This is a genomic window from Microcella frigidaquae (genome assembly GCF_014200395.1).
Taxonomy (GTDB): domain Bacteria; phylum Actinomycetota; class Actinomycetes; order Actinomycetales; family Microbacteriaceae; genus Microcella; species Microcella frigidaquae.
This window is the reverse complement of the sequence record NZ_JACHBS010000001.1, coordinates 1-113,700: the sequence shown is the minus strand read 5'-3', so window position 1 is coordinate 113,700 and position 113,700 is coordinate 1. Positions and strand designations below refer to the sequence as shown.

Here is a 113,700-nt window from a genome sequence, read left to right as displayed (position 1 = left end):
CGGCGGTGGCCTTCTTCGCGGCGGCGCGCTTGGTGGCGGCCGAGGCGGCGGCCTTCGGGGCGGCGGCCTTCGCCGCGGTTGTCTTCGCGGCCCCAGTCTTCGCCGCGGTGGCCTTCGCAGCAGGCGTCTTGGCGGCAGTGGTCTTCGGGGCCGCGGACGTCGTCGCGGCAGCTGCAGTCTTCGTGGTGCTCTTCTCCGTCTTCGGGGCGGCCGTCTTGGCGGCGGCGGTCTTCGAGGTGGCCGCCTTCGCGGGGGCGGCCTTCGGGGTGGCGGCCTTCGCCGCCGGCGTGCCTGCCGTGGTCGTCGCGGATGCGGCGCGCTTCTTGGCCGCGGCCGTGACCGGCTCGGTGGAGCCGTCGGTGGTGGCTCGGGAAGCCATGGGGGCCTCATCTCGCGTTCTGCGGGCAGGAGAACGACCCATGTCAAGTCGCGATGGCCAGCATCCGCATGAAGCGGAGGCGAGCCGGGCGTCCGACCGGGTCGTGAGGGTTAATTATCGCACACGGGCCGCGACGCGCCGACCACCGCGCCCGCGCGCCCGCAACCGGCGCCGGATCGGGCGCCTAGCCCTGGTCGTCGTCCGCGGCCTGGCGGTGCGCCAGGAACTTCTCGAGCTCGGCGGCGATCGAGTCGGCGCTCGGCAGCTCGCCGTCCTCGTCGGTCAGCGGCGAGCGGAGCGGGTTGTCCTCCATATAGGAGTCGTGCCGATTCTCGAGGTCGCCCACCAGCCGCGCGAGCTCGCTGTTCTCCTCGACCTGCGCCTCGATGCGGGCGAGGAACTCCCGCCCCTCCTCCCGCAGCCGGTCGGTCGGGAACAGGAGCCCGGTCGCCGCGGTGATGCTCTCGAGGGCCGTCACGGCCGCCGAGGGGAACTCGGTATCGGCCAGGTAGTGCGGCACGAGCAGCACGAAGCCCGCGGTCGGGTGACCCGCGGTGGTCAGCCGGTGCTCGAGCAGGTGCAGGACGTTGCCGGGCACCTGCGTGCGCGGGCGCCACACCGAGTAGGCCTCGATGAGCTCCTCGCGCGTCCCGCTCACGGTCACACCGATCGGGCGGGTGTGCGGAACGGGCATCGGGATGGCGTGCACCCACGTCGTGGAGGCCACCCCATAGCGCTCGATGAGATCGAGGAGGGCATCAACGAACCGCTCCCACCGGAAGTCCGGCTCGTAGCCGGTGAGCAGAAGGAAGGGAGCGCCGAGCTCGTCCTCCGCGAGGCGCAGCACGAGCTGCGGGCGGCGGTACTCGGTGATGCGGGTCTCCTCGAAGACCATGATCGGCCGACGGGCGCGGTAGTCGAGCAGCTCGTCGTTGTCGAAGACGACGACGTCGCGGTGGTCGAGCTCGTCGAGAAGGTACTCCGACACCTGCGCGACCGCGCCGCCGGAGTCGACGAAGCCGGTGAGTCCGACGACCAGCGCCAGGCCGCGCGGCACCTCGTTCTCCGTCATCGCGACGGTGTAGAGCTCGGCCGGGGTGCGCATACCTCCATGGTAGGTCGCGCCGATCGGGCGAACCGGCCGGAGCGCGAGCGCCCTGAGCGAACAGCGGCCGCGGCTAGCATGGCGCGCATGCCCTCCCCCGCCCTCACCGTCTCTGCCGCGTCCCTCAGCGCCGTCGTCGCCGACGCCCTGGTCATCGGAACCCGCCCGGATGCGGACGGCGCGGTTGCGCTCGTCGGCATCGACGACCCGGCTCTCACCGGCATCGCCGACATGCTGCGGATGCTGGGCCACACCGGCGCCGCCGACGAGACCGCGCGCGTTCCCGCGCCGCAGGGTGTCGCTGCCGCGAGCCTCCTCGCCGTCGGTCTCGGCCGTGGCGAGCAGACACCGGAGGCTCTGCGCACCGCGGCCGGGACCGCCGCGCGGGCGCTCAGCAGCGCGACTCGGATTGCCCTGGCCCTGCCCGCGCAGACCGCCGCCGACTGCCAGGCGGTGCTGGAGGGAGCCGCAATGGGCGGCTACCGCTTCACGGGCTACCGACGGTCCGAGCCCGGGCCGACGACCACCGAGCTCGTCCTGGTCTCCGACCACGAGGCCGCGGGCGAGGCCGCCATCGCCGCCGGCATCACCGCCGACGCGGTCGCCCTCGTGCGCGACCTCGTGAACACGCCGCCGAACGACCTCTACCCTGCCTCTTTCGTCGAGCGCGCCCGCACGGCGGCAGCGGGCCTCCCGCTCACGTTCGAGGAGTGGGGCCCCGACGAGCTCGCCGCCGGCGGGTTCGGGGGCATCCTGGGCGTCGGCCAGGGCTCGTCCCGTCCGCCCCGCCTGCTCGCCGTCCGCTACGCGGGCGCGGAGGGCGGCCCCCACCTCGCGCTCGTCGGCAAGGGCATCACCTTCGATTCCGGCGGGCTGTCGCTCAAGCCCGCCGCGGCGATGGTCGGCATGAAGTACGACATGACGGGCGCGGCGACCGCGCTTGCCGCGGTCATCGCCGCCGCCCGGCTCGGTCTGCCCACCCGCGTCACCGCGTGGCTCTGCCTGGCCGAGAACCTGCCGTCGTCGACGGCGATGCGGCCCAACGACGTCCTGACGATCCGGGGCGGCACCACCGTCGAGGTGCTGAACACGGATGCGGAGGGCCGCCTCGTCATGGCCGACGGGCTCGCCGCCGCCAGCGAGGAGCGCCCCGACGCGATCGTCGACGTCGCCACCCTCACCGGCGCGGCCCGGGTCGCCCTCGGCGAGCGGTACGCGGGCCTGATGGGCGACGACGCCCTCGTCGAGCAGGTGCGCGCCGCCGCGGCCGACACCGGCGAGCTCGTGTGGCCCATGCCGCTGCCCGCCGAACTGCGGCCGCTGCTCAAGAGCGACGTCGCCGACATCGCCAACGCGAAGCCGGGCAGCACCGCCGCCGGCATGCTGCTGGCGGGCGTGTTCCTGCGTGAGTTCGTCGGCCGCACCGGGTCCGAGCCGGATGCGCCCCGCATCCCGTGGGCCCACCTCGACATCGCCGGACCCGCCAACAACCCGGGCAGCCCCTTCGGCTACACCCCCAAGGGCCCGTCCGGGGTGATGGTGCGCCTGCTGGTCCGGCTCGCGGAACGGCTCGCGGCCAAGTAGTAGGCTCGACGCTGGCACGTGACCGTCGTGCCGCACATCGGGTCGACCCGCCACCTCGACGTCGACCCCCGCACGACTATCCTTCGCGGATGTAAGGAGTCTCTGCCGGTGTCGAGCCACACGTTTGACCTTGTCGTCCTCGGTGCGGGAAGCGGTGGCTACTCCGCCGCCCTGCGCGCCAGCCAGCTCGGGATGAGCGTCGCGCTCATCGAGAAGTCGAAGGTCGGCGGCACCTGCCTCCACGTCGGCTGCATCCCGACCAAGGCCCTGCTGCACGCGGCCGAGGTGGCCGACGCCGCACGCGACGCCGCCCGCTTCGGCGTCAAGGCCACGCTCGAAGGCATCGACGTCCCCGCTGTCATCCAGTACCGCGAGGGCATCGTCTCCAGCAAGTACAAGGGCCTTCAGGGTCTCATCAAGGCGCGCGGTATCACCCTCATCGAGGGCGAGGGCCGGCTGACCTCCCCCACCACCGTGCAGGTGGGCGACACGACTGTGACCGGCACGAACATCGTCCTCGCGACCGGGTCGTACTCGCGCACCCTGCCGGGGCTCGAGATCGGCGGGCGCGTCATCACCTCCGAGCAGGCCCTGCAGCTCGACTACGTGCCCAAGAAGGTCGCCGTGCTCGGCGGCGGCGTCATCGGCGTCGAGTTCTCGAGCGTCTGGCGTTCGTGGGGCTCGGAGGTGCACATCATCGAGGGCCTGCCCCGTCTCGTCCCCGCTGAGGAGGAGTCGGTCTCGAAGCAGTTCGAGCGCGCCTTCCGCAAGCGCGGCATCGAGTTCACGACCGGTGTCCGCTTCCAGAGCGTGACCCAGAACGACCAGGGCGTTGTCGTGACCCTCGAGAACGGCGCGACCATCGAGGCCGAGCTGCTTCTGGTCGCCGTCGGCCGCGGGCCGGCAACCGCAAACCTCGGCTTCGAGGAGGTCGGCGTCGCCATGGACCGCGGCTTCGTCCTGACGGACGAGCGCCTGCGCACCAACATCCCCGGCGTCTGGGCCGTCGGCGACATCGTCCCCGGCCTGCAGCTCGCGCACCGCGGCTACCAGCACGGCATCTTCGTGGCCGAGGAGATCGCGGGCCTGAACCCGGTCGTCATCTCCGACACGAACATCCCGAAGGTCACCTACAGCGAGCCCGAGGTCGCCTCGGTCGGCCTCGGCGAGGCCAAGGCCAAGGAGCAGTACGGCGATGCGGCGATCGCGACCTACGAGTACAACCTCGCGGGCAACGGCAAGAGCCACATCCTCGAGACGTCCGGCTCGATCAAGATCATCCGGGTCATCGATGGCCCCGTCGTCGGCGTGCACATGATCGGTGCGCGCGTCGGCGAACTGATCGGCGAGGCGCAGCTGGCCGTCAACTGGGATGCCCACCCCGAGGATGTCGCGCCCCTCATCCACGCCCACCCGACGCAGAACGAGGCGCTCGGCGAGGCGTTCCTCGCGCTCGCGGGCAAGCCGCTGCACGGCATCTGATCCGCACCCCGCAACTAGGCTGACACCACCAACAGGCTTCGAAGGAGCACTACTGATGAGCGAATCCGTCAACCTCCCGGCGCTCGGCGAGAGCGTCACCGAGGGAACGGTCACCCGATGGCTCAAGAACGTCGGCGACCGCGTCGAGGTCGACGAGCCGCTGCTCGAGGTGTCGACCGACAAGGTCGACACCGAGATCCCGTCGCCGATCGCCGGCGTCGTGGAGGAGATCCTCGTGGCGGAGGACGAGACCGTCGAGGTCGGCACCCCGCTCGTGCGCATCGGTGACGGTTCCGGCTCGGCGGCTCCCGCCGCACCGGCCCCGGCCGAGGTGCCGGCCGCCGCTGCCCCGGCGCCCGTGGTCGAGGCCCCCGCGGCTGCTCCGGTCGCGGAACCCGCACCCGCTCCTGCGACTCCCGCTCCCGTGGTGGAGGCCCCCGCGGCCGCCCCAGCGGCTTCGGTCGCCGCTCCCGCCGCCCCCGCCCCTGCCGCTCCGGTTGCCGCTCCGCCGGCACCTGCGGCTGCGGCGCCCGCCGCGCCGGCTGCGCCCGCCCCGTCGAACGCCGCCGCGTACATCACGCCGATCGTCCGCAAGCTGGCTGCCGAGCACGGTGTCGACCTCGCGCGCGTGACGGGGACCGGCGTCGGCGGTCGGATCCGGAAGCAGGACGTGCTGGCAGCCGCAGGGGGCGCGCACGCCGCCGCCGCGGCTCCTCGCCCCGCCCTCGAGGTGTCGCCGCTGCGCGGCACGACCGCCGCGATGTCGCGGCTGCGCAAGGTCATCGCCGAGCGTGCGGTCGCGTCGATGCAGTCGACCGCCCAGCTGACGACTGTCGTCGAGGTCGACGTGACCCGACTTGCCGCCCTGCGCACCGCGGTGAAGGGCGACTTCGAGAAGGCGACCGGCACGAAGCTGTCCTTCCTCCCCTTCTTCGCGAAAGCAGCGACCGAGGCTCTGCGGGCGTTCCCGATCATCAACGCGACCGTCGAGGGCGACTCGATCGTCTACCCCGATACCGAGAACCTCTCGATCGCGGTTGACACCGAGCGCGGCCTGCTGACGCCGGTGGTGCGGAACGCGGGCGATCTCACCATCGCGGGCCTGGCTCGCGAGATCGCGGACCTCGCTGCACGCACGCGCGACAACCAGTTGAAGCCGGATGAGCTGGCGGGCGGCACCTTCACGCTCACCAACACCGGCTCGCGCGGCGCGCTGTTCGACACCCCGGTGGTCTTCCTCCCCCAGGTCGCCATCCTGGGCACGGGCATCGTGACCAAGAAGCCCGCCGTCATCCAGGTCGACGGCTCGGATGTCGTCGCCGTGCGCTCAATGGTCTACTTCGCCCTGTCCTATGACCACCGCATCGTCGACGGCGCCGACGCCGCCCGCTTCCTCTCGGCCGTCAAGGCGCGCCTCGAGGAGGCCGACTTCGACGCCGACCTCGGCATCTAGCCGAGAACATCGCGAATTCGCCAGCCGGCCTCGCTCCTCATCACGAGGAGCGAGGCCGCTGTCGTTCCACCGGGACCGGACGCGACCAGGTCGACGAGCACCGCCCCACCCATCCGCTCGACCACGACGGCCTCGCCGCCCCCGCGCGCCCATGCCGCGAGCACCGCGTGGCGCTCATCGTCGAGGGCGATGAGCGCGGCGGCCGCCGAGCCCGCGTGGGCCACGTTCTCCGCGCAATCCGCTCGCGCCCTGTCCGCCCGCGCGCCGTCGCCGTCCGCGACGCTCTCCTCGCCGCGGCAGGCGACCCACCGCTCGACGAGCGTCGCGACGATCTCCGGCCACTCGCCGACGTCGGGGCGGAGGAGCCGTTCCGGCGCATCGCGCGTTGCCGCGGAGTCGGGGATTCCTGTGACGCCGCCCTGCGGCTCTTCCGCCTCCCCCGTACCATCGTCCGTCAGCGTGTCGTGCGCTGCTGTCTCCGCCGACGCATCCCCAGCGTCCTGCGCGAGGACGACGGCAGCGAGGAGGGCGGCGGCCCCCGCCGCCCCCATCAGCGCGTATCGGGGGCGCAGTCGCGGCCGGGCTCCCCTGTCACGCTCGGCCCGCCCAGCGGGAGCCACGGCCTCGCGCTGCCCAACCCGCTGGCGACGATCGTCGAGCCAGAACTCCGCGACCTGAAGACCACGAAGGATCGGTCGCCGCACTCCTTCCGGTAGGGCGATAGCCCGCAGCGTCTCGTCCACCACGCGGCTGACGCGGCCCGACGCGCCCGCTGCGGTCTGACCGGACCCTGCGACGGACGACTGCTCGGCCGATTGTGACGCAGACGAGGAACCTGTGTCGAGCGCCGCCGGTGGCCACGACAGAGCCGCCGCCGCCGGTGGCGCGAACGGCCGGGGCACCGACGGCGGGGGCGCGAGCATCACGGCCGCCCGTTCCTCGAGCCGGATCGGCTCCGGAACAGCGAGCCCGAACAGGGCGGATGCTGCGGCTCCCCGTTCGCCCTCCATGGTCACGGTCTCGAGGATCCCCCGGAGCGCCTCGGCCTCAGCAGGCGGCAATGCGCTGGCCACCGCATCCGCGAGGGCCCGCAGCGCGGCGCTGTCGGCCCGGTAGGCGGGCTCCGTCGCGCGGTAGCGATCAGGCAGCGGGGGCGAGACCCGAGCGTCTCCGAGCTCGACGATCATCGGTGCGCCGGCCGCCGTGAAGCGGATGGCGGACGGCCGCAGCGGCAGGCCCGTAAGGCCGAGTTCATGACCCGCTGCGACTGCTCCGACGAGCGGGGCCAGCACGGTAACCGCCTCCCCCGGCGACAGGTCGACCGCTGACGGCCGCAGAAGCTCGTCGAGGCGGCACCCCGGCACGGGGTCGAGAAGGGCGACGAGGCGGCCGTCGGGCAGGGTGAACAGGTCGGCGAGGCCGACGACGTGCTGGCGGAGGGCGGCGGGTGCGGTCGCGAGCAGGTCGTGCACCGCGAGCTCCTGCTCGACGGCGGCGGGGTCGGCGGTGGAGGCGAAGACCCGTGCCACGTGGGACCGGCCATCGGCGTGAACGAGGGCGCTCACGGCCCGTTCGTCCTGCGCGAGCATCCGCACGAGGCGGTGCCCGCCGAGCGCGGGCGGCAGGTCAGCAGGGAGTCGGGATGTCATAGCCGCAGGGTGCCGCAGCCGGATCGGCTGACGCGGAAGGCCGCGGCGGACCGTGACCGGTCGTCTGCCGCCGCGCGGCGGGGAGGAGTCGAGGCCAGCCCCTATCCTGGTAGGCATGGCCCGCACCTCCGCTCCGAAGCCCCCGAAAGAACCCGGTCGCATGAAGCAGATGTGGCAGGTCTTCCAGATGACCCGCCGCATGGACAGCCTCGCCGTCTGGATCATGCTCCTGGCGTTCCTGCTGCCGATCCTCGGTTCCGTGCTCCTCGCGGTGTTCGTCACGCCGGGCGACGTGCTGGCGAGCATCCTGTGGGTGACGACCGGTGTGCTGCTCGGTGTGCTGCTCACGCTCATCGTGCTGGGCCGACGCGCCGAGCGCGTCGCCTACCGCCAGATCTCGGGCCAGCCCGGCGCCGTCGGCGCGGTGCTCAAGTCGTCGCTGCGGCGCGCCTGGCAGGCGAGCGAGATGCCGATCACGGTGAGCCCCAAGACGCAGGATGCGGTCTACCGCGCCGTCGGGAAGCCCGGCGTGGTCATCATCGGCGAGGGACCGGCGTCGCGCACCCGCCGGATGATGGAGGACGAGCGGCGCAACGTGAACCGCATCGTGCCGAACGTCCCGGTGCACTTCCTGCACGTCGGACCCGATGCCGACAGCGTCAAGCTCGAGAACCTCGCGCGGACGCTCAACAAGCTCAAGAGGTCTCTGACCAAGGCGGAGGTCTTCGCGGTCAACAACCGCCTGACCTCGCTGAGCAAGTCGAACCCGCTGCCGATCCCGAAGGGCATCGACCCGCTGAAGGCACGGGCGCCGAAGCCCCGCTAGCCCCGACGACTCCCCCGGCGTCCCCGGACGGGGGCGCCGTCAGCGACGCAGGAGGATCGTCCGCGCGGCACGGTCGTGAAGCCCGCGGTTGTTGTCGTCGAACAGCATCGGCGGGATCACGAGGGCGATCAGCAGCGCCCGCACGATGGGGCGCCACACACCGAGCAGTCCGCCCTCCATCGGCACCACGCGGAGCCCGAGGATGAGATGCCCGGGGCTCGCATTCACGACAACCGTGAACAGCACCTGGAGGCCGATGAAGATGAGCAGCGTGGCGATCGAGTCGTAGGAGAAGAACGCGGCGGAGAGGATCACCGCGATCCCCCAGTCGATGGCGAGGGCGCCCAGACGGCGGCCGAACCGGCCGACCGATCGCGGGCCCGTCTCCGGAAGGCCGAGGCGCTGCCCGGGCCAGTCGGGCGGGGAGGCAGGAGGGGTGTCCGTCACACCCTCAGCCTACGAGTCGGGCTCGGGCGTACACTGAGCGCGTGATCGACTACGTCGTCACGGGGCTAAGCGCCAACTCCGTGCCGTACTTGTCGGGTCTCGAGCGTCAGCGTGCTCTGCACGCCGCCGTCGTCGAGGGCCGGGCGCCCGATACGGTCCTGCTGCTCGAGCACGAGAGCGTGTACACCGCGGGCAAGCGCACCGAGCCCCACGAGCGCCCCACCGACGGCACGCCGGTCATCGAGGTCGACCGCGGGGGGAAGATCACCTGGCACGGCCCCGGCCAGCTCGTCGGCTATCCGATCATGCGGCTCGCCGACCCCGTCGACGTGGTGCGCTACGTGCGGTGCCTCGAGGAGATGCTGATCGCCGTGCTCGTCGATCTCGGCATCGAGGGTGCCGGGCGCGTCGACGGGCGCAGCGGGGTGTGGATGCGGGGCACCGACAAGATCGCCGCGATCGGCATCCGCGTGGCGCAGGGCGTGACCATGCACGGCTTCGCCCTCAACTGCTCGAACGCCTTCGACGCCTACCGCGCGATCGTCGCCTGCGGCCTCGCCGACGCGGGCGTGACGTCGGTGAGCCGCGAGCTCGGCCGCACCGTGACGCCTGCGGAGGTCACCCCCCTGATCGAGCGGCACTTCTCCCCCCTCGTCCACGACCCGGTCGGCGCCTCCGCGCTCGACCTCAGCCCGGTCAGCGCCTCCGCGCACGACCGCGAAGGAGCTCCCGCATGACCGCCTCGCCCATCACCCACCCGAGCGAGGGCCGCAAGCTCCTGCGCCTCGAGGTGCGCAACGCCCAGACGCCGATCGAGAAGAAGCCCGAGTGGATCAAGACCCGGGCGAAGATGGGGCCCGAGTACAGCGCGCTGCGCTCCCTCGTCACCGACCAGCAGCTGCACACCGTGTGCCAGGAGGCCGGCTGCCCGAACATCTACGAGTGCTGGGAGGACCGCGAGGCGACCTTCCTCATCGGCGGCAGCCAGTGCACGCGGCGGTGCGACTTCTGCCAGATCGACACGGGCAAGCCCGCCGCCTATGACACCGACGAGCCGCGACGGGTCGCCGAGTCGGTGGTGCAGATGAACCTCCGGTACGCCACTGTGACCGGTGTCGCCCGCGATGACCTGCCCGACGAGGGCGCCTGGCTGCACGCCGAGACGGTGCGGTTGATCCACGAGCTGAACCCCGGCACCGGGGTCGAGCTGCTCGCGACCGACTTCTCGGGCAACCCTGAGCTGCTGCGGGTCGTGTTCGAGTCGCGGCCCGAGGTGTTCGCCCACAACGTCGAGACGGTGCCGCGCATCTTCAAGCGCATCCGCCCCGCGTTCCGGTATGAGCGCTCGCTCGATGTCATCACCCAGGCCCGCGACTTCGGACTCATCACCAAGTCGAACCTGATCCTCGGCATGGGCGAGACGCGCGAGGAGGTCTCCCAGGCGCTGCGCGACCTGCACGCGGCGGGCACCGACATCGTCACGATCACCCAGTACCTGCGGCCGAGCTCGCGGCACCACCCGATCGACCGCTGGGTGAAGCCGGAGGAATTCGTCGAGCTCAAGGCCGAGGCCGAGGACATCGGCTTCCTCGGGGTGCTCGCCGGCCCGCTCGTGCGCTCGAGCTACCGGGCGGGGCGTCTGTGGGCGCAGTCGATGGTCGCGAAGGGCCGCGAGATCCCCGCCTCGATGCGCGCGCTGGCGGAGACCACCGAGGGCTTCGCGCAGGCGGTCGGCTGAGCATCCGGCCCCCGTTGTCGGGGGCCATCCGCGCCCCCCGTAACATCCCGGAAACATACGGGACACTGCCGGGAAATGCCTCCCGCCTAGGGTCGGAGCGTGGCTGCGCCTGCAGCCGTCCGGTACCAAGCTCAGGAGATCTGTCGCATGTTCAGTGATTCTTCCGAGGTGCTGAAGTTCATCAAGGACACGGACGTCAAGTTCCTCGATATCCGCTTCACCGACCTCCCCGGTGTCCAGCAGCACTTCAACATCCCCGCCTCGACCGTCGATGAGGACTTCTTCACGGTCGGCCAGCTGTTCGACGGCTCCTCGATCCGGGGCTTCCAGTCGATCCACGAGTCCGACCTGCAGCTGATCCCGGACGTCTCGACCGCGTACGTCGACCCCTTCCGCACCGAGCGCACCCTGGTGATCGTCTTCGACATCTACAACCCGCGCACCGGTGAGATCTACCACCGCGACCCGCGCCAGGTGGCGAAGAAGGCCGAGAAGTACCTCGCCTCGACCGGCATCGCCGACACCGCGTTCTTCGCGCCCGAGGCCGAGTTCTACATCTTCGACGACGTGCGCTACGAGGTGAAGCAGAACACCTCGTTCTACTCGGTCGACTCGGGCGAGGCCGCCTGGAACACCGGTCGCGTCGAGGAAGGCGGCAACCTCGCCAACAAGACCCCCTTCAAGGGCGGCTACTTCCCCGTGAGCCCCGTCGACCAGCACGCCGACATGCGCGACGACATCGTGCTGAAGCTCATGGAGGTCGGCCTCGAGGTCGAGCGGAGCCACCACGAGGTGGGCACCGCCGGCCAGGGCGAGATCAACTACAAGTTCGACACGATGGTCTCGGCCGCCGACGACATCCTGAAGTTCAAGTACATCGTCAAGAACACCGCCCTCGAGTGGGGCAAGGTCGCGACCTTCATGCCGAAGCCGCTCTTCGGCGACAACGGCTCGGGCATGCACACCCACCAGTCGCTGTGGAACGACGGCAAGCCGCTGTTCTACGACGAGGCCGGCTATGGCGGCCTGAGCGACATCGCCCGCTGGTACATCGGCGGTCTGCTGAAGCACGCCCCCGCGGTGCTCGCTTTCACGAACCCCTCGCTGAACTCGTACCACCGTCTGGTGAAGGGCTTCGAGGCTCCGGTCAACCTCGTCTACTCGGCGGGCAACCGCTCGGCGGCGATCCGCATCCCGATCACGGGCACCAACCCGAAGGCCAAGCGCATCGAGTTCCGCGCGCCCGACGCCTCCGGCAACCCGTACCTCGCGTTCGCCGCCCAGATGATGGCGGGCCTCGACGGCATCATCAACAAGATCGAGCCGCACGAGCCCGTCGACAAGGACCTCTACGAGCTGCCGCCCGAGGAGGCCAAGGGCATCCCGCAGGTCCCGGGCTCGCTCGAGGAGGCCCTCGTCGCCCTCGAGAACGACCACGAGTTCCTGCTCGCCGGTGGGGTCTTCACCAAGGACCTCATCGACACCTGGATCGCGTACAAGCGCGAGAACGAGATCCTGCCGGCCGCCCAGCGTCCGCACCCGTTCGAGTACGAGCTGTACTTCTCGGTCTAGGCCAGAACAGCCACCACACGCGAGGGCCCCGCTCCGTCAGGATCGGGGCCCTCGTCGTGCGTGGGGGCGGCACCGTGAGCGGCGGGATGCGGAACGCACCTAGCTCGTGCCGTAGAAGCCCTTCTCGAACACCTGGCGGGCGAGCCGCGTCGTGCGCAGGTAGTCCTCCTCGAGCTGCGAAGCCGCCCCGGCCGGGTAGCCCATCAACCGGGCGACCCCCTCCAGCTGGGCACGGTCGAGCGGCAGCACATCGCCGGTCTTCGCGCTCCACAGCGTGAGCGCCGAGCGGGCGCGCGACGCGATCAGCCAGGCGGCGCGGAGGCGCTCGGCGTCGGCGGGTGACACGAGCTCCGCATCCGCCGCCGCCTGGAGGGCGTCGAGCGTGGATGTCGTGGCGAGGGCCGGCAGCGCGGCCCCGTGCTGCAGCTGCAGCAGCTGCACGAACCACTCGACGTCGCTGAGCGAGCCCCGCCCGAGCTTGAGGTGCCGCGCGGGATCGGCGGCCTGGGGCAGCCGTTCGGCTTCGACGCGCGCCTTGATGCGGCGCACCTCGCGCGCCTCGGCCTCGCCGAAGGCGGCCGGGTAGCGCACGGTGTCGGCAAGCCGTGTGAAGTCCTCCTGCAGCGCGGGGTCACCGGCGACGGCCCGAGCGCGCAGCAGCGCCTGCGCCTCCCAGGTGAGCGACCAGCGCTCGTAGTAGGCGCGGTACGAGTCGAGCGACCGCACGATCGCTCCGTTGCGCCCCTCGGGCCGCAGGTCGATGTCGAGGTCGAGCGGCAGACGGAGGTCCTCGGTCAGGCGCTTGAGCTCGTGCACGATGCGCTCGGCGCGCTTCTGCGCGTCGTCGCCCGCCCCGGCATCGCGGTACACGTACATGACGTCGGCGTCGGAGCCGAAACCCAGCTCGGCACCGCCGTACCGGCCCATCGCGACGATCGCGAACTCGATGCCGTCGCCCGCGGGGTGGCAGAGCGACAGCGTGCCGCTGAGCAGGGCGGTGGTCACGTCGGCGAGTCCGCGCCCGAGCTCCTGCACCGTGATGACGTCGAGGATGCCCGCCAGGGCGAGGCGCAGCACCTCCCGCCGACGGGCGGTGCGCAGCGCCTTCGCGGCCGCGTCGACGTCATCGGCGTGCCGGTCGACGGTGGCCCGCGCCTCGTCGAGCAGCGCCGGCAGCGGTCGCGGACGCAGCTCGTCGACGCTCTCGAGCCAGGCCGCGCCCTCGGGAATGCGCTCGAAGAGCCCGCCGACGTACCGGGATGCGGCGAGCACGCTCGTCAGCCGCTGCGCCGCCCCGCTCGAGTCGCGGAGCATGCGGAGGAACCAGTACGACTCGCCCAGGTCCTCGCTCAGCCGCCGGAAGGCGAGCAGCCCGTAATCGGGGTCCGCGCCCTCGGCGAGCCATTGCAGGATGACCGGGAGCAGGGTGCGCTGGATCTGCGCGCGCCGCGAGACGCCGCTCGTGAGGGCGGCGATGTGCCGAAGAGCGCCCCGCGCGTCGACGAAGCCGATCGCGGCGAGCCGGGCCTCCGCCTGGTCGCTGGTGAGGGCGAGACCCTCCTCGGGCAGAGCGGCGACGGCGGAGAGCAGCGGCCGGTAGAACAGCTTCTCGTGCAGCGAGCGCACGGCGATCTTGGTCTGCTGCCAGCGATCGGTGAGCTCCTCGGCGGTGAGGGCGACGCCGGTGGCCCGGGCGAGCACACGCAGGCGCTCCGGGTCGCGGGGCATGAGGTGGGTGCGCGTCATGCGGTCGAGCTGCACGCGGTGCTCGATCACCCGCAGGCGGCGGTAGTCGCCCGAGAACGACGCCGCTTCCTCCCTCCCGATGTAGCCGTGCTCTGCGAGAGCACCGAGGGCGCCGAGCGTGTCGCCCTGCCGCACGCGATCGTCGTAGGCCCCGTGCACGAGCTGCAGCAGCTGGATCGTGAACTCGACGTCGCGCAGGCCTCCTGGCCCGAGCTTGAGCTGCACGTCGACCTCGTCGGCCGGGATGTGCTCGGTGACCCGTTCGCGCATCCGCTGCACGGATTCGACGAAGCCGGGCCGTTGCGAGCTCGCCCAGACGAAGGGATGCACGCTCGCGGTGTAGCGCTCCCCCAGCTCGGCGTCGCCGGCCAGCGGCCGCGACTTCAGCAGCGCCTGGAACTCCCAGCTCTTCGCCCAGCGTTCGTAGTAGGCCACGTGCGACTCGAGGGTGCGCACGAGTGCGCCGTCCTTGCCCTCGGGGCGCAGGTTGGCGTCGACCTCCCACAGCGGGGGCTCGATGCCGGGCTCGCCGATTACGCGAGCGGTCTCGGCGGCGAGCCGGGTGGCGATCTCGACGGCACGGCCGTTCTCGAGCCCATCCGCCCCCTCGGCCACGTAGATGACGTCGACGTCGCTGATGTAGTTGAGCTCGCGAGCCCCCGCCTTGCCCATGCCGATGATCGCGAGCCGGGTGCGCGCGACGTCCTCGGTCGGGAAGGTGCTGACGGCCCGCGCCAGCACCAGCGCGGCCTCCAGGGCGGCCCCGGCGAGGTCGGCGAGGGCCGCCGCGACCGCGGGCAGCGCCTCGACCGCGTCGGGCTGGGCGAGATCCCAGTCGGCGACCCGCAGCACCCAGTGCCGGTAGCGGGCGCGCAGCGCGGTGCGGGCGGCCTCCGGCTCGGGCTTGCCGGTCGGACCGGCGGCGGTGAGCACGGAGTCGACCGCCGCGACGAGCTCGCGCCGCAGCGCGGCCGGCTCGGGCAGCTCGTCGAGCGGACTCCGCAGGGCGGCGAGCGCGTCGGGGCGGCGGCGCAGGAACTCGCCCAGGCCCTCGCTCGCGCCGAGGATGCGGATGACCCGCGCCGCCCAGGACGGGTCGGCGAGCACCGGGCGGAGGGCATCCGGATGCTGTTCGCGCAGCCGCACGAGGAGCCGCAGCGCTCGGTCGGGGTCGGCGGCGGCCCCGAATGCCTCGAGATGCTCGTCGAGGTCGCCGAGGGTCGCTCGGGCGGCGCTCAGCTCGGCGAAGCCCAGGCGGGCGAGGTCGGAGAGCGTGGAGGGCGGGCGGGACATGTCGGGAGCCCGGGCGGGCTAGAGGATCTCGAGGTTGCTCTCGAGCTCGAACGGCGTGACCTGCGCGCGGTACGCCGCCCAGTCGCGGCGCTTGTTGAGCAGCACGTAGTTGAACACCTGCTCGCCGAGCGTCGCGGCGACGAGCTCGCTCTCCTCCATGAGGCCCAGCGCACGGTCGAGGCTCGACGGCAGCGGCTTGTAGCCGAGGGCGCGGCGCTCGGCCTCGCTGAGCTCCCACACCGTGTTCTCGGCCTCGGGCGGCAGCTCGTAGCCCTCCTCAATGCCCTTGAGCCCCGCGGCGAGCAGCAGCGAGAAGGCGAGGTAGGGGTTCGCCGCCGAATCCATGCCGCGGTACTCGACGCGCGCGCTCTGCCCCTTGCCGGGCTTGTAGAGCGGCACGCGCACGAGGGCCGAGCGGTTGTTGTGGCCCCAGGTCACGTAGCTCGGGGCCTCGTCGCCCGTCCACAGCCGCTTGTACGAGTTGACGAACTGGTTGGTGACCGCCGTGATCTCGGGGGCGTGAGTCAGCAGGCCCGCGACGAACTGCCGGCCGATGGTCGACAGCTGGTACTGGCCGGCCGGGTCGAAGAACGCGTTCGTGTCGCCCTCGAAGAGCGAGAGGTGCGTGTGCATGCCCGATCCGGGATGCGCGGCCAGCGGCTTGGGCATGAACGTGGCGTACACGCCCTGCTCGATGGCGACCTCCTTCACGACCGTGCGGAAGGTCATGATGTTGTCGGCCGTCGTCAGGGCGTCGGCGTACCGCAGGTCGATCTCGTTCTGACCGGGCCCGGCCTCGTGGTGGCTGAACTCGACGGAGATGCCGAGGTCCTCCAGCATGCGCACCGCGCGACGACGGAAGTCGTGGGCCGTGCCGCCGGGAACGTTGTCGAAGTAGCCCGCCGCGTCGACCGGCTGCGGGCCCTCCGGGCCGTACTTGCTGCTCTTCAGCAGGTAGAACTCGATCTCGGGGTGGGTGTAGAACGTGAAGCCCCGCTCGGCGGCCTTGGCGAGCGTGCGCTTGAGCACGTGGCGCGGGTCGGCTGCTGCCGGCTGACCGTCGGGGGTGGTGATGTCGCAGAACATGCGCGCGGTCGGGTCGACCTCGCCGCGCCAGGGCAGGATCTGGAACGTCGTCGGGTCGGGGTGCGCGAGAACGTCGGCCTCGTAGGCCCGCGAGAAGCCCTCGATGGCCGAGCCGTCGAAGCCGAGGCCCTCGGCGAACGCGCCCTCGACCTCGGCTGGGGCGACCGCGACCATCTTGAGCGTGCCGACGACGTCGGTGAACCACAGTCGCACGAACTTGACCCCGCGCTCCTCGATCGTGCGGAGAACGAAGTCGCGCTGCTTGTCCATGCCACCCAGTCCGGTGCTCACATCTCTCCCTCGATCACGGCCGAAAACCCGCCATTAGGCTAACGGGTATGCCCCGCCTGCGCTTGGCTCTCGGCCAGTCGAACCCCGTCGTCGGCGACCTCGCCGGAAATGCCGAGCAGATCGTCGCAGCGGCGCGAGCGGCGGCCGCGCAGGGCGCCGATCTGCTCGCCCTCGGCGAGATGGCGCTCACCGGCTACCCCATCGAGGACCTGGCCTCGCGACCGTCGTTCCTCGTGGACGCAGGGACGGCCGTCACCGCCCTCGCCGCACGGCTCGAGGCCGAGGGTCTCGGACACCTCCCGGTCGTCGTCGGGCATCCCGACGGCCCGCACGAGCCGCGGCTGCTCGGCACGTCGAACGCGCCCACCGCGATCGCCCAGAACTGCGCGAGCGTGCTGCAGGGCGGCCGCATCGTCGCCCGCTACGCCAAGCACCACCTGCCCAACTACGGGGTGTTCGACGAGTACCGCATCTTCATCCCGGGCGACGAGCTGCTCGTGCTGCGGCTCGGCGGCGTCGACGTCGCGCTCATCATCTGTGAAGACCTCTGGCGCGACGGCGGGCCGGTCGGCCGCGTGCTCGAGTCGGACGCGGGCGTGCTGCTCGTCATCAACGCCTCGCCCTTCGAGCGCGACAAGGACGAGGTGCGGCTGCCGCTCGTCACGCGCCGCGCGGTCGAGACCGACACCGTCGTGGCCTACGTGAACATCGTCGGTGGGCAGGACGACCTCGTGTTCGACGGCGACAGCGTCGTCGTCGACGGGCAGGGCGGCATCCTCGCCCGTGCCCCCCAGTTCTCGGAGCACCTGCTGGTGGTCGACGTCGAGGCGGCCGCGGCCACCGACACCGAGCTGCCCCCGAACGTCCGGCGGGTCAAGCTCGCGGGTGGCGGGGCCCCGAGCGAGCATCCCGTGCCGGCGGACATCGCCGTGTTGCCGGATGACCGCGAGCAGCTCTGGAACGCCCTCGTCACCGGCACGCGCGACTACGTGCGCAAGAACGGCTTCCGCAGCGTGATCCTGGGCCTGTCGGGCGGCATCGACTCGAGCGTGTGCGCGGCCATCGCGGCCGATGCCATCGGGGCCGAGAACGTCTACGGCGTCTCGATGCCCTCGCGCTGGAGCTCCGACCACTCGCGCAGCGACGCCGACGACCTCGCCGAGCGAATCGGGCTGCACTACTCGGTCGAGCCGATCGCCGACCTCGTGGCGCCGGTCGAGACCCAGCTCGCGCTCGACGGCGTCGCGGCCGAGAACCTGCAGGCGCGCATCCGGGCGATCATCCTCATGGGGCTGTCGAACATGCACGGGCACCTCGTGCTCACGACGGGCAACAAGACCGAGCTCGCCGTCGGCTACTCGACGATCTACGGCGACTCGGTCGGCGGGTTCGCACCGATCAAGGATGTTCCGAAGATGCTCGTGTGGGAGCTCGCGCGCTGGCGCAACGAGGCGGCGCAGGCGCGCGGCGAGACCCCGCCTATTCCGGAGAACTCCATCGTGAAGCCGCCGAGCGCCGAGCTGCGGCCCGGCCAGGTCGACCAGGACACCTTGCCGCCCTACGAGGTGCTCGACGCGATCCTCGACGCCTACGTGGGGCGCGAGCTCGGGCGCGACGACGTCGTGGCCCTGGGCTTCGATGCCGCGACCGTCGACTTCGTCACGCGGCTCGTCGATCGCGCCGAGTGGAAGCGCCGGCAGGGCGCGATCGGGCCGAAGATCTCGGGCATGGCCTTCGGTCGTGACCGGCGGATGCCGATTACCTACCGCCCGACTCGCTGACGCGCGGGCTAGGGTGGGGCGCATGGCTGAGGCACCGAAGCGCGTCCGCACCCGTCACTTCGCGAGAGCGAAAGAGCAAGGGATCAAGATCACCGGGCTCACGTCGTACGACGTGCTCACGGCGCAGATCTTCGATGAGGCGGGCATCGACTTCCTGCTCGTCGGCGACTCGGCGGGCAACACCGTGCTCGGCTACGACACGACGCTGCCCGTCACGATCGACGACCTCATCCCGCTCACGCGCGGCGTCGTCAACGGCGTCAGTCGCGCCCTCGTCGTCGCCGACATGCCCTTCGGCTCGTACGAGACGGGGCCCGAAGAGGCCCTGCACACGGCGTTCCGGTTCATGAAAGAGACGGGCGCGCACGCCGTGAAGCTCGAGGGCGGGGTGCGGTCGGCCAAGCAGATTCGCCGCATCGTGTCGGCGGGCATCCCGGTCATGGCCCACATCGGCTTCACGCCGCAGAGCGAGCACGGGCTCGGCGGCCACGTCATCCAGGGCCGCGGCGAGGCGGCCGAGCAGCTTCTCGCCGACGCGCACGCGGTCGAGGAAGCCGGCGCGTTCGCCGTCGTGCTCGAGATGATCCCGGCCGAGGTCGCGAAGCGCATTACGGCCGAGCTGTCGATTCCGACGATCAGCGTCGGCGGCGGCCCGCACTGCGACGGCCAGCTCGTCGTCTGGACCGACTGGGCCGGGCTGACCGGCGGGCGCATCCCGAAGTTCGTCAAGCAGTACGCCAACCTGCGGCAGGTGCTGCGGGATGCGGCGCTCGCGTACAAGGCCGACGTCGAGTCGGGCGCCTACCCCGACGAGGCGCACAGCTACAGCGACGAGAGCGCCGAGCAGGCCCTGCGCGACCGCACCGACTAGCGCAGCCTTCCGCCTTTTTCTGCCAGATCTGGCCCGAACGGGCTGTCAGCGGACCCGGATGCGCCGTTTCGGCCCAGATCTGGGGTGGTCGGGTGGCGGAGGTTATTCCTCTTCGTCGGCCGCCCACGCGCGGGCGCGCTCGCGCGCGATCTCGGGGGCGCGGCGGGCGTCGGCCTCGCTCGCGTAGGGGCCGTCGCGGTCGCTGCCGAGCGACTGCGGGCCCTGCTCGACCTCGCCGGTCTTGTGGTTGTACCACCAGTGCTTGTCGTCGTGCTCGGCCATGAGCCGCTCCTCCCCCGCGCCGAGGCGCAGGCGCGGCTCGGTAGACTCGACCCTATGCCTCGCGACGACTCTGGTCACCTCGTCGCCGGGCGACTCTCCCCGCAGCGCACCGTGCCGCTGAGCATCCCGCGCCCCGAGTACGTGGGCAAGCCGATGCCCGCCCCGCACGTCGGCGGCGACGTCTACGACGCTGAGACGATCGAGCTCATCCGCCACAGCGGACGCATCGCCGCGCAGGCCGTCGAAGCCGTCGGTGCGGCAATCGCGCCCGGCGTGACGACCGACGAGCTCGACCGCATCGCCCACGAGTTCCTGCTCGACCACGACGCCTACCCCTCGACCCTCGGCTACCGCGGCTTTCCGAAGTCGTGCTGCACGAGCCTCAACGAGGTCATCTGCCACGGCATCCCCGACGACACCGTCATCGCCGAGGGCGACATCGTGAACATCGACATCACCGCCTACAAGAACGGCGTGCACGGCGACCTCAACAAGACCTTCATCGCCGGAACCCCGAGCGAGGATGCGCGCCTGCTCGTCGAGCGCACGCAGGAGGCCCTCAACCGCGGCATCAAGGCCGTGGCGCCCGGCCGCCAGATCAACGTGATCGGCCGCGCGATCGAGGCCTACGCGAAGCGCTTCGGCTACGGCGTCGTGCGCGACTTCACCGGCCACGGGGTCGGGCGCTCGTTCCACTCCGGGCTCATCGTGCCGCACTACGACGCCGCGCCCGACTACGCCACGGTGATGGAGGTGGGCATGGTGTTCACGATCGAGCCCATGCTGACCCTCGGCACGATCGAGTGGGACCTCTGGGCCGACGACTGGACGGTCACGACAAAGGACAAGTCGCTCAGCGCCCAGTTCGAGCACACGCTCGTCGTGACCGAGCGCGGCGCCGAGATCCTGACGCTGCCCTGACCACGCGCCCGCCCGCACTTCAGCCGCACCTCGACCGGAAGGACCCGCCCATGGCTCTCGCTCTCGGCATCGACATCGGCGGCACCGGCATCAAGGGGGCCCTCGTCGACCTGGATGCGGGCGAGCTCGCCAGCGAGCGCGTCAAGCTGCCCACCCCCGACGGCGGTGAGCCCGAGGCGATCATCACGAGCGTGCGCCAGCTGGCCGACGAGCTCAGCGACCTGAGCGGAACCGCGCTCGACGACGTCGCCCACATCGGCGTCTGCTTTCCCGCGGTCGTGCTGCGCGGCCGCACGATGTCGGCGGCGAACGTCAGCGAGCGCTGGATCGGCCTCGACGCCGACACCGCCTTCAGCGAGGCGCTCGGCCGCGACATCCACTTCGTGAACGACGCCGACGCGGCGGGCTACGCCGAGGCGGTGTTCGGTGCGGCACGCGGGCAGCGCGGGCTCGTGCTCATGACGACCCTCGGCACGGGAATCGGCAGCGCCCTCATCTACAACGGCGTGCTCGTGCCCAACAGCGAGCTCGGTCACCTCGAGCTCGACGGCCGCGATGCCGAGACCGGGGCGGCGAACTCGGCGCGCGAGCGCGAGGGGCTCTCGTTCGCCGACTGGGCGACTCGCCTCACCCGCTACTACGGCTACCTCGAGCGGCTGTTCTCGCCCGACCTGTTCGTCATCGGCGGCGGCATCTCGAAGCAGCACGAGGAGTTCGTGCCGCTGATCGACGTGCGCACCCCGATCGTGCCGGCTGCGCTGCGCAACAACGCCGGCATCATCGGCGCCGCGGCCTTGGCGACCGAGCACCAGCGCTGAGGCCGGCCTCCCCCGACGTGTGGCGTGGTTTCTGGCATGAGGTGCGAAAAGTTCCGCCACTCATGACAGAAGGGGCACACCTCGTCGGCTAGGAACGCGGCGGCCGGCGAGCCGGCAGGCTGCCGAGCCAACCGGCCGGCGGGCGCGCCTAGGCCGAACGCCGGAACTGGTTGACGAGCGGGCAGTCGAAGGGATCGCGAGCCGACAGCCCCACCCGGTTGAGGTACTGCACGACGATGCCGTACGAGCGCAGGATGCCCGTCTCGGTGTACGGGATGCCCGTCGACTGGGCGTACTCGCGCACGATGTCGCGCGCTCGTGACAGAGCCGGGCGGGGCATGTTCGGGAAGAGGTGGTGCTCGACCTGGTGGTTGAGCCCGCCGAACAGCACCGTCGCCCACCACCCGCCCTTGAGGTTGCGCGAGGTGACGATCTGGCGCTGCAGGAAGTCGAGCCGGCTGTCGGCCTCGAGGATCGGCATGCCCTTGTGGTTGGGCGCGAACGACGCACCCATGTAGACGCCGAACACCGCCAGCTGCACGCCGAGGAAGGCGAAGGCCATGCCGAGCGGCAGGAACCAGAACAGCACGGCGACGTACAGCCCCAGCCGCAGCGCGATCAGACCCAGCTCGAGCATCCGGTGCTCGACCCGGCCGCGCTCGAAGAGCGAGGCGATGGAGCGCGCGTGCAGGTTGATGCCCTCGAGGGTGAGCAGCGGGAAGAACAGCCAGCCCTGATTGCGCGTAATGAGCGCGAACACGCGGCCCGACTTCGCCGCGTCCTCCGGCAGGAACGCGATCGTGTCCTGCTCGATGTCGGGGTCGGCGCCCTTCTGGTTCGGCTTCGCGTGGTGGCGCGTGTGCTTGTGCATCCACCAGTGGTAGCTGATGCCGACGACGGCGGTCGCGAGGATGCGACCGACCCAGTCGTTCACCCGGCCGGAGGCGAAGATCTGGCGGTGCGAGGCCTCGTGGGTGACGAAGGCGATCTGCGTCAGGACGATGCCGAGCGCTCCGGCCATGAGCAACTGGAACCAGCTGTCGCCGAGCAGCACCATGCCGGTGATGATGCCGCCGAGGGCGAGCGCGAGCGCGCCGAAGACCGCGTAGTAGAACCCCTCGCGGCGACGCAGCAGCCCGGCATCGCGCACGGTGCGCATGAGGGCGCCGTACGACGCGGTGAGCTGCGGGGCCCCCGGGTTGCGCGGGGTCGTCGGGCGCAGCGCGCCGAGGGAACCGGAAGGGGAGACAGAGGAGAGAGAGGACACAGCAGCCTTCGGGGTCGGTATGCGACTTCCCAGCCGGCGCGGGGTGCGAACGGATGCTCGCCAGATGCTCTCGACTCTACGCACCCGCGTATGCCGAAACCGGAATGACAGGCCGATGCATAGCTCAGGCTTGCCTTCCTTGAGGGTTGAGGTGGAGACGAGTTGACTGAAGGCATGACCGACGGCTCGACGACCTCCTCCGACCACACCCCGCACGACGCCGAACCCCACGACCGCGGCGCGTTCAGCGACGGGCTCAACAAGCTCCGCGCCGGGGTGCTCGGGGCGAACGACGGCATCGTCTCGGTCGCCGCGGTCGTCGTCGGCGTCGCCGGAGCGACGAGCGAGCTCGCGCCGATCATCACCGCGGGCGCAGCCGCGGTCGTCGGTGGCGCCATCTCGATGGCCCTCGGCGAGTACGTCTCGGTGGCGAGCGCGCGCGACAGTCAGACCGCGCTCATCGCGAAGGAGAAGCGCGAGCTCGAGGAGATGCCCGAGCAGGAGCTCGCGGAGCTCGCGAGCATCTACCAGGCGAAGGGGCTCAGCCCCGAGACCGCGCAGAAGGTCGCGGAGGAGCTCACGGCGCACGATGCCCTCGGCGCGCACCTCGAAGCCGAGCTGCACATCGACGAGAACGAGGTGCTGAAGCCCTGGCAGGCCGCGTGGGCCTCGTTCCTGGCCTTCCTGCTCGGTGCCGTGCTGCCCATGCTCGCCATCACCCTGCCGCCGGCCGAGCTGCGCATTCCGATCGCGTTCGTCGCCACCCTCGTCGCGCTCGGCATCACCGGGGCGCTCGGCGCCTACCTCGGCAAGAGCCCCTGGCTCAAGCCGACCGTGCGCGTGGTGCTGGGCGGCGCGATCGCCTTGGCCGTGACGTTCGCGATCGGTGCCCTGCTCGGGACGACCATCGCCTAGCCGATAACCTGGCGTGTGCCCTCCGACCACCCCGCGATCGATCCGGATGACCTCGCCGCCACACTGCGGGTGCTGAGCACGCTGCACGAGCTCGACCACGAGCATCCCGACTTCATCGCGGTGCGGCACGCGACCGCCCACATGTTCCGTGCGGTCAAGGTGCATCGCCGCATGACCAGGCGCGCCGAGGTGCTCGCGGCCGACACGGCCGTCATCGAGGCGACGGCGACCGGCTCCCCCGATCGCATCGACGACGAGACGCGCGGCGTCGACATCAGCTCGTCGACCGAGGCGCCCTTCGCGGGCGAGCTCACGCGCCCTCAGGCGTGCTACATCTGCAAGCAGCGGTACACGCTCGTCGATGCCTTCTACCACCAGCTGTGCCCCGACTGCGCACGCCTCAACCACGCGAAGCGGAATGCCCGCACCGACCTGACCGGACGCCGCGCGCTGCTCACCGGCGGGCGCGCCAAGATCGGCATGTACATCGCCCTGCGACTGTTGCGCGACGGCGCCCACACGACGATCACGACGCGGTTCCCGCGGGATGCCGTGCGCCGGTTCTCGGCCCTGCCTGACGCGGCCGACTGGATCGACCGGTTGCGCATCGTCGGCATCGACCTGCGCGACCCCGCTCAGGTCATCGGCCTCGCCGAGTCGGTCGCCGCGGCCGGACCGCTCGACATCATCATCAACAACGCCGCGCAGACCGTGCGGCGCTCCCCCGGCGCCTACCAGCCGCTCATCGAAGCGGAGCTGGCCCCGCTGCCCGACGGGCCTCTGCCTGAGCTCGTCACCTTCGGGCACACGATGGATCCGCACCCGCTCGCCCTGGCCGAGTCGGTCTCCGCCCACCCGATCCTCGCAGCAGCCGCGGCGAAGGCCGAGCATCTGACGCAGGCGGCGATGACGGCCGGGAGCGCATCCCTCGCCCGCCACAAGGCCGGAACCGCGATCGATGCCGGCGGCCTCGTGCCCGACCTGCACGACGTCAACAGCTGGACGCAGGCCGTCGGATCGGTGGAGCCGCTCGAGATGCTCGAGGTGCAGCTGGCGAATTCGGTCGCCCCGTTCATCCTCGTCGACCGGCTGCGGCCCTCGCTCGCGGCGTCACCGTTCGCGCGCACCTACGTCGTGAACGTGAGCGCGATGGAGGGCGTCTTCAGCCGCGGATACAAAGGCCCCGGCCACCCGCACACCAACATGGCGAAGGCCGCGATGAACATGCTGACGCGCACGAGCGCGCGCGAGATGTTCGAGAACGACGGCATCCTCATGACGAGCGTGGACACCGGCTGGATCACCGACGAACGCCCGCATCCGACGAAGCTGCGGCTCGCCGAGGAGGGCTTCCATGCCCCGCTCGACCTCGTCGACGGAGCCGCCCGGGTCTACGACCCGATCGTGCGCGGCGAGGCCGGCGAGGACCTGTTCGGCGTCTTCCTGAAGGACTACCGACCCTCGCAGTGGTGAGCCCGCATCCGGCGGAGGGTGATCGAGCGAGGCAAGTGGGTCGGCCGATACGCCGGGTTCTGTTCCCGGGATCACTCCCGTTCGACGGCCATCTCTCTCGGGACGACGTTGCCGCAGCCCTCTAGCGGTCTACCCGGCACCTCGGCGAGCAGCGTCAACGGTGCCTGTCTGACCTTGCTCCGGGCGAGGTTTACCCAGCGAGCCCGATCACTCGGGCCCCTGGTGGTCTCTTACACCACCGTTTCACCCTTACCGCCGGCCGAAGCCGGAGGCGGTCTGCTCTCTGTTGCACTTTCTCGCGCATTGCTGCGGGTGGGTGTTACCCACCGCCCTGCTCTACGGAGCCCGGACGTTCCTCGGCGAGGCCGTTCCCCCGGAGGGGCGTGCACTCGACGCGACCGTCTGGCCGGCCCACTTGCGCCTCCAGGCTAGCGGGTCGACGGATGCTCGCGCCGAGCATCCCTGTCAGCGAAGCCGCTCAGCGCGAGAACGAGGCCCGCGCGTCCATCGCCTGGTTGGCGCACGCGTCGGCGCGGGAGTTCTGCAGGCGCGGCACCCACTCGAAGCGCACGGGCGTGCCGCTCAGCACCTGGCGCGCCTCGGCGGCGAGTTCGGCCATCGCGGGGTGCTTGATCTTCCAGCGGCCCATCATCTGCTCGACGACGAGCTTGGAATCCATGCGGATCGTGAGCTGAGCGTCGGGGTCGAGCTCGAGGGCGCGGCGCACACCGGCGAGCATCCCCGAGTACTCGGCGACATTGTTCGTGGCGACGCCCACCCAGACGCCGACCTCGGCGAGCACCTCGCCCGACGCCGGATCGATGACGACGGCGCCGCCCGCGGCGGGGCCGGGGTTGCCGCGCGAACCGCCATCGGCCTCGATCAGCAGCTCGCGAGTCACAGGCCGCTCTCGTCAGTGCGGACCAGGATCGCGCTGGAGTCGGGGCACAGGATCACCGCGTCGGGTGCAGCTGCGCGCACCGCGGCGAGGTCACTGCCCGTGAGCTCGACGCCGCTTGCGCTCGAGATGCGCGCGCGCAGGTGCGAGGCGCCCACGCCATAGCGCTCACGCTGCTTCTCGTAGAGCGCCAGGAGGTCGGCGGGCACGCGCCCGGCAACCTCGGCGCGGGCCGCGCGAGCGGTGGTCACCTCCTCGGCGAGGGCGGCGAGGGCCGCATCGCGCGCCGCCTCGGCGGCGGCGAGCTGCTCGAGATGGGCGTCGAGGGCGGCCTGCGCCGACTCCAGCTCGCTCTCGAGCGTCTCGACGGTCTCCATGACCGTCAGCTCGATCTCCTCCAGGTCGGCGAGGCGTGCCTTCAGCGAGGCGACCTCGTGCTCGAGACCGGCGATGTCTTTGACCGACGAGCTGCTCTGCAGCCGCTCACCGTCGCGGGCGATGCGCGCCTCGACCAGCTGCACGTCGCTCTCGACCCGCTGCAGCTCGAGCCGCGCGTCTTCGAGCTCGCCCCGACGCTGCGCGGCGAACTCGCGCATCACGTCGGCCTCGGCCTTCAGCGCCTCGACCTGGGCGCGCTCGGGCAGGCTGCGCTCGCGGTGCGCAAGCTGCTGCAGCGCGGTGTCGTGCGCCTGCACCTCGAGCAGGAGGCGCTGGTCGGCGGGGCTGGCAGTCAGGGCCATCGGCGGCTCACCTGGTCTCTCGGTCGTGACGGTCGTGACGGTCGGATCGGTGCGGTCGGTGCGGTCGGTGCGGTCGGTGCGGTCGTTCGGTGCGGTGGTTCGGCGCGGTCAGGATGGCCGCGGGGTTCGGGGTGCGCCCCTACTGTACGACCACGAAGTCCCACGGGTCGGTGCGCAGCTCGCTGACGGCGACCTCCACCCCGGGCAGCGCCGCGCGGAGCTCCTCGGCGGCCACCTCCAACCAGAGCCACTCGCTCGCCCAGTGCGAGACGTCGATCAGGGCCGGCCCTCCGGCGACCCGCGCCGACTCGACGGCTTCGCTCGCGGGGTGGTGCCGCAGGTCGGCGGTGACGTACGCGTCGGCGCCGCGCACGAGCGGCTCACCAAGTAGCGAGTCGCCCGCTCCCCCGCAGACCGCGACGGTGCGCACCGGCCGGTCGAAGGCCCCGGCGACCCGCACCCCCGTCGCCGTCGGGGGCAGGATGCCCGCCAGCCGCCGCGCGAGGGCGCCGAGCGTTGTCGACTCGGCCAGCGCCCCGACCCGCCCCAGGCCGAGCCCGGGCGCGGTCTCGACGATCGGCACCGCATCCCGCAGCTGGAGCAGCGCAGCGAGCCGTGCGCTCGTGCCGGTCGCGACGATATCGGCGTTGGTGTGGGCCGCCAGCAGCGCGCAGCGGCCGCGGATCAGGCGCGCGAGCAGCGCCCCCTTCGCGGTGCTCTCGGCAACCGTGGTGACGCCGCGCAGCAACAGGGGGTGGTGCACGAGCAGCAGGTCGGCCTGGGCCGCGAGTGCCTCATCGATGGTGTCGGCCACCGCGTCCACCGCCAGGACGATGCGGCGCACCTCGCCCGCGGGGTCGCCGGCGATGAGCCCGGGGGCGTCCCATGCCTCGGCGCCGGAGGTCGGCCACAAGCGCTCGACGACCGCCTGCACCTCGGCGAGGGTCGTCATGCGCCGAAAGCCGTCGGCACGGCGGTCGCGACGGTGGCCGTCGCGCCGGTGACGGTCCCGTCGGCCCCGGCATCGGCCTCGGCGGCGGCGCGCTCGGCGGTCTGCAGTCGGCGCAGGGCGGGGATGCCCGCAACCAGCGGGGTGAGCAGGCCGAGCGCCAGGGCGAGCAGCACCCCGAGGTCGGCGGCCGCCAGCGGCGCGTCGAGCGGCACGCCGAGCAGCGGGAGCAGGTAGCCCTGCCACGTCAGGCCCGGCACGGCGGCGGTGGTCAGACCCCAGCCGATGCCGGTGCTGACGAGGAGCATGACCGTGTTGACCCACCGCACAGCCGGGTACACGCCGCCGCGCCGCAGCAGTGATGGGGAGTGCACGCGCCGCGTGCGGATCATCGTCTCGGCCCCCACGATGCCGACCCAGGCGGCAACGGGCACGGCGACGGTGGTGAGGGCGTCGCGGAACAGCGAGGCGGTGTCCGGGATCAGCACCAGCAGCACGGCCAGCACGGCGCCGGTCGTCACCACCATCAGCAGCACACCCGCCCAGCGCGGTCCGCGCACTCCGAGAGCGAGCATGGAGAACCCGCCCGAGTACAGGGCGAGAGCCGCGCCGGCCATGAGGGAGAGCGCGACGGCCGCGATCAGCGGTGCTGGGTACCACAGCGGCAGCAGGCGCGACAGCGTGTCGAGGGGGTTCGACTGCAGGCCCTCGGCGAGCACCGGGCTGGAGGCGGCGAGCACCGCCCCCCACGCGATGAGGACGAACGCGGGCAGCGTCGCCCCGAGGGCCGTCCACAGCAGCGTGGCGGAGCCCGAGGTTCCGCGCGCCTGGTAGCGGGCGACATCCCCGCTGCTCATCGCCCACGCCAGACCGATCGCGCTGAACACGATGACCGCGCCAGCGACCATGAGCAGCCAGTCGCCGTCCGGCAGCGAGAGAGCGACCGTCAGGTCGACGTACGGCGCGGTGAGCACGATGAGCCCCACCACCAGCACGGCCGCGAGCGCGCTGATGATGGCGCTCACCACCGCGATGAGACCAAACCCGACGCCCGCGACGACGGCGGCGAGCACCAGGGCGGCACCGCCGGCGATCAGGGCCACGAAGAGGCTGTCGACCCCGGGCACGAGGCCCGAGCCGACCAGGATCTCCGCGGTGCCGGCGGCGAGCATCCAGAGCAGGGCTGCCGCCCAGGCCAGTCGCGTCAGGAGCGCGACGAACGCGGGGATCGCGTTGCCGGCGACCCCGAAGGTCGCGCGCGAGACGACCATGATCGGCTGGCCGCTCCACTTGCTCGCGAGCGTTCCGAGGGCGAGCGGCAGGCACGACAGGGCGACGCCGAGGAGGGCGGCCAGGATCGCCTGGCGGAGGCTGAGCCCCAGACCCAGGATGACCGCCCCGAGCGCCACGCTGACGACCGAGGCGTTCACGGCGAACCAGAGCCAGAACATGCGCGCCGCTCGGCCGGCGCGCTGCTCGGCTGGTGTGGGCTCCAGCGCGGTCACCTCGAGACGGGACGCGCGCGGGCCGACCGGAGCCGGGGCAGCGGCGTCGGACGAGCCCGCGACCGCCGTGGGGTCTGCGGCGGAGTCGACGGCCGTCGTCGCGGCGGGTGCTGCCGGAACGGTAGCGGCACCGGCACCCGCGGCGTCCGTGGCGGCCCCGGCGTCGGACTGCTCGGCCAGGAGTGCCGCGAAGGGGTCGAGGGGCTCCTCGACCGGGTCTGATGGTTCTGACGGGCCTGCCGGACTGGCCGGACCGACCGGGTCGACCAGCGCTTCGGTCTCGGCGACGGCCTCGACGACCGCCGGGGCGACCGCGGGCGACTCCGCACCCGGCTCGGGTTCGCGCAGGAGGGCGTCGAACAGGCCAAGGGCCGACTCGGGCGGCAGCGGCGGGGATCCGGCGCTGGACGGCGGCAGCTCGGGCTCGACGAGGGGCGGAGGGCCGTCGGCCGACGCGGGGCTGTCGACGGACGCGGGACTGTCGACGGACGCCGGGCTGTCGACCGACGCCGGGCTCTCGGCCGACGCCGGGCTCTCGACCGACGCCGGACTGTCGACCGAGATCGGCGTCAGGGCCGGCTCGGCGGCCGAGGGCGGGGGAACCGCCGCCGACGGGATCTGCCCCCACGGCGGCGGGGCGTCCGCGAGCGCGAGGTTGATGGCCGGAGCGCCCGGATCGGCGAGCGATCCCGGCTCGGCCGCGGTCGGAGGCGCGACAGCCGCGGCAGTCTCGTCCGGCGGGGGCACGATCGGCTCCGCGGGCGCAACGGACGGGGCGGGCGCGGCGGGCGCAACGGGCGCCGGTGCCGCCGGGACGACATCGCGGAACTGCTCGCGGACGGCGGCGAGGATCGTGGGCGCCTGCTCGGGGGCGGTCTCGACAACGGTGCGCTCCCACTCCGCGAGCGCGGCGGCCTCGGTGCGGCGCAGCTCGAGCTGGCGCTCGACCAGGTCGAGGAGCGCGCCGCTGTCCGCATCCGCCGTCTCGGGGTCGGCGGCGGCGAGCAGCTCGGCGTCGGTCAGCGAGCGCCGTACCGGCGGGGGCGGCACGGCGCCGGGCAGCGGTGCGGCAGCGGCGGGCGGGGCGGCAGCACCCTCAGCGGCGCTCTCATCCTCGGGCGGGGTGGGCTCCCAGCGGAGCCCGCCGGGCGGCGGCGTGTACGTCGAGCGCCGCGGCCCCGCCGGGATGCCCGCGTCGTCATCCCCGTTCGGCGGCAGCTCGTCGTCGACCATGCCCCGATGATAGGGCGGTCACACCGCCGAACGCGGGCGACGAGCCGAGGAAAGCACGGTGACGCCGACGAGGATCAGCACGAGCCCGAGCCACCCGAGCGGCTCCAGCCGCTCCCCCACGACGAGCACGGCGAGCAGGGTCGCCACCAGGGGCTCGAGCAGGGTGATGACGGTCACGGTGCTGGAGGGCAGGTCGCGCACCCCGACGGCGAAGAACAGGTAGGCGAGGAACATCGGGCCGATCGCGAGGTACAGCGCGATGCCGATCGATCCGGCGGATGCGAGCAGCGGCCCGCCGAGCACCAGCAGCACGCCCGCGAGCGGGATCGCCGCCAGCCCGAACGCCGCCCCCATGACCCCGCGCCCGCTGTGGCCGCCGCGGATGACGATGCCGGAGGCGAAGGTGAAGAGCGCGTATCCTGCGCCCGCGAGCAGCCCCAGGGCCACACCCGCCGGGATGCCCGCCGGATCGACGGGCGATCCGTCGCCGTGACCGCCCGACACCAGCAGGGCCATGCCGGCGATGGCGATGCCCGCGCTCAGCATCCACCGCGCGGTCAGTCGGCGGCGCTGCACCCGCCACTCCAGGATCGCCGCGAACAGCGGCCCGGAGCCGAGCGAGACCACGTTGCCGATGGCGACGCCCGCGAGGTCCATCGAGGCGTAGAAGGCGAGCGGGTAGGCGACCATGCCCGCGGCGGCGGCGAGGAGCCAGCCGCGCATCGCGCGGTCACGAAGTACCCGCAGCGCCGCGCGGTGGTTGACGGCGAACAGGAGCGCGCCGCCGATCGTCATGGTCGACGCACCGATGGCGAGCGGGTTGACCGCGTCGGGGAAGAAGGAGGCGGCGGTGCCCGTCGTGCCCCAGAGCACGCAGGAGGCGACGAGGGCCCAGACGGCGGAGGACACGGGAGCCCCTTCGGTGATGGCGGGCGACGTACAGTGGTGCGCATGACCGAGAACGAGCTCATCGCCCTCTGGACCCGCGCACGCTGGCACATCATTGTGTCGCAACTGGCCCCCACCTTCCTGCTGGCGGTCACCGTGTGGCTGCTGCTCGAGGGGCTCGGTGAGGCACCGCTCGCGGCGCGGCTCGCGGCGACGGGCATCCTGCTCGCCTCCGGGGTGCTGGGCGCAACCGCGCAGTTCTCGGCCGGCCAGGAGGCGCTCGCCGTCATCGACGACCTCCGCGCTCTGCCCGCGACCTCGGCCGTGGGCCGCCGGATCATCGCGAGCGCCCGCGGCGTCGACATCGTGCGGTTCGTCGGCCCGGCGATCTTCGTGCTGACCTTTGCGGCGCTGCTGGCCGCGCTCTACCTCTAGCCGCTCTCCGTCGTGGCGACGCGCCGCTCGTAGGCGCGCACGAGCAGCGCGCCGCGCGTCTCGACCATGCGCTCGATGAGTGCATCGACCGCCGTGTTGGAGACGCCCGCCACCTCGAGGTCGTCGGGGCCGAGGGCGCGCAGGGGGCGGCACCGCATCCGGATCACGCTCCAGCCGACCTCCCCCAGGAGTCGGTCCTTGCGGCGATCGGCGGCTTCGCGGCGGCCGATGTGCTCGTCGGCGGCACGGCCGATGGTGTCGAGCTCGACCGCGATGCCGAGCTCGGCGATGACGATGTCGGGCCACACCTCGAGCCGCCCGAAGAACGGGGTGCGCACCCGCACGGCGTTGAGACTCAGGTCGACGCTCAGCCGCTCCGCGACCAGCGCCCGCAGCCGACCCTCCCCCGCGGAGGTCGCCCGCGAGGCCTCCGCGCTCCGAAAGGCCGTGCCTGGTGCAACGACCTCCGCTGATCTCCACAATTCAGGATTCGATGCGGTGCCGATCCCCTCGACACGCCGCGCGGAGGGCCGCACCGGCGACCGGTGGGTCGCGTCTCCTGAATTGTGGAGACGCGGCCAGCGCGGGGCCGGCGGCAGCAGAGACGGCGTGGCGCAGACGGGGCACCATGATCGGGATGCCCGCGAGCGCCCGGGTCGCCCGCGCTGCTCGGCCGGAGTTGCGACGAACTCGTGGCCGAGCGTGCACACCCAGACGAGCCAGATGTCCGCGGCGGGCGGGATCTGCGACAGCACGAGCTCCCCGTTGCGCTCGGGCCGGAACTGCTCGACCAGCGCGGTGTAGGGCGTCCAGGCGTCGCGGTACCGGCCGACGGGATAGGGCACGGCGAGGCCGGTGACGTGTTGCCGGCGCTGCCACCACTCCTCGACACTTCGGGGCACGCTGCGACCGTACGCGCGCGCACCGACAGGCAGGCCCGTTCCGAGCATCGTCGCGTTGCGGTGCCGGGCAGCGGGGCGCAGAGTAGGCCCATGCCCTCCTCGACCGCACTCGCACCTGTCGCCGACCGTGTCGCCGCCCTCACCGAGCGCCTGCCCTTCCTCCGCACCCCCGCCGACCCCCGGTACGACGCGCTGCGTCAGCCGTGGCACTGCGCGCACGATCAGCACCCGGCCGCGATCGCCGAACCCGCCTCCGCCGAAGACGTCCGGCTGCTCGTCGATGCCGCGCGGCAGCTCGGGATGCGGCTCGCGCCACAGGGCACGGGCCACGGAGCCCTGCCGCTCGCCCAGCACCGGCTCGACGACGTCGTGCTCGTCCGCACGGGAGGCCTCGACGCGGTCATCGTCGATCCGTCTGCCCACCGCGTGCGCGTCGGCTCCGGCGTGCGGTGGGGTGCCGTCGTCGCCGCGACGGCACCCCACGGGCTCGCCGCCCTCCACGGGTCGTCCCCGACCGTCGGCGTCGCCGGATACTGCCTCGGTGGCGGCATCGGCTGGTACGCCCGCGCGCTCGGCACGGCGGCCAACTCGGTCACCGCCCTCGAGGTCGTCACAGCCGACGGCCAGCTGCGTCGCGTCGACCACGATCACGATCCCGAGCTGTTCTGGGCCCTCCGCGGCGGCGGCGGCGGGCTCGGCATCGTGACGGCGCTCGAGCTGCGGCTCGAGCCGATCGCCGACGTCGTGGCCGGCATGCTGTGGTGGCCGATCGAGCGCACGGAGGAGGTGCTGCGCACCTGGCTCGCCGTGACCCGTGACGCGCCGGATGCCCTTACGACGTCGTTCCGGGTGATGCGCTTCCCCGCGCTCCCCGAACTGCCCGACGCCGTGCGGGGTCGGCAGCTCGTCGTGATCGACGGGGCGGCGCTCACCGATGACACGACCGCCGAGGCGCTGCTCGCTCCGCTGCGCGCTCTCGCTCCCGAACTCGACACCTGGCGGCGCGTGCCCGCCGCGACCCTCCCCGAGCTGCACATGGACCCGATCGACCCCACTCCGGCGGCGGGCCACAGCACCCTGCTCGGTCAGCTCGACGACGCGGCGGTGGCCGCACTGGTCGCCGCCGTCGGGCCCGATGCCGACTCGGCCCTGCTCTTCGCGGAGCTGCGCCAGCTCGGCGGGGCGCTCAGCCGCGCCGCCGACGGCGCGGGGGTGCTGGCGCGCCTGGACGGCGACTACGCCCTGCTGCTGCTCGGTATCGCCCCGGATGAGGCAGCGGTTCGGCGGGTGCGCGACGAGGCCGAGCGGATCATCGGCAGCATGACCCCGTGGGCCACCGGGGGCGAGTACCTGAACTTCGCCGAGGGGCCCGTCGAGACGCGCCGCGCCTACCCGGCGGAGGCGTGGGACCGCCTGCTCCGCATCCGGAGCGCGCACGACCCGCAGAGAATGTTCGTCGCGAACCACGACTTCCGCTGAGGCGCCGACGAGCGCCACCGCGACGTGGGCCCGGAGGTGTCTGGTTTCAGCACATCGTGGACACCTGTCTCACGACATCGTGGACAGTGACCCACCCTGCGCCGTGATGTCTCACGTCATCGTGGACACCCGGTCAGGGTCGATGGGTGAGCAAACAGGAAGTGCTGATCCTCGCCGTCACCGTGCAGGGCCTGTCCTACCGCGAAGCCGCCCGCATCCACGGGGTGTCGAAATCGCTGGTCCATAAGCTGCATCAGCGGTGGCTCACCGAGGGGGAGGCCGCGTTCACTGCTCGCTCGAGGGCACCGCGGTCGCAGCCTGCCCGCACACCCGACGCGATCCGCGCTCGCGTGCTGCAGTTGCGTGCGCAGCTCACTGCCGACGGCCTGGATGCCGGCGCCGACACAGTCTGCTCACTCCTGGCCGCCGAGCAGGTGACCCTGTCACGGTCGACGATCTGGCGCATCCTGCGCAGCGCCGAGGTGATCGTGCCGCAACCGCAGAAACGTCCCCGTTCCTCCTGGCAACGCTTCACGGCCGAGCAACCCAACGAGCTTTGGCAGTCCGACACCACCCACTGGCGCCTTGCCGACGGGTCAGAGGTGGAGATCATCGGTTGGATCGATGACCACTCCCGTTTCGTCACGCATCTGTCGTGCCACCTGCGCGTCACGGGCCGCACCGTCACTGACACCTTCCAGCAGGCGGCCGCCGTGCACGGGTTCCCCGCGGCAACGTTGACCGACAACGGCAACATCTTCACCACCCGCTTCGCCGGCGGCCTGAAGGCTCGCACCTCTGGCAATGCGTTCGAGACACTGTTGGCCCTGCACGGCATTACCCAGAAGAACGGCAAACCTTACAAGCCCACCACGCAAGGCAAGATCGAACGGTTCTGGCAGACGCTGAAGAAGCGCCTGACCATGCGGCCCGCCAGCAGCCTGGAAGAGCTGCAGCGTGAGCTGGATGAGTTCGTTGACCACTACAACCAGCACCGCCCGCACCGGGCGTTGAACCGACGCACGCCCGCCTTCGCCTACACGCTGATCCCGAAAGCAGCACCGACGCAGCCTGATGACCCAAACATCTGGCGGGTCCGCTACGACACCATCGACGCGCACGGGAAAGTCTCCCTGCGTTTCGGCAACCGCATGATGCACCTCGGCTACGGGCGAGGCTTGGCCCGCACCGCCGTGATCGTCCTCATCCACGGCCTGCACGCCGTCACAATCACCCCCGACGGCGAAGTGCTTGCCGAGCATCTGATCGACCCGAACAAGGGCTACCAAGCCAAGACGTGAAAAACGGGCGAACCCTCCCGCTGGGGGTTCACCCGTCCACGATGTCCTGAGACATCACAACGTGGGCCCGGAGGGACTCGAACCCCCGACATCCTCGGTGTAAACGAGGCGCTCTACCAACTGAGCTACAGGCCCTGGCCCGCCCAGGTTACCCGGCGGATGCGGGCTGCAGCTCGGCGAGCGCGGCCCGGTACGCGGCGAGCGGCCGCGCCTCGCCCGGGGAGACCGCGAAGGCGGCACGGACGACACCCTCCGCATCCACCAGGATCGTCGCCCGCGTTGCGAAGCCCTTCTCGTCGAGGAAGGCCCCGTACCGGCGGGCCACCTCGCCGTGCGGCCAGAAGTCGGCGAGCAGCGTGAAGTCGTAGCCCTCGCGCTCGGCGAAGACCCGGAGGGTGGCCGTCGAGTCGACTGAGATCGCGAGGAGGCGCACCCCCGCGTCGGCGAAGACCGAGAGGTTGTCGCGCAGCTCGCACAGCTCGCCCGTGCAGGTGCCGGTGAACGCGAGCGGGAAGAACACGAGCACCACCGGCGTGCCGCGCAGAGCGCTCAGTGAGACGTCCTGACCGAACTGGTCCCGCAGGCTGAAATCGGGGGCGATGGTGCCGACTGCGGGCAGGGCGGGAGCGGTCACGACTCTCCAGTCGATCGGGCGTCCGAGCGGAGTCGGAGCGGGAGGCGGGGTGGATAGACTCGACAGCGCTCGTGCGATGCACTGCGCCGCGACCCGGCGCCCGCGTTCGCGCTGACACACTCTGTCTACCACCAGAAAGAGGGCACAGGTGACGGTCAACGACCAGGATCCGTACTCGGTCAGCCACATCGACTCCGACCCGGAGGAGACCGCGGAATGGGCGGCGTCGCTCGATGCCGTGGTGCACGAGCGGGGCGCCGGCCGTGGCCGCGACATCATGCTCAGCCTGCTGAAGCGGTCGAAGGAGCTGCACCTCGGCGTACCGATGGTGCCCACCACCGACTACCTGAACACGATCGCGCCGGAGAACGAGCCCGAGTTCCCGGGCGATGAGGAGATCGAGCGCCGCTACCGCGCCTGGATCCGCTGGAACGCCGCGATCACGGTGCACCGGGCGCAGCGCCCCGGCATCGCTGTGGGCGGTCACATCTCGACCTACGCCTCGAGCGCGGCTCTCTACGAGGTCGGGCACAACCACTTCTTCCGGGGTGCCGACCACCCGACCGGCGGCGACCAGATCTTCTATCAGGGCCACGCCTCCCCCGGCATGTACGCCCGCGCCTACCTCGAGGGCCGCCTGAGCGAGACGCAGCTCGACGGGTTCCGGCAGGAGAAGTCGCACGGTGGTGCCGGCGCCGGCCTCTCGAGCTACCCGCACCCGCGGCTCATGCCCGACTTCTGGCAGTTCCCGACCGTCTCGATGGGTCTCGGCCCGATCAACGCGATCTACCAGGCGCAACTCAACAAGTACGTCACCAACCGCGGCATCGCCGAGGCCGACGACACGCAGGTCTGGGCCTTCCTCGGCGACGGCGAGATGGACGAGGTCGAGAGCCGCGGCGCCCTGCAGCTGGCCGCGAACGACGGTCTCGACAACCTGAACTTCGTCATCAACTGCAACCTGCAGCGCCTCGACGGGCCGGTGCGCGGCAACGGCAAGATCATCCAGGAGCTCGAGAGCTTCTTCCGCGGCGCCGGCTGGAACGTCATCAAGGTCATCTGGGGCCGCGAGTGGGATGCCCTGCTGGAGCAGGACCACGAGGGCGCGCTGCGCGACCTCATGAACCGCACGCCGGACGGCGACTACCAGACCTACAAGGCCGAGTCGGGCGCGTTCATCCGCGAGCACTTCTTCGGGCGCGATCCCCGCACCGCGGCGATGGTCGCCGACTACACCGACGACCAGATCTGGAAGCTCAAGCGCGGCGGCCACGACTACCGCAAGGTGTACGCGGCCTTCAAGGCGGCGAGCGAGCACAAGGGTCAGCCGACGGTGATCCTCGCGAAGACCGTCAAGGGCTACGGGCTCGGCCCGAGCTTCGAGGGGCGCAACGCGACCCACCAGATGAAGAAGCTCACGCTCGACAACCTCAAGCAGTTCCGCGACGAGATGCGCATCCCGATCACCGACGCGCAGCTCGAGGCCGACCCGTACCGCCCGCCGTACTACCACCCGGGAGCGAGTGACCCGGCGATCGAGTACCTGCAGGAGCGCCGCCGTGCGCTCGGCGGCTACGTGCCCGAGCGCCGGTCGAAGTACACCCAGGTCTCGCTGCCCGATGCCTCGACCTACGAGATCGCGAAGAAGGGCTCGGGCAAGCAGGAGGTCGCCACGACGATGGCGTTCGCGCGCCTGCTCAAGGACCTCCTGAAGGACAAGGAGTTCGGCCACCGCATCGTGCCGATCATCCCCGACGAGGCCCGCACCTTCGGCATGGACGCCTACTTCCCGACCTCGAAGATCTACAACCCGAACGGGCAGCACTACACCTCGGTCGACCGCGAGCTGCTGCTGGCCTACAAGGAGAGCCCGCAGGGGCAGATCATCCACACGGGCATCAACGAGGCGGGGGCGGTCGCCGCCTTCACGGCCGTCGGAACGAGCTACGCCACCCACGGCGAGCCGCTCATCCCGGTCTACGTCTTCTACTCGATGTTCGGCTTCCAGCGCACCGGCGACGCCTTCTGGGCCGCCGGAGACCAGATGACGCGCGGCTTCATCATCGGAGCGACCGCGGGGCGCACGACGCTGACCGGCGAGGGCCTGCAGCACGCGGATGGCCACTCACCGCTGCTCGCGAGCACCAACCCCGCCGTCATCACCTATGACCCCGCGTTCGGCTACGAGATCGGGCACATCATGCGCGCCGGCCTCGAGCGCATGTACGGCGGCAGCCACCCCGACCCGAACGTCATGTACTACCTGACGGTCTACAACGAGCCGATCGTGCAGCCGGCGGAGCCCGAGGGTCTCGACGTCGAGGGCGTGCTGCGCGGCATCTACAAGCTCTCGACCAGCGCGGCTCTCGGGCCGAAGGCGCAGATCCTCGCCTCCGGTGTCGCGGTGCCGTGGGCGCTCGAGGCGCAGCAGCTGCTGGCCGACGACTGGAACGTCTCGGCCGATGTCTGGAGCGTCACGTCGTGGAACGAGCTGCGCCGCGACGGTCTCGCCGTCGACGAGCACAACTTCCTGCGGCCGACCGAGGCGCCGAAGGTGCCGTACGTCACCCGGGTGCTGCAGGCGGCGGAAGGCCCGTTCATCGGCGTCAGCGACTTCATGCACGCCGTGCCCGACCAGATCCGGCCGTTCGTGCCCGGCGACTACGCCACGCTCGGCGCCGACGGCTTCGGCTTCAGCGACACCCGTCCGGCCGCGCGCCGCTTCTTCACGATCGACGGACCGTCGATCGTGGTGCGCACGCTGCAGCAGCTGGCACGGCGCGGGGCGGTCGACCCCAGCGCGATCCCCGCGGCGATCGAGAAGTACCGGCTCTACGACGTGACGGCCGGCACGACCGGGTCGGCGGGCGGCGAGGCGTAGCACGGCATCCGACGAGGGGGCACGGTCGGCGCGCGGCGCCCGCACGGCCCCCTCGGTGCAGAGAAGGAGCACGGTGGCAGAGCTGACGAAGGCGCAGACCCTGCAGTGGCTGCGCAATATCTCGGGCGAGCTGGCGACGGCGACGCTCAAGCGGCTCGACGACACCCTGCCGTGGTACGGCACCATGCCGCCCAGCCGCCGCTCGGCCGTCGGGCTCGTCGCGCAGGCCGGCATCACCTCCTTCATCAGCTGGTACGACGACCCGACGTCGCAGCCGTGGATCGCCGCCGACGTGTTCGGGGCCGCGCCCCGCGAGCTGCTGCGCTCGGTGAGCCTGCAGCAGACGCTGCAGCTGATCCGCGTGGTCGTCGAGGTGGTGGAGGACCGCGTCCGCGATCGCGACGAGAACCTGCGGCACGGCATCCTGCTCTACAGCCGCGAGATCGCATTCGCCGCCGCCGACGTCTACGCGCGCGCCGCGGAGGCGCGCGGGCTGTGGGATGCCCGTCTCGAGGCGCTCGTCGTCGACTCGATCCTCTCCGGCGAGTACGACAACGAGCTGCCCAGCCGCATCGCGGCGCTCGGCTGGAACGGGCACGGCGAGGTGTGCGTGCTGGTCGGCACGACGCCGCGGATCGTGGACGTCGACCAGATCCGGCGCACCGCCCGGCACGTGGATGCCGACGTGCTCATCGGAGTGCAGGGCAACCGCCTCGTCGTCGTCATCGGGCGGGCGCGTCCGCGGGGCGAGGACGAAGCCGCGACCGAGCCGGAGCACACCTTCCAGCAGATCGCCGAGGCGCTCGAGCCGAGCTTCGGTGCAGGCAACCTCGTGCTCGGCCCGGAGGTGCCCGACGTGGTCGGGGCGGGCAAGAGCGCGAAGGCGGCGCTCGCGGGCTTCGCCGTCGCCCGCTCGTGGCGGAACGCCCCACGGCCGACGCTCGCCGACGACCTGCTGCCCGAGCGGGCGCTCGCGGGCGACCCCATCGCCCGGGGCACTCTCATCGGGCGCATCTACAAGCCGCTCAAGGCGCACAATCCCGAGCTGCTGCTGACCCTCTGGGCCTATCTCGACAACGGCCGCAGTCTCGAGGCGACCGCCCGCGAGCTGTTCGTGCACCCCAACACGGTGCGATACCGCCTCAAGCGCATCAGCGAGGTCATCGGGTGGGACGCGACCGGAGCGCGCGAGGCGCTGATCCTGCAGTGCGCGCTCATCGTCGGGTCGATCGCCGAGCCCGAGCCGCCCGCGCGGCGCTGAGCGCGGGTCCGGCGTGGCGGTGCCGCGCTGTCGACCATCTCCAAGCCCGTTGTACGTTTGTGCACGACTTCCGCACCATCACCCCGCTCCACCCCTTGGAAGGATTGTCCTCATGATCGTCGTCGTGGCCCCCGGCCAGGGCTCCCAGACCCCCGGCTTCCTCGATCCCTGGATCGCCGACCCCGCGCACCGTGCCCGCCTCGAGCAGTACGGCGAGGCCGCCGGCATCGACCTCGTGGCGCACGGCACCGTCTCCGACGCCGACACGATCCGCGACACCGCCATCGCGCAGCCGCTCATCGTCGCGGCGAGCCTGCTGAGCGCCCACGCGCTGCTCGAGGGCCGCCGCGAGCGCGTCGGCGCCGTCGCGGGGCACTCGGTCGGCGAGTTCGCCGCCGCTGCCGTCGCGGGCGTGCTCACCGACACCGACGCCGTGCGCCTGGTGCGCGAGCGCGGCCTCGCCATGGCGGAGGCCGCCGCGGCCGTCCCCACCGGCATGAGCGCCGTGCTGGGGGGCGACGAGGATGCTCTCGCCGCGCGCCTCGCCGAGCTCGGGCTCAGCGCCGCCAACATGAACGGTGCCGGCCAGATCGTCGTCGCCGGCGAACTGTCCGCCCTCGCCGCGCTCGCGGCCGGACCGGTCGCCGGGTCGCGGGTGATCCCGCTGCAGGTCGCTGGCGCGTTCCATACGCACTACATGAGCGGTGCGGTCGAGCGCCTGCGCACGGCCGTCTCGGAGGTCGCCGTCGGCGAGCCGAGCATCCCGCTGCACACCAACCGCGACGGCTCCCGCGTCGCCTCCGGAGCCGACGTCGTCGCGCTGCTGGTCGGCCAGGTGAGCTCGCCGGTGCGCTGGGACCTCTGCATGGAGTCGTTCGCCGCGCACGGGGTCACCGGCATCATCGAGCTGCTGCCCGCCGGAGCGCTCGTCGGCCTCGCCAAGCGCGCCCTCAAGGGCGTCCCCACGGTCGCGGTCAAAACGCCCGACGATCTGCCCGCCGCCATCGAGCTTCTGGAGGCCGCCGCGTGAGCACGCCGACCCTGCACCAGTCCACCGGATCGCCCTACACGCGCATCTACGCCATCGGTGCCGCCCGCGGCGACCTCACCGTCACCAACGACGACATCGCCGGCCCGATCGACTCGAGCGACGAGTGGATCCGCCAGCGGACGGGCGTCATCACCCGCATGCGCGCCTCGGCCGAGGTGCAGGCCGTCGACCTCGCCGAGGCCGCGGCCCGCGAGGCGATCGAGAAGGCCGGCATCACGGCCGACCAGATCGGCGCGGTCATCGTGTCGACCATCAGCAACGTCGTGCAGACGCCCTCGCTGGCGGCGCTCCTCGCCGACCGCATCGGCGCGACCCCGGCGGCCGCCTACGACGTCTCGGCCGCCTGCGCCGGGTACACCTACGGCATCGCGCAAGCGGACGCCTTCGTGCGCGCCGGTCTCGCCCGCTACGTGCTCGTGGTCGGTGCCGAGAAGCTCAGCGACTTCGCGAAGCCGACCGACCGCACCATCTCGTTCCTCCTCGGCGACGGCGCGGGCGCCGCGATCGTCGGGCCGGCCGACGAGCCGGGTATCTCGGCGACGGTCTGGGGCTCCGACGGCTCGAAGTGGGACGCCGTCGGCATGGACCGCCCGATCAAGGAGGCCTTCGACGACCCCGACGGCGAGTTCCCGACGCTCCGCCAGGAGGGCCAGACGGTGTTCCGCTGGGCGGTGTGGGAGATGGCCAAGGTCGCGCAGCAGGCCCTGGACGCCGCGGGCGTGGCACCCGAGCAGCTCGCGGCGTTCATCCCCCACCAGGCGAACATGCGCATCATCGACGAGTTCGCCAAGCAGCTGAAGCTGCCGGAGTCCGTCGTCGTCGCGCGCGACATCGCCACCACCGGCAACACCTCGGCGGCGTCGATCCCACTCGCCACCCACCGCCTGCTCGAGGAGCACCCCGAACTCAGCGGCGGCCTCGCCCTGCAGATCGGGTTCGGGGCCGGGCTCGTCTTCGGCGCCCAGGTGGTGCGCCTGCCCTGACCCGCGGCAGCGCGGATCCCTCGCCGCACGACCGCACCACCCTAGGATTGTCCACGGTCATACGACACCCCCAAGGAGAGAAAACATGGCACTGTCCACCGAAGAAGTTCTCGCCGGCCTCGCCGAGCTCATCAACGACGAGACGGGCATCGCCACCGACTCGGTCGCTCTCGACAAGTCGTTCACGGACGACCTCGACATCGACTCGATCTCGATGATGACCATCGTGGTGAACGCCGAGGAGAAGTTCGACGTCAAGATCCCCGACGACGAGGTCAAGAACCTCACCACCGTCGGCGACGCCGTCACCTTCATCGTCAACGCCTCGGCCTAGCCGACGCGCACGACGCCGGAGCCCGGGGTCGGCCCGCGCCGACCCCGGCCCTCCCGGCGGCACAGAACCCATTCCTGCAGAGAGCTGACGTTATGACCACCATCGTCGTCACCGGTATCGGTGCCACCTCCCCCATCGGCGGAACCGCCCGCGAGAGCTGGGACGCCCTGCTGCGCGGCGAATCGGGTGCCCGCACCCTCGCCTACGATTGGGTCGCCCAGCACGAGCTCCCCGTGACGTTCGCCGCCGAGGCGAAGGTGCGCCCCGAGGAGGTGCTCGAGCGCCAGGAAATCAAGCGGCTCGACCCCTCCGCCCAGTATGCGCTCATCGCCGCCCGCGAGGCCTGGGCCGACGCTGGCGCTCCCGACATCACCCCCGAGCGCATCCTCGTCGACTACGCCACCGGCATCGGCGGGCTCTGGACGCTGCTCGATGCGTGGGACGTGCTCAAGGAGAAGGGCCCGCGTCGGGTCCTCCCGATGACGATCCCCATGCTCATGCCGAACGCGGCCGCGGCCGCCATCAGCATGCACCTCCGCGCGCGCGCCGGGGCCCGCACTGTCGTCTCCGCGTGCGCCTCGGGCACGGAGGCGATTGCGAACGCCTACGAGCACCTGCAGCTCGGCCTCGCCGACATCGTCATCGCCGGGGGCACCGAGGCCGTCGTCCACCCCCTCCCGATCGCCGCCTTCGCGTCGATGCAGGCGCTCTCCAAGCGCAACGACGACCCTGCCGCCGCGTCGCGCCCGTATGACGTCGACCGTGACGGCTTCGTGCTCGGCGAGGGCGCCGCCGCCGTCGTGCTCGAGACGAAGGAGCACGCCCTCGCACGCGGAGCGCGCATCTACGCCGAGCTCGCCGGCGGGTCGGTCACGAGCGACTCGTACCACATCACCGCACCCGACCCCGAGGGCTCCGGCGCCGCCCGCGCCGTGCTCGCCGCCCTGAAGCAGGCCGGTGCGACGCCCGACGAGGTCTCGCACATCAACGCGCACGCCACGTCGACCCCGGTCGGCGACATCGCCGAGTACGAGGCGCTCAAGCGCGTCTTCGGCGACCGTGTCTCGAGCATCCCGGTGTCGGCCACCAAGGCATCGACCGGCCACCTGCTCGGCGGCACCGGCGCGCTCGAGGCGGTCTTCACGATCCTCGCCCTGCACGAGCGCACAGCTCCCCCGACGATCAACCTCGACAACCAGGACGAGGCGATCCCGCTCGACGTCGTGACGAGCCCGCGCCCACTCGGCGACGGCCCGCTGCTGGCGATCTCGAACTCCTTCGGCTTCGGCGGCCACAACTCGGTGGTGGCGTTCCGCACGGTCGCCTAGCCGGCCGCGCGTCTCCACAACTCAGGAGTCTCGACACGGACAGCCCCGCGACACGCCGTCGCGGGGCTGTTTCGCGCGCCCAGGCGCGTCCGACTCCTGAATTGTGGAGGTACGGGGCCGGAGGAGGTGGTGACGGATGCGGGGCTCAGCCCGTGCGGTGCAGCCAGACCACCCGCGCGCCGTCGCCGGCGTGGCGGAAGGACTCGAGCTCGTCATCCCAGGCCTGACCGAGGGCGAGCCGCAGCTCGCGGTGCAGCTCGAGCGCGTTCGACCCTGCGACCTCCATCGCGTAGCGGATGCGGTCCTCCGGGATGACCGTGTTGCCGAGCGTGTCGGTCTGGGCGTAGTAGATGCCGAGGTCGGGGGTGTGCATCCAGCGTCCGCCATCGGTGCCGAGACCGGCGTCCTCGGTGACCTCGTAGCGCAGGTGCTCCCAGCCGCGCAGGGCGCTCGCGATGCGAGCGCCGGTGCCGCGCTCGCCCTCCCAGACGTATTCCGTGCGCAGCGATCCCGGCAGCACGGGCTGGTCGATCCACTCGAAGTTCAGGGCACGATCGAGTGCGCGACCTGCGGCCCACTCGATGTGAGGGCAGAGCGCGCGAGGCGCGGAGTGCACGTACAGCACTCCGCGAGCGTTTGCAGCAGCCACGGTCTCCTCCGGTTCGTTCAGGTGCGACTTCCCCATCGACCTGGGTGGCGGAGTGCCGGGCATGTTCGGTTGTGGACGCTCGCGCGTCGTCGCCAGTATGCCGCAGATCGGGCCGGAATCACAAGGCTGTGATTCGAGAAGACGCGAGAACCTCGATTTCCGGCCTCCCGCGTATGCATACGCCGCATAGACTGCGGTCATGAGCCTCCGCCACTCGCTGCTCGCCGTGCTCACCCTCGGCCCCGCATACGGCTACCAGCTGCACGCCGAGGTGGTCGAGCGCACCCGCCGCGACGCCCCCCTGAACGTCGGCCAGGTCTACTCGACCCTCGACCGTCTGCGCCGCGACGGCCTCATCGAGGATGCGGGCAGCACACCCGACAACCTGCCCCTGTACGCCCTGACCGACGCCGGAGCGATCGAGGCGCGCATGCACCTCACCGAGCCCGACCTCGCCGACTGGCACGACATGGTCGAGCGTGTACTGCTGGCGCTGTCGCTGCCCGGGGACCACGTTCCGATGCTGGTGGGCAGCTACCGGCGGCTGTGGGCGCACCGCGGAGGAGCGAGCGACGAGGTCGGCGACCCCAGCGGCGGCGCCGCGCAGGCCGCTGCGCAGCACGCCGCACGCCTGCTGCAGGCCTCGGCCCACGCCTGGCTCGACGCGCTGCCGACCATCGAGCCGTGGGGCCTGCGCACCGACCGCCGGCGGCGCGGGAGGCGGGCGGCGGACGGCGCGCATCCGACGCCCTAGCAGGCACTGAGCCCGCACCCCGCGCTCGGAGCCCCGGCGCCCTACTTGGCGTCGCTGTAGCGCTGCACCGCCGCGACCGTGACCGGGAAGCTCACCGGCGCCGGTCCGAACAGCAGCCGCCCCGCCTCGGCCGCCGCCTCGCGCAGAGCCGTCTCGGCCCGCTCGACCTCCGCCTCGGGGCTGTGCACGATCAGCTCGTCGTGCACGAAGAAGACCAGGTGTGGCTGCGCGGCCAGCGGCCCCGCATCCGGGCTCCACAGTCGACGACGCACCCCCGCCAACCAGGCCAGCGCCCACTCGGCGGCCGTGCCCTGCACGACGAAGTTGCGCGTGAATCGCCCCCACGAGCGCGCCGCCGCTCGGGCCGCGCGCCGCTCAGCCTCCCCAACCGCATCAGTGGCGGACAGCGCCTGGCGCTCCCGCCACGATGCCGAGGGTGCCGGTGAAGTGCGTCCGAGCGCGGTGCGCACCCGCTCGCCCCGCTCCCCCGCGCGCGCCGCCGCCTCGACGAACCCCAGCGCACGAGGGAACGCGCGCTCGAGCCGCGGCAGCACCTGCGCGCTGACGCCGGTCGTGCCGCCGTACATCGCCCCGAGCATCCCGACCTTCGCCTGCTCGCGCGTCGCAACCGCGCCCGTCTCGACCATGCCCGTGTACAGGTCGACGCCTGCCCCGGCGCGGGCCATCGCAGCGTCGCCCGAGAGCGCGGCCAGGATGCGCGGCTCCAGCTGCGCGGCGTCCGCCACGACCAGGCGCCACCCCGGGTCGGCGACGATCGCCGGCCGCACCTGACGCGGCAACTGCAGCGCGCCGCCGCCATCGGAGGCCCAGCGGCCGGTGACGACGCCGCCCGGCACGAAGGTCGGACGGAAGCGCCCGTCGTGCACCCACTCCTCGAGCCAGTGCCAGCCGTTCGCACTGTGCAGGCGACTCAGCGTCTTGTAGTGAAGCAGCGGCGCGATCGCCGGATGGTCGAGCCGCTTCAGTTCGCCTGAGCGAGCGGAGTCGACCGCGAGCCCCGCGCGGCGTAGCATCGCGACGAGAGCGGGCGGCGAGTCGATCGGCACGGGGCCGAGGCCGAGCAGCCGCTCGACCTCGGCGGCGAGGGCGGTCAGCCGCGCGGGCCGCGCCCCCGGGGTGGGGCGGGGCCCCAGTGCCGCCGTGAGCAGGGCATCGTGCTCGGCGGCGCTCCACGGCAGGCCCGTGGCGTGCATCTCGGCGGCGGCGAGGGCTCCCGCCGACTCGGCGGCGAGCAGCAGGGTCAGCCGGACGGGATCGGCGTGCGCGGCGATCGCGGCCCGCTGCGCGTGCCACAGGGCGCCCGCGCTCGGCAGCGGCTGAGCATCCCGCCCCGCACGACCGGAGCCGGCCTCGTCGAGTTCGAAGAGAGTCTCGGAGCGTTCGCGGCGCGGCGCTCCCCAGTCAGCCAGCGGGGGTCGCCCGTCGATGCTCGCGAGAATCGCGTCGCTGAGGCGCAGATCATGGCAGCGTTCGACGCGCACACCCGCCGCGAGCAGGGGCGGGTACCACTGCGCGGTGTCGGTCCACACCCAGCGCGGATGCTCCGCCTCGCGCTCGGCGACCGCCGCGGCCAGCCCCTCTGCGGCGACGAGGGCCTCCCGGCCGTCATCGTCGATCAGGGCGACCCCCTCGGGGCGCCGCTCGACGACGATCTGCATGGTGCCCAGTCTGCCGCGGAGCGCCGACCTCACCGTCCCCCGCGGTTCCCGCCATCTCCACAATTCAGGAGAACCGCAGGTCGGAGAGGCCCGACACGCCGCGTGCCGTGTCCACGTGCGCGTAGTCCGCAGGCGACTCCTGAATTGTGGAGATGGCGGGGCGAGTCGGAGGCGGGAGCGGCGCGGCCGGGGCCGCGGGCCCGCTAGTGCAGCAGCGCCCCGTCGGCCGCGAGCACGTTCTTCTCGCCCGCCTCGATCCGGAACGGGAAGCGGTTCTGCTTCGGCGGCAGCGGGCAGTTGAAGGCGTAGCTGAAGGCGCAGGGCGGCAGTACGGCGTTGTTGAAGTCGAGGGTGATCGAACCGTCGGGGTTCGGGGCGATGAACAGGAACCGGCCGACGCTGTAGGTGTCGTCGCCGTTGGTCGCGTCGGCGAACACCAGTTGCAGGGCACGCCCCGACTTGAAGGCCGCGATGTCGTACTCGACCCCGTCGTGGGTGAAGCGGATCTCGCCGGGCACGACCTCGCCGCGGGTCTTGCCGTCGTCCTTCAGGTGCTCGAAGCCGACGACCGAGCCACCCTCGATCTCGCGGAAGGTACCGGTGATCACCCAGTCGGGGTTGTAGTCGAAGGCGTCGATGCCGCCGAAGTTCTGGATGCCCTCGCTCTGGGAGTCCCAGACGCGCAGCGCGTAGAGGCCGTCCTCGCCGGCGATCACAAAGCCCGTGGTGTGCTCGTCGAAGACGATGGTCGAGGGCTCGGGGTCGTCCTTTCCCCGCACCAGCACGGTGCCGTCGACCAGGTCGCCGTCGACGCGGATGCCCTCCGCGGCGGTCGCGGTCACCAGCAGTCCGCTCGTTCCGCTCGGCGCGGGAGCCCACGTGCCGGGCACGCCCCAGATCGTCTGCTCCTCGCCCACCCACTGCGTGTTGACCAGCGCGAGCGGGCCCTGCGGCTGCACGGCGGCGAGGGCGCGGCGCTCGCGGAACACGGCGTAGCGCTCGGCGGGAGTCTGCGGTGCGGTGGGAGCGGCGTCGGTCATGGGTCCATCCTTCCGGGTGCTCTGGGGGCAACCGGGCAGGGCGCGCGGGGATTCCCGCGGGCTCCGCCTCAGCCCCCGATCAGACCCAGCACGAGAACGGCGGCGGCAGGGATGCCCGCGAGCGCGGTCGCGACAACCACCCGCAGGCGTGCCGCCGCCTCGGGCGTCTGCGCGGCGCGGCCCGCGGGTCGCGCGACCGCCCACTCGGCGGCGGCCCAGGCGGCCGTCGCGGCGAGGACGACCAGCGTCACGACCCGCACGCCGGCGCTGGCGGGCGCACCGACGACGAGACCCGTCACCTGCACGAGGGCGACGACCCCCCATGGCACGATCGCGAGTGCCGTCAGGAAGGCGTAGGGCCACAGGTGCGCGCGTCCGGTGTCGGCGCGCTCGGCTCGGTCGGAGAGCCAGCCGAGCGTCGCGGAGCCGGCGGCGAGAGCGTAGAGGGCGACGATGGTCGCCGCTTCGTCCACGCCGTTGAGCAGCGCGACGATGACGATTGTGATGCCGAGCGACTGCGAGACCGCGACCCAGTGCAGCGTGGAGGCGACCTGCGCGGTCAGTGTTCCGCGCCACGCCCGGAATGCGGCGACCGCCACGACGACGCCCGCGACGGCCAGCACGCTCAGCATCGCCACCTCAGGACTGAAGGCGACCCTCGCCCCGAACACGAGACCGAACGCGCCGTCGCTCGTCACGGGCGGGTCGAAGACGACCCCGACGGAGAGCAACCCGATCCCCGCGGCTGCCGTGGCGACGAGGACGAGCGAGACCAGGAGCTGAACGGCAAGCACGACGCCGGCCGTCGCCAGCGTGCGGGCGGACGGAGCTGCGGGGCTGATCACGGCGGCCTCCTCGGTGACGGCGCGGTCGATGCGTAGGGCGGACGGGACTTGAACCCGTGACCGATGGATTATGAGTCCACTGCTCTAACCAGCTGAGCTACCGCCCCGCGACCCGCCGTCGTGCGACGGAACGCCCATTCACTCTATCGAGCAGTCATGATGCGGCCGGAAGCGGCCGACCGGCGTTCTCCGGTCAGGGAGCGACGGCGTCGAGGTCATCGACCGGGTCGACGACCTCCTCACCGCGGTACAGCGCCTCGAACGTGTCGAGCGTGCGGTTGATGTCGTGGCCCTGCACGATGCGGAGGCTCTCGCGCTTGAGCTCCAGCAGCTGGTCGTGGGGCATCGTGAACACCGTCGTGAGCAGGCTCGCGAACTCGTCAATGTTGCCGGGCTCGTAGAGGAAGCCGTTCTCACCGTGATGGATGAGGTGCGGGAGCGCCATGGCGTTCGCCCCGATGACCGGCAGGCCGGAGGCCATGGCCTCCATGGTGGCGATCGACTGCAGCTCGGCGCGCGAGGGGATCGCGAACACCGAAGCGCGGGTGAGCTGCTGCTTCAGATACGACTCGGGCGCGTGGCCGGCGAAGTGCACGCGATGCGAGATGCCCAGCTGGGCCGCGAGCTTCTCGAGAGCGGGGCGCTGCTCGCCATCGCCGATGATCTCGACCTTGACGTCGAGCGACTGGTCGACCCGCGCGGCCGCCCGCAGCAGCTCCTCGATGTGCTTCTCGGCCTCCACTCGCCCGATGAAGAGCACCACGTTCTCGGTGCGGGGCGCGAGGTTCGGCGTGTACTGGTCGATGTGCAGGCCGCAGCTGATCGGGTGCACATTGGTCAGCTCGGTGTACTTCTCGAGGTAGTCCGCCGCCTTGCGGGTGGGCGTCGTGACCGCCTCCGCGAGGCCGAAGGTGCGACCGGCGGCCTTCCAGGCGGCGCGCACGGCGGGCTCGCGCAGAGCGCCGATGAAGGGAGTGAACTGCAGGCCGTTCTCGGGCATGAAGTGGTTGGTTCCGATCACGCGGATGCCGCGCTTCACCGCCTCGCGGGCGAGACCGCGGCCGACCACGATGTGCGACTGGAAGTGCACGACGTCGGGCTTGACCGCATCGAGGATGCGGGCGGCGTTCTGCTCGATGCGCCAGGGCAGGGCGTAGCGCAGCCACGGGTGCGGGTACCAGCGCCAGGAGCGCAGGCGGTGCACGGTCATCGGCTGACCCTCGTGCTCCTCGGTGCGGGTGACGTTGGGGCCGGCCTCCGCGCCGGGCGCGACGATGTGCACCTCGTGACCGCGCTCGACGAGTCCGGCGGCGAGCCGCTCGGCGAACTTCGCGGCGCCGTTGACGTCGGGCGGGAAGGTGTCGGCACCGATCAGGATGCGCAGGGGCCGGCCGGGCGAGCCGCCGTCGTACGGGGCGTCAGACACAGTGGGGTGATCCTTGCTTCTCGATGGTGGGCGCTGCTCGACAATCGGGCGCGAGCGCGACGGGGACACGAGGAATACCGGGCTCTACGCTACCGCAGAGCGGGCATCCGCCGCCCGGGGCTCAGCGGTGGGTCTGCGGATGGTGCTTCGCCAGCTGGATCACCCCGAAGACGGCGAGGGCTCCCGCGGCGACCGCGACGACCGCGAACAGCGGCGGGATGAGAGCCGCCTCGCCGAGCACGATCACGCCGATGAGCACCGCGACGAGCGGGTCGACGACCGTGAGGCCCGCGATGACCAGATCGGGCGAGCCCACCGAGTAGGCGGTCTGGACGAAGTAGCTGCCGAGCGCGGCGGAGGCGAGCAGAGCGACGATGGCAAGCACCGTCAGCCATTCGAAGTTGCCGTTCAGGATGCGGTTGATGACGACCTTGGCGAGGGTGGCGACGAACCCGAACAGCACGCCGGCGCCCAGGATGTAGAACATCGCGCCGACGCTCCGACGGGCGAGCGCGAAGGCGACGCCGAACGCGGCGAGCGTGACCCCGAGGATGCCGAGGACGATCAGGAGCTGTCGCTCGGAGATCTCCTGCTCGATCGCGTACACGGCGGCGATGGCGACGAAGACGCCGACGCCGCCGACGCACATCACGATGGCACGGATCGCGGGACGCTCCAGACGGATGCGGGACACCCGTGCGTTGACGATCGCCGTGATGACGAGGGCGACAACGCCGAGCGGCTGCACGACGATCAGCGGCGCGAAGCCGAGGCTGGTGAGCTGGAAGAGGATCGCGAGCCCGAGCAGAACCGTGCCGAACAGCCACGACGGACGGGCCGCCAGGTGGAGCAGCTGGCGCATGCTGAGCCCCGCCTTGGTGCCGTCGCCGTGCGACAGCTCGACCCGCGCGACACCGCGGTGCTGCAGCTGGGCGCCGAGCGAGAGGAACACCGCTCCGATCAGGGCGATGGGGATGCCGATCGCCTGGTAGGGGGTGAGCGTGATCTGCTCGGTCAGGTCAGTCAGCTCGGGCGGCACGCGGTCAATCTACCCCGCGGGGCGTCGATATCCTGGCTGAATGGCCGTGCGTCCGATCTGCATCACCGGCGAGTCCGTTCTGCACCGCAGCGCCGCAGAGGTGGCGGTCATCGACGACGCCGTGCGCGCGCTCGTCGCCGACATGTTCGAGACCATGGAGGCGGCGCCCGGGGTCGGCCTCGCGGCCCCGCAGATCGGTGTCGACGCCCGCATCTTCGTCTACGACTGGACCGACGACGACGCCGTGCGCTGGCGGGGCGTGGCGATCAACCCCGAACTGCTGGTCAGTCCTCCCCCGGTCGGCGAGGCCGACGAGGAATACGACAGCGAGGGCTGCCTCTCGGTGCCGGGCGAGCGCTTTCCGCTGCTGCGCAGCGACCGCGCCCTGCTGCGGGCGGTCGACCTCGATGGCGAGCCGTACGAGATCGACGCGGTCGGCTGGCTGGCCCGCATCTTCCAGCACGAGAACGACCACCTCGACGGAGTGCTCTACGTCGACCGGCTCGCACACCCGCACGCGAAGGCGGCCCAGAAGGCCGTGCGCAAGCGCTCGTGGGGCTCACCCGGTCAGAGCTGGATGCCCGGCGTGGACGACCTCGAGGGCTGAGGCGCGCCCTCCGCCCCAGCGGGGTGTTCTCAGGCCCAGCCGAGCGCGCGCAGGCCCGCCGCCGTCGCCGCGGCCGCGATGATCACGAGGATGAACGGCACGCGCAGGGCGAACAACCCGGCCGCGACCGCCAGGGCCGGCAGCCGCGCGTCGATGACGATGCCCTGGCCCGCACCGACCGTCTGGACGACGATGAGCGCCGACAGCAGGGCGACCGTCATGAGCTCGGCCGTGCGGCTCGCCGTCGGCGTCTCGAGCACGCGGGGCGGCACCAAGTAGCCGAGGAGCTTCGTCGCCAGCACGAGGATCGACGCGAGCAGGATGATCTGCCAGACGGTCACGACGCCTCCCCCGCGTCGCGGCGGCGGTCGGCGAACAGGTTCGGGATGCCCACCGCGAGCGACACGAGGGCCGCGGCCAGCACCGGCACGCCCTGCGGCAGCACGGGCAGGAGCACGGCCGCGACCACCGCCGCTCCGACCGCGACGGCGATGGGCTGCAGAGCCCGCAGACGGGGCCAGATGAGGCCGAGGAAGGCCGCGCCAGCGGCCGCATCCAGCCCGAACTGCCGGACGTCGCCGAGCAGGTCGCCGAGAATGGCGCCCAGGAGCGTCATGAGGTTCCAGCCGAGGTAGATGATCGCCCCGGTCGCCCAGAAGCCGACGCGTTGCGCGGCGAGCGTGGGCTGGGCCGTGGCCACCGCCGTCGACTCGTCGATGGTGAGATGGCCAGCAACCAGACGCTTGGCGAATCCGGGGCCGATGATCGGCGAGACCCGGATCGCGTACAGGCCGTTGCGCAGGCCCAGCAGCGTGGCACCCGCGATGGCCGCCGGACCGGCCGCGGTGCCGCCGGTGGCCAGCACGCCGATGAGCGCGAACTGCGAGCCGCCGGAGAACATCACGAGGCTCAGCACGCAGGCCTGCCCGATGTCGAGACCGGAGGCCACCGCGAGCGCGCCGAACGACACGCCGTACGCCGAGACCGCCAGACCGACAGCGAGAGAGGCTCGCCAGGCGGCCCGGCGTTCAGTCTCGGCGCTCACCGAGGCCATCGCCGGAGGCGGCCGCCGCGCGGACGATCTCGAGGAGGGCATCCGGCTCGATGTCCTTGTAGACGACCGCGAAGACACCGGCGCGAGCCGCCTCGGCGACGTGGTCGTCGAGGTCGAGCGCCGTGGCGAGCACGATGCGCGGGGCGGGACCCTGCTGCCGGACCTCGGCGTCGCTGGTGATGCGCGCGCTGGCGGCGAGGCCGTTCACGCGCGGCATGTGGAGGTCCATCAGGACGACGTCGACGGGCTCGCGGCGCACGACCGCGAGCGCGCGGGCTCCGTCACCGACCTCCCCGACGACGGTGATGCCGGGCTGCGAGTCGAGGAGCATCCGCCAGCCCTCCCGTTGGGCGGGCGCGTCATCCGCGATCAGCACCCGCACGGCCGCGGCCGCGGTCACGAGCGCTCCCGCGGGGCTCCGGTCTGGCTGCGAAGGGCCGGGAAGACGACGGAGAGCGAGAAGCCGACACCGGGGACGGTCGTGGCCGTGAGGATGCCGCCGTAGAGCTCGGCACGCGATCGCATCTCGGTGATGCCGCGACCGGTGGGCTCGGCGGTCAGCGCCTTCAGGTCGTCGTCGATCGTGTAGCCGACTGCGGCGGGGTCGTTCGGGTCGAGGCCCTCGCGCCGCGCGGTGGCGCGGATGCCGTCGTCGTCGACCTTCACGTGGAGGCCGTCGGAACCCCAGGTGAAGGTGACGCGCGCGGTGGTGCCGGGGCCGCCGTAGCTCAGCGCGTTGGCCAGGGCCTCCTGCAGGATGCGGTAGATGGCGAGCTCGGCCCCCTGCTTGAGGTCGAACGAGTCGCCGAGCTCCTCGAACTCGACCTCGAGGCCGCTGTCGCGCATGACCGCGAACAGGTCACGCGTCGACTTCAGGCGCGGGTGCGGGGCCACGCTCGCCTCGCCCTCGCGCACGAGCCCCATGACGCGGCGGAGGTCGGCGAGCGTCGCGCGGGCCGACTCGGCGATGACCGCGGCGGCACGACCGGCCGCCGAGGGGTCGGCGGTCGCCGCGTAGCGGGCGCCGTCGGCCTGGCTGATGATCACGGAGAGAGCATGCACCGAGACCTCGTGGAGCTCGCGGATGACGCGCAGCCGACCGGTCTGCTCAGCGAGGGCGAGCTCGAGCTCGATGCGCTGACGCTCGGCCGCGGTGCGGTCGAAGGCGGTGCCCCGCGCCCGGCCGCGGGCCCGCAGCCACGCCACGAGTAGCACGACGACCAGCACCAGCAGCACGCCGGCGGCGACGATCAGGCCGATGCCGAGCGGCTGCAGGAGCACGGCCCCGAGCGGGTCGGTCTGCACAGCATTGCGGGCCTCGACCTGCACGGGGCTCCTCTCGGGGTGGCCGTTCATCGCACCCGGGCGACAAGGGCGCGTGCGGCGGGAGGTGTGGCTCCCCGACTTGGACTCGAACCAAGAACCTGCCGGTTAACAGCCGGCTGCTCTGCCAATTGAGCTATCGAGGATCGCTGAAACAGCACCTCTACGGTAGCAGAACTGGAGGGGCTCGATGCACCGCTGCACGACCCTCGCGCCGAGGTCGCGAGCTCCCGGCGCGGTCGGGCTCAGTACCCCAGAGCGGCGTCGACGATGCCGACCAGCGGCCCTCCGGCGAGGAACCCGCGCACGTTCTCGGTGATGCGGCCCGCCAGGAGCGGCGCGGTCATCTCGGGCGTGTCGGCCGAGTGCGAGGTGATGATGCAGCGCGGTTCTGCCCACAGCGGGTGGTCGGCCTCGAGCGGCTCCGGGGTCGTGACATCGAGGCCTGCGCCGAGCAGCCGCCCCTCGCGCAGCGCCGCGGCCAGCGCCAGCTGGTCGACGAGAGCACCGCGGGCGATGTTGACGAGCGCGGCCGTCGGCGGCAGCAGCGCCAGCTCCTCGGAGCCGATCAGTTGGCGCGTCTCGGAGGTCGCGGCCGCCGCGAGGATGAGCACGTCGGTGGTGGGGAGGGCGTTCGGGAGGGCATCCGTCGTCACCGTGCGATCGGCACCGGGCATCGGCTCGGCGCTGCGGCGCACGACGGTCGTCCGCACCCGGTACGGCTGCAGCAGGCGCAGGATCTCGGCCGCGATGCCGCCCGCGCCGACGATGGTGACGTGCCGCCCGTAGAGCGACAGACCGGTGCGCACCGGCGCCCATCCGGCGGCGCGGGCCTTCGGGCCGAGCTCGCGCAGCACCGCCTGGGCGAGCGTGACGGCGTGCTCGGCCACGGGCTCGGAGTAGGCGCCCTTGGCGCTCGTGAACACGGGCCCCGAGCCGTCGGCGTAGCGCTCAAGCACGCTCGCGAAGCCGTCGACCCCGGCCCAGGGCAGCTGCACCCAGCCGATCGCCGGGTGCGCGTCGAGGATCTCCAAGAGCTCGTCGGCGCGCTTCTCGCTCAGCCAGACGAGGCCGCGCGTGTCCGCGTCGAGCGGGGCCACCTCTCCCCCACCGGCCACCACCGCGGCGGTGAAGAACTCAGAAGCGGTCGGCAGCACGGCGATGCGGCCGGGCTCGACCGCGCGCGCGGGCTGGCGACCCTGCCCCGCGACGGGGTCGCGGTGCTGATCGGTCAGCGCGAACACGGCATCGGCGGCGAACGTCGCCGAGGCGGTCATGCGGTCGGGGTCGGTCACGGATGCTCCTTCCGGGCGCGGCCCGCTCCCGGTTTTCACGCGCGCGTGCGCGCGAGCTCGGCGAGGCGGTGGACGTACGGGTGCTGCGGGTCGTCGAGCACCGCGTCGACGGCGCCGAGCCCGACGATGCCGCCGCGGTGCAGCACGGCGAGCCGTTGCGCGAGCCGGCGCACCTCGCCGATCTCGCTGCTGACGACGAACGCGGTGAAGCCGCGCTGCCGCTGCACCTCGGCGAGGTGGTCGAGGATCATCCCGCGGACGGTCGCGTCGATGCCGGCGGTCGCCTCGTCGGCGACGAGCAGCTCAGGCTCGAGCACGAGGGCGCGCGCGATGGCGACCCGCTGCCGCTGCCCGCGGCTGAGCTCGTGCGGGAACTTCGGCATCGTCGCGAGGGTCAGGTGCATGGCATCGATCGCCTCCGCGGCGATGCCGCCGGCGGCCTTGCGCGAGAACTTCGGGTCGCGGAGGAAGAGCGGGAGGGCGACGTTCTCGGCGACCGTGAGGTGCGGGTCGAGCACGAGGCCGGCGTCCTGCGGAACGTAGCCGACGCGGAGGGCGAGCGCGTTGTCGCCCCGCCGGCCGAGGTGACGCACGTCAACGCCGAGCACCGCGAGCGCACCGCCGACGATCTCGACCCCGCGGTCGACGCTGCGGGAGGTGTAGCCCGCGATCGCGCGGGCGAGCGTGCTCTTGCCGCTGCCGGCGTCGCCGATCACCGCGAGCGTCTCGCCCGGGGCGATATCGAGGCTCAGCCCGGCGATGGCCGTGACGGGCGCGCGGCCGAGACCGGAGCGATACCGCAGCGTCAGATCGCGCGCGCACACTGCCGATTCGGTCACGCTCCCGAGCCTAGCCGGAGCGCGCGGAGGGCGGTCAGTCGCCGCGCACGCGGCGGCGCTCGGCCTCCAGCTCGACGAGCTCGCGCTGCAAAGTGCGGTGGCGCTCGGGCTCCGCCTCGGCATCGGTGCGCTGCAGCGCGCCGAGCAGCTCGGTCTTGCGGCGCAGCAGGTCGCGCTCGATGAGCGAGGTGGTGACGCCGCGGCAATACTCGGCCTCGAAACCCTCGCGCAGCGGCAGGGGCGCGATCGCGAGCTGCGTGACGAGCGGCTCGAAGGCGCTTGGCGCCTCCTCCGTGACCCGACGGGGCCAGTCGGCGGCACCGTAGGCCTCGAAGGCGGCGAGCATGGCGTCGCGAACGGTCGCCAGGGCTGGCTGCCCGAAGGCGGTGTGCAGCGAGCGCTCCGCGACCGTGCGGTCGATGTGATCGGGATGCTGCAGCAGGGCCATGAGCAGCTCGCGCTCGAGCCGCGTGACCGGGTCGTTGGGCAGCTGGGCGATCCCGATGGTCGGCACGGTCGCGTCGGCCATCGCCGCCGTGGCGTCCCCGGGCGGGATGCTCGAGGCACCCGCGGCCGCGGCCCCCGTCATCCCCCCAGGGCCGGCGACGCCGCCCGCCGGAGCCGCGCCCGGTGCGGAGGCCGCCCCCCGCCGACTCGTCGGAGCCGCGCGTCGCGCGGCCCGCACGGCGGCCGTGACCTCGGCGGGGTCGGTGCCGATCCAGCCGGCGAGCGTGCGGGCGTAGCCGATCGAGAGCGCCTCGTCGCGAATACCCGCGACGACCGGAGCGGTGGCCCGCAGGGCGGCGACCCGGCCCTCGACGGTCTCGAGGTCGTACAGCTCGAGCTGCCGACGGACCATGAACTCGTACATCGGCTTCTTGCCCTGGATCAGCAGCCGCACGGCGTCATCCCCGCGCTGGAGGCGCAGGTCGCAGGGGTCGAGGCCGTCGGGAGCGACGGCGACGAAGGTCTGCGCGGCGAACCGGTGCTCATCGGCGAAGGCCCGGCTCGCCGCCTTCTGACCGGCCTCGTCGGGGTCGAAGGTGAAGACCACCTCGCCCAGGCCGTGGGAGTCGCGGTTGTCGATGTCGCCCATGACGCGGCGGATGATCGTGATGTGGTCGCTGCCGAAGGCCGTGCCGCAGGTGGCCACCGCGGTCGTGACGCCCGCGAGGTGGCAGGCCATCACGTCGGTGTAGCCCTCCACCACGACGACCTGCTTGCCCTTCGCGATGTCGCGCTTCGCCAGGTCGAGTCCGTAGAGCACCTTCGACTTCGAGTAGACTGGGGTCTCGGGGGTGTTGAGGTACTTCGGCCCCTGGTCGGTCTCGAGCAGCTTGCGCGCGCCGAAGCCGAGGGTCTGCCCGGTGACGTCCTTGATCGGCCAGATCAGCCGCCCGCGGAACCGGTCGTAGGGCGAGCGATCGCCCTGCCCCTGCAGCCCGGCGGCGAGGATCTCCTCCGCCGTGAAGCCGAGCCCCCGCAGGTGCGCACCGAGCACGTCGTAGGCGTTGGGCGCGTAGCCGATCGAGAAGCGCTCGGCGGCCGCGGCATCGAAGCCGCGCTCGCCGAGGAACCGGCGGGCCGGCTCCGCCTCGGGGCTCGAGAGCTGGGCGCGGAAGAACTGCTCGGCAGCAGCGTTGGCGGCGAGCAGCCGGCTGCGGTTGCCCTGATCGGCTGCCTGCCCGCCGTCCTCGTAGTGCAGGGTGTAGCCGATGCGGGCGGCGAGCCGCTCGACCGCCTCCTGGAAGGTGATGTGGTCCATCTTCTGCAGGAAGGAGTAGACGTCGCCGCCCTCGCCGCAGCCGAAGCAGTGGTAGAAGCCGACCTGCGGACGCACGTGGAAGCTCGGGCTGCGCTCGTCGTGGAAAGGGCACAGCCCCTTCATCGACCCGACGCCGGCGCTCTTCAGGGCGACGTAGTCGCCGACGATGTCGGCCAGATTCGTGCGCGACCGGACCTCATCGATGTCGCTTCGTCGAATGAGGCCTGCCACAGGCCCGATTCTAGGCGCGGGGCGCTGAGGGTCGGACCGTCACGCGACGAGCCGCTCGTGCCAGCTCATCGCCCCCTGGTCGGTGAGGGACGCCACCTGGTCGACGATGACCCGCTTGCGGGCGACGTCGCTCGGCGCGGCGACGAAGTCGTCCGCGAAGGCGCGGTCGAGAGCGGACGGCCCGGCGGCCCACAGCGCGTCGGCGAGCTCGACCAGCAGCGCGCGCTGCCGGGCGTAGATCGGCTGCCGCGCGTTCGTCGACATGACATTGGCGGCCACGATGCCCTTCAGCACGGCGATCTCGGCCTGGGTCGCGCGCGGGACGACCACCTGGCCGCCGAAGCGCGCGAGCGGAGCATCCGGATGCGCCGCCCTCGTGGCGTGCACGGCCTCGTGGGCGAACCGGCCGATGAGCGAGCTCGTGAGGTTCTTCAGTCGGGCGAGGTCACTCCGCGAGCCGTCCCAGCTGTCGAGCCAGGCATCGAGGTGATCGAGGCGGTCGAACGCGGCGATGAGCTCGTCGTGGCTGATCTCGCCGCCGATCCACTCGAACATCGCGTCGACGAGCTCGTCATGGTTCACGCGGGCGCCCAGCGCGGGCACATCGAGGTAGCCGCTCACGATCGCGTCCTCGAAGTCGTGCACGCTGTAGGCGATGTCGTCGCTGAGGTCCATGACCTGCGCCTCGATGCAGCGCACGCGGTCGGGGGCGTCGGCGCGCATCCACTCGAAGGCGGCCGCGTCGTCGTCGTAGAAGCCGAACTTGCTGCGCCCGCTCGGGTCGGGGATTCCCTGGGCCTGCGGCCAGGGGTACTTCGTGCTCGCGTCGAGGCTCGCGCGCGTGAGATTCAGCCCGTAGCTGCGGCCGTCGGGGCCGAGCACCTTCGGCTCGATGCGGGTCAGCAGGCGCAGCGTCTGCGCGTTGCCCTCGAAGCCGCCGATGTCGCGGGCCCAGTCGTTGAGGGCGCGCTCGCCGTTGTGCCCGAACGGCGGGTGGCCGAGATCGTGGGCGAGGCATGCCGTGTCGACGACATCGGGGTCGAGGCCGAGGCTCGCGGCGAGCTCGCGGCCCACCTGGGCCACCTCGAGCGAGTGCGTGAGGCGGTTGCGCGCGAAGTCGAGTCCCGCGGTCGGGCTCAGCACCTGCGTCTTCGCGGCGAGGCGGCGCAGGGCGCTCGAGTGCAGCAGGCGTCCGCGGTCGCGGGCGAAGTCGCTGCGGCGGCTGGAATGCTCCTCGGGCAGCCAGCGCTCGGTGTCGGCCGGCGTGTAGCCGGGCGTGAGGTGATCGTGCACGCGCTACCCGCCCGAGTGGTGCAGCTCGGCGGCGGTGACTTCGGCGCGGCTCGCGCCGGTCAGCTCGCGGCTCTCGAGCCAGCGATCGGGCAGGGCGGGCTTCTTCGGCCTGCCGGCACGGCCGCGCTGGCCCTCGGCCGGGGCGCCCGGGTACGGCTCGTCGCGGTCGAGCTCGCCGAGCAGGTCGTCCATCTGCTGCAGGCTCTCCACGGCCGCGAGCTTCGCGCGCAGCTCGCCCCCGACCGGGTAGCCCTTGAAGTACCACGCGACGTGCTTGCGGATGTCGCGGCAGGCCTTCGTCTCGTCGTCGAAGAATTCAACCAGCAGCTCGGCGTGCCGGCGGAAGGCGTCGCCCACCTCGCCGAGGCTCGGCATGGCCTTGTGCTGCTCACCCCGGAAGGCGGCCGCCAGATCGCCGAACAGCCACGGGCGGCCGAGGCACCCGCGCCCGACGACGATTCCGTCGCAGCCCGACTGCTCGACCATGCGCAGGGCATCCTCCGCCGACCAGATGTCGCCGTTGCCGAGCACCGGGATGCTGCTGATGGTCGCCTTCAGGGTGCCGATGGCGTCCCAGTCGGCGTTTCCGCTGTAGAAGTCGGCAGCGGTGCGCGCGTGCAGGGCGACGGCGGCGACGCCCGCCCCCTCCGCGGCACGAGCCGCCTCGAGGTAGGTGAGGTGGTCGGCGTCGATGCCCTTGCGCATCTTCACCGTCACGGGGATGTCGCCCGCGGCCTTCACGGTCGCCTCGACGATGCGGCGGAAGTGCTCGAGCTTCCACGGCAGGGCGGCTCCCCCGCCCTTCTTCGTGACCTTCGGCACCGGGCATCCGAAGTTCATGTCGATGTGGTCGGTCAGCCCCTCGCCGACGAGGAACCGCGCCGCCTCGCCCGCCGTCACCGGGTCGACGCTGTACAGCTGGATGCTGCGCGGCGTCTCGCTCTCGTGGTGGCGGATCAGCCGGAGGCTCTCGGGCGTGCGCTCGACGAGCGCGCGGCTCGTGATCATCTCGCTCACGTAGAGCCCCGCGCCGTACTCGCGGCACAGCCGCCGGAACGCCGTGTTCGTGATCCCCGCCATCGGCGCGAGCACGACCGGCACGCTCAGCGGGATCGGGCCGATGCTGAGCGGTGCGGGCAGGGTGGCGGTCGACATGGTGCTTCTAGTCTCCCAGGTCGTGCTGTAGGGGCGTAACAACCGCGATGAGCATGGGTTCGTGCGAGATACTGCCCCTATGGCGACAGACTCCCTTGCGGTGCTGGGGTTCTGTGACATCCCGATGCAGCGGCACTGGGGCGAAGAGCCGGCTGAGTTCCGCTCGCCCTCGATCGATGACGTTCCCTTGCGGGACGTCCTTGCCCCCCTGCACGCCACGCGGCACAGAGAAGAACTGGACATCGCGTGCCCCTTGACCAGCTTGTTCGAGCCCCCTGAGCAAGTTGCGTGGTTGACCTCTCTCACGGGCGGGCCATCTCTCACGGTGCTCGAGCCGGGCCGCACTGCTATCGCTTACTGTCCACAGTGCTTCAGCGACACCGATGGATGGGTTCTGGCCTGTCGAATACGCACGACCGACACGACAGTCACGTGGGACCGCTTCGGAATCGACAACGACTCCGACAACTTCGGGCGGTACGGGAAGCCTGGTCGTACAACCGCGCCGCCGAGCGGGTGGTTCGAAGAGTGCTTCAGCGGCGAATTCGCGATTGTGTTCGACCGAGCTCAGTATGAAAGTGCCGTCGCCACCGAAGTCTCCCGACTCACGTCATCCACCCCCTAGAGGCGGTGTCGCGTTCGGTCAGCGCGGGTTCAGGGCGTGGGCCTGCTCGATGATGCGGACCGTCTCGAGCGCGTGGCGGGCATCCACCGGCACCGGGGCGCCGTCGCGGATGCTCGCCGCGACCTGCGCGTAGAAGTCGGGATAGGCGCCCTGCTCGGTGGGCACGGGCACGAGCGGCTGCTCGCCGTTGTCGACGCCGAGCAGGCCCCACTGGGCCTTCGGCGTCTCGCCGTACCCGTCGGAGCCGGGCCAGCGGCCGACCTTGAGGTCGGGCTCCTGCCCGTCGAGGCCGTAGACCGTGTAGCCGCTCGCGTCACCGAGCACGCGGAAACGCGGGCCGCTCTGCGCAGCGACGCGGCTCATCGTGAGGTGGCTGCGCACGCCGCTCTCGTGCCGCAGCGAGACGAACGCGTCGTCCTCGCTGCCGAGGCCGTCGCGCACCGCGCGCAGCTCGGCCACCTCGAGGGTCGCGGGGCCGAAGAGCGTGAGCGCCTGGTCGATGAGGTGGCTGCCGAGGTCGAAGAGGATGCCGCCGCCCTGCGCGGGGCTGATCTGCCCCTGCCACTGGTCGCGCTTGGGCGCCCCGAATCGCTCGAAGGTCGACTCGAAGCGGTGCACGGTGCCGAGTGCGCCGCTCTCGACGAGCGTGCGCACCGTGCGGAAGTCGCCGTCCCACCGACGGTTCTGGAACACCGTCAGCGGGCGCTGCGCGGCCTCCGCCGCGGCGATGATCGCCTCCGCGTCGGCTACCGTCGGCACGAACGGCTTGTCGATCACGACGGCCGCCCCGGCCTCGAGCGCCGCGACCGCCTGCTCACGATGAACGTGCGGCGGTGACGCGAGCACGACAAGGTCGAGGTCGGCGGCCTGCGCGAGAAGGGCATCCGTGCTCATGATCGCCGCGTCGGGGTGCGCGGCCGTGGCCTGCGCGGCACGCTCCGGGTCGCCGGTCGCGATCGCGCTGATCGTGAACGCCGGATTCGTGGCGAGGAACGGAGCGTGGAACACGCGTCCCGCGAGCCCGAAGCCGATGATGCCGGTGCGGAGGGGGGCGCCGTTGGTCATGGGCTCAGCCTAGGGCGCGCACAATGGAGGCATGACGCAGGGTGGACGGGAGCGGGTGGCGGCCGATGCGGCGGCCCGCGGGCTCACGGTCGAATTCATCGAACGGATGCGGGCGAGCTCGCTCGAGGAGGCCGCGTCGCTGCTCGGCATCACCCCGGCTGACATCGTGAAGTCGTTGGTCGTCAAGCGCAGCGACGGCACGTTCCTCTTCGCGCTGATTCCCGGCGACCGGCAGATCGCGTGGCCGAAGCTGCGGGCGCTCGTCGGTGTGAACAAGCTGCAGCTGCCCTCGCCGGAAGCGGCGCTCGAGGCGACGGGCTACGAGCGGGGAACGATCACTCCCCTGGGCTCGACGACCGCCTGGCCCGTGTATGCCGACGCCGGAATGGTCGGGCGGCGCGTCTCGATGGGCGCGGGCGAGCACGGCTACTCGCTGTTCGTGCAGGCCGACGAGCTCATCGCGGCGCTCGGCGCCGTCGTCGCCGACATCAGCGAGCCGGTCGCCCCGCGCTGAGTCCTCGCTCGCCTGACCCCCGCTCGTCTCCACAATTCAGGAGACGAGCGAGCGGGCAGAGCTGCGGGAGCGCTCTCACGGCGTGTCGAGCACCCGCGGCGACCGCTACTCCTGAATTGCGGAGGCAACGGGCGCGGGGGCAGCGCCGGGGACCAGGCAGGCGTCGCCCTGGCAGGCCTCGGCGGCGGGGTCGCCGAGCATGGCGAAGGGCTGGGGCGCCGCATCCGTTGTCATGAGGCGTCGGCCCCGACGGCGTCGCGCTCGGCGGCGGCCTGCTGCAGGGCGGCCAGGAAGCTCGCGGACTCCTGGGCACCCGAGATGCCGTACTTCGCGTCGATGACGAAGAACGGCACGCCCTGGATGCCGTACGCGACGGCTTGCGCCATGTCGGCCTTCACGTCGGGCAGGTAGGTGTGCTCGGCGAGCGCGGCCGCGGCAGCCTCACGGTCGAGCCCGACCTCGGCGGCGAGCTCGGCCAACTCGTCGGCTCGGCCGATGTGGCGCCCCTCGGTGAAGTAGGCGCGGAGCAGACGCTCCTTGAGCTCACCCTGCTTGTCGTGCGCCTTCGCGAAGTGCAGCAGCTCGTGCGCGAGCACGGTGTTCGTCTGGTGGATGCGGTCGTAGTGGTACTCGAGCCCCACACTCGCGGCGATGCTGCTCACGCGGTCGACCATTTGCTGCGCCTGCTCAGGGCTGATGCCCTTGCGCTGGCTGAGGTAGTCGATCGGCGTGCCCTCGAAGTCGACGGGCGTGTCGGGCGCGAGCTCGAAGCTGCGGTAGGTGACGGTGACGTCGCCGCCACGCTGGCGGAACTCGTCGACGGCGGCCTCGAACTTCCGCTTGCCGATGTAGCACCAGGGGCACTGCACGTCGGACCAGATCTGCACGTCGATGGGGTTGCTCACGCTGAGGTCAACGTGCGGGCGCCTCCCGTATTCCTTCCGCACGTCTCCACAATTCAGGATTCGGCCCGCTCACGAGGCCCGGTGGAGGGCTCTCCGCGCGTGTCGCGGGGCGTCCGACCTGGGCAACTCCTGAATTGTGGAGATAGACGAGGATGCCGCGCTCGTGCAGCGCGCGCACCACGGCTTGCTCGACCCGGGGCCAGCGGGTGTAGACCTGCCGAGCGCTCGGGCGGAGAGCGTGCAGCCCTGCGGCGGTGATGTCGAGATCGCGAGCGCGATCGGACTCGAACGTCTCGCGGTGATGCTCGTCACCATCGACCTCGAGCGCGACAGTGCCCTCGATCACGAGGTCGATGCGCTCGACGGTGTCGCGGAACCCCTGCTGGGGTTGCACGTCGAGCCCCGCCGCACGGAGGCGCGTTCGCGCCAGACTCTCGGGCAGAGAGTCGGCGTTGTCGGTGCTCGCCCCCATGAGCCAGCGAAGCTCGCCCAACCGCTCACCGAGCTGTACCAGACCGATCCGGTCGAGCCGACCCGTGTGGCGCGCCCAGTCGAGCACGGCAATCGCCTGCTCGACGGACTCATCGCGGCAGACGCGCTCGAGAACGTCGAGCAGAGGAACGATGGCCGTCGACGAACCCCGATCGTGCGCGGGGGCGACCCAGTGGACGACGACGCCGTCCGGGAGAGCATCCGCCCGCCTGAGATCGCGCCGCCACTGCGTGCGCAATCGGGAAGCGTTGGTGGCGACCGCGACATGCAGCGGGTGGCGGCCGAGCACCCAGCCGCCGAGAGCGGCCACCGCGCTGATGCCGGTGAGCCGCCCACCGACGCGCATCGCGCGGAAGCGCGGATCGTCCTCCGGCCAGGTCGAGTACCAGCCGCGACGGGGACGGTTCAGCGCTCCGGCGCGGAGGGCGCGCCGAAGGTCGTGATCGGTGGCGCCCAGCTCGTGCAGCCGGCGTCGGTCGAGGGCGCCGCCGCAACGGGCGACCAGGGCAGCAGCATCCATCGGCGCAGAATGCCCGGCCCACGCTCGCCCTGCGCCGACGCGCACGGGCTGACAGCGCGGGAGCCGCGCTCGCTTCGTGGGGAGGAGCCTCGGGCCAGCCCCGCTCCACAACTCAGGAGTCGGCGCGCGGAAGGCGCCGCGACACGCCGAAACGGGGCCGCGGATGACCCTCCGGGCACCATGACTCCTGAATTGTGGAGACGGCGCAGGTGAGGAGGCGGAGGCAGCGAGGGCCGCGCGGCTAGGCGCCGAGCAGGTGCCCGGCCAGGTAGCCCTCGAGCGTCGAGAGCGGGATGCGCTCCTGCGCCATGGTGTCGCGCTCGCGCACGGTCACGGCCTGGTCGTCGAGGGTGTCGAAGTCGACGGTGACGCAGAACGGCGTGCCGATCTCGTCCTGCCGGCGGTAGCGGCGGCCGATCGCTCCCGCGTCGTCGAAGTCGACGTTCCAGTGCTGGCGCAGGCGGTCGGCAAGCTCGCGCGCGACCGGCGAGAGCTGCTCGTTGCGCGACAGCGGCAGCACCGCCGCCTTCACCGGGGCCAGGCGGCGGTCGAGACGCAGCACGGTGCGGACATCCACGCCGCCCTTCGTGTTGGGCGCCTCATCCTCGTAGTAGGCGTCGACGAGGAAGGCCATCAGCGAGCGGGTGAGGCCGGCCGCCGGCTCGATGACGTACGGGGTCCAGCGCTCCTCCTTGCTCTGGTCGAAGTATGAGAGGTCGACGCCGGAATGCTGCGAGTGGGTCGAGAGGTCGAAGTCGGTTCGGTTCGCGATGCCCTCGAGCTCGCCGAACTCCGAGCCCGAGAAGCCGAAGCGGTACTCGATGTCGACGGTGCGCTTCGAGTAGTGCGACAGCTTCTCGGCCGGGTGCTCGTAGAGCCGGAGGTTCTCGGGGTTCACGCCGAGGTCGACGTACCACTGCAAGCGGGTGTCGATCCAGTACTGGTGCCACTCCTCGTCGGTGCCCGGCTCGACGAAGAACTCCATCTCCATCTGCTCGAACTCGCGGGTGCGGAAGATGAAGTTGCCGGGGGTGATCTCGTTGCGGAACGACTTGCCGATCTGACCGATGCCGAACGGGGGCTTCATACGCGCGGCATTCAGCACGTTGGCGAAGTTCACGAAGATGCCCTGCGCGGTCTCGGGACGCAGGTAGTGCAGGCCAGACTCGTCGTCCACGGGGCCGAGGTAGGTCTTCAGCAGGCCCGAGAACTCCTTCGGCTCGGTCCACTGGCCGCGGGTTCCGCAGTTGGCGCACGCGATCTCGGCCAGCCCGCCCTCGGGTGCGCGCCCCTTCTTCTCCTCGAACTCCTCCTCGAGGTGATCGGCGCGGTAGCGCTTGTGGCAGCTCAGGCATTCGACGAGCGGGTCGCTGAAGACCTCGACGTGGCCGGAGGCCTCCCAGACGCGCTTCGGCAGGATCACGCTCGAGTCGAGCCCCACGACGTCGTCACGACGCGTCACCATCGACCGCCACCACTGGCGCTTGATGTTCTCCTTCAGCTCGACGCCGAGGGGGCCGTAGTCCCACGCCGAGCGCGAACCGCCGTAGATCTCACCGGCCTGGAAGACGAATCCGCGCCGCTTGGCGAGCGCGATGACCTTGTCGAGCCGAGAGGGGGCAGCCACGGTGGGGTTCTCCTGTTCCGCCCGAGCTGGATGCCCGGGGCCGAGTAGCACGTAAGGCAGAAGTCTACTGACCGCGAGTCGCGCGGCTGCGCGCCGACGAGCTAGGCGGAGGGAGCATCCACCGCCCCGCCGAAGCGGCGGTCGCGCTGCGCGAAGTCTTCAATCGCCGCCCACAGATGGCGCCGCCGGAAGTCGGGCCACAGCGTGTTGAGGAAGACCATCTCGGCGTAGGCACTCTGCCAAAGCAGGAAGTTGCTCGTGCGCTGCTCGCCGCTCGAGCGCACGAAGAGGTCGACGTCGGGCTGGTCGGGCTCGTAGAGGTGCTTCGCGATCGTGCGCTCGGTGATGCGCGCCGGGTCGAGGCGGCCCGACTGCACGTCGGCGGCGAGGGTGCGCACCGCATCCACCAGTTCGATGCGGCCCCCGTAGTTGACGCACATCGTCAGCGTCAGGCCCGTGTTGCGGGCCGTGCGGGCCTGCGCCTCCTCCAGCTCGCTGATGACGCTGCGCCACAGGCGGGGGCGACGCCCGGCCCAGCGGATGCGCACGTTCCACGCATCGAGCTGGTCGCGGCGGCGACGCAGCACCTCGCGGTTGAAGCCCATGAGGAAGCGCACCTCGTCGGGGCTGCGGCTCCAGTTCTCGGTGCTGAACGCGTAGACGCTGAGGTGCCGCACGCCGATCTGGATCGCCCCGGCGACGACGTCGAGCAGGCTCGCCTCGCCCGCGCGGTGGCCCTCGACGCGCGTGAGGCCCTGCCGGTTGGCCCAGCGGCCGTTGCCGTCCATGACGATGGCGACGTGCTGCGGCACCGCTTCTCTCCGCAATTCAGGAGGATGCTCGCCCGTCCAGTCGATCGGACGCAGCGGCTCGGCGTGTCGCGGCTCGCGGGCCATCACAGCTCCTGAATTGTGGAGACGGCGGCGGGGCGGGGCGCGCGGCCGGCGGGCGGGATGCTCACGCCGTCGCCGCCCGCGAGACAGGCTCTGACCGGTCGACGTGCGGCAGCGACCGCAGCCCGCGCTCGAGGTGGAACTGCGTGTAGGCCGCCACGATGCCGGTGGCCTGCGCGCGCGCGGCCGGCGCGCTCGCCTCGGCCGCGGCCCAGTCGCCGGTGAGCAGGGCGGCGAGCAGCCCGCGCGTCTCGTCCGAGACGCGCGGCGACCCGGGTGGGGCGACCTCGTCGGCGACCATGCCTCCGAGCTGCACCACGAAGGCGCTGTGGGGGCCGGGCGCGCCGGTCACGGCGCAGTCGCCGAAGGTCGGCGCCCATCCCGCGATCGACAGCGCCCGCAGCAGGTAGCTGTCGAGGGTGAGGCTCGGCGGATGATCGCCGCGGGCCAGCGACCGCAGCGCGCCGACCAGCAGCAGGTACTGCTGGATGCCCCCGCCGTCGTCGCCCGTCAGTTTGTCGGCCGTCTCGACCATCGCGGTGGCGGCCGTGTAGCGCGCGTAGTCGCCCGAGATCTCGGCGCCGTACGCGCCGAGCGTGTCGGCCTGCTGCACGATGTCGAGACTGCGGCCGGCGTAGAGCTGCACGTCGGCGACCATGAACGGCTCGAGGCGCGCGCCGAACTTGCTCGCCGTGCGCCGCACCCCCTTGGCCACCGCGCGGATCTTGCCGTGATTGCGACTGAGCATCGTGACGATGCGGTCGGCTTCGCCCAGCTTGTGGGTGCGCAGCACGACGATCTCGTCACGGTAGGTCGGCACCGCTCCAGTATCCCGCGCGCGGGTGCGAACGGGCCCGACGGCGCGGCGGGCATCCACGATTCGGGCGCCCGTCTCCACAATTCAGGAGATTCGGCGGATGCTCAGCCCAGGCCGCGCAGAGAGGCCGCTGATTCCGCGAGCTCACGCGCCGCCGTGTCGAGCGACTCCTGAATTGTGGAGGCCCCCCAGCTGAAGCGCACCGCGGTTCGGGCGGTGTCGGGGTCGCAGCCCATCGCGAGCAGCACGGGCGAGGGCTCGTCGCGGCCGGCCGCGCACGCCGAGCCGCTCGAGGCGAGGATGCCGCGGTCGTCGAGCGCGATGAGCAGCGGTTCGCCGCCGATGCCGGGCACGACGAACGAGGCGTGGCAGGGCAGCCGCCGCGTCGCGTGCCCGGTCGACCGCGCGCCGGGCACGGTCTCGAGCACGCACGCGATGAACGCGTCGCGGCGGGCTTCGAGCGCGGCGAGCGGATGCGCCCCCCGCTCGGCTTCCGCCCGTTCGAGGGCGACGGCGAGCCCCACGGCCCCGGCCACGTTCTCGGTGCCCGACCGGCGGTCGCGCTCCTGCCCTCCGCCGTGGATGAGCGGCTCGATCGCCGCGCCCGTCGGCAGCAGCAGCGCGCCGACCCCCTTCGGGGCGCCGAGCTTGTGGCCCGAGATCGTCACGGCGTCGAGCGCGGGCAGGTCTACGAGCGGGTACCACCCGGCGTACTGCACGGCATCGGTATGCACGAGGGCGCCCACGCTGCGCGCGGCCGTGAGCACCGCGTCGAGCGGCTGGAGGGTTCCGACCTCGTTGTTGGCGGCCTGCACGCTCACGAGCGCCGTGCCGGGTCGGAGGGCGGCGAGCGCGGCATCGGCATCCACCACGCCGTCGGCATCGACCGGGATGCGCGTCACCTCGACGCCGTGCCAGCGCTCCAGGTACGCCGCCGACTCGAGCACCGCCTCGTGCTCGATCGCGCTCACGAGCACGTGACGGTCGCGCCCTCGCGCGATCGCCGCCAGGGTGAGGCCGATGACGGCGAGGTTGTCGCTCTCCGTGCCGCCGCTCGTGAAGACGACCTGCGCCGGGCGCACGCCGGCGATGCGGGCGATGCGCGCGCGGGCATCCGCGAGGGCATCGGCGGCCCGGCGGCCGAGCGCGTGCGTCGACGAGGGGTTGCCGTGCTCGCCCGTGAGCCACGGCCACATGGCCTCGAGCACCTCGCGGCGGGTCGCGGTCGTCGCCGCCTGGTCGAGATCGATGAGGGTCATGGATGCTCGCTAGCGCGCGCCGCCCGCCGCGCCGCCCGTACCGGAGGTGATCACGATGTCGAGCCCGAGGTCGAGCGCGGGGGCGCTGTGGGTGAGCGCGCCGACCGAGATGACGTCGACGCCGGTCTCGGCGATCGCGCGCACGGTGTCGAGGGTCACCCCGCCGCTCGCCTCGACGGTCGCACGGCCGGCGATGAGGGCGACGCCCGTGCGCAGGTCGTCGAGGCCGAAGTTGTCGAGCATGATCGTGTCGGGCTCGGCCGCGATGACAGCGGGCAGCTGGTCGAGCCGGTCGACCTCGACCTCGAGGTGCATGGTGTGCGGGATGCGCGCGCGCACGGCCCGGATCGCCCCCGTGAGGTCGAGCCCCTGCTCGCGGAGAACGGCGAGGTGGTTGTCTTTCAGCATCACGGCGTCGCTGAGCGAGAAGCGGTGGTTGTGCCCACCGCCCGCGCGCACGGCGGCCTTCTCGAGCACGCGCAGGCCGGGCGTGGTCTTGCGCGTGTCGACGAGGCGCACCGGCTGGCCGGATGCGGAGGCCGAGCCCGCGACCACGTCGACGTAGCGGCGAGTCAGGGTCGCGACTCCGCTGAGGCGTTGCGCGAGGTTGAGCGCGACGCGTTCGCCGCGCAGGATGCTCCGGGCCGAGCCCGTGATCGTGGCGACGACGGCGCCCGGGGCGAGCGGGTCGCCGTCGGCGAGGGGCCGCTCGACGACCAGGGTCGGGTCGACGCGCGTGAAGGCGAGCTCGAGCACCAGGCCGCCGGCGAGCACCCCGTCGACGCGGCTGACGATGCGCGCCGTGGCCGTGGCGCTCGCCGGGATCGCGGCCTCGCTCGTGGCGTCGCCCCAGGGCGCGTCCTCATCGAGCGCGCGGTCGACGATGGCGGTGACAGCCGCGAGGGTCGCGCCGCTCAGGTCGTCGCTCATGCGGGAACCTCCTCGGCGCGCGGCCGCTCGACCGCGGTCGATCTCCACAATTCAGGAGAATCGGCATCGGGGCGCACGACGACACGCCGCACGCGCTGCGCGGGGTCGGTGTGGGGATAGTCGTCGCGCCAGTGGGCGCCGCGCGATTCGGTGCGGGCGAGCGCGGCCGCGGCGGTCAGGCGCGCGAGCGGCAGCAGCGAGCGGGCTTCGTCGTCGGCAGGCCGGGCATCCTCGAGTTCTCGGGCGAAATCAGCCATCTCGTCGCCCGTGCGCTCGAGGCCGAGCGCCTGCCAGGCGCGGTCCCGGATGCGGTCGGCCGTCCAGGGGACTCCCCCGGCGAGCAGGGCGTCGGGCGCCATCGCGCGGCTCACCGGCACCGGGGTGCCGAGCTGCTCGTCCGAGGGCGACTCCTGAATTGTGGAGGCGCGCGGCGGGGTCGGGACGGGCGACGCGGCGGCGAGGGCGGGCAGCGGCAGCGGGGGCACCGAGCCCGCGGCGCCGACGGCGTCGCCCGCGCGCCAGCCCACGACGAGGGCCTCGAGCAGCGAGTTGGAGGCGAGGCGGTTGGCCCCGTGGACGCCCGTCGACCCGGTTTCGCCCACAGCGAACAGGCCCGGCACCGTCGTGCGGCCATCCATGTCGGTGAGGGCCCCGCCCATCGCGTAGTGCGCGGCCGGCGTGACCGGCACGGGCTGACGCGCCCAGTCGACGCCGGTCGCGCGCACGAGCGCGTCGATCGTCGGGAAGCGCTCGGCCAGCACCGCCGCGCCGAGCATCGTCGCGTCGAGCATCACCGGCTGGCCATCCTGCGCCCGCATCTGGCGGGCGATCGCGCGCGCCACGATGTCGCGCGGCGCGAGCTCGGCACGCGGGTCGACGTCGAGCATGAAACGGCGGCCCTCGGCGTCGAGCAGCGTCGCCCCCTCGCCGCGAACGGCCTCGGAGACGAGCCCTCCCCCGGCGAGCACGGTCGGGTGGAACTGCACGAACTCGAGGTCGGCGATCGCCGCCCCGGCCGCGTAGGCGAGGATCACGCCATCGCCCGTCGACACGGGCGGGTTGGTCGTGTGGCGGTAGAGCCGCCCGTTGCCGCCCGTCGCGAGGATCACGGCGTCGGCCGCGACCTCGGCAACGCCGTCGGGCCCCTCGACGATCGCTCCCGCGATCGCGCCGTCGCGCACGATGAGCGAGGTCGCGCGCGCGAATTCTCGAGCCCGGATGCGCCCCTCGCGCACGGCGGCGGCGAGGGCCGTCTCGATCACGCGCCCCGTGGCATCCCCACCCGCATGCAGCACGCGGGCGACGGAGTGCGCGGCCTCGAGCCCGCGAGCCCAGTCGCTCACCTCGTCGAAGGGGGCGACGGCGCCCTCGGCCGGGTCGAAGGCCACCCCGAGGGCGACGAGGTCGTGCACGCGGGCGGGCCCCTCGGTGCAGAGGATGTCGACGGCGGCGGGATCACTGAGTCCCGCGCCGGCGAGCAGCGTGTCGCGCGCGTGCAGCGCGGCCGAGTCGTCGGGGAAGACGGCGGCCGCGATGCCGCCCTGCGCCCAGGCGGTCGAGCCGGCCGTGAGCACGTCTTTCGTGACGATCGTGACGTCGTGCCGACGAGCGGCGCGCAGCGCGGCGACGAGGCCGGCCATGCCGCTGCCGATGACGAGGATGTGGGCCACGGCTCAGTCCCGCGGCTTGGCGGCGAGCATGCGCTCGAGCGCGAGCTTGGCGTCGGCCTGCACACCGGCGTCGACGACGATCTCGTTGACGACACGGCCCGCGACGAGCTCCTCCAGCACCCAGGCGAGGTAGCCGGGGTGGATGCGGTACATCGTCGAGCACGGGCAGATGACGGGGTCGAGGCAGAAGATCGTGTGCTGCGGGTACTCGGCCGCGAGCCGGTTCACCATGTTGACCTCGGTGCCGATCGCGAACGTCGTCGGCTCGGTCGCCCCCGCGACGGCACGACGGATGTAGTCGGTCGAGCCGGCCTCGTCGGCCGCGTCCACGACCTCCATCGGGCACTCGGGGTGCACGACGACGCGCACATCGGGGTACTGCGCGCGAGCGGCATCAATCTGGCCAACCGTGAAGCGCTTGTGCACGCTGCAGAAGCCGTGCCAGAGGATCACCTTCGCATCGAGCAGCCCCTCGCGCGTCGAGCCGCCGAGCGGTCGCCGCGGGTTCCACATCGGCATCTGCTCGAGCGGCACGCCCATGGCCTTGGCGGTGTTGCGGCCGAGGTGCTGGTCGGGGAAGAACAGCACGCGCTGCCCGCGCTCGAAGGCCCACTCGAGCACCGTCTTGGCGTTCGAGGAGGTGCACACGATGCCGCCGTTCGCGCCGCAGAACGCCTTGAGCGCGGCGGAGGAGTTCATGTACGTGACCGGGATGATCGGCGCGCGCCCCTCGGCGTCGGGCTCGGCACCGTAGACGGAGAGCAGCTCGTCCCACGCCGCTTGCACCGAGTCGATGTCGGCCATATCGGCCATCGAGCATCCGGCAGCAAGATTCGGCAGGATCACCTTCTGCTCGTCGCGCGCGAGGATGTCAGCCGTCTCGGCCATGAAGTGCACGCCGCAGAACACGATGTACTCGGCGTCGGGCTTCGTGAGCGCGGCGTTGGCGAGCTGGAACGAGTCGCCGAGGAAGTCGGCGTGCTGCACGACCTCGTCGCGCTGGTAGAAGTGGCCGAGAATGACGAGGCGGTCGCCGAGCGTCTCTTTCGCGGCGCGGATGCGCGCGTGCAACTCGTCGTTCGAGGCCACCTGGTACTGCTCGGGCAGGGCGCCCTGGCGCGGCGAACCGGTGGGGATGACGTCGTGCATCGACGAGCCGGGGCCGTAGCCGGGGGTCGGGTCGAACTGCCACGGGCCCTTGTCGAGCTCGGGCGTGCACGTCTCGCCCGGCGCCTGGCCGTTCGTGATCAGGCGGATGGTCGTGGCGACGCTGGCGTCGATCGTGGTCATGCGGGGATCCTCGTGTCGGGCCGGGCCGCGCCGGCGGCGCGACGGCTCAGGGGGCCGGCGTCGACGAGGTCGACGGCGCCGGTGTAGCGGTAGAGGCGCGGCGGGCGGTGGCGACCACCCGTGACGACCTCGCCCGTGGGCTCGATGACGCCGCTCGTCTCCATCTGGCGGCGGAAGTTCGCGGGGTCGAGGGGCTTGCGCAGCACGGCCTCGTAGACCTCGCGCAGCTCGGCGAGCGTGAACCGCGGGCCGAGGAAGGCGTGGGCGATGCGGGAGTACTCCATCTTCGTGCGCAGCCGCCAGAGCGCGTAGTCGACGATGAGGTTGTGGTCGAAAGCCAGGTCGGGCAGCTCGTCGGCGGCGAACCACCGCACGTTCTCGCCGAGGCTCACGCGCTCGGCCTCATCGGGCCGAACGAGGGCCCAGTAGACGATCGAGACCATGCGCTGGTCGGGCGAGCGGTCGACGTCGCCGAAGGCGTAGAGCTGCTCGAGATAGGTGGGCTCGAGACGCGTCGTCTCGCCGAGGTTGCGCCGCGCGGCGCCCTCGAGGCTCTCGTCGACGCGCACCATGCCGCCGGGCAGCGCCCAGCGGTCGAGGAAGGGCTCGCGCGTGCGCCGCACGAGCGGCAGCCAGACGCTCGGCGCCCCGGTCGCATCGGGCCGCAGCGCGAAGATGACGGTCGAGACGGCGAGCCCCAGGCCGATGGTGCTGGTCATGGATGCTCCTTCCGCTCGAACCCCGGTGTAATAGTCATGCTGACCTGAACAGAGTCTAGCACTTCGGGTATGCGTGACACGAACACGAGGGATCCGCGGCACGGGCGCCGAGCATCCACCCACCAGAATGGGGCTGTGGACGACGTCTTCGTGATCCCCCTCTGGGTCGACCTGCTCGCGGTCGGCATCGGCGCGCTGCAGGGCGCGCTGTTCGCGGCGCAGTTCCGCGATCGGCGGCTCGACTGGCTCGGCGTCGCGATCATCGGCATCGTCGTGGGCTTCGGCGGCGGTCTGCTGCGCGACCTGCTGCTCGATGTGCCGCTCGCGCCCCTGCAGTCGAACTGGTACGTCGTCGTCGCCACCGCGGCGGCACTGCTCGGCATGCTGCTCGAGCGCGTCTTCTCGCGCCTCAATCGCTTCATCACGGTGCTGGATGCCCTCACCATCGGCCTCTTCGGCGCGATCGGCACGACCAAGGCTCTGGCGCTCGGCCTGCCCGAGGTCGCGGCCGTGTTCGTGGGTGTGCTCGCCGCGGTCGGCGGGTCGATCCTGCGCGACCTGCTGCTGAACCTGCCCATCGCGCTCATGCACGTGGGGTCGCTCTACGCCGTCGCCGCCGCGGCCGGCTCGGGCACGATCGCCGTGCTGCTCGCCCTCGACGTCGACGTGCTCGTGGCGGGTGCGATCGGCGTGGCCATCACGTTCGGGGTGCGCGTCGCCTCGGTGCTGTTCGGCTGGAGCCTGCCCGAGCAGCGCGCGATCACGCGCCTGCCCAAGCTGCCCGCCCTGCCCAAGCGCGGGCGGCGCGACGAAGACGCCGCGGCCGACCGCGGGCGCACGGTCACCACGGCGACCGGGGTCATCCACCTGCACCCGACGACCTCGTCGATCCCCATCGTCGGCTCGGAACCGCGGGCGCGCCGCCGCTCCCCCATCCCCGGCGCGAGCCAGCGGCGCGGGTAGCGGGGCTGCCCGACCCGGGCGGATCTCCACAATTCAGGAGCGCGCGGGTTGAGCGAGCCGCGACACGCCGACGCGCGCCTCGGCGGGCATCCCGTCACGACGTTCTTCCTGAATTGTGGAGATGCCGCAGGTCGGGGCGGGGGCAGCGCGTCGGCTGCGGCAGGATACGGGCGTGACCCTTCTCATCACCGGCGGCACCGGAACCCTCGGCCGCCCCGCCGTCGAGGCGCTGCGGGCGGGCGGGATCGAGCCGCGCATCCTGAGCCGCCGCCCGGGGCCCGATCACGTCGTCGCCGACCTGCAGTCGGGCGCCGGGCTGCCCGAGGCGCTCGCGGGCGTCGAGACCGTGCTGCACCTCGCGACGAACCGGCGGTCGGATGCTCGCGCGACGCAGAACCTACTGCAGGCCGCCCGTTCCGCCGGCGTGCAGCACCTCGTGTACCTGTCGATCGTCGGCGTCGACGCCGTGCCGCTCGGCTACTACCGCTCGAAGCTCGCGTGCGAGCAGCTCGTCGAAGGGTCGGGCGTGCCGTTCACGATCCTGCGCGCGACGCAGTTCCACGACTTCGTCGCCGGAGCCTTCCGCGCGCAGCGGCGGCTGCCGAAGGTGATCACGCTCGACGTGCCGTTCCAGCCGATCGACACGGGCGCCGTCGCAGCACGGCTCGCGTCGCTCGTGGGCGCGGAGCCCGCGAACGGGCGCGTCGACGACCTCGGCGGGCCCGAGGTGCTGCCGATGGCCGAGCTCGCCCGGCAGTGGCTCGTCGCGCGCGGCTCGGCACCCGAGCCCGCCGAGCGCCGCGTCGTCGAGTGGCATGCGCCCGGCAGGCTCGTCGGCGCCTACCGCGCGGGGCTGCACACGACCGGGTCGCCCGGCCCGGGCATCCGCTTCGCCGACTGGGCCGCGACCGCCCGCTGATCGCTACGCGCTGACGAGCTCGCGGTCGGGGGTCTCGAGCCGGATCGCCCGGTTGACCGCCGAGACGACGGCCTTGAGCGACGCGGTCGAGATGTCGGGGTCGATGCCGACACCCCACAGGGTGCGGCCGTTGACCTCGAGCTCGACGTAGGCCGCCGCGTGGGCGTCACCACCGGCCGAGAGCGCGTGCTCGACGTAGTCGAAGAGGCGGATCGCGATGCCCTGGCGCTCCATCATGCTGAGGAACGCCGCGACCGGACCGTTGCCGGTCGACTCGACGGCGGAGATCTCGTCTCCATCGCGCAGGGTCGCGCTCAGCGACACCGTTCCCGTCATGTCGGAGGCGGTGCGCGTCGAGAGCAGTTCGAAGCGGCCCCACTTGGCGTCGGGGTCGGGCGAGGGCAGGTACTCGTCTTGGAAGATCTCCCAGATCTGCTCGCTCGTCACCTCGCCGCCCTCGGCGTCGGTCTTCGCCTGCACGACACCGCTGAACTCGATCTGCAGCTTGCGCGGCAGGTCGAGCGCGTGGTCGGTCTTGAGCAGGTAGGCGACGCCGCCCTTGCCCGACTGCGAGTTGACGCGGATGACGGCCTCGTAGGTGCGGCCCAGGTCTTTCGGATCGACGGGCAGGTACGGAACCCCCCAGACGAGGTCGTCGACGCTGACGCCGGAAGCCGCGGCACGGGCATCCATGGCCTCGAAGCCCTTCTTGATGGCGTCTTGGTGGCTGCCGCTGAAGGCCGTGTAGACGAGGTCGCCGGCCCAGGGGCTGCGCTCGTGCACCTTGAGCTGGTTGCAGTACTCGGCGGTGCGCTTGATCTCGTCGAGGTCGCTGAAGTCGAGGTGCGGGTCGATGCCCTGCGTGAACAGATTGATGCCGAGCGCGACGAGGTCGACGTTGCCGGTGCGCTCGCCATTGCCGAAGAGGCAGCCTTCGATGCGGTCGGCGCCGGCCATGTAGCCGAGCTCGGCGGCGGCGACGGCCGTGCCGCGGTCGTTGTGCGGGTGCAGGCTCAGGATGACCGAGTCGCGTCGGGCGAGGTGCCGGTGCATCCACTCGATCGAGTCGGCGTAGACGTTCGGCGAGGCCATCTCGACCGTGGCCGGCAGGTTGATGATGATCTTGCGGTCGGGCGTCGGCGCGATCTGCTCGATGACCGCGTTGCAGACCTCGAGCGCCGTCTCGAGCTCGGTGCCCGTGTAGCTCTCGGGGCTGTACTCGTAGAAGATCTCGGTGCCCGGCACGGTCGCCTCGTACTGCTGGCACCAGCGGGCGCCCTGCAGCGCGATCTCCTTCACGCCTTCGACGTCGGTGCGGAACACGACCTCGCGCTGCAGCACGCTCGTCGAGTTGTAGAAGTGCACGATGGCGCGCTTGGCGCCCTTGATCGACTCGTAGGTGCGGGCGATGAGGTGCTCGCGCGCCTGCGTCAGAACCTGAATGGTGACGTCGTCGGGGATCAGGTCTTGCTCGATGAGCGTGCGCACGAAGTCGAAGTCGGTCTGGCTCGCACTCGGGAACCCGACCTCGATCTCCTTGAAGCCCATGCGCACGAGCAGATCGAACATGATGCGCTTGCGCTCGGGGCTCATCGGGTCGATGAGGGCCTGGTTGCCGTCGCGCAGGTCGACGGCGCACCAGCGGGGCGCCTGAGTGATGCGCCGCGCGGGCCACGTACGGTCGGGCAGATCGATCGCGAGCTGCTCGTGGTACGGCTGGTACTTGTGGATCGGCATGCCCGAGGGCTGCTGACGGTTCTGCATGAGGTGCTCCTGCTGGTCGTTGTGGGGTTGTCAGCCGACGACGAACTCCGCGACGAGGGAGGCTACGGGTCTAAGCCTCGTCGCGGCAGCGAAGAAGGAGCTGGCCGAACACGCTTTCAGGGTACACCCGCGTTCTGCGAGCCGCGAATGCGGTTCGGGATGCTCTGCCGTCAGCCTTTCGGATGAAAAGGGTCATCCGCTCGGGTGAGCCGCGCGAGTTTCGCTCGGGTGCGGGCCGCACGGCCCGTACCGTGGCGGACATGTTCGATTCCGCCATTGCCTGGTTCACGCCCGAGCGCCGTGCGCGCTTCCTCTTCCCGCTCGAGATCGCGCTCGGGGCGTGGCTCGCGCTGGCCGTGCTGCTCAACCAGCAGTGGTGGGGAGGCGTTCTGCACGCGTTGCTCAACGTGGGCATCGCTCTCGCGGTGGGAGCCGGTGTCGCACTGCACCGCGTGCGACCAGAGCTCGCGCAGGTGGGATTGCTCGCTGCGGTGATCGGCCTGCTGTTCGCGGCCCTGTTCGGAGCCAGTCCGAACCCGTTGACGTTCCTGGGCGCAGCGATCATCGTCTTCGGCGGGGCCGCGTATGGTTCGCCACTGGCTCGACGCGTCTCCCTCGTGGTGTCGATTCTCGTCGCCGTAGGTATCGCGCTGATGATTCTGTTCGGTGGCGCGGACGTCTCGGGCGTGCGGTTCATGTCTCTCGTCGCCCAGGTGCTGATGTGGATGATCTGGCCGATCATTGCCCTGCTGCCGTGGGTGCTCGGCGAGCTCGTGCGCAGCATCCGGAACCGCCGCCAGCTCAGCGCGACCGTCGCGACCGTCAGCACGCAGCGCGACGCGGCCCTCACGCGCGCCGACCTGGAGGCCGAGCGCACGCGGGTCGCGCGCGATGTGCACGACATCGTCGCCCACTCGCTCACCGTCGTCATCGCGCAGGCCGATGGGGCGCGGTACGCGACGGCGGGCGACTCCCCCGCGGCGGCCGACGCCTTCGAGACGATCGCGCAGACCGCGCGGGATGCCCTCTCCGACGTGCGCGTGCTGCTCACCGAGCTGCGCCACACGCAGGAGTCCGGGCCGCAGCCGGGGCTCGCCGACCTCGACGCCCTGCTGCAGTCGATGCGCGACTCCGGGCTCGCGCTCGAGGTGCGCGAGTTCGGCGACCGCGGGCGTCTCACCGAGACGCGCGAGCTCGCGCTCTACCGCATCGTGCAGGAGTCGCTGACGAACGCGCTGCGGCACGGCGACGGAGCCGCGACGCTCGAGCTGGAGTGGGGCGAGCAGGCCGTCGACCTCGTGGTGACGAATGGTGCGGCTGCGGGGCATGAAGAACCGCAGACTCCCGAATCCACGGATCGCGGGCACGGCATCGACGGGATGCGCGAGCGGGCATCCCTCGCTGGTGGCGAGTTGAGCGTGCACGTGGGCGACGTGTTCCGCGTGCGAGCGCGGCTGCCGCTCGAGCAGGAGCTCGCCGAGGTGCTGACGTGACCGCGATCCGCGTGCTGCTGGTCGACGACCAGCCGCTATTCCGGCGCGGCGTTCGCATGCTCGTCGACTCGCAGCCCGACCTCACTGTGGTCGGCGAGGCCAGCGACGGCGAGCAGGCCGCGGTCGTCGCCGCCGAGACACTGCCGGACGTGGTGCTCATGGACATCCGGATGCCGAACGCGGACGGCATCGCGGGAACGGCGAGCATCCTGCGATCGGCCACCGACGCGGGGCGCACGCCGCCGCGCGTCATCGTGCTCACGACCTTCGACCTCGACGACGCGGCGCTGCGCGCGATCCGGGTGGGCGCGAGCGGCTTCCTGCTCAAGGATGCCGAGCCCGAGTTCCTGCTCGCCGCGATCCGCGCCGTGCACGGCGGGCACGCGGTCGTCGCACCCGGCGCGATCACCGACCTGCTCGCGCACGTGGGGCCCGCGGTGGATGCCCGCCGACCCCGCACTCCCGCCGAGCTCGCCGCGGCGCGCGATGCCGTGCTGCCCGCCCTCAGCAGGCGCGAGCGCGAGATCTTCACCGCCATCGCCGAGGGGCTCAGCAACGCCGAGATCGCCGCCCGCGAGTTCGTGACCGAGGCGACGGTGAAGTCGCATGTCGGACGCATTCTCGCGAAGCTCGGTCTGCGCGATCGCGTGCAGGTCGTGCTCTACGCCCACGACCACGGGCTGCTGCCCCGCCGCTGAGTCGGGCCGAGACGCTCTAGAACCCGAGCTTGCCGAGCTGTTTGGGGTCGCGCTGCCACTCCTTGGCGACCTTGACGTGCAGCTTGAGGAAGACGCGCGCGCCGAGCAGCTGCTCGATGCCGACGCGGGCGCGGGCGCCGACCTCGCCGAGGCGCGCGCCGCGGTGCCCGATGACGATGCCCTTCTGGCTGTCGCGCTCGACCCAGACGTTGGCGTAGATCTCGACCAGGCCGTTGTCGCGCGTGCTCATCTCGTCGATGGTGACGGCGAGCGAGTGCGGCAGCTCGTCGCTGACCCCTTCGAGCGCAGCCTCGCGAATGAGCTCCGCGATGCGGTCCTCGGTCGACTCGTCGGTGACGGCGTCGGCCTCATACAGCGCCGGCGATTCGGGCATGAGCGCGATCAGCTGCTCGGCGAGGATGTCGACCTGGTCGCCCGTGAGCGCCGACAGCGGGATGATGAGGTCCCACTCGCGCAGTTCCGACACCGCGAGCAGCTGCTCGGCGACCTTCGCGCCGCCGGCCGTGTCGGTCTTGGTCACGATCGCGACCTTCTTCACCCGGCCGACCGAATCGAGCTGCTCGTTGATATAGCGGTCGCCCGGCCCGATCGGCTCGTTCGCCGGCACGCAGAAGCCGATGACGTCGACATCGCCGAGGGTCTCCTGCACGACCGCGTTGAGGCGCTCGCCCAGCAGAGTGCGCGGGCGGTGCATGCCGGGCGTGTCCACGACGATCAATTGGCCGGATGCTCGATGCACGATGCCGCGGATGGCGCGCCGCGTCGTCTGCGGTTTCGAGCTCGTGATCGCGACCTTCTCTCCGACGAGCGCGTTGGTGAGCGTCGACTTGCCGACGTTGGGCCGCCCGACGAAGGTGACGAACCCCGCGCGGAAGGGCTCGGCCGACGCGGCCGTGCCCCCGCGCGGCTTTCGCTCGCTCACTCGTCGACCTCCCCGTCGCGACCCTCGCGGTCGCCGGCGAACGCGATGCGGGCATCCAGCAGCGCCTGATCGGCCTCGACAAGCACGGTGACGACCTGCTTGCCGCGGCCTTCGACGCGCTCGGCGGTGAGGTGCAGTCCGTCGACGGAGACGGTCGACCCGCGCACTGGCAGCCGCCCGAGGTGCTTGGCGAGCAGTCCTCCGACGGTGTCGACGTCGTCGTCGTCGAGCTCGATGCCGAACAGGTCGCCGAGCTCGTCGATCGGCAGCCGCGCGCTCACGCGGAAGCGGGTGTCGTCGAGCTGCTCGCTGTGGGGCGACTCGCGGTCGTACTCGTCGACGATGTCGCCCACCAGCTCTTCGATGAGGTCTTCCATGGTCACGAGGCCGGCGATGCCGCCGTACTCGTCGACGACGAGCGCGAGGTGGTTCGACTCGAGCTGCAGCTGCCGCAGCGCATCGTCGGCCTTCTTCGACTCGGGGATGAACAGCGCGGGCCGCGCGAGCTCGTCGACGAGAGCGCTCGCGGCGTCGGCGGGCCGCTCGAACGTGAGCCGCGCGGCATCGCGCAGGTACACGACGCCGAGCACCTCGTCGGTGTCCTCGCCGACGAGGGGGGCGCGCGAGTGACCGGTGCGCAGGAAGAGCGTCATGGCGTCGGCGACCGTCGCGCCCTGCTCGAGCACGACCATGTCGGTGCGGGGCACCATGACCTCGCGCACGATCGTGTCGTTGAACTCGAAGATCGAGTGGATGAGCTCGCGGTCCTCCTCTTCGAGCACGTCGAGCTCCGTGGCCTCGTCCACCATGCTCAGCAGCTGCTCCTCGCTCGAGAAGCTCGCGCTCGAGGGGCGGCCCGGGGTCACGCGGTTGCCGAGCGCGACGAGGGCATCCGCCAAGGGCCCGGTGATCACCCGCACCGCACGGATCAGGCCGTCGAAGGTGCCGATCATCGCGCGCGGGTGCGCGCGGCCGACCGAGCGCGGGCTCGACCCGACCAGGATGAACGAGACGCCGATCATGATGCCCGCGCTGATCAGCAGCACCCACCACCACTCGTCGATGATCGTCGCGAAGCCGATGGTGACGAGCACGGCCGCGATCGTCTCCGCGACGATGCGGAGGAAGTTCAACGCGTTGACGTGCGCCCCGACGTCGGCGGCGACGGCGTGCAGGCGCTTCGAATGCTTGCGGGTGCCCGCGATGTCGACGAGTTCGATGCGGCTCACGACTCCGAGCGCGGCGTCGAGGGATGCCAGCAGACCACCGATGCCGACGAGCAGCAGCGCGACGAGGAAGAAGACGAGGGTCGCCGTCACCGGCGCCGCCTCCGCTCGTCGAGGGCGAAGCTCACGAGGATGTCGCGCTGGATGCCGAACATCTCCTTCTCGTCCTCCGGCTCGGCGTGGTCGAACCCGAGCAGGTGCAGGATGCCGTGGGTGGTCAGCAGAAGCAGCTCGTCCTGGGTCGAGTGACCGGCGGCCTCGGCCTGCTGAATGGCGACCTGCGGGCAGAGCACGATGTCGCCGAGCAGCCCGGGCGGGGTCGGCTCGTCGTCGCTGCCGGGGCGCAGCTCGTCCATCGGGAAGCTCAGCACGTCGGTCGGGCCGGGCTCGTCCATCCACTGCACGTGCAGCTGCTCGATCGCGGCCTCGTCGACGAGCACGATCGCGAGCTCGGCGTCGCGATGCACGTTGAGGTGCTCGAAGGCGTGCAGGGCGAGGCGCTGCAGCGACGCCTCATCGACGGGGATGCCCGACTCGTTGTTGATCTCGACGGCCACGGCCTAGCGCCCTCCCGCTCCGGGGCGCGGGCGGCGGGGTTGCCGGTCGCGCGGGATGCCGCGCGACAGCCCGCCGCGGCGCTCGGCACGGTTCGCTCCGTCGACCGGGTCGGGCAGTCCGTTCTCGCGCGCATGGCGCCGGGCCTGCTGCTCGGCGTCGTACTTCGTGTACGCATCCACGATGCGGCCGACCAGCGAGTGGCGCACGACGTCGTCGGAGGTGAGGCGCGCGAAGTGGATGTCGTCGATGCCGTCGAGCACGCGCGTGACGAGCTGCAGTCCGCTCGCGCCGGTCGGCAGGTCGATCTGCGTGATGTCGCCCGTGACGACCATGGTCGAGCCGAACCCGAGACGGGTGAGGAACATCTTCATCTGCTCGGGCGTGGTGTTCTGCGCCTCATCGAGCACGATGAACGAGTTGTTGAGCGTGCGCCCACGCATGTACGCGAGCGGCGCGACCTCGACCACGCCGGTCGCGAGCAGTTTCGGGACGAGCTCCGGGTCCATCATCTCGTTGAGCGCGTCGTAGAGCGGCCGCAGGTAGGGATCGATCTTGTCGGTGAGGGTGCCGGGCAGGAAGCCCAGGCGCTCCCCCGCCTCGACGGCCGGCCGCGTGAGGATGATGCGGTCGACCTCCTTGCGCTGCAGGGCCTGCACGGCCTTCGCCATCGCGAGATAGGTCTTGCCCGTTCCGGCCGGGCCGATGCCGAACACGATCGTGTGGTGATCGATGGCGTCGACGTAGGCCTTCTGGCCGAGCGTCTTGGGGCGGATGCTCTTGCCGCGGCTCGTCAAGATGGCCTGGCTCAGCACCTCGGCGGGGCTGCCCTGCCCCTGGTCGATGATGCGGGCCGAGCTGGCCACCTCGACCTCGCCGAGCTCCTGCCCCCCGCGCACCATGACGAGCAGCTCGTCGATGAGCCGCTTCGCGGCGGCGACCTGCGCGGGGTCGCCCTCGAGGGTGATCTGGTTGCCGCGCACGTGCACGTCGACCAGCGGGTACTGCTTCTCGAGCGTCGTCAGCAGGCGGTCCTGCGGGCCGAGCAGGCGCACCATGGCGACCCCGTCGACGTCGAGCTGCTCGTGGGCGCGCGGTGCGCGCGCGGAATCGTCAGTGGGCAAGGGTTCCCTCGGTCAGGCCTCCCGCGAGCACGTGGGCGTGCACGTGGAAGACGGTCTGCCCGGCGTTCGCACCGGTGTTGAAGACGAGCCGGAACTGCCCGTCGGCGTGCTCGTTCGCGAGCTGGTGGGCGGTGGCCACCACGTCGGCCAGCAGGGCGGGGTCGCCCGCGGCGAGCTCGGCGACATCGCGATAGCGCGAGGTCTTCGGCACGACGAGCAGGTGCACGGGCGCCTGCGGAGCGATGTCGCGGAAGGCGATCACCGTCTCGGTCTCGTGCACGATCTCGGCCGGGATCTCGCGCGCGATGATGCGGCTGAAGATCGACGGTGCGGGCGTGGTCATGGGCTCCAGTCTAGAGCGCCGCCCTCACCAGCGGCCGAGACGGGCGGAGAGCACGGCGATCGCCGCCGGGCCCGCGGTCGAGGTGCGCAGCACGCTGGAGCCGAGCCGCACGGCGCGGGCTCCGCCCGCGACGAGCCGCTGCAGCTCCTCGGGGGCGACTCCGCCCTCCGGGCCGACGACGATGAGCACGTCGCCGTGCCCGAGCGTCGCGGCGTCGAGCCCGGTGAGGGCATGCTCGGCGGTCGGCTCGAGCACGAGCACGGTCGACGCCGCGGCCCGCGCCGCCAGGTCGGCGGTCGTGGCGAGAGGCTCGACCGTGGGCATCCAGGGCCGAATGGCCTGCTTGGTCGCCTCGCGCGCGATCGTCTGCCAGCGCTCGCGGCCCTTCGCCGCCTTCGCGGCATCCCAGCGCGAGACGCTGCGCGCGGCCTGCCAGGGGATGATGCCGTCGACGCCGAGCTCAGTCGCGGCCTGCACGGCGAGCTCGTCGCGGTCGCCCTTCGCGAGCGCCTGCACGAGGTGGATGCTCGGCCGCGGCCGCTCATACCGCTCGACCCGGTCGACCGCGAGCGCGACGTCGCCCGGCTCGACGCTCGCGACGACCCCGTGCACGACGAGTCCCGCCCCGTCGCCCAGCCGCAGCTGCTCGCCGACGCGTACGCGCGCGACGGTCGCGGCGTGGCGCGCGTCGGAGCCGCGCAGGTGCACGACCGCCTCCCCCGACGACGCGTCAGCGGCGGCCAGTTGCGCCGCGAGGGTCTCGTCGAGGTAGAAGTGGGCCACGGCCGCGCGCTAGAGGTTGAGGAAGCGGTCGCGCAGCTTGGCGAAGATGCCCTGCTGGAAGGTCGAGAACTGCGGCGGCACCGGACGGCGGCTGGAGGCGAACTGGCGGATCAGCTCGGTCTCCTTGCTGTTGAGCCGGACGGGCGTCACCACCTGCACGCCGATCTTGAGGTCACCCCGGCCGGAGCCGCGCAGGCGCGTGATGCCGCGCTCCTTGATGGTGATGATCTCGGCGCTCTGGGTGCCGGGCTTGATCTCCACGGGCACGTCGCCGTCGAGTCCCGGCAGCACGACGGTCGTGCCGAGGATGGCGTCGGTCATCTGCACCTCGACCGTGGCGAGCAGGTCGTCGCCGTTGCGGCTGAAGGTATCGTGCGTCTTGACCTTGATCTCGAGGTAGAGGTCGCCGTTGGGGCCGCCGGCCGGGCCGACCTCGCCCTGGCTGGGCAGCTGGATGCGGACGCCGGTGTCGACGCCGGCCGGGATGTCGACGGGGATCGCCCGGCGGGCCCGCACGCGGCCCTGCCCCGCGCAGGTGGGGCACGGGCTGGGGATGACCGTGCCGTAGCCCCGGCACGAGCCGCAGGGGCTCGAGGTCATGACGTTGCCGAGCAGGCTCCGCACGGTGCGCTGGATCTGCCCGGAACCGCGGCAGATGTCGCAGGTCTGCGGGCTCGTGCCGGGCGAGCAGCAGGATCCTTCGCAGGTGCTGCAGAGGATCGCCGTGTCGACTTCGATCGTGCGGGTGGTGCCGAAGACGATCTCGTCGAGGTCGACCTCGACCCGCAGCAGGGCGTCCTGCCCGCGCTCGCGGCGGCTGCGGGGCCCGCGCTGCTGCTGGCCGCCGCCGAAGAAGGTCTCGAAGATGTCGCCGAAGCCGCCGAATCCGGATGCGCCGCCGAAGCCGCCCGACCCGCCGAGGTCGTACTGCTGCCGCTGCTGCGGGTCGCTCAGCACGTCGTAGGCGTGCGTGACGAGCTTGAACCGCTCGGCCGCCTCGGCACTGGGGTTCACGTCGGGGTGCAGCTCGCGGGCCAGTCGGCGGTACGCCTTCTTGATGTCATCGGCGCTCGCCTGCCGGTCGACGCCGAGCACCTCGTAATGGTCTGCCACTTATTCCTCACCGAGCAGGCGCGACACGTACCGGGCGACGGCGCGCACTGCTGCCATGTTGTTCGAGTAATCCATGCGGGTGGGGCCGAGCACCCCGAGCTTCGCGGTGCTGTCGGCGCCCACGCGGTATGCGCTGGTGACCACGGCGGTCTCCTTCAGCGCCTCGGCGTTCTCGCGGCCGATGCGCGTGGTGACGCCGTTCTCGTCGACGTTCATCTCGCTGAACAGCTTCAGCAGGGTGACCTGCTCCTCGAGCGCCTCGAGCACCGGGTACACGCTGCCGGCGAAGTCGCCCTCGGTGCGCACCAGGTTCGCCGCGCCAGCCATGACGAGGCGGTCGGTGCGCTGCGCATCCACGTGCCCGACGAGTGCTTCGGCGATGACGGAGACGGCCGCCCCGCGGTCGGGAGCGAAGCGGTCGGCGAGGCGCGCGGCCAGTTCCGGCACCTCGGTCAGCGCCTGGCCGGCGAGCGCCGCGTTCAGCTTCGCGCGCAGCTCGCCGACGAACACCTCGTCGGCCTCCATCGGTAGCTCGATGATGCGCTGGTCGACCCGGCCCCCGTCGGTGATGAACACTGTCATGAGGCGGGTCGCCGACATCGGCACCAGCTCGATGTGGCGCACCCGGGCGTTGCCGAGGGTCGGGTACTGCACGAGCGCGACCTGATTCGTCAGGTGGGAGAGCAGCCGAACCGTGCGCGCAAAGACGTCGTCGAGGTCGACGGACTGGTCGAGGAAGGCGGCGATGGCCTGCCGCTGCGCCGTGCTCAGCGGCCGCAGATCGGCGAACTGGTCGACGAAGACGCGGTAGCCCTTGTCGGTCGGCACACGCCCGGAGGAGGTGTGCGGGGCCGTGATCAGCTCCTCCTCCTCGAGCAGGGCCATGTCGTTGCGGATCGTCGCGGCCGAGACGCCGAACTGGTGCCGATCGACGATCGCCTTCGAGCCGACGGGCTCGCGCGATTCGACGTAGTCGAGCACGATGACGCGCAACACGTGCAGGGCGCGTTCCGAGACCATGGCTCCGACTCCCCTCGCCTGATCGACTGTCGTCTCCCGTTGGCGGGCCCGCACCTCGTGCTGGCACTCGCCGCTTCGGACTGCCAATTCTACCCCCGGCTTCCCGCGTGCCCCTATTGCCGGGCCGGATGCTCGACGCTAGGTTTGCCTCGTGCTCCACCCCGGGACCCATCCGTCCGAACTAAGAACATTGAAAGGCAGTGCCCATGACTGACCAGACTCCGCCCCCCGCCCAGCCGGCCGCCCCGCTCTCGGAGGCGGAGGACCGCCAGTGGGGTTCGTTCGCCCACCTCGGCGGCGTGCTCGGCTTCCTCCCGGCCCTCATCATCTGGCTCGTGTTCAAGGACCGCGGCTCGTTCACCAACACCGAGGCGAAGGAGGCCCTGAACTTCCAGATCGCCGTCACCATCGCCTACGTGGCGCTGAACGTGCTGAGCTTCATCCTCGCCGCCGTCACCTTCGGCATCGGCGGGCTGATCTCGTTCCTGATCCCGCTCGTCTGGATCGCCGCCGTGATCTTCTCGATCCTCGGCTTCGTCAAGGCCAAGGACGGCGTGAACTACCGCTACCCCGTTTCGATCCGCCTCATCAAGTAGGCGCTGTCGGCGCGACCAGCGGGCCTCGACCTCTCCGGTCGGGGCCCGCCGGTGTTTAATGACCGCATGAGCGATCAGCCCCCCATGACCCCGCCGCCCGCCAACCCCTACGCCTCGGCGCCGCAGCCGATGAGCCCCGGCGACGAGAAGCTCTGGGCCACTCTCGTGCACATCGGCGGTATCTTCTTCGGGTTCATCCCGGCGCTGCTCGGCTACCTGCTGCTCAAGGATCGCGGCCCGTTCGTGCGCGGGCACACCGCCACGGCCCTGAACTTCCAGCTGACGATGCTCATCGCCTCCGCGATCGGCGTCATCACCTCGCTGATCGTGATCGGCGTCATCATCCTCGCTGCGGTCAGCATCCTGATTCTGGTGTTCTCGATCATCGCCGCTCTCGCGGCGAACCGCGGTGAGGCCTACGCCTACCCGCTGACGATCACCTTCCTGAAGTAGGCCGCGTCAGTCGGGCAGCAGGCGCCGCACGACGGCGTCGGCGAGCAGGCGCCCGCGCAGGGTGAGCACGACGGTTCCGCGCAGCGCGAGCCCCGGCTCGACGAGCTCATCGGCGATGAGCTGGGCGACCGCTCGGCGGCCGAGCGGGGTGAGGGCATCCGTCGGCAGACCCTCGACGAGTCGGGTCTGCAGCAGTACGCGCTCGACGCGGCGGGTCTCGGCGTCGAGCGTCTCGCGCCCGGCGGCCGGGCTCACGCCCGCCGCGAGGCGCTGGGCGTAGGCGGCGGGGTGCTTGACGTTCCACCAGCGCACACCGCCGACGTGGCTGTGCGCGCCGGGGCCGACGCCCCACCAGTCGTGGCCGAGCCAGTAGGCGCGGTTGTGGCGCGAGCGGTGGGCGGGTGCGTCGGCCGTGCCACGCGCCCAGTTGCTGACCTCGTACCAGTGGTAGCCGGCGGCGGTGAGCCGGGCATCCGCCGCCTCGTAGAACGCGGCGTGGAGGTCGTCGTCGACGGGCGGAACCTCGCCGCGCGCGATCTGCCGGGCGAGCTTCGTGCCCTCCTCGACGATGAGCGCGTAGGCGCTGATGTGGTCGGGCTCGCACGCGAGGGCGGCGTCGAGGCTGCGCGCCCAGTCGTCGGCCGACTCACCGGGGGTGCCGTAGATGAGGTCGAGGCTGACCTGGAGCCCCGCTTCCTTCGCGGCCTGGACGACGCGCGGCACGTTCTCGGGGTCGTGCGTGCGCTCGAGCACGGCGAGCACGTGCGGCACGGCCGACTGCATGCCGACGCTGACCCGCGTGAAGCCGGCGGCGGCGAGGCGCTGCAGGCCCGCTGCGTCGATCGAGTCGGGGTTGGCCTCGGTCGTCACCTCGGCGTCGGGCGCGAGCGTGAATGTGTCGCGCACCGCGGCGAGCATGCGCGCGAGGTCGTCCGTGGGCAGCAGTGTCGGGGTGCCGCCGCCGAAGAAGACCGTGCTCACGGGCCTTGACGGAAGCCCGCTGTCGCGCAGCACGCGCGCGGCGAGCGCGACCTCGGCGATCGCCTGGTCGGCGAAATCGCTCTGCTTGACCCCGCGGATCTCGTCGGCCGTGTACGTGTTGAAGTCGCAGTAGCCGCAGCGCACGCGGCAGAACGGCACGTGCAGGTACACACCGAGGTCGCGGTGCTCCGCGCCGTCGATGACGCTCGGCGGCAGCATCCCGTCATCGGGTGCCGGGTCGGCGAGGGGCAGGGCGCTGGGCACCCGCCTATCCTCCCAGCCCGCGTTCCGTTCGTAACTCAGGCAGAGCTCACACGTGTGGCGCGTAAACCGGTCATCGATGTCGTCTCAGCCTGAGTTGCGAACGGGGCCCAACGGGTCTGGCAGGGTTGACGGGTGACCACCACGATTCTCTGGGACGTCGACGGCACCCTGCTGCTCAACAGCTACACGGGCGGCGGCGAGCTGTACCACACGGCCGTCGAGCGCACCGTCGGCCGCGAGCTGCACCCGCCCCTGCCGCGCACCCACGGCAAGCCCGACGGGTTGATCCTCAGCGAGATCCTCGCCCACTTCGGGTACGACGACGCGTGGCACGAGCGCGCCCGGGCGGTGCTCGACGAGCTCTCGATCGAGAGGGCGCAGGCGGGCGATCGGCGCGAGCCCGCTCCGGGCGTGGTGGATGCTCTCACCGCGGTCGCCGCCCGCGGCTGGCACAACGCGCTGCTGACGGGCAACTCGCTGGTGCGCGCCCGCGTCAAGCTCGAGGGTGCCGGGCTCGGGCCGGAGTGGTTTGACTGGGACCGCTCCTTCTTCGGCGCGACGGCCCGCGACCGCAGTGAGATCACCCGCGCGGCGCGCGCGGCGCTGCCCGACGAGACCCTCGTCATCGTCGGCGACACCCCGCGCGACGACGAGGCCGCGGCCGCAGCGGGCCTGCCGTTCATCGGCGTTGCGACGGGCGTGTTCTCGGTCGACGACCTGCGCGAGACGGGCGCGGTGCTCGTGGTGGCCGACCTCGCCGGGTCGCTCGACGAGGTGCTCGCGGCGATCGAGGGGCTCTAGGGGAGCATCCCGGAGCAGGGCTCGGGTCAGCTGACGAGCGCGACGCCCTGCACGAACCAGATCTGGTTCATGCGGAAGACCATGACCGCGACCGCGAGGCTCGCCACGCCCATGACGATGGTCGCCCAGCGCGAGCGGTCGACCAGGGCCCAGATGATCGCCCCGACCGGCAGCACGAGGGCGGTCACGAGGTAAATCCACCACTCGACGATGTCGCCGGTCGGCTCGTTGCCGACGAACGGGGCCACGATGCCGATGACGATCTGCACGATGAGCACGAGCGCGACCGCCGCGGTGGCCAGCACGCTGTAGTCGTCCGGCTTGCGGCCGATGCCGCCGAGCACGAGGGCGACGAGCCCGGCGATGACGCTGACGGCGATGGCGATCGTGCTGAACCACTCGATCACTGGGGGGCCTCCTGGGCGGATGCGGACGTGTGCTCCTGCGGGAACCCGACCAGCGTACGACCGCGTCCCTGACGCACCCTGATGAGGGCGATCAGACGGTCGGGATGCGCGCCGCTGCCGCGCTCGATCGCGGCGACCGGCTCGGCGTCGGGGTGCTGGGGCAGCGCCAGCAGCTTGCCGTGCCCGAGGTCGCGGGCCTGCGCGGCGTCGACCTCGAGCACCGGGAACAGTCGTTCGGCAACCTCCGCGGGGCTCGCGAGCAGACTCGCGCCCTGCTTGGCCAGCGCCTCGAGACTCACGGCGTCGGCCACCTCGAACGGCCCGACACGCGTGCGCCGCAGCGCCGTGAGATGCCCGCCGATACCGAGGGCCGCGCCGAGGTCGCGCGCGAGGGCGCGGATGTAGGTGCCCGAGCTGCAGTCGATGCGGGCATCCACCTCGATCGCGGCGTGTGTGCCCGAGCCAGCGTCGATGCGCCGCACGGCGAGCACCTCGAACGCGCTGATCGTGACGCGGCGCGACGCGAGCTCGACCTCTTCGCCTGCCCGCACGCGGTCGTAGGCGCGTTTGCCGTCGACCTTGATCGCGCTCACCGAGCTCGGCCGCTGGTCGATCTCGCCCGTGAGCGCACGGATGCCCTCCGCGAGCGCCGCGTCGGTCACCGCCGCGACCGCCGCCGGCTCGGCCGTGCTGACGGTCTCGCCCTCGGCGTCGTCGGTCGTCGTCGCGGCGCCGAGCCGCATCGTCGTCTCGTAGGTCTTGTCGAGGCCGACCAGGTAGGTGAGCAGGCGCGTGGCCGAATCGGCTCCGAGCGTGAGCAGGCCGGTCGCCATCGGGTCGAGCGTGCCGGCGTGGCCGACCTTGCGGGTGCCGAGGGCGCGGCGCGCACGCGCGACCACGTCGTGGCTGGTGAGACCCTGCGGCTTGTCGACGAGCAGCAGTCCGGTGGGCACAACTCCACGCTAGCGGGCGCGAGGCCCGGCGCGGGCGCGAGGCACTCGGCCGGCGCGGCTCGCGCGCTTAGGCTGACGAGCATGCGCATCGCGGTCATCGGAGCGGGCGCGGTCGGCGGCCTCCTGGCCGCTCTGGCCGCGCGCGCGGGGCACGAGGTGCTCGTGACCGCGCGCGGCGAGCACGCCGACGCCATCGCCGCCGCCGGGCTGCGCGTCGACGGCGGCTGGGGAGCGTGGGTTGCCCCGGTCGAGCTCGTGCGCAGCATCCCGAACGAGACAGTCGACCTGCTCGTGCTCGCGACGAAGGCCCACGACTCAACAGCCGCCCTCGCCCCCTGGTCGGAGCACGACGGCACCCCCGTGCTCGTGCTGCAGAACGGCCTCGGCGGCGAGCAGGCGGTGCGGGATGCGCTGCCGCACTCCCCCGTCGCGATCGGCCTGGCGCTCTTCGCCGTGAGTCTCGCCGGCCCGGGCCGCATCACCGTCACCGGACCGAACGGCCTCACGCTCGGCGGCGACCCGGCCGCGGTCGCCGTCGCCGAGCCGCTGCTGCGCAGCGCGCTGCCGGGCGGCGGCGCCCCCGACGGCACCGCGGAACTCGTGCTCGCCCCCGACATCCGCGGAGCCCAGTTCACGAAGCTGCTCGTCAACCAGGTCAACGCCCTGCCCGCGATCACCGGACTCAGCGTGCAGCAGACCGTCGCCGACGCAGGGCTGCTGCCGATCCTCGCGCGCGGCATGGTCGAGACGGTCGCGGTCGGCGACGCGGCCGGTGTCGCCTGGGGCCGCATCGGCGGGGTGGATGCGGAGGCCGTGGCGCGCATCCGCACGGGTGGCACGGCGGCGGCCGACGAGCTCGCTCGCGCCCTCGCCGCCGGGATGGGCGAGGTGCCCAACCCCGCGTCGATGCTGCAGAGCATCCGCCGCGGCTGCACGACCGAGGTCGATCAGATCAACGGCGCGGTCGTCGCCCTGGGCGCCTCGCTCGGCGTCGCGACCCCGGTGAACGCCGCTCTCGTCGCCCTCGTGCACGAGGTCGAGCGCACGGGTCGGCACCTCGCCTCCACCGACTTCGCGGCCGCGCTCGCGGCGCGCATCGACAGCACCGAAGCGCGACCCGCGGACGCCTGAGGCTCCGCACTCGCCTTCCCGATCTGCGGATGGGAGTGAGCCGAGTGCATTCGCTTCCGCAGTTCCGGAAGCCGCCCGCAGCCCTCCCGCCCATTTCCACAACTCAGGAGTCGCACCCGCCTGTAGCCGCCCAACACGCCGTGAGAGCGCTCAACGACCACGCCCCGCGCCGCCGACTCCTGAATTGTGGAGATCGGCGGCGCGGGGCGGGCGGCGCGGGTGCGGGCAGGTGCCCGGCTAGAGCATCGACTTCGTGTGCCAGACCGTCTTCGTCTCGACGAAGGCGCTGATGCGCTCGAGCGCGGGGCGCGGTACGCCCGAGACGGGCGGCAGCACGCGCTTGAGGGTCTCGGCGGCGGCGAGCTGCAGGTCGACCCAGCTGGCGCCCGACGCACCGTCGAGCCCGCCGGCTCCGGCGAGGTCGAGCGCGTTCACGTCGGCGTGCGCGGCGAGCCACGGCATGATCTCCGCCGGCGAGCCGGTGAGCGTGTTGACGACGCCGCCCGGAACATCCGAGGTCGCGAGCACCTCGGCGAGCGAGATCGCCGACAGCGGCGCCCTCTCGTCGGCGATGACCACGACCGTGTTGCCGGTGAGGATGATCGGGGCCACGACCGACACGATGCCGAGCAGCGAGCCGCCCGTCACGCCCTGCGGCGCGACCGCGGCGACGACGCCCGTCGGCTCGGGCACCGAGAGGTTGAAGTACGGGCCCGCGACCGGGTTGGCGTTGCCCGCCACCTGCGCGTACTTGTCGGCCCAGCCGGCGTACCAGACCCACACGTCGATCGCGAGATCGACCTGGGCCGAGGCCTCGGCGGAGGAGACACCCTCGGTGCGGCTGATCTCGTCGATGAACTGCGCGCGGCGCCCCTCGAGCAGCTCGGCGATGCGGTAGATCACCTGGCCGCGGTTGTAGGCCGTGGCACCCGACCACTTGGCGAACGCGCTGCGTGCAGCGACGACCGCGTCGCGGGCATCCTTGCGCGAGGCCTTCGCGGCGTTGGCGAGGAAGCCACCGTCGGCGGCGAGCACCTCGTAGGTGCGGCCGCTCTCGCTGCGCGGGAACGCGCCGCCGATCGCGAGCTTGTACGTCTTCGGAACGCTGAGGCGGGTCACTTCGCGGCCCCCTTCCGGGTCGACTTCTTCGCAGGCTTGCCCGCGGCCTTCGCGCCGGCATCACCGGCGGCGGGCGCCGTCACGAGAGCGGCGGGGGCGGATGCGGAGCCGAGCCCGGCTGGAGCATCCCACCCGCTCGCCTCGAGGTAGGCGGCGAGCCCGTGGCGGCCGCCCTCGCGGCCGTAGCCCGACTCCTTGTACCCGCCGAACGGCGAGCTGGGGTCGAAGCGGTTGAACGTGTTCGCCCAGACCACGCCCGCGCGCAGCTGGTCGACGAGAGCGAGCATGCGGCTGCCCTTCTCCGTCCAGATGCCGGCCGAGAGGCCGTACGGGGTGTTGTTCGCCTTCGCGATCGCCTCGGCCGGGGTGCGGAAGGTCAGCACCGACAGCACGGGGCCGAAGATCTCCTCGCGGGCGATCGAGTGGGCGGCGCTGACCTTGGTGAAGATGGTCGGCGCGAACCAGAAGCCCTTCTCGGGAATCCGGCAGTCGGCGGTCCAGCGCTCCGCGCCCTCGTTCTCGCCCGTGTCGCTGAGAGTGCGGATGCGCTCCAGCTGGGCGGCCGAGTTGATCGCGCCGATGTCGGTGTTCTTGTCGAGCGGGTCGCCGAGCCGCAGGGTCGACAGGCGCTCCTTGAGCCGCTCGACGACCTCGTCGTGCACGGTCTCCTGCACGAGCAGGCGCGAGCCGGCGCAGCACACGTGGCCCTGGTTGAAGAAGATGCCGTTGACGATGCCCTCGATCGCCTGGTCCATGGGGGCGTCGTCGAAGACGATGTTCGCCGCCTTGCCCCCGAGCTCGAGGGTGAGCTTCTTCTGGGTTCCCGCGACCTGGCGCGCGATCATCCGCCCGACGTTCGTCGACCCGGTGAAGGCCACCTTGTTCACGTCGTCGTGCGTGACGAGGGCCTGACCGGTTGAGCCCGGGCCGGTGACGATGTTCACGACGCCCGCAGGCAGGTCGGCCTGCTGCAGGATCTCGGCGAACAGCATCGCGGTCAGCGACGTCGTCTCGGCGGGCTTGATGACCACGGTGTTGCCGGCGGCGAGGGCCGGGGCGATCTTCCACGCGAGCATGAGCAGCGGGAAGTTCCAGGGGATCACCTGCGCGGCGACACCGAGCGCGCGCGGGTTCGGGCCGAGCCCGGCGTACTCGAGCTTGTCGGCCCAGCCGGCGTAGTAGAAGAACCACGCGGCGACGAGCGGCACGTCGACGTCGCGGGTCTCGCGGATCGGCTTGCCGTTGTCGAGGCTCTCGGCGACGGCGAGCTCGCGGGCGCGCTCCTGCACGAGGCGGGCGATGCGGAAGAGGTACTTGCCGCGGTCGCTGCCCGACATGCGCGACCAGACGGTCTCGTAGGCGCGACGAGCGGCGGCGACCGCGCGGTCGACGTCGTGGGCGTCGGCCTGCGCGATGCGCGCGATGACCTGCTCGGTGGCCGGCGAGATGGTGTCGAACACCTCTCCGCCGCCGTCGACGAACTCGCCGTCGATGAAGAGCCCGTACTGGGCCTTGAGGTTCAGAATCGACGCCGACTCCGGAGCCGGCGCGTACTCGAGGAATGCCATGATCTAGTCCACCGTCACGTAGTCGGGGCCACTGTAGTGACCGGTTCGCATCTTCTGCCGCTGCAGCAGCACATCGTTGACGAGGCTCGAGGCCCCGAAGCGCCACAGGTGCGGCGTCAGCCACTCTTCGCCGACGGTCTCGGCGACGGTGACGAGGTAGCGCACGGCGTCTTTCGACGCGCGGATGCCGCCCGCGGGCTTCATGCCGACCTTCTCGCCCGTGAGGCGGTGCCAGTCGCGGATCACCTCGAGCATGAGCAGCGTGACCGGCAGGGTGGCCGCGGGGCTCACCTTGCCCGTGGAGGTCTTGATGAAGTCGGCACCGGCGAGAATCGACAGCCAGGATGCGCGCCGCACATTGTCGTAGGTCTGCAGCTCGCCGGTCTCGAGGATGACCTTGAGGTGGGCATAGCTGCCGTCGGCCCGACGGCAGGCCTCCTTCACGGCGACGATCTGGTCGAAGACGAGACCGTAGTTGCCCGACAGGAAGGCCCCGCGGTCGATCACCATGTCGATCTCATCGGCGCCAGCCGCGACGGCGTCGCGCGTGTCGGCGAGCTTGACGGCGAGGCTCGCGCGGCCGGAGGGGAAGGCGGTGGCGACCGCCGCGACGCTGACGAGCCCCTTCTCGGGGTCGCCGTGGCGGCTGCCGAGCGCCTCGACGGCGTACGGCACCATGTCGCCGTAGACGCAGACGGCGGCGACACTGGGCGTCGTCGGGTCGCTCGCGTCGGGCGTGACCGCCTTGGCGACGAGCGAGCGCACCTTGCCGGGCGTGTCGGCGCCCTCGAGCGTCGTCAGGTCGCAGGTGCGGATGATCGTGTCGAGGGCCCAGGCCTTCGAGCTGGTCTTGATGGAGCGCGTCGCGAGGCCGGCGGCCCGCTGCTCGAGGCCGACGGCGTCGACTCCGCTGAGCCCCTCGAGGTGGCGCCGCAGGGCGGTCTCGGTGAGGTCGGCGCCGAGCAGGCGCACGGCGCGCTCCGCCGGCGCGAGGCCGGCGGGCTGGGTGATGGTCATGAGAGGTCCTCTCGGGAGGTGGTGGCGGAGTCGGTCTGAGCGAAATCGGGCACCGCGGCGTCCGGCTCCTCGAGCAGGGCGCGGGCGGTGTGCTCGTCCGTGACGAGTACCGAGCAGAGTCCGTGGGTGACGATGGCCCGGGCGACGGGGTGCTTCGCCTCGCCGCCGATCACGAGGATGCTCCACGGTGCGGCTCGGAGCTCTTCGAGGCCGAGGCCGAGGGTGCGGGCATCCAGTTCAGGGTCGGCGATCGTGCCCTCGGCCGTGATGTACCGGCCGATGACGTCGCCGACGGCGCCGCGCTCGACGAGCCGGGCGATGTCGGCGGGGGTCAGGTAGCCGCTGTCGACATGCACCGAGCTGGTGTCGGCGACCCCGGCGCTGTAGAGGTACGCGCTGGCGCCGCGAGCCATGCTGAGCACGCCGCCGACGGTGCGGTCGCCCTCGATCGCCTTCTTGGTCTCGAGGCGCTCGAGAATGGCGGGGCTCGGCAGCAGGGTCGCCTGACCGCCCGCCTTCTGGGCGATCATGACGGCCGTGGCGGCCGCGGTGCCGGGGCGCTTGCTCAGGCTCACGCCGCCGTTGATCTGCACGACGTTGACGGCCGTCGACCAGCCGCTGGGCAGCGCGTCGGCGACCTGATGCAGAGTGCGGCCCCAGCTCACACCGAGCAGGCGCGGCACGGGCCGGTGGCTGACGAGCCAGTCGGCGGCGGCCTCACTCACGCGCGCCTGCAACTCGACGTCATCGGCCGGCGCGGGGACGACCACCGCGTCCTTGAGCCCGAAGCGGGACGCGAGGTCGCGCTCGAGGGCGAGGCGACGGGCGCGCGGGTGCACGATCTCGATGCGGATGATGCCGCGTTCCCGCGCCTGGGCGAGCAGGCGGCCCACCTTCCAGCGCGTGACCCGCAGGATGGCACCGATCTCGTCCTGGGTCTTGTTCTCCTCGTAGTACAGCTCGGCGGCGCGCACGGCGAGCAGCTCGTTCGCGGCGGTGCTGTCGGCGGGAGCCATGCGCGTTCTCACTCTCTGCGGTCGACGACGGAGGACGACGAGGGGCGCCGAGGGCGGCCCGACATCCAGGCTAGGCCTGCGCGGGTGACCCAACAACATTTGTTGCACTCCGTGCTCAGATGAGCAAGGGGTGTGCCGAGGGGGCGCATTCGCGTGGGTACGCTGGGCGTGGCCGCGTCGCTCCCTCGCGCGGACCCGGCCCGCCACCATCCCGCGGAAGGACTCCCGTGACCGACTACGCCCTCGCCGTCGACCTCGGCGGCACCAAGGTCGAAGCCGCCCTCGTCGATGCCGCCGGCAGCGTGCTCACCGGCTCGCGCCACCGGCGCCCGACCGGCTCGAGCGCGACGAGCGAGCAGCTGGCGGCCGCCGTGACCGACGCGGTACGGGATGCCCTCGCGGCCCTCCCCGCCGGCGCGACCCTGCGCGGCGCCGGCATCGGCAGCGCGGGCCCCATCGCCGGCACCACGGGCGACGTGTCCCCACTCAACCTGCCGGCGTGGCGCAGCTACCCGCTCGGCGGGCTCGTCGCCGAGACGCTCACCTCGGCCGGACTCGGTGGCCTCCCCGTCACTCTCCGCATGGACGGCATCTGCATCGCCCTCGCCGAGGTGTGGCTCGGTGCGGCGCAAGGCGAGACCAACGTCATGGGCATGATCGTGTCGACGGGTGTCGGCGGCGGCCTCATCCTGGGCGGGCGGGTCGTCGCGGGGCCGACCGGCAACGCCGGGCACATCGGGCACGTCGCGGTGGCCGGGCACGACGACCGCTGCGCCTGCGGTGCGCGCGGCTGCCTCGAGGCGATCGCCTCGGGTCCGCGCACCGTGGCCTGGGCGCGCGAGCACGGCTTCGGGGGCACGACGGGCGAGGAGCTCGCGGCCGCCGCCGCGGCCGGCGACGACGTCGCCCGGCGCGCCGTGCAGCGCTCGGCCGCCGCAGTCGGTCGCGCCATCGCGAGCGCGAGCGCCCTCGTCGACCTCGACGTCGTCGCGATCGGCGGCGGCTTCAGTCACGTCAGCGACGACTACATCGCGCTCGTGGGCGCCGCGGTCGCCGAGCACAGCGACTTCAGCTTCGTCACCAAGACCCGGGTGGTCGCCTCCGGGTTGAGCGGCGAGGGCCCGCTCATCGGGGCCGCGGCGCTCGTGCACCGCACCGACCTCATCGGCTGAGGCCGAAAGCGCCTCATCGGCTGAGGCCGATCGCGCCTCATCGGCTGAGGCCGACCCCGACCTCGTCGTCGACCGTGCCCCGGCGCGCGAGCAGCGGCACCGCGACGAGGTTGCCGAGCCCGACGACGAGCATCACGACGAGCGCTGCGCTCCAGCTGCCGGTCGCGTCGCGCAGGCCGCCGAGCAGCAGCGGTGCGACGGCCGCCACGGCGTAGCCCACGCCCTGCACGGCTCCGCTCACGACGCTCGCCGTGGCGGGCGTGCGGCTGCGCAGGGCGAACAGCGCCAGGCACATCGGGAAGGTGATGTAGGCGAGGCCGAGCGCCCCCATCCAGAGCAGCGTGGCGGTGGCCGGAGCCAGCAGCAGTCCGCCGTAGGCGGTCGTGAACAGCACGGTCGACGCGATGAGCAGAGGCGTCGGCGTACGCAGCCGCGTCGCGAGCAGCGGCCCGAGCGCCGCGAGCGGCAGGCCCAGGAAGCCCAGCAGGGCGAGCAGCGCGCCCGCCTGCGCCTCGCCGACGCCCGCGGTCTCGCGCAGCAGCGGCGGCAGCAGGGCGTATCCGGCATAGGCCGAGATGCTCGACACCGTGAAGGGGATGCCGATGCCCCAGACCGTCGGCGACCGCAGCAGGGCCGAGCGGGCGATGCGGCGCGGCTGCGGGTGCGCATCCGCCCCACCGTCGGCGACGGCCGCAGCGGCGACTCGCCGGGCACGCCCGGCCCGCGTGGCGAGCACGACCCAGGGCACGGCGGCGACGCCGACGAGCGCCGCCCACACCGCGAGCGCGAGTCGCCAGTCGCCGAGCTCGGCGAGCGGCACCGCGACGAGCGGCGGCACCGCGGCCCCGATCGACATGATCATCGCGTAGGCGGCGGTCATCATGCCGATGCGATCGGGCGTGATCGTCTTCACGGCCGCGGGCAGCAGCACGTTGCCGAAGCCCGCTCCGAGCAGCAGGAGCACGGTCGCGGCGAGCAGCATCGCGTAGTCGACGGCGGCGGCCCGCAGCAGGTGGCCGGCGATCATCGCGAGCAGGGCCAGCAGCAGCGCCGACTCGAGACCCAGCCGCCTGCCGACCCGCGGCGCGAGCAGCCCCGCGAGCGCGAACGCGAGCGGAGGGGCCGTGCCGAGGGCTCCGAGCGCGAGCGCACTGAGCGGGATGTCGGCGTCGATGCGGCCGGCGAGCGGCGAGAGCGCGGCCACCGGCAGCCGCATGGTCGCCGCCATCAGCACGATTGCCGCGATGCCGAGCAGCAGTTCGCCGCGGCGCGACGACGGCCGCGGGGCGGCGGCGGGTTCGGGGGCGGCGCTCACCGCTCCAGCCTAGGCTGGGCGGCATGACCGACTGGGGCCGCTACCTGCCGCTCAGCAACCGCGACCGCAGCGGCGACGGTGCAGCGACCGGCGACTGGTCGCAGCCCACCGCCGCCCTGCTCGAGCAGCTCGCCGCGGTGCTGGATGCCCGCCCCGCGTTGCTCGCTGAGCCCAGCCTGCGGCCCGGCGTCACGACCGCGGCCGCGGTGCGCGAGACGCTCAGCGACCTCGGGGTGCCGTGGTGGACGCGCTGGGCCCGCGCCCTCGGCGCGGCCGAGCGGGTGACTCCCGCCGTCGCGGCGACGCCCGACGATGCCCTGTCGAGCGCCCTGCGCGCGCGGGCCGCCGCCCTGGCCGCTCCCGGACGCCGTGCGGGCATCCGCGACCTCGGGGCGGCCCTCGTACTGGCGCTCGATCTGCGGGCGGCGCACGGGCTCATGCTGACGGTCGACCCGCTCCCCTGCGGCGCGGTCGCCGTCGATCTCGCCCTGCGGTCGCGCACCCCCGAGCGTGCGCTGCTCACCGCGCGCACCCTGGTCGCGATCGACGGCGATTGGCAGGTCGGGTCAGGGCCGCGCCTGCCCTCGACCGGGGCAGCGATCGTCCTGTTCCTCGCCCGCCGCGCGGGTCTCCCACCCGAAGTCGACGAGCCCCTGCCATCCGCGTCGCTCGACGCCTAGGCTGAGCAAAGGTCGAGCACCCGGCACGGCCACGAGCGAAGGAGCAGCGCGATGGCGCAGAGCGGCGGATTCGACCTGGGCGGTCTCGGCGACATGGTCGGCGACCTCATGAGCGGCAAGGGTCTCGACATGGATGCGCTGCAGGGGCTCTGGGAGACCGTGCAGCCGACCCTGCAGGGCCTCGACACCGATCAGATCCTCGACACGGTCGGCGAGTGGGCGAAGGGTCTCGACCTGCCGCTGCTCAAGGACATCCCGGACAGCACGATCGAAGACCTCAAGAACGGCGCCAAGGTTCCGCTCAACGACCTGCTGAAGGGCTAGCCCGCGCGCGTCGGCCGCGGCCGGGCAGGGCGCACCGGGCTCAGGCGCCGAGCGCGTCGAGTACGGCCGCGGCGGCACGCTGGCCGCTCAGCAGGGCGCCGTGCACGGTTGACGGATGCTCGCGCGAGGTCGCCTCGCCCGCGAGCACGAGCCGCTCACCGACCGGCTCGGCCAGCGTGTCGCGCATCGCCGGGTCGGATCCGACCGCGGCGAACGAGTAGGAGCCGCCCGCGTACGGGTCGGCCCCCCAGCGCGTGACGAGCACCTCGAGCGGCTCGGGAGCATCCGGGTAGGCCGTGCGCAGCGCGGTGAGGGCGCTCGCCACGACGGCGGCGTCGGGCTGCGCATCCACCCAGCGCCCGAGATCGCCGGCCGCGAAGCCGAGCAGCACGGGCGCGTCGGCAGCACGGCCGATCGTGACCCAGTCGACCCAGGGGTCGACGCCAGTGGGCGGAACGATGCCGATCCAGTCGACGTCGTCGTCCCAGAAGACGCTGTCGAAGCGCAGGAAGACCTTGTTGAGCGAGCCCATGCCGAGGCCGGCGATGGCCGCCTGGTGCTCGGCGGGCAGCGGCGGGTCGACGGCGATCGTTCCTCGCCGCAGCACCCCGAGCGGCACGGTCACCACGACCGCGTCGGCCTCGACCGTTCCGCTCGCGACCGTCACGCTGACGCCGTCGTCGCCCAGCGCGATCGCGGTCACGGGACTCGAGAGCCGCACATCGAGGCCCTCGGCGAGCACGGCGGGCACCTGGCCGTAGCCGCCGTCGATCATCGCGTCGCCGCCGCCGTAGGTCTCGGCCTCATCGAACCAGAAGGCCGAGAGCTCGGAGAGCGGGCCTGCGTACTCGTTCTCGATCGCGCTCGCGGCGAGGTAGCGCACGAGGCGGGCCTGGTCGGCGGGGGCGCCGCTCGCCGCGGCGTCGACGATCACCTGCAGCGGCTGGTCGACCTCGGCGTCGTCGCCGCGCTGCACCGCCTCGTCAAGCCGCGCGGCGGCGCGCGCGAGCAGCGCGTCATCGAGCTGGCCGTCCGGCGTCTCGACGTCGTAGCCGACCGCGCTCTCGACGTCGGTCGGGATCGTGCCGAGCCCCGCGTCGAGGACGAGCGCGCTGACGGGGTTGCCGTCGACGCCGTGGATCCACGACGCGCCCAGGTCGAGCGGAAAGCCCTCCCGCACCTCGGTGACCGTACGACCACCGCTGCGGTCGCGCGCCTCCAGCACGATCACGATGGCTCCCGCGGCCTGCAGGTCGCGCGCGGCCGTGAGACCGGCGACCCCCGCACCCACGACGACCACGGTGAGGCCGTCGCCGCGGGTGCTGCCGCCGCCGGTGCTGCCGCCGCCGAGCGGCGCGCACGCGGCCAGCGCGGCCGCGGCCGCGACGCCCATGGCGCCTCCGGCGAACTGCCGACGCGAGATCGTGGTCACTGGGGCCGCGACAGGCCGAGCGTCTCGCGGATGCGCAGCTCGTCGCGGCCCATCTGCTCGGCGAGGGCATCCGCCGATGGGAACTTGTTCATGGGGCGGATGTAGGCGACGAACTCGAGCTCGACGGTCTTGCCGTAGAGGTCGAGGTGCGCGTCGATCGCGTGCGCCTCGATCGTCTTCTCGGGCACGTCGCCGAAGGTCGGGTTGTTGCCGATCGACACCGCCGCGCCGAAGCGCTCGCCCTCGGCGTGCAGCCAGCAGGCGTAGACGCCGTCGGCGGGGATGAAGCCCTCGGCGTCACGCGCGAGGTTCGCCGTCGGATAGCCGAGCTCGCGCCCCCGCTGGTAGCCCGGCACGACGGTCGAGCGGATGCGGTGCGGGCGGCCGAGCGCCTCGGTCGCCTCGGCGAGGCGGCCGGCGTCGAGATCGCTCCGGATGCCCGTGGACGACACCCGCGTGCCGTCGAGCTCGCACACGTCGTCGACGAGCGCCACGGCGAACCCCGCGCGCTCCCCCGCCGCCCGCAGCGTCTCGACCGTTCCCGCGCCGCGCGCGCCGTAGCGGAAGTCGGCGCCGACGAGCACGCGCTCGGCCGCGAGACCCGCGACGAGGATGTCGTCGACGAAGGCGTCGGGCTCGAGCGCCGCGAACTCGCGCGTGAAGGGCAGCACGACGACGAGGTCGATTCCGAGCGCGAGCAAGGCCTCGGTCTTCTGCGCGGTGCTCACGAGCGGCACGGGGGCCTCGTCGGGCGTGAACAGCGCCGCGGGGTGCCGGTCGAAGGTGACGACCACGGTGCGGCGGCCCCCAGCCTCGGCCACGAGGCGCTCGAGCACCGCCTGGTGGCCGCGGTGCACGCCGTCGAACTTCCCGATCGTCACGGCGCTCGGAACGGCATCCCGCGGCAGCGCCTCGATGCCGGTGACGACGGTGCCGGTCATGCCGCCGCCTCGTCGACAGTCTCGGCCCGCCGCGCCCGCGCGACCCGTCGCAGCCAGAGCAGGCCGAGGATCGGCAGGACGAGCGGGATGAAGGCGTAGCCCCGGCCGAACTGGCTCCAGACAGTGTCGTCGGGGAACAGCGCCGGGTCGATGATGCTCAGCGTGCCGACGATGAGCACGCCCGCGAGCTCGAAGCCGATCGCGACGACCGCAACCGTGAACCAGGTCGCACCGCGCGCGATCAGGGCGACGGTGGCGAGCACGTAGACCACGGCGGCGAGCGCCGAGAGACTGTACGCCAGCGGCGCCTCGTCGAACTTGGTGGCGATCTGGTAGCCGGATCGGCCGAGAGAGGCCAGGGCGAGGATCGCGTACACGGCGATCAGCACACGGCCGATGCCGGAGCTCGTCGGGCGGGGTTCGTCGCTCATCGTGCCCAGCCTAGGTCAGGCTTGCTGAACGGGAAGCGGGCCCATCAGCGCGTGCAGGAATCGTCGAGCGATCAGGATGCGCGCCAGCAGCAGGCCGGGCAGCAAAGGCCACGCCCACCAGGTGGCGGGCCGCGCGAAGCTGCGCACGGTGAGCCACACCGAGCCGTCCTCCGTCTGCTCCAGCGTGAACGCCTCCTCGCCCCCGAACGGATGCCCGGGCAGGGTGCCGACCGCGTACATCACGCGCTGCCCCTCCTGCTCGAGCAGGACGACCTTGGTCGGCAGGGGCAGCCACAGCTGCCGCCCCACCTCGAGGCCGACCACGATGACGTCGCCCGGGCGCAGGTGCCGCGCGCCGCTCGCCGTGTAGACCTCGTCGTCGGCGCCGACCCCGGCGGCCGCGGCCGGCGCACCCTCGTCGTCGAACGCGACCGGGTGGTACGTGCGCTCCGCATCCGCCGCCGTGACGGGCGTGATGCGCACGCCCATGCCCGCCCCGCGGTAGACCCCGCCAGTGAGCAGCTCGTCGACCGCCCACGCCCAGCGCTCGTCGCCGTGCCCGACCCGGCGGCGCTGCTCGAGCGGCCGGTAACCCGCCGGCGGATAGCGCATCAGGTCGGGCGACTGCGTCGCGCCCACGGCCGCGTACGTGACGGCCTGCTGCAGGCGCTCACGATCGCGGGGGCTGTCGACGCTCATGCGATCCAGCGTAGGGCTCGCGCCTGACGGTGAACCGGGCTCAGGCTCCGAGGTGGGCCGTGAGCGCCTCGACGATGAGGGCGTGGTCGACCTTCTGCGGCTGACCGGAGACGGCGATCGTGCCGACGACGCCCGTGCCGCGGAGAGTGACCGGAAAGCCGCCGCCGTGGCCCGCGTATCGCAGCGGGTCGATCCAGGGCTGGGCCTCGAAGACGCCACCGCCACGCTTCGCGCGCAGGCCGACGAGGTAGCTCGACGTGCCGAACTCGCGCACGGTCGCCTTCTTGCGCTCGATCCAGGCGCCGTTGTGGGCGGCTGTGCCGGGCAGCGCGCAGTGGAAGAGCCGCTGCTCACCGAGGGCGATGTCGATCGTGATGGCGAGGGCGCGCTCGACGCCGAGGGCGCGCAGGCGCGAGCCGAGCATCCAGGCGTCGTCGGGGCTGAACGTCGAGAACTGCAGGCGCTCCTCCTGTGCCGCAACCTCGGCGATGAGGGCGTCGAGCGCGGCGGTGTCGGCGGCTGTATCGGGTGCCATGCGCTCAGTGTGCCGTACGCACGAGGGCGCGCAGATAGCGCTTCGTGTAGATCGCCTGCACGATCCGCAGTACCGGAGCGCCGAGCGTCCAGATGCCCGGTGCTGGTCGTGAGAAGCCCTGCACGACCACGCGCACGGTTCCTTCGTGATCGAGCGTCACGAGAAAGGCCTCTTCACCGCGCTCGGGATGCCCGGGCAGCGTTCCGTAGACGAACCCGCGCCGCGCCGGCTCATCGACGAGCTCGAGCACGCGGGCGTAGGCCCTGACCGGCACGACGCCGAGCAGCGGGATCGTGAGCGTCACGTCGTCCCCGACGACCACCCGCGGGGTGCTGACACGGATGCCCGCTCCCCGCTGCAGCCCCCACGCGAGCACCGCGGCCGCAGCCTCCTCCCAGCGCTCGGCACCCGAGCCGATCGCGGCCTCGTGCCGAAACGCCCGGAACCCCGCGGGAATGCGCGCGGGGTCGAGGTCGCGACTGCCGCCGTGCGGGGTGTAGGTCAGCGCGGGTCGCGCCTGCGCATCCACCGCCCCTGCCCTACTTCTTGTCTTTCGCCTTCTCGACGTCGCCCGAGAGGGCGGCGATGAAGGCCTCCTGCGGCACCTCGACGCGGCCCACCATCTTCATGCGCTTCTTGCCCTCCTTCTGCTTCTCGAGGAGCTTGCGCTTGCGGGTGATGTCACCGCCGTAGCACTTGGCGAGCACGTCCTTGCGCATCGCGCGGATGTTCTCGCGCGCGATGATGCGGGCGCCGATGGCGGCCTGGATGGGCACCTCGAACTGCTGGCGCGGGATCAGCTCGCGCAGGCGCTGGGCCATCATCGTTCCGTAGGCGTAGGCCTTGTCCTTGTGCACGATCGCGCTGAAGGCGTCGACCTGCTCGCCCTGCAGCAGGATGTCGACCTTCACCAGGTCGGCCTCCTGCTCGCCGGCGGGCTCGTAGTCGAGGCTCGCGTAGCCCTGCGTCTTGCTCTTGAGCTGGTCGAAGAAGTCGAAGACGATCTCGCCGAGCGGCAGGGTGTACTTCAGCTCGACGCGGTCCTCGCCGAGGTAGTCCATCGAGCGCATGGTGCCGCGGCGGCCCTGGCAGAGCTCCATGATCTGGCCGACGTAGTCCTTCGGCGCGAGGATCGACGCGTTGACGATCGGCTCCATGACCTTCTCGATGCGGCCCGTCGGGTACTCGCTCGGGTTCGTCACCTCGACCGTCTTCTTGTCTTCGGTGGTGACGTTGTAGATCACGCTGGGTGCGGTCGTGATGAGGTCGAGATCGAACTCTCGCGAGAGCCGCTCGGTGACGATCTCGAGGTGCAGCAGGCCGAGGAACCCGCAGCGGAAGCCGAAGCCCAGCGCGACCGAGGTCTCGGGCTCGTACTGCAGGGCCGCGTCGGAGAGCTTCAGCTTGTCGAGCGCGTCGCGCAGGTCGGGGTAGTCGCTGCCGTCGATCGGGTAGATGCCCGAGAACACCATCGGCAGCGGGTCGGTGTAGCCGGGGAGCGCCTCGGTCGCCGGCTTCTGGGCGGTCGTGACCGTGTCGCCGACCTTCGACTGGCGCACATCCTTCACGCCCGTGATCAGGTAGCCGACCTCGCCCACCGCGAGCCCCTTGCTCGGGGTCGGCTCGGGGCTCGACACGCCGATCTCGAGAATCTCGTGGGTCGCCTTGGTCGACATCATCTGGATGCGTTCGCGCGGGCCGAGCTGCCCATCCACCATGCGCACGTAGGTGACGACACCGCGGTACGAGTCGTAGACCGAGTCGAAGATCATGGCTCGAGCCGGGGCGTCGAGGGTGCCGACAGGTGCCGGGATCTGCTTGACGACCTGGTCGAGCAGCTCCTCCACGCCGACGCCGGTCTTGCCGCTCACCCGCAGCACCTCGTCGGGGTCGCCGCCGATCAGCTGCGCGAGCTCGCGCGCGTACTTCTCGGGGTCCGCCGCGGGCAGGTCGATCTTGTTGAGCACCGGGATGATCGTCAGATCGTTCTCGAGCGCCAGATAAAGGTTGGCGAGCGTCTGCGCCTCGATGCCCTGCGCGGCGTCGACGAGCAGGATCGCGCCCTCGCAGGCGGCGAGCGAGCGGCTCACCTCGTAGGTGAAGTCGACGTGCCCGGGGGTGTCGATCATGTTGAGCGCGTAAGTGGTGCCCTCGTGCTGCCAGGGCATGCGCACGGCCTGGCTCTTGATGGTGATCCCGCGCTCGCGCTCGATGTCCATGCGGTCGAGGTACTGCGCGCGCATGTCGCGGTCGCTGACGATGCCGGTGATCTGCAGCATGCGGTCGGCGAGGGTCGACTTGCCGTGGTCGATGTGCGCGATGATGCAGAAGTTGCGGATCGCGGACGGGTCGGTCGCGGCAGGTGCGAGCGGCGTGAGGGCGCGGGGAGACATATTGCCGACATTCTCCCATGGCCGGGCCGGGCGGCGGTGCGCAGGGCGGGCCTCGGCTCCGTATCCGGGGCGGGTCTCGATTGTCGGCTGCGGCGACGGGCTGGTAACGTAGGCCCTTGGCTTGCGTGTCAGAAAGCCCTCTCTCTTTCGACACGGAACGCGACCACGACTTCGCCGCAGCGCATCGGATGCGCGGGCACCCCACCGCGGTCGCACACCTCGCACCGTTCCTGAAGAAGAAAGCACCCACGTGGCAAACATCAAGTCGCAGATCAAGCGCATCAAGACCAACCTCAAGGCGCAGCAGCGCAACAAGGCCGTCAAGAGCGAGCTGAAGACGGCCATCCGTCGCACCAACGAGGCCGTCGCCGCGGGCGACAAGGCCGCGGCGCAGGACGCGCTCAAGCTCGCCACCAAGAAGCTCGACAAGGCCGTGAGCAAGGGCGTCATCCACGAGAACCAGGCGGCGAACCGCAAGTCGGCCATCGCCAAGAAGGTCGCGGCGCTCTAGCCCGCACCCCGCACGTCACGTCGCCCCCGCCGGTCCCCCGGCGGGGGCGACGTCGTTCTGCGCACTGCCGTGCGGCCGGGCGGCAGCGGAGGGCGACGGGATGCGCGACTACTGGTCGAGGCCGCGGGCGGCGACGACGCGCACCAGGGTCTCGAGCGCGTAGACCGCGTCGCGCGCGGCGCCCTTGACGGCCGCGTCGGTCTCGGCGGCGACGACGATCGCCCGGCCGAGGCCCGGCTCCGTCCAGCCCTGCAGGTCTCGGCGTGCGCGGTCGATCTGCCAGGGCGCGAGGCCGAGCTGCCCGGCCGATCCGCCGCGTGCGCCGCCGACCTTCGCCATCGTTCGCAGCTTCATCGCGAAGGCCGCGACCATCGGCACCGGGTCTGCCCCGGTCGCGAGTGCGTGACGCAGCAGCACGAGGGCCTCGCCGTGCCGGCCCGCAATGGCGGCATCCGCGACCGCGAACGCGTTCGTCTCGACGCGGCCGCCGTAGTACTTCGCGACCGTCTGCTCGGTGATGTCGCCCTCGCTGTCGGCCAGCAGCTGCTGGCAGGCACCCGCGAGCTCGGCGAGGTCATCCGTGAAGGCACTGACGAGGGCGCGCAGGGCGGCCGGCTCGATGCGCCGGCCCGCGGTGCGGAACTCGGCCGCAGCGAAGTCGAAGCGGTCACTGTCGCGCTTCAGCTCGGAGCAGAGCACCTCGATGCCCCCGCCGGTTCCCGCGCGGATCGCGTCGAGCAGCTTCTTGCCGCGCACGCCCCCGCTGTGCCGGATCATCACGACCGTGTCGTCGGCGGGCGCGGCGATGTACTCCAGTGCCTCCTCGAGGAAGGCATCGCTCATCGTCGAGGCCGCGTCGACCCGGATCAGCCGCGGCTCGCCGAACAGCGAGGGGCTGGCCAGGGTGACGAGCTCGCCGGGCTGGTAGCTGTCGGCGCGGAGGTCGTGCACCTCGAGGCTCGGATCCTGCGCACGGAGGGCATCCCGCAGCAGTCGGCTGGCGCGCTCGGCCAGGAAGTCCTCCGGCCCGGTCACGAGGATCACCGGCGCTGCCCGCACCTGGTGCCACGGCACCTGCGGGATGCTCGCCGCCGCCCGGGCGGAGCCGGCGGGCTTCTTCGGCGCGGCCATGGGGCTCCTCGGCATGGGTCGACAGGTGGGCGGACTCGGACCGTGCCAGCCTATCCAGCGCCACCGACCGTGCCGCGTTCGACGGCGCCTCTCTCGACCGTGCCTGTCTCGACCGTGCCTCTCTCAACCCAGAGCGGCAAAGCGCCGGTTGCAGGGTCGCGGGGCCCGATCAGCGCGAGCCCGTGCTCATCGCTGCGCACGACGAGCGTCCCGTCGGCCACGAGCGCGTCGAGCAAGGCGGGCGCCGGGTGCCCATAGGTGTTGTCGGCGCCGACCCCGATCAGGGCCAGGGGCGCCGCGACCGCGGTGTAGAGCGGCAGATGCTGGTCGGGCGAGCCGTGGTGGCTCACCTTCACGACGTCGACCGGGCGCAGGTCGTGGACTGCCGCGAGGCGGCGCTGCGCATCCGCCCCCAGGTCGCCGAGGGCGAGCACGCTCGGGCACGCCGGGCAGCCCGGGCCGGGACGCAGCTCGAGCACGAGGCTGGCGTCGTTGCCGGGCTCGACGCCGCGGTGGTCGGGTGGGCCGAGCATCCGCCAGGCGTAGTCGCCGAGTCGGCCGTGGTCGTGCTCACCGCTCGGGGTGACGCGGGCGCCCCCGCCGAGCAGCGCGGCAACGACGGCCTCGTCCTCCGGCCGTCCCGTCGGGCCGACGAGCGCGTGGTCGACGCGGCCGACGACGGCGGGCACTCCCCCGGCGTGGTCGAGGTCGAAGTGGGTGAGCACGAGCAGGTCGATGCGCTCGATGCCGAGGGAGTCGAGGCAGTGCGTCAGCAGGGCAGGGTCGGCCCCGGTGTCGATGAGGGCGACCTGGCCGGCACTGCGCACGAGCACCGCATCCCCCTGCCCGATGTCGCACTGCGCAACGGCCCAGTCGGCGGGGCGGCCGAGGCCGCGCAGGGCAGCGGCCCCGGCCGTGGCTCCCGCGGTGATGACGAGGGCCGCGACCGCGGCGAGAGCGAACCGCGCGCGCAGACGGGCCGAGCCGATCGCGGCGGGCAGGCCCGCGGCGACGAGGGCGGCGGCCGTGAGGGCCCCGAGCAGCACGGCGCCGAGGGCGCCCTCCGGCCACGGCAGCAGGGCCCCGGGCAGCTGGGAGCAGACGCGCGCGACGCCGGCGATCCAGGCGGCGGGCAGCCAGGCGATGCCCGCGACGAGCATCGCGAGGGGCGGGATGACCGGCGCGAGCAGGCACGCGATCATGCCGACGATCGTCGCCACCGGGGCGGCGGGCGCCGCGAGCATGTTCGCGAGCACGCCGCTGAGCGGCACCTCCGGCGCGAGCAGGATCAGCACGGGCTGGCACGCGAGCTGGGCAGCGAGCGGCACCGCGACGGCGAGGGCGAGCGGCGCGGGCAGCCAGCGCCCGAGGAGGGTGGTCAGCGGGCCGGCGAGCACGAGCAGCGCGGCGGTCGCGAGCACCGACAGCACGAAGCCGTACTCCCGCGCGATCCACGGGTCGAGCACGACGATGCCGAGCACCGCGAGCCCGAGCACCGGCAGCCCGCGAGCCGGACGACCGCTCGACAGCGCCAGCAGCACGACGGCGGCCATGACGGCGGCGCGCACGACGCTCGGTTCGGGCGTGACGAGCACGACGAAGCCGCCGAGCGCGGCCAGCGCCGTGCCGACCCGCACCGGGCGAGGCCAGCGGGCGAGGGCGCCGACGCCGAGCACGAGCCCGACGACGATCGCGCAGTTGGCGCCCGAGACCGCGGTGAGGTGGCTGAGCGCGCTGCGCTTCATCGCCGCGTCGAGCTCGTCGCTGACCGCGGTGGTATCGCCGATCGCGAGGCCCGGCAGCAGGGCGGCTCCGTCGCCCGCGAACGGAGCCATGAGGGCGAGGAAGCCCGCGCGGAGCCCGTCGGCACCCGCGACGAGCGGCGGGGGCACCCCGATCGGCTCGAGCCCGGTGACCGGGCGCACGAGCGCCACCCGGTCATCGCCCGCGTCGAGCGGGATCACCCGCACCCGCCCCTCGAGCCGCGTGCCGAGCGGCAGCCGCTCGGTGACCTCCAGCCCGAGGAGCCGCACGGGTATCCGGACGGCGACGGCTGCCGGGTCGACCACGCCCGCATTCTGCGTCGCGACGGCGCCTCCCGCGGCGGGGCTCGGCACCGTGGCGACGTTCGGCACCATCGCGACGATGAGCGCGTCCGCGCTCGCACCGCCGCCGAACCCAGGGTCCGTCACGCGCTGATCGACGCGGGGCGGCTGCACCGTCTGCTCGAGCTCGAGCACCACGGCAACGGTCGCCCCTCGCTCGAGCTCGGCGGCGAGCACGGGCGGCATCCGGCTCGGAGCGACGAGGGCGACCGCGGCGGCGACCACCGCCACCGCCACGAGGCTCGGGATGCTCGCCGCGACCACGGCGCGCCCCCGCGCCGCGCGCCCCCGACGCGCAGCCGCACCGCGGCGCACGACCGCGACCGCCGCGACCGTGCCCAGCAGGGCCGCGAGCCCCACGCCCACCGCCGCCCCCGGAACCCCGACGAGCACGACCGCGGTCAGCCAGCCGACGAGAGCGGGCAGCGCCAGCCGCAGGTCGAGGCGACTCGGCGCGGCGGCGGGCTGCGACGCCGGCGCACCCGTGAGGGCCGCGCTCACACGGTCGCCTGATCGCGCAGGCCGTCGAGGGTCTTCTCGCCGATGCCGCTGACCGCGGTCAGCTCGTCGACGCTGCGAAAGGGGCCGTTCTGCTCGCGCCAGGCGATGATGCGGGCCGCGATGGCCGGCCCGACGCCGGGCAGCTGCTCAAGCCCGGCCGCGTCGGCCGTGTTGATGTTGATGCGGCCGTCAGCGGCCACGCTCGCCGACCCCGACCCCGGGCCCGCACCGCCCGAACCCGAACCCGGACCCGCCCCCGGGACCCCGGCCGCCGGGGCCTCCCCGACCGCGGGCAGCCGCAGCTGCTCGCCATCGACGACGACCCGCGCCAGGTTCACGGCCGCGAGATCGGCCTCATCGGTCGGACCGCCCGCGGCCGCGATCGCGTCGACCACCCGGCTGCCGGGCGGCAGCTCGACGATGCCCGGTTCGACGACGGCACCGAGCACGTGCAGCACGACGACGGGGGGTTCGCCGAACCCTGCCGCCGAGGGGTCGCCGCCATCGAGGACTCCGCCTCCCGCTCCCTCCGAGCCGGTGGGGACGGCGACGACCTCTCCGCCCGGAGTCGCAACGGTCGCCACGACCGCGGCTCCGACCCCCAGCAGCGCGAGCACCACGACGCCGCCGAGTGCGGCGCGCACGCGCGGGCTCCGCACCGGTAGGGGCCGCGCGGGCGGGCCGTCGCTCCCCGACGCAGCGGCGGCAGAGAGGTCGGTCACCGCGGCAGGCTAGGCCGCCGCATCCCGCCGCCCAGGCCGGGCGACGAAGCCGGGGAATCGCCTACTTGGCGGTGGCGATGTTGACGACCCGCGGGGCGCGCACGATGACGGTCGCGATCTCCTTGTCGCCCAGCGCCCGCTGTACGGCGGCGGATGCGCGGGCGAGCGCCTCGAGCTCCTCCCCGCCGATCGTCGGGCTCACCTCGAGCTTGTCGCGCACCTTGCCGTCGACCTGCACGATCGCCGTCACCGAGTCTTCGACCAGCAGCAGCGGGTCGGCCTTGCGCCAGCCGGCGAAGGCCACGAGCCCGTCGCGGCCGGCGGCCTCGTCGCGGCGGCCGAGGCGATCCCACATGTCCTCGGCCGTGTAGGGCGCGAACAGCGAGAGCGCGATCGCGACCGTCTCGACGGCCTCGCGCACGGCGGGGTCGCCCGCACCGGGGCCGCCGTCGACCGCCTTCCGGATCGCGTTGACGAGCTCCATCGTGCGCGCGACGGCCACGTTGAACTTGAACGATTCGATCAGCGGCGGCACCTCGGCCAGGAACTTGTGCGTCACCCGGCGCAGAGCCTGGTCGCCGAGAGCCGGGTCGGCATCCACCGGCGACGTCACCTCGCCCGAGAGGCGCCAGGCGCGCGCGAGGAACTTCTGCGAGCCCGTCACCGACACGTCGCGCCAGTCGATGTCGTCCTCCGGCGGGCCGGCGAACGCCATCGTCAGGCGCACGGCATCGACGCCGTACTGGTCGAGCTCCTCGGTGAAGTAGACGAGGTTGCCCTTCGACTTCGACATCTTCGCGCCGTCGAGAATGACCATGCCCTGGTTGAGCAGCGCGCTGAACGGCTCGGTGAAGCTCACGTAGCCGAGGTCGAACAGCACCTTCGTGATGAAGCGCGCGTAGAGCAGGTGCAGGATCGCGTGCTCGACGCCGCCCACGTACTGGTCGACCGGCGCCCACTGCTCGGCCTTCGCGGGGTCGAAGGCCTGCGTGTCGTCGTTCGGATTCAGGAAGCGCAGGAAGTACCACGACGAGTCGACGAAGGTGTCCATCGTGTCCGTGTCGCGGCGGGCGGGGCGGCCGTCGGGCGTGGTCGTCTCGACGAACGCGGCGACGCCGCCCAGGGGCGAGGTGCCCTTCGGCTTCATGTCGATGCCCGTCGCGTCGGGCAGCAGCACGGGCAGAGCATCCAGCGGCACCGGGATCTCGGCGCCGTTCTCGTCATACATGATCGGGATCGGGGTGCCCCAGTACCGCTGGCGGCTGATCAGCCAGTCGCGCAGGCGGTAAGTCTTGGATGCCCGCCCCGTGCCGCGCTCCTCCAGCAGCTCGATCGCCCGCTGGATCGCGTTCTGCTTGCTGAGGCCGTCGAGCGGCCCCGAGTTGATCATGCGGCCGTCGCCGGCGAGGGCCTGCCCCGTCGCGACCGGGTCGAGGGGCGGCACGTCACCCGACGCG

At 72.1% G+C, this 113,700-nt stretch carries 106 protein-coding genes, 3 tRNA genes, 1 other RNA gene and 1 pseudogene (1 of these 111 only partly in view); 38 read left to right on the top strand and 73 right to left on the bottom strand.

Annotation, left to right across the window (positions count from 1 at the left end):
- Both BJ959_RS00555 and BJ959_RS00550 read right to left on the bottom strand, forming a co-directional pair.
- Positions 1 to 379, bottom strand: partial view of an RNA polymerase sigma factor gene (locus BJ959_RS00555; protein WP_153981202.1) — the 5' end (the start) only. The gene continues 1,211 nt to the left of window position 1, outside the view; the window shows 379 of its 1,590 coding nt (coding positions 1-379); it begins with the start codon at positions 377 to 379; its stop codon lies beyond the left edge, outside the window.
- 184 nt (positions 380 to 563) lie between these two features.
- The gene (locus BJ959_RS00550) at positions 564 to 1,484 is read right to left on the bottom strand and encodes a proteasome assembly chaperone family protein (protein WP_153981203.1); all 921 of its coding nucleotides are present in this window, start codon (positions 1,482 to 1,484) and stop codon (positions 564 to 566) included.
- Positions 1,485 to 1,571: 87 nt separating this feature from the next.
- Between BJ959_RS00550 and BJ959_RS00545 the strand changes: the two genes are divergently transcribed.
- From BJ959_RS00545 to sucB, 3 genes are all read left to right on the top strand, one after another.
- Positions 1,572 to 3,068: a leucyl aminopeptidase gene (locus BJ959_RS00545; protein WP_153981204.1), complete on the top strand. Its 1,497-nt coding sequence runs from the start codon at positions 1,572 to 1,574 to the stop codon at positions 3,066 to 3,068.
- 108 nt (positions 3,069 to 3,176) lie between these two features.
- Positions 3,177 to 4,550, top strand: coding sequence for a dihydrolipoyl dehydrogenase (gene lpdA, locus BJ959_RS00540; RefSeq protein WP_153981256.1), 1,374 nt, complete (start codon positions 3,177 to 3,179; stop codon positions 4,548 to 4,550).
- 55 nt (positions 4,551 to 4,605) lie between these two features.
- The gene (gene sucB / locus BJ959_RS00535) at positions 4,606 to 6,003 is read left to right on the top strand and encodes a 2-oxoglutarate dehydrogenase, E2 component, dihydrolipoamide succinyltransferase (RefSeq protein ID WP_243738787.1); all 1,398 of its coding nucleotides are present in this window, start codon (positions 4,606 to 4,608) and stop codon (positions 6,001 to 6,003) included.
- Here sucB and BJ959_RS00530 read toward each other — a convergent pair.
- Complete coding sequence (locus BJ959_RS00530) at positions 6,000 to 7,652, bottom strand: hypothetical protein (RefSeq protein ID WP_153981206.1); 1,653 nt, start codon at positions 7,650 to 7,652, stop codon at positions 6,000 to 6,002. The two genes, sucB and BJ959_RS00530, sit on opposite strands and share 4 nt — an antisense overlap.
- 115 nt (positions 7,653 to 7,767) lie before the next feature.
- Between BJ959_RS00530 and BJ959_RS00525 the strand changes: the two genes are divergently transcribed.
- Positions 7,768 to 8,478 (top strand): DUF4191 domain-containing protein, encoded by a 711-nt coding sequence (locus tag BJ959_RS00525; protein ID WP_153981207.1) that lies wholly within the window; start codon positions 7,768 to 7,770, stop codon positions 8,476 to 8,478.
- A gap of 39 nt (positions 8,479 to 8,517) precedes the next feature.
- Here the strand turns inward: BJ959_RS00525 and BJ959_RS00520 are convergent, their stop codons facing one another.
- Positions 8,518 to 8,925 (bottom strand): RDD family protein, encoded by a 408-nt coding sequence (locus BJ959_RS00520; RefSeq protein ID WP_153981208.1) that lies wholly within the window; start codon positions 8,923 to 8,925, stop codon positions 8,518 to 8,520.
- A 41-nt stretch (positions 8,926 to 8,966) separates the two neighbouring features.
- Between BJ959_RS00520 and lipB the strand changes: the two genes are divergently transcribed.
- From lipB to glnA, 3 genes are all read left to right on the top strand, one after another.
- On the top strand, positions 8,967 to 9,662 hold the full coding sequence (gene lipB / locus BJ959_RS00515; RefSeq protein ID WP_153981209.1) for a lipoyl(octanoyl) transferase LipB: 696 nt from the start codon (positions 8,967 to 8,969) through the stop codon (positions 9,660 to 9,662).
- Entirely contained in the window at positions 9,659 to 10,663 is a 1,005-nt protein-coding gene (gene lipA, locus BJ959_RS00510; RefSeq protein WP_153981210.1) for a lipoyl synthase, read from the top strand. The genes lipB and lipA overlap by 4 nt, the downstream gene beginning before the upstream one ends.
- A 147-nt stretch (positions 10,664 to 10,810) precedes the next feature.
- Positions 10,811 to 12,235 carry a type I glutamate--ammonia ligase gene (gene glnA, locus BJ959_RS00505; RefSeq protein WP_153981211.1) on the top strand — a complete coding sequence of 475 codons (1,425 nt, stop codon included), beginning with the start codon at positions 10,811 to 10,813 and terminating at the stop codon, positions 12,233 to 12,235.
- A 99-nt stretch (positions 12,236 to 12,334) separates the two neighbouring features.
- Here the strand turns inward: glnA and BJ959_RS00500 are convergent, their stop codons facing one another.
- Together BJ959_RS00500 and BJ959_RS00495 are read right to left on the bottom strand one after the other, a co-directional pair.
- Positions 12,335 to 15,274 (bottom strand): bifunctional [glutamine synthetase] adenylyltransferase/[glutamine synthetase]-adenylyl-L-tyrosine phosphorylase, encoded by a 2,940-nt coding sequence (locus tag BJ959_RS00500; protein ID WP_153981212.1) that lies wholly within the window; start codon positions 15,272 to 15,274, stop codon positions 12,335 to 12,337.
- A gap of 18 nt (positions 15,275 to 15,292) precedes the next feature.
- Positions 15,293 to 16,630 carry a glutamine synthetase family protein gene (locus BJ959_RS00495; RefSeq protein WP_153981257.1) on the bottom strand — a complete coding sequence of 446 codons (1,338 nt, stop codon included), beginning with the start codon at positions 16,628 to 16,630 and terminating at the stop codon, positions 15,293 to 15,295.
- 68 nt (positions 16,631 to 16,698) lie between these two features.
- Here BJ959_RS00495 and BJ959_RS00490 point away from each other — a divergent pair, with 68 nt between their 5' ends.
- Positions 16,699 to 18,432 carry an NAD+ synthase gene (locus tag BJ959_RS00490; RefSeq protein WP_153981213.1) on the top strand — a complete coding sequence of 578 codons (1,734 nt, stop codon included), beginning with the start codon at positions 16,699 to 16,701 and terminating at the stop codon, positions 18,430 to 18,432.
- A 22-nt stretch (positions 18,433 to 18,454) separates the two neighbouring features.
- On the top strand, positions 18,455 to 19,303 hold the full coding sequence (gene panB / locus BJ959_RS00485) for a 3-methyl-2-oxobutanoate hydroxymethyltransferase (RefSeq protein ID WP_153981214.1): 849 nt from the start codon (positions 18,455 to 18,457) through the stop codon (positions 19,301 to 19,303).
- A 102-nt stretch (positions 19,304 to 19,405) separates the two neighbouring features.
- Here panB and BJ959_RS00480 read toward each other — a convergent pair whose 3' ends face one another.
- Positions 19,406 to 19,585: a methionine aminopeptidase gene (locus BJ959_RS00480; protein WP_153981215.1), complete on the bottom strand. Its 180-nt coding sequence runs from the start codon at positions 19,583 to 19,585 to the stop codon at positions 19,406 to 19,408.
- Positions 19,586 to 19,639: 54 nt separating this feature from the next.
- Here BJ959_RS00480 and map point away from each other — a divergent pair, with 54 nt between their 5' ends.
- Both map and ppgK read left to right on the top strand, forming a co-directional pair.
- Positions 19,640 to 20,506, top strand: a complete 867-nt coding sequence (gene map / locus BJ959_RS00475; protein WP_153981216.1) for a type I methionyl aminopeptidase — start codon at positions 19,640 to 19,642, stop codon at positions 20,504 to 20,506.
- A 50-nt stretch (positions 20,507 to 20,556) separates the two neighbouring features.
- Positions 20,557 to 21,324 (top strand): polyphosphate--glucose phosphotransferase, encoded by a 768-nt coding sequence (gene ppgK / locus BJ959_RS00470; protein WP_153981217.1) that lies wholly within the window; start codon positions 20,557 to 20,559, stop codon positions 21,322 to 21,324.
- 148 nt (positions 21,325 to 21,472) lie between these two features.
- Here ppgK and BJ959_RS00465 read toward each other — a convergent pair whose 3' ends face one another.
- A complete protein-coding gene (locus BJ959_RS00465; protein WP_424960736.1) occupies positions 21,473 to 22,591 on the bottom strand; it encodes a fatty acid desaturase family protein in 1,119 nt (372 codons plus the stop codon).
- A gap of 174 nt (positions 22,592 to 22,765) precedes the next feature.
- Here BJ959_RS00465 and BJ959_RS00460 point away from each other — a divergent pair, with 174 nt between their 5' ends.
- Together BJ959_RS00460 and BJ959_RS00455 are read left to right on the top strand one after the other, a co-directional pair.
- Positions 22,766 to 23,506, top strand: coding sequence for a VIT1/CCC1 transporter family protein (locus tag BJ959_RS00460; RefSeq protein ID WP_153981218.1), 741 nt, complete (start codon positions 22,766 to 22,768; stop codon positions 23,504 to 23,506).
- A 15-nt stretch (positions 23,507 to 23,521) separates the two neighbouring features.
- Positions 23,522 to 24,979, top strand: coding sequence for an SDR family NAD(P)-dependent oxidoreductase (locus tag BJ959_RS00455; RefSeq protein ID WP_183321810.1), 1,458 nt, complete (start codon positions 23,522 to 23,524; stop codon positions 24,977 to 24,979).
- Positions 24,980 to 25,011: 32 nt separating this feature from the next.
- On the opposite strand, the gene rnpB is transcribed toward BJ959_RS00455, so the two are convergent.
- The 6 genes from rnpB to BJ959_RS00425 all read right to left on the bottom strand — a co-directional run bounded on the left by rnpB (position 25,012) and on the right by BJ959_RS00425 (position 31,213).
- Positions 25,012 to 25,393, bottom strand: an RNA gene (rnpB, locus tag BJ959_RS00450) — RNase P RNA component class A.
- Positions 25,394 to 25,457: 64 nt separating this feature from the next.
- On the bottom strand, positions 25,458 to 25,880 hold the full coding sequence (locus BJ959_RS00445; RefSeq protein WP_153981220.1) for a reverse transcriptase-like protein: 423 nt from the start codon (positions 25,878 to 25,880) through the stop codon (positions 25,458 to 25,460).
- Complete coding sequence (locus BJ959_RS00440; protein ID WP_243738788.1) at positions 25,877 to 26,617, bottom strand: zinc ribbon domain-containing protein; 741 nt, start codon at positions 26,615 to 26,617, stop codon at positions 25,877 to 25,879. Before BJ959_RS00440 ends, BJ959_RS00445 begins: the two co-directional genes overlap by 4 nt.
- Positions 26,618 to 26,756: 139 nt before the next feature.
- Positions 26,757 to 27,569 (bottom strand): Nif3-like dinuclear metal center hexameric protein, encoded by an 813-nt coding sequence (locus tag BJ959_RS00435; protein ID WP_153981221.1) that lies wholly within the window; start codon positions 27,567 to 27,569, stop codon positions 26,757 to 26,759.
- On the bottom strand, positions 27,566 to 30,304 hold the full coding sequence (locus tag BJ959_RS00430) for a cytosine permease (RefSeq protein ID WP_153981222.1): 2,739 nt from the start codon (positions 30,302 to 30,304) through the stop codon (positions 27,566 to 27,568). Before BJ959_RS00430 ends, BJ959_RS00435 begins: the two co-directional genes overlap by 4 nt.
- Before the next feature lie 18 nt (positions 30,305 to 30,322).
- A complete protein-coding gene (locus BJ959_RS00425; protein WP_341799851.1) occupies positions 30,323 to 31,213 on the bottom strand; it encodes a DMT family transporter in 891 nt (296 codons plus the stop codon).
- A gap of 42 nt (positions 31,214 to 31,255) precedes the next feature.
- On the opposite strand from BJ959_RS00425, the gene BJ959_RS00420 reads away from it, so the two are divergent.
- The gene (locus BJ959_RS00420; protein WP_153981223.1) at positions 31,256 to 31,627 is read left to right on the top strand and encodes a hypothetical protein; all 372 of its coding nucleotides are present in this window, start codon (positions 31,256 to 31,258) and stop codon (positions 31,625 to 31,627) included.
- Here BJ959_RS00420 and BJ959_RS00415 read toward each other — a convergent pair.
- Complete coding sequence (locus BJ959_RS00415; RefSeq protein WP_153981224.1) at positions 31,624 to 32,529, bottom strand: zinc-ribbon domain-containing protein; 906 nt, start codon at positions 32,527 to 32,529, stop codon at positions 31,624 to 31,626. The two genes, BJ959_RS00420 and BJ959_RS00415, sit on opposite strands and share 4 nt — an antisense overlap.
- Before the next feature lie 90 nt (positions 32,530 to 32,619).
- Between BJ959_RS00415 and BJ959_RS00410 the strand changes: the two genes are divergently transcribed.
- Together BJ959_RS00410 and BJ959_RS00405 are read left to right on the top strand one after the other, a co-directional pair.
- Positions 32,620 to 34,008 (top strand): FAD-binding oxidoreductase, encoded by a 1,389-nt coding sequence (locus BJ959_RS00410; RefSeq protein WP_153981225.1) that lies wholly within the window; start codon positions 32,620 to 32,622, stop codon positions 34,006 to 34,008.
- A 146-nt stretch (positions 34,009 to 34,154) separates the two neighbouring features.
- Positions 34,155 to 35,309, top strand: coding sequence for an IS481 family transposase (locus BJ959_RS00405; RefSeq protein WP_183321808.1), 1,155 nt, complete (start codon positions 34,155 to 34,157; stop codon positions 35,307 to 35,309).
- Between the two features lie 62 nt (positions 35,310 to 35,371).
- On the opposite strand, the gene BJ959_RS00400 is transcribed toward BJ959_RS00405, so the two are convergent.
- Positions 35,372 to 35,444 (bottom strand) — tRNA-Val (locus BJ959_RS00400).
- A 13-nt stretch (positions 35,445 to 35,457) separates the two neighbouring features.
- Positions 35,458 to 35,943, bottom strand: a complete 486-nt coding sequence (locus tag BJ959_RS00395; protein ID WP_341799939.1) for a peroxiredoxin — start codon at positions 35,941 to 35,943, stop codon at positions 35,458 to 35,460.
- A 148-nt stretch (positions 35,944 to 36,091) separates the two neighbouring features.
- Between BJ959_RS00395 and aceE the strand changes: the two genes are divergently transcribed.
- The 6 genes from aceE (at position 36,092) to BJ959_RS00365 (ending at position 43,781) form a co-directional block, all read left to right on the top strand.
- A complete protein-coding gene (gene aceE / locus BJ959_RS00390) occupies positions 36,092 to 38,824 on the top strand; it encodes a pyruvate dehydrogenase (acetyl-transferring), homodimeric type (RefSeq protein ID WP_153982281.1) in 2,733 nt (910 codons plus the stop codon).
- An 82-nt stretch (positions 38,825 to 38,906) separates the two neighbouring features.
- A complete protein-coding gene (locus BJ959_RS00385) occupies positions 38,907 to 40,085 on the top strand; it encodes a PucR family transcriptional regulator (RefSeq protein ID WP_207949212.1) in 1,179 nt (392 codons plus the stop codon).
- A gap of 112 nt (positions 40,086 to 40,197) precedes the next feature.
- Entirely contained in the window at positions 40,198 to 41,115 is a 918-nt protein-coding gene (locus BJ959_RS00380) for an ACP S-malonyltransferase (protein ID WP_153982283.1), read from the top strand.
- Positions 41,112 to 42,119 (top strand): beta-ketoacyl-ACP synthase 3, encoded by a 1,008-nt coding sequence (locus BJ959_RS00375; protein WP_153982284.1) that lies wholly within the window; start codon positions 41,112 to 41,114, stop codon positions 42,117 to 42,119. The genes BJ959_RS00380 and BJ959_RS00375 overlap by 4 nt, the downstream gene beginning before the upstream one ends.
- An 85-nt stretch (positions 42,120 to 42,204) precedes the next feature.
- Positions 42,205 to 42,453 (top strand): acyl carrier protein, encoded by a 249-nt coding sequence (locus tag BJ959_RS00370; protein WP_047564587.1) that lies wholly within the window; start codon positions 42,205 to 42,207, stop codon positions 42,451 to 42,453.
- A 92-nt stretch (positions 42,454 to 42,545) separates the two neighbouring features.
- Positions 42,546 to 43,781, top strand: coding sequence for a beta-ketoacyl-[acyl-carrier-protein] synthase family protein (locus tag BJ959_RS00365; RefSeq protein WP_153982285.1), 1,236 nt, complete (start codon positions 42,546 to 42,548; stop codon positions 43,779 to 43,781).
- A 145-nt stretch (positions 43,782 to 43,926) separates the two neighbouring features.
- Here the strand turns inward: BJ959_RS00365 and BJ959_RS00360 are convergent, their stop codons facing one another.
- Entirely contained in the window at positions 43,927 to 44,466 is a 540-nt protein-coding gene (locus tag BJ959_RS00360) for a DUF3145 domain-containing protein (RefSeq protein WP_153982286.1), read from the bottom strand.
- Between the two features lie 163 nt (positions 44,467 to 44,629).
- Here BJ959_RS00360 and BJ959_RS00355 point away from each other — a divergent pair, with 163 nt between their 5' ends.
- Positions 44,630 to 45,184, top strand: a complete 555-nt coding sequence (locus BJ959_RS00355) for a PadR family transcriptional regulator (protein WP_153982287.1) — start codon at positions 44,630 to 44,632, stop codon at positions 45,182 to 45,184.
- A 41-nt stretch (positions 45,185 to 45,225) separates the two neighbouring features.
- Here BJ959_RS00355 and BJ959_RS00350 read toward each other — a convergent pair whose 3' ends face one another.
- The 6 genes from BJ959_RS00350 to BJ959_RS00325 form a co-directional block, all read right to left on the bottom strand.
- Positions 45,226 to 46,863, bottom strand: coding sequence for a bifunctional 3'-5' exonuclease/DNA polymerase (locus BJ959_RS00350; RefSeq protein ID WP_153982288.1), 1,638 nt, complete (start codon positions 46,861 to 46,863; stop codon positions 45,226 to 45,228).
- Between the two features lie 203 nt (positions 46,864 to 47,066).
- On the bottom strand, positions 47,067 to 47,903 hold the full coding sequence (locus tag BJ959_RS00345) for a DUF1684 domain-containing protein (RefSeq protein WP_153982289.1): 837 nt from the start codon (positions 47,901 to 47,903) through the stop codon (positions 47,067 to 47,069).
- Positions 47,904 to 47,971: 68 nt separating this feature from the next.
- Positions 47,972 to 48,748, bottom strand: coding sequence for a hypothetical protein (locus BJ959_RS00340; protein ID WP_153982290.1), 777 nt, complete (start codon positions 48,746 to 48,748; stop codon positions 47,972 to 47,974).
- A gap of 33 nt (positions 48,749 to 48,781) precedes the next feature.
- A tRNA-Ile gene (locus BJ959_RS00335) sits at positions 48,782 to 48,855 on the bottom strand.
- An 86-nt stretch (positions 48,856 to 48,941) separates the two neighbouring features.
- Positions 48,942 to 50,174, bottom strand: a complete 1,233-nt coding sequence (locus BJ959_RS00330; RefSeq protein ID WP_341799941.1) for a glycosyltransferase — start codon at positions 50,172 to 50,174, stop codon at positions 48,942 to 48,944.
- A 121-nt stretch (positions 50,175 to 50,295) separates the two neighbouring features.
- Positions 50,296 to 51,213: a DMT family transporter gene (locus tag BJ959_RS00325; RefSeq protein ID WP_153982291.1), complete on the bottom strand. Its 918-nt coding sequence runs from the start codon at positions 51,211 to 51,213 to the stop codon at positions 50,296 to 50,298.
- A gap of 40 nt (positions 51,214 to 51,253) precedes the next feature.
- On the opposite strand from BJ959_RS00325, the gene def reads away from it, so the two are divergent.
- On the top strand, positions 51,254 to 51,820 hold the full coding sequence (gene def, locus BJ959_RS00320; RefSeq protein ID WP_153982292.1) for a peptide deformylase: 567 nt from the start codon (positions 51,254 to 51,256) through the stop codon (positions 51,818 to 51,820).
- Positions 51,821 to 51,849: 29 nt separating this feature from the next.
- Here the strand turns inward: def and BJ959_RS00315 are convergent, their stop codons facing one another.
- From BJ959_RS00315 to dusB, 10 genes are all read right to left on the bottom strand, one after another.
- Positions 51,850 to 52,161 carry an AzlD domain-containing protein gene (locus BJ959_RS00315; protein WP_153982293.1) on the bottom strand — a complete coding sequence of 104 codons (312 nt, stop codon included), beginning with the start codon at positions 52,159 to 52,161 and terminating at the stop codon, positions 51,850 to 51,852.
- Positions 52,158 to 52,874 (bottom strand): AzlC family ABC transporter permease, encoded by a 717-nt coding sequence (locus BJ959_RS00310; protein ID WP_153982294.1) that lies wholly within the window; start codon positions 52,872 to 52,874, stop codon positions 52,158 to 52,160. The genes BJ959_RS00315 and BJ959_RS00310 overlap by 4 nt, the downstream gene beginning before the upstream one ends.
- On the bottom strand, positions 52,849 to 53,274 hold the full coding sequence (locus BJ959_RS00305; RefSeq protein ID WP_153982295.1) for a response regulator: 426 nt from the start codon (positions 53,272 to 53,274) through the stop codon (positions 52,849 to 52,851). Before BJ959_RS00305 ends, BJ959_RS00310 begins: the two co-directional genes overlap by 26 nt.
- Positions 53,271 to 54,203 (bottom strand): ATP-binding protein, encoded by a 933-nt coding sequence (locus BJ959_RS00300; RefSeq protein WP_165879009.1) that lies wholly within the window; start codon positions 54,201 to 54,203, stop codon positions 53,271 to 53,273. Before BJ959_RS00300 ends, BJ959_RS00305 begins: the two co-directional genes overlap by 4 nt.
- A 64-nt stretch (positions 54,204 to 54,267) precedes the next feature.
- Positions 54,268 to 54,343: transfer RNA gene (locus BJ959_RS00295), tRNA-Asn, on the bottom strand.
- Positions 54,344 to 54,442: 99 nt separating this feature from the next.
- A complete protein-coding gene (locus BJ959_RS00290) occupies positions 54,443 to 55,492 on the bottom strand; it encodes an NAD(P)-dependent oxidoreductase (RefSeq protein ID WP_341799942.1) in 1,050 nt (349 codons plus the stop codon).
- A gap of 35 nt (positions 55,493 to 55,527) precedes the next feature.
- A complete protein-coding gene (locus BJ959_RS00285) occupies positions 55,528 to 56,331 on the bottom strand; it encodes an ATP-binding cassette domain-containing protein (RefSeq protein WP_207949208.1) in 804 nt (267 codons plus the stop codon).
- A gap of 34 nt (positions 56,332 to 56,365) precedes the next feature.
- The gene (dnaG, locus tag BJ959_RS00280) at positions 56,366 to 58,327 is read right to left on the bottom strand and encodes a DNA primase (protein ID WP_153982297.1); all 1,962 of its coding nucleotides are present in this window, start codon (positions 58,325 to 58,327) and stop codon (positions 56,366 to 56,368) included.
- Between the two features lie 39 nt (positions 58,328 to 58,366).
- Complete coding sequence (locus BJ959_RS00275) at positions 58,367 to 59,620, bottom strand: deoxyguanosinetriphosphate triphosphohydrolase (RefSeq protein WP_153982298.1); 1,254 nt, start codon at positions 59,618 to 59,620, stop codon at positions 58,367 to 58,369.
- A gap of 3 nt (positions 59,621 to 59,623) precedes the next feature.
- A complete protein-coding gene (gene dusB, locus BJ959_RS00270) occupies positions 59,624 to 60,775 on the bottom strand; it encodes a tRNA dihydrouridine synthase DusB (RefSeq protein ID WP_153982299.1) in 1,152 nt (383 codons plus the stop codon).
- 79 nt (positions 60,776 to 60,854) lie between these two features.
- Here dusB and BJ959_RS00265 point away from each other — a divergent pair, with 79 nt between their 5' ends.
- A complete protein-coding gene (locus tag BJ959_RS00265; protein ID WP_153982300.1) occupies positions 60,855 to 61,400 on the top strand; it encodes a hypothetical protein in 546 nt (181 codons plus the stop codon).
- Between the two features lie 18 nt (positions 61,401 to 61,418).
- Here BJ959_RS00265 and BJ959_RS00260 read toward each other — a convergent pair whose 3' ends face one another.
- Positions 61,419 to 62,465 (bottom strand): Gfo/Idh/MocA family protein, encoded by a 1,047-nt coding sequence (locus BJ959_RS00260; RefSeq protein WP_047564573.1) that lies wholly within the window; start codon positions 62,463 to 62,465, stop codon positions 61,419 to 61,421.
- Between the two features lie 31 nt (positions 62,466 to 62,496).
- On the opposite strand from BJ959_RS00260, the gene BJ959_RS00255 reads away from it, so the two are divergent.
- Positions 62,497 to 62,979 (top strand): aminoacyl-tRNA deacylase, encoded by a 483-nt coding sequence (locus tag BJ959_RS00255; RefSeq protein ID WP_153982301.1) that lies wholly within the window; start codon positions 62,497 to 62,499, stop codon positions 62,977 to 62,979.
- A 230-nt stretch (positions 62,980 to 63,209) separates the two neighbouring features.
- On the opposite strand, the gene BJ959_RS00250 is transcribed toward BJ959_RS00255, so the two are convergent.
- The 10 genes from BJ959_RS00250 to BJ959_RS00205 form a co-directional block, all read right to left on the bottom strand.
- Positions 63,210 to 63,884 carry a DsbA family protein gene (locus BJ959_RS00250; protein ID WP_153982302.1) on the bottom strand — a complete coding sequence of 225 codons (675 nt, stop codon included), beginning with the start codon at positions 63,882 to 63,884 and terminating at the stop codon, positions 63,210 to 63,212.
- 7 nt (positions 63,885 to 63,891) lie between these two features.
- Positions 63,892 to 64,896 carry a PDDEXK family nuclease gene (locus tag BJ959_RS00245; protein WP_153982303.1) on the bottom strand — a complete coding sequence of 335 codons (1,005 nt, stop codon included), beginning with the start codon at positions 64,894 to 64,896 and terminating at the stop codon, positions 63,892 to 63,894.
- 241 nt (positions 64,897 to 65,137) lie between these two features.
- Entirely contained in the window at positions 65,138 to 66,523 is a 1,386-nt protein-coding gene (locus tag BJ959_RS00240; protein ID WP_153982304.1) for a glycine--tRNA ligase, read from the bottom strand.
- Positions 66,524 to 66,624: 101 nt separating this feature from the next.
- The gene (locus BJ959_RS00235; RefSeq protein WP_153982305.1) at positions 66,625 to 67,419 is read right to left on the bottom strand and encodes an isoprenyl transferase; all 795 of its coding nucleotides are present in this window, start codon (positions 67,417 to 67,419) and stop codon (positions 66,625 to 66,627) included.
- 61 nt (positions 67,420 to 67,480) lie between these two features.
- Positions 67,481 to 68,236, bottom strand: a complete 756-nt coding sequence (gene recO / locus BJ959_RS00230) for a DNA repair protein RecO (protein WP_153982306.1) — start codon at positions 68,234 to 68,236, stop codon at positions 67,481 to 67,483.
- Between the two features lie 101 nt (positions 68,237 to 68,337).
- Positions 68,338 to 69,492 (bottom strand): cysteine desulfurase family protein, encoded by a 1,155-nt coding sequence (locus BJ959_RS00225; RefSeq protein WP_153982307.1) that lies wholly within the window; start codon positions 69,490 to 69,492, stop codon positions 68,338 to 68,340.
- Between the two features lie 9 nt (positions 69,493 to 69,501).
- The gene (gene nadC, locus BJ959_RS00220) at positions 69,502 to 70,422 is read right to left on the bottom strand and encodes a carboxylating nicotinate-nucleotide diphosphorylase (protein WP_153982308.1); all 921 of its coding nucleotides are present in this window, start codon (positions 70,420 to 70,422) and stop codon (positions 69,502 to 69,504) included.
- Positions 70,419 to 72,092, bottom strand: coding sequence for an L-aspartate oxidase (gene nadB, locus BJ959_RS00215; RefSeq protein ID WP_153982309.1), 1,674 nt, complete (start codon positions 72,090 to 72,092; stop codon positions 70,419 to 70,421). Before nadB ends, nadC begins: the two co-directional genes overlap by 4 nt.
- A gap of 3 nt (positions 72,093 to 72,095) precedes the next feature.
- Positions 72,096 to 73,382: a quinolinate synthase NadA gene (nadA, locus tag BJ959_RS00210; RefSeq protein ID WP_153982310.1), complete on the bottom strand. Its 1,287-nt coding sequence runs from the start codon at positions 73,380 to 73,382 to the stop codon at positions 72,096 to 72,098.
- Positions 73,379 to 74,101 (bottom strand): NUDIX hydrolase, encoded by a 723-nt coding sequence (locus BJ959_RS00205; RefSeq protein ID WP_153982311.1) that lies wholly within the window; start codon positions 74,099 to 74,101, stop codon positions 73,379 to 73,381. Before BJ959_RS00205 ends, nadA begins: the two co-directional genes overlap by 4 nt.
- Before the next feature lie 135 nt (positions 74,102 to 74,236).
- On the opposite strand from BJ959_RS00205, the pseudogene BJ959_RS00200 reads away from it, so the two are divergent.
- A pseudogene (locus tag BJ959_RS00200) lies at positions 74,237 to 74,899 on the top strand (trimeric intracellular cation channel family protein); the annotation flags it as partial.
- Positions 74,900 to 75,236: 337 nt separating this feature from the next.
- Positions 75,237 to 75,983 carry an SDR family oxidoreductase gene (locus BJ959_RS00195; protein ID WP_341799944.1) on the top strand — a complete coding sequence of 249 codons (747 nt, stop codon included), beginning with the start codon at positions 75,237 to 75,239 and terminating at the stop codon, positions 75,981 to 75,983.
- 3 nt (positions 75,984 to 75,986) lie between these two features.
- On the opposite strand, the gene leuA is transcribed toward BJ959_RS00195, so the two are convergent.
- Positions 75,987 to 77,747: a 2-isopropylmalate synthase gene (gene leuA / locus BJ959_RS00190; protein WP_153982314.1), complete on the bottom strand. Its 1,761-nt coding sequence runs from the start codon at positions 77,745 to 77,747 to the stop codon at positions 75,987 to 75,989.
- Positions 77,748 to 78,007: 260 nt separating this feature from the next.
- On the opposite strand from leuA, the gene BJ959_RS00185 reads away from it, so the two are divergent.
- Both BJ959_RS00185 and BJ959_RS00180 read left to right on the top strand, forming a co-directional pair.
- Positions 78,008 to 79,240, top strand: coding sequence for a sensor histidine kinase (locus tag BJ959_RS00185; protein ID WP_165879010.1), 1,233 nt, complete (start codon positions 78,008 to 78,010; stop codon positions 79,238 to 79,240).
- Positions 79,237 to 79,938 (top strand): response regulator, encoded by a 702-nt coding sequence (locus BJ959_RS00180; RefSeq protein WP_047564563.1) that lies wholly within the window; start codon positions 79,237 to 79,239, stop codon positions 79,936 to 79,938. The genes BJ959_RS00185 and BJ959_RS00180 overlap by 4 nt, the downstream gene beginning before the upstream one ends.
- Positions 79,939 to 79,954: 16 nt before the next feature.
- Here BJ959_RS00180 and era read toward each other — a convergent pair whose 3' ends face one another.
- From era to hrcA, 8 genes are read right to left on the bottom strand one after another with little or no spacing between them, the layout of a single operon-like run.
- On the bottom strand, positions 79,955 to 80,881 hold the full coding sequence (gene era / locus BJ959_RS00175) for a GTPase Era (protein WP_047564562.1): 927 nt from the start codon (positions 80,879 to 80,881) through the stop codon (positions 79,955 to 79,957).
- Positions 80,878 to 82,200, bottom strand: a complete 1,323-nt coding sequence (locus tag BJ959_RS00170; protein ID WP_153982316.1) for a transporter associated domain-containing protein — start codon at positions 82,198 to 82,200, stop codon at positions 80,878 to 80,880. The genes era and BJ959_RS00170 overlap by 4 nt, the downstream gene beginning before the upstream one ends.
- Positions 82,197 to 82,664: an rRNA maturation RNase YbeY gene (ybeY, locus tag BJ959_RS00165; RefSeq protein WP_153982317.1), complete on the bottom strand. Its 468-nt coding sequence runs from the start codon at positions 82,662 to 82,664 to the stop codon at positions 82,197 to 82,199. The genes BJ959_RS00170 and ybeY overlap by 4 nt, the downstream gene beginning before the upstream one ends.
- 3 nt (positions 82,665 to 82,667) lie before the next feature.
- Entirely contained in the window at positions 82,668 to 83,720 is a 1,053-nt protein-coding gene (locus BJ959_RS00160; RefSeq protein ID WP_153982378.1) for a PhoH family protein, read from the bottom strand.
- Between the two features lie 55 nt (positions 83,721 to 83,775).
- The gene (locus BJ959_RS00155) at positions 83,776 to 84,129 is read right to left on the bottom strand and encodes a histidine triad nucleotide-binding protein (RefSeq protein ID WP_153982318.1); all 354 of its coding nucleotides are present in this window, start codon (positions 84,127 to 84,129) and stop codon (positions 83,776 to 83,778) included.
- Positions 84,130 to 84,153: 24 nt separating this feature from the next.
- Complete coding sequence (locus BJ959_RS00150; RefSeq protein ID WP_153982319.1) at positions 84,154 to 84,912, bottom strand: 16S rRNA (uracil(1498)-N(3))-methyltransferase; 759 nt, start codon at positions 84,910 to 84,912, stop codon at positions 84,154 to 84,156.
- Positions 84,913 to 84,921: 9 nt separating this feature from the next.
- Positions 84,922 to 86,025: a molecular chaperone DnaJ gene (dnaJ, locus tag BJ959_RS00145; protein ID WP_153982320.1), complete on the bottom strand. Its 1,104-nt coding sequence runs from the start codon at positions 86,023 to 86,025 to the stop codon at positions 84,922 to 84,924.
- Positions 86,026 to 87,045, bottom strand: coding sequence for a heat-inducible transcriptional repressor HrcA (gene hrcA / locus BJ959_RS00140; RefSeq protein ID WP_153982321.1), 1,020 nt, complete (start codon positions 87,043 to 87,045; stop codon positions 86,026 to 86,028). It abuts the gene before it with no gap.
- Between the two features lie 206 nt (positions 87,046 to 87,251).
- Here hrcA and BJ959_RS00135 point away from each other — a divergent pair, with 206 nt between their 5' ends.
- Both BJ959_RS00135 and BJ959_RS00130 read left to right on the top strand, forming a co-directional pair.
- Positions 87,252 to 87,641: a DUF4870 domain-containing protein gene (locus tag BJ959_RS00135; RefSeq protein ID WP_153982322.1), complete on the top strand. Its 390-nt coding sequence runs from the start codon at positions 87,252 to 87,254 to the stop codon at positions 87,639 to 87,641.
- A gap of 66 nt (positions 87,642 to 87,707) precedes the next feature.
- Positions 87,708 to 88,094, top strand: a complete 387-nt coding sequence (locus BJ959_RS00130; RefSeq protein ID WP_153982323.1) for a DUF4870 domain-containing protein — start codon at positions 87,708 to 87,710, stop codon at positions 88,092 to 88,094.
- A gap of 6 nt (positions 88,095 to 88,100) precedes the next feature.
- Here BJ959_RS00130 and hemW read toward each other — a convergent pair whose 3' ends face one another.
- Positions 88,101 to 89,339, bottom strand: a complete 1,239-nt coding sequence (gene hemW, locus BJ959_RS00125) for a radical SAM family heme chaperone HemW (protein ID WP_153982324.1) — start codon at positions 89,337 to 89,339, stop codon at positions 88,101 to 88,103.
- A gap of 132 nt (positions 89,340 to 89,471) precedes the next feature.
- Between hemW and BJ959_RS00120 the strand changes: the two genes are divergently transcribed.
- Positions 89,472 to 90,140, top strand: a complete 669-nt coding sequence (locus tag BJ959_RS00120; RefSeq protein ID WP_153982325.1) for an HAD family hydrolase — start codon at positions 89,472 to 89,474, stop codon at positions 90,138 to 90,140.
- Between the two features lie 26 nt (positions 90,141 to 90,166).
- Here BJ959_RS00120 and BJ959_RS00115 read toward each other — a convergent pair whose 3' ends face one another.
- On the bottom strand, positions 90,167 to 90,547 hold the full coding sequence (locus BJ959_RS00115; RefSeq protein ID WP_153982326.1) for a hypothetical protein: 381 nt from the start codon (positions 90,545 to 90,547) through the stop codon (positions 90,167 to 90,169).
- Positions 90,544 to 91,500, bottom strand: coding sequence for a tRNA pseudouridine(55) synthase TruB (truB, locus tag BJ959_RS00110; RefSeq protein ID WP_153982327.1), 957 nt, complete (start codon positions 91,498 to 91,500; stop codon positions 90,544 to 90,546). Before truB ends, BJ959_RS00115 begins: the two co-directional genes overlap by 4 nt.
- 81 nt (positions 91,501 to 91,581) lie before the next feature.
- Between truB and BJ959_RS00105 the strand changes: the two genes are divergently transcribed.
- On the top strand, positions 91,582 to 92,631 hold the full coding sequence (locus tag BJ959_RS00105; protein ID WP_153982328.1) for a ketopantoate reductase family protein: 1,050 nt from the start codon (positions 91,582 to 91,584) through the stop codon (positions 92,629 to 92,631).
- Positions 92,632 to 92,868: 237 nt separating this feature from the next.
- Here BJ959_RS00105 and BJ959_RS00100 read toward each other — a convergent pair whose 3' ends face one another.
- The 4 genes from BJ959_RS00100 to BJ959_RS00085 are packed head-to-tail and all read right to left on the bottom strand — an operon-like array spanning position 92,869 to position 97,351.
- Positions 92,869 to 93,750, bottom strand: a complete 882-nt coding sequence (locus BJ959_RS00100) for an aldehyde dehydrogenase family protein (protein WP_153982329.1) — start codon at positions 93,748 to 93,750, stop codon at positions 92,869 to 92,871.
- Positions 93,747 to 95,318, bottom strand: coding sequence for an aldehyde dehydrogenase family protein (locus BJ959_RS00095; RefSeq protein WP_153982330.1), 1,572 nt, complete (start codon positions 95,316 to 95,318; stop codon positions 93,747 to 93,749). The genes BJ959_RS00100 and BJ959_RS00095 overlap by 4 nt, the downstream gene beginning before the upstream one ends.
- A gap of 3 nt (positions 95,319 to 95,321) precedes the next feature.
- Positions 95,322 to 96,335 (bottom strand): deoxyribose-phosphate aldolase, encoded by a 1,014-nt coding sequence (deoC, locus tag BJ959_RS00090; RefSeq protein WP_047564545.1) that lies wholly within the window; start codon positions 96,333 to 96,335, stop codon positions 95,322 to 95,324.
- Positions 96,332 to 97,351, bottom strand: a complete 1,020-nt coding sequence (locus tag BJ959_RS00085; RefSeq protein WP_153982331.1) for a sugar-binding transcriptional regulator — start codon at positions 97,349 to 97,351, stop codon at positions 96,332 to 96,334. Before BJ959_RS00085 ends, deoC begins: the two co-directional genes overlap by 4 nt.
- 227 nt (positions 97,352 to 97,578) lie before the next feature.
- Here BJ959_RS00085 and BJ959_RS00080 point away from each other — a divergent pair, with 227 nt between their 5' ends.
- The gene (locus BJ959_RS00080) at positions 97,579 to 98,523 is read left to right on the top strand and encodes an ROK family protein (RefSeq protein WP_341799951.1); all 945 of its coding nucleotides are present in this window, start codon (positions 97,579 to 97,581) and stop codon (positions 98,521 to 98,523) included.
- A 37-nt stretch (positions 98,524 to 98,560) separates the two neighbouring features.
- Here the strand turns inward: BJ959_RS00080 and BJ959_RS00075 are convergent, their stop codons facing one another.
- Positions 98,561 to 99,838 (bottom strand): MFS transporter, encoded by a 1,278-nt coding sequence (locus BJ959_RS00075; protein WP_153982333.1) that lies wholly within the window; start codon positions 99,836 to 99,838, stop codon positions 98,561 to 98,563.
- Between the two features lie 23 nt (positions 99,839 to 99,861).
- Here BJ959_RS00075 and BJ959_RS00070 point away from each other — a divergent pair, with 23 nt between their 5' ends.
- Together BJ959_RS00070 and BJ959_RS00065 are read left to right on the top strand one after the other, a co-directional pair.
- Positions 99,862 to 100,518, top strand: coding sequence for a hypothetical protein (locus tag BJ959_RS00070; RefSeq protein ID WP_153982334.1), 657 nt, complete (start codon positions 99,862 to 99,864; stop codon positions 100,516 to 100,518).
- 51 nt (positions 100,519 to 100,569) lie between these two features.
- Positions 100,570 to 100,842, top strand: coding sequence for a hypothetical protein (locus BJ959_RS00065; protein WP_153982335.1), 273 nt, complete (start codon positions 100,570 to 100,572; stop codon positions 100,840 to 100,842).
- 40 nt (positions 100,843 to 100,882) lie between these two features.
- Here BJ959_RS00065 and BJ959_RS00060 read toward each other — a convergent pair whose 3' ends face one another.
- The 7 genes from BJ959_RS00060 to lepA are packed head-to-tail and all read right to left on the bottom strand — an operon-like array spanning position 100,883 to position 107,273.
- Positions 100,883 to 102,274 (bottom strand): FAD-dependent oxidoreductase, encoded by a 1,392-nt coding sequence (locus BJ959_RS00060; protein WP_153982336.1) that lies wholly within the window; start codon positions 102,272 to 102,274, stop codon positions 100,883 to 100,885.
- Positions 102,271 to 103,215, bottom strand: a complete 945-nt coding sequence (locus BJ959_RS00055) for a bifunctional riboflavin kinase/FAD synthetase (protein WP_153982337.1) — start codon at positions 103,213 to 103,215, stop codon at positions 102,271 to 102,273. Before BJ959_RS00055 ends, BJ959_RS00060 begins: the two co-directional genes overlap by 4 nt.
- Entirely contained in the window at positions 103,212 to 103,646 is a 435-nt protein-coding gene (locus BJ959_RS00050; RefSeq protein WP_153982338.1) for a hypothetical protein, read from the bottom strand. The genes BJ959_RS00055 and BJ959_RS00050 overlap by 4 nt, the downstream gene beginning before the upstream one ends.
- A gap of 15 nt (positions 103,647 to 103,661) precedes the next feature.
- The gene (locus tag BJ959_RS00045; protein ID WP_153982339.1) at positions 103,662 to 104,345 is read right to left on the bottom strand and encodes a DUF1990 domain-containing protein; all 684 of its coding nucleotides are present in this window, start codon (positions 104,343 to 104,345) and stop codon (positions 103,662 to 103,664) included.
- A 40-nt stretch (positions 104,346 to 104,385) separates the two neighbouring features.
- Positions 104,386 to 104,880, bottom strand: a complete 495-nt coding sequence (locus BJ959_RS00040) for a heme-degrading domain-containing protein (protein WP_153982340.1) — start codon at positions 104,878 to 104,880, stop codon at positions 104,386 to 104,388.
- Positions 104,881 to 104,884: 4 nt separating this feature from the next.
- Positions 104,885 to 105,409, bottom strand: coding sequence for a DUF1990 family protein (locus BJ959_RS00035; protein WP_221234914.1), 525 nt, complete (start codon positions 105,407 to 105,409; stop codon positions 104,885 to 104,887).
- A gap of 10 nt (positions 105,410 to 105,419) precedes the next feature.
- Positions 105,420 to 107,273, bottom strand: coding sequence for a translation elongation factor 4 (lepA, locus tag BJ959_RS00030; RefSeq protein WP_153982341.1), 1,854 nt, complete (start codon positions 107,271 to 107,273; stop codon positions 105,420 to 105,422).
- Positions 107,274 to 107,523: 250 nt separating this feature from the next.
- Here lepA and rpsT point away from each other — a divergent pair, with 250 nt between their 5' ends.
- A complete protein-coding gene (gene rpsT, locus BJ959_RS00025; protein WP_153982342.1) occupies positions 107,524 to 107,784 on the top strand; it encodes a 30S ribosomal protein S20 in 261 nt (86 codons plus the stop codon).
- Between the two features lie 108 nt (positions 107,785 to 107,892).
- Here the strand turns inward: rpsT and holA are convergent, their stop codons facing one another.
- The 4 genes from holA to BJ959_RS00005 form a co-directional block, all read right to left on the bottom strand.
- Entirely contained in the window at positions 107,893 to 108,915 is a 1,023-nt protein-coding gene (gene holA / locus BJ959_RS00020; protein ID WP_153982343.1) for a DNA polymerase III subunit delta, read from the bottom strand.
- Between the two features lie 50 nt (positions 108,916 to 108,965).
- Entirely contained in the window at positions 108,966 to 111,521 is a 2,556-nt protein-coding gene (locus BJ959_RS00015) for a ComEC/Rec2 family competence protein (protein WP_153982344.1), read from the bottom strand.
- A complete protein-coding gene (locus BJ959_RS00010; protein ID WP_341799956.1) occupies positions 111,518 to 112,243 on the bottom strand; it encodes a ComEA family DNA-binding protein in 726 nt (241 codons plus the stop codon). Before BJ959_RS00010 ends, BJ959_RS00015 begins: the two co-directional genes overlap by 4 nt.
- Before the next feature lie 61 nt (positions 112,244 to 112,304).
- The coding region (locus tag BJ959_RS00005; RefSeq protein ID WP_183321804.1) for a class I tRNA ligase family protein at positions 112,305 to 113,700 on the bottom strand (1,396 nt) is incomplete at its 5' end.

Coding starts and splice junctions, on each gene's coding strand:
- BJ959_RS00550 (WP_153981203.1), bottom strand. CDS start 1,484: ATGCGCACCCCGGCCGAGCTCTACACCGTCGCGATGACGGAGAACGAG.
- BJ959_RS00545 (WP_153981204.1), top strand. CDS start 1,572: ATGCCCTCCCCCGCCCTCACCGTCTCTGCCGCGTCCCTCAGCGCCGTC.
- sucB (WP_243738787.1), top strand. CDS start 4,606: ATGAGCGAATCCGTCAACCTCCCGGCGCTCGGCGAGAGCGTCACCGAG.
- BJ959_RS00530 (WP_153981206.1), bottom strand. CDS start 7,652: ATGACATCCCGACTCCCTGCTGACCTGCCGCCCGCGCTCGGCGGGCAC.
- BJ959_RS00525 (WP_153981207.1), top strand. CDS start 7,768: ATGGCCCGCACCTCCGCTCCGAAGCCCCCGAAAGAACCCGGTCGCATG.
- lipA (WP_153981210.1), top strand. CDS start 9,659: ATGACCGCCTCGCCCATCACCCACCCGAGCGAGGGCCGCAAGCTCCTG.
- glnA (WP_153981211.1), top strand. CDS start 10,811: ATGTTCAGTGATTCTTCCGAGGTGCTGAAGTTCATCAAGGACACGGAC.
- BJ959_RS00500 (WP_153981212.1), bottom strand. CDS start 15,274: ATGTCCCGCCCGCCCTCCACGCTCTCCGACCTCGCCCGCCTGGGCTTC.
- BJ959_RS00495 (WP_153981257.1), bottom strand. CDS start 16,630: ATGGACAAGCAGCGCGACTTCGTTCTCCGCACGATCGAGGAGCGCGGG.
- BJ959_RS00490 (WP_153981213.1), top strand. CDS start 16,699: ATGCCCCGCCTGCGCTTGGCTCTCGGCCAGTCGAACCCCGTCGTCGGC.
- panB (WP_153981214.1), top strand. CDS start 18,455: ATGGCTGAGGCACCGAAGCGCGTCCGCACCCGTCACTTCGCGAGAGCG.
- BJ959_RS00480 (WP_153981215.1), bottom strand. CDS start 19,585: ATGGCCGAGCACGACGACAAGCACTGGTGGTACAACCACAAGACCGGC.
- map (WP_153981216.1), top strand. CDS start 19,640: ATGCCTCGCGACGACTCTGGTCACCTCGTCGCCGGGCGACTCTCCCCG.
- ppgK (WP_153981217.1), top strand. CDS start 20,557: ATGGCTCTCGCTCTCGGCATCGACATCGGCGGCACCGGCATCAAGGGG.
- BJ959_RS00460 (WP_153981218.1), top strand. CDS start 22,766: ATGACCGACGGCTCGACGACCTCCTCCGACCACACCCCGCACGACGCC.
- BJ959_RS00440 (WP_243738788.1), bottom strand. CDS start 26,617: ATGGCCCTGACTGCCAGCCCCGCCGACCAGCGCCTCCTGCTCGAGGTG.
- BJ959_RS00435 (WP_153981221.1), bottom strand. CDS start 27,569: ATGACGACCCTCGCCGAGGTGCAGGCGGTCGTCGAGCGCTTGTGGCCG.
- BJ959_RS00430 (WP_153981222.1), bottom strand. CDS start 30,304: ATGGTCGACGACGAGCTGCCGCCGAACGGGGATGACGACGCGGGCATC.
- BJ959_RS00420 (WP_153981223.1), top strand. CDS start 31,256: ATGACCGAGAACGAGCTCATCGCCCTCTGGACCCGCGCACGCTGGCAC.
- BJ959_RS00410 (WP_153981225.1), top strand. CDS start 32,620: ATGCCCTCCTCGACCGCACTCGCACCTGTCGCCGACCGTGTCGCCGCC.
- BJ959_RS00380 (WP_153982283.1), top strand. CDS start 40,198: ATGATCGTCGTCGTGGCCCCCGGCCAGGGCTCCCAGACCCCCGGCTTC.
- BJ959_RS00370 (WP_047564587.1), top strand. CDS start 42,205: ATGGCACTGTCCACCGAAGAAGTTCTCGCCGGCCTCGCCGAGCTCATC.
- BJ959_RS00365 (WP_153982285.1), top strand. CDS start 42,546: ATGACCACCATCGTCGTCACCGGTATCGGTGCCACCTCCCCCATCGGC.
- BJ959_RS00360 (WP_153982286.1), bottom strand. CDS start 44,466: ATGGGGAAGTCGCACCTGAACGAACCGGAGGAGACCGTGGCTGCTGCA.
- BJ959_RS00355 (WP_153982287.1), top strand. CDS start 44,630: ATGAGCCTCCGCCACTCGCTGCTCGCCGTGCTCACCCTCGGCCCCGCA.
- BJ959_RS00350 (WP_153982288.1), bottom strand. CDS start 46,863: ATGCAGATCGTCGTCGAGCGGCGCCCCGAGGGGGTCGCCCTGATCGAC.
- BJ959_RS00345 (WP_153982289.1), bottom strand. CDS start 47,903: ATGACCGACGCCGCTCCCACCGCACCGCAGACTCCCGCCGAGCGCTAC.
- def (WP_153982292.1), top strand. CDS start 51,254: ATGGCCGTGCGTCCGATCTGCATCACCGGCGAGTCCGTTCTGCACCGC.
- BJ959_RS00310 (WP_153982294.1), bottom strand. CDS start 52,874: ATGGCCTCGGTGAGCGCCGAGACTGAACGCCGGGCCGCCTGGCGAGCC.
- dusB (WP_153982299.1), bottom strand. CDS start 60,775: ATGTCGACCGCCACCCTGCCCGCACCGCTCAGCATCGGCCCGATCCCG.
- BJ959_RS00265 (WP_153982300.1), top strand. CDS start 60,855: ATGGCGACAGACTCCCTTGCGGTGCTGGGGTTCTGTGACATCCCGATG.
- BJ959_RS00260 (WP_047564573.1), bottom strand. CDS start 62,465: ATGACCAACGGCGCCCCCCTCCGCACCGGCATCATCGGCTTCGGGCTC.
- BJ959_RS00255 (WP_153982301.1), top strand. CDS start 62,497: ATGACGCAGGGTGGACGGGAGCGGGTGGCGGCCGATGCGGCGGCCCGC.
- BJ959_RS00245 (WP_153982303.1), bottom strand. CDS start 64,896: ATGGATGCTGCTGCCCTGGTCGCCCGTTGCGGCGGCGCCCTCGACCGA.
- BJ959_RS00235 (WP_153982305.1), bottom strand. CDS start 67,419: ATGGCCCGCGAGCCGCGACACGCCGAGCCGCTGCGTCCGATCGACTGG.
- BJ959_RS00225 (WP_153982307.1), bottom strand. CDS start 69,492: ATGACCCTCATCGATCTCGACCAGGCGGCGACGACCGCGACCCGCCGC.
- nadC (WP_153982308.1), bottom strand. CDS start 70,422: ATGAGCGACGACCTGAGCGGCGCGACCCTCGCGGCTGTCACCGCCATC.
- nadA (WP_153982310.1), bottom strand. CDS start 73,382: ATGACCACGATCGACGCCAGCGTCGCCACGACCATCCGCCTGATCACG.
- BJ959_RS00205 (WP_153982311.1), bottom strand. CDS start 74,101: ATGACCAGCACCATCGGCCTGGGGCTCGCCGTCTCGACCGTCATCTTC.
- leuA (WP_153982314.1), bottom strand. CDS start 77,747: ATGCAGAACCGTCAGCAGCCCTCGGGCATGCCGATCCACAAGTACCAG.
- BJ959_RS00185 (WP_165879010.1), top strand. CDS start 78,008: ATGTTCGATTCCGCCATTGCCTGGTTCACGCCCGAGCGCCGTGCGCGC.
- BJ959_RS00160 (WP_153982378.1), bottom strand. CDS start 83,720: ATGGTGCGCCTGCTCGGCCCGCAGGACCGCCTGCTGACGACGCTCGAG.
- BJ959_RS00155 (WP_153982318.1), bottom strand. CDS start 84,129: ATGACCACGCCCGCACCGTCGATCTTCAGCCGCATCATCGCGCGCGAG.
- hrcA (WP_153982321.1), bottom strand. CDS start 87,045: ATGGTCTCGGAACGCGCCCTGCACGTGTTGCGCGTCATCGTGCTCGAC.
- BJ959_RS00135 (WP_153982322.1), top strand. CDS start 87,252: ATGACTGACCAGACTCCGCCCCCCGCCCAGCCGGCCGCCCCGCTCTCG.
- BJ959_RS00130 (WP_153982323.1), top strand. CDS start 87,708: ATGAGCGATCAGCCCCCCATGACCCCGCCGCCCGCCAACCCCTACGCC.
- BJ959_RS00105 (WP_153982328.1), top strand. CDS start 91,582: ATGCGCATCGCGGTCATCGGAGCGGGCGCGGTCGGCGGCCTCCTGGCC.
- BJ959_RS00095 (WP_153982330.1), bottom strand. CDS start 95,318: ATGGCATTCCTCGAGTACGCGCCGGCTCCGGAGTCGGCGTCGATTCTG.
- deoC (WP_047564545.1), bottom strand. CDS start 96,335: ATGACCATCACCCAGCCCGCCGGCCTCGCGCCGGCGGAGCGCGCCGTG.
- BJ959_RS00085 (WP_153982331.1), bottom strand. CDS start 97,351: ATGGCTCCCGCCGACAGCACCGCCGCGAACGAGCTGCTCGCCGTGCGC.
- BJ959_RS00070 (WP_153982334.1), top strand. CDS start 99,862: ATGACCGACTGGGGCCGCTACCTGCCGCTCAGCAACCGCGACCGCAGC.
- BJ959_RS00065 (WP_153982335.1), top strand. CDS start 100,570: ATGGCGCAGAGCGGCGGATTCGACCTGGGCGGTCTCGGCGACATGGTC.
- BJ959_RS00055 (WP_153982337.1), bottom strand. CDS start 103,215: ATGACCGGCACCGTCGTCACCGGCATCGAGGCGCTGCCGCGGGATGCC.
- BJ959_RS00050 (WP_153982338.1), bottom strand. CDS start 103,646: ATGAGCGACGAACCCCGCCCGACGAGCTCCGGCATCGGCCGTGTGCTG.
- BJ959_RS00045 (WP_153982339.1), bottom strand. CDS start 104,345: ATGAGCGTCGACAGCCCCCGCGATCGTGAGCGCCTGCAGCAGGCCGTC.
- BJ959_RS00040 (WP_153982340.1), bottom strand. CDS start 104,880: ATGGCACCCGATACAGCCGCCGACACCGCCGCGCTCGACGCCCTCATC.
- lepA (WP_153982341.1), bottom strand. CDS start 107,273: ATGTCTCCCCGCGCCCTCACGCCGCTCGCACCTGCCGCGACCGACCCG.
- holA (WP_153982343.1), bottom strand. CDS start 108,915: ATGGCCGCGCCGAAGAAGCCCGCCGGCTCCGCCCGGGCGGCGGCGAGC.